Source organism: Enterococcus malodoratus ATCC 43197 (assembly GCF_000407185.1).
In the GTDB taxonomy this organism is placed as follows: domain Bacteria; phylum Bacillota; class Bacilli; order Lactobacillales; family Enterococcaceae; genus Enterococcus_A; species Enterococcus_A malodoratus.
This window is the reverse complement of record NZ_KE136481.1, coordinates 1,278,136-1,393,478: the sequence shown is the minus strand read 5'-3', so window position 1 is coordinate 1,393,478 and position 115,343 is coordinate 1,278,136. Positions and strand designations below refer to the sequence as shown.

At 38.8% G+C, this 115,343-nt stretch carries 110 protein-coding genes, 2 rRNA genes, 1 other RNA gene and 1 pseudogene (2 of these 114 only partly in view); 99 read left to right on the top strand and 15 right to left on the bottom strand.

The window, feature by feature from the left end; genetic code table 11:
* The 5 genes from I585_RS06965 to I585_RS06945 form a co-directional block, all read left to right on the top strand.
* Nucleotides 1–401: the 3' portion of a methionine ABC transporter permease gene (locus I585_RS06965; RefSeq protein WP_010743096.1), read on the top strand. 256 nt of this gene lie to the left of the window's left edge; 401 of the gene's 657 nt are visible here — the last part of the coding sequence; its start codon lies beyond the left edge, outside the window; its stop codon occupies nt 399–401.
* 316 nt (nt 402–717) lie between these two features.
* The gene (locus I585_RS06960; RefSeq protein ID WP_010743097.1) at nt 718–1,914 is read left to right on the top strand and encodes an MFS transporter; all 1,197 of its coding nucleotides are present in this window, start codon (nt 718–720) and stop codon (nt 1,912–1,914) included.
* 174 nt (nt 1,915–2,088) lie between these two features.
* Entirely contained in the window at nt 2,089–3,738 is a 1,650-nt protein-coding gene (locus I585_RS06955; RefSeq protein WP_010743098.1) for a hypothetical protein, read from the top strand.
* A 60-nt stretch (nt 3,739–3,798) separates the two neighbouring features.
* Nucleotides 3,799–4,065, top strand: coding sequence for a hypothetical protein (locus I585_RS06950; RefSeq protein ID WP_010743099.1), 267 nt, complete (start codon nt 3,799–3,801; stop codon nt 4,063–4,065).
* A gap of 19 nt (nt 4,066–4,084) precedes the next feature.
* Nucleotides 4,085–5,161, top strand: coding sequence for a hypothetical protein (locus tag I585_RS06945; protein ID WP_010743100.1), 1,077 nt, complete (start codon nt 4,085–4,087; stop codon nt 5,159–5,161).
* Between the two features lie 27 nt (nt 5,162–5,188).
* Here I585_RS06945 and I585_RS06940 read toward each other — a convergent pair whose 3' ends face one another.
* Nucleotides 5,189–5,809, bottom strand: coding sequence for a GyrI-like domain-containing protein (locus I585_RS06940; RefSeq protein WP_010743101.1), 621 nt, complete (start codon nt 5,807–5,809; stop codon nt 5,189–5,191).
* 257 nt (nt 5,810–6,066) lie between these two features.
* Here I585_RS06940 and I585_RS06935 point away from each other — a divergent pair, with 257 nt between their 5' ends.
* The 5 genes from I585_RS06935 to I585_RS06915 all read left to right on the top strand — a co-directional run bounded on the left by I585_RS06935 (nt 6,067) and on the right by I585_RS06915 (nt 10,591).
* Nucleotides 6,067–6,825: a MurR/RpiR family transcriptional regulator gene (locus I585_RS06935; protein ID WP_010743102.1), complete on the top strand. Its 759-nt coding sequence runs from the start codon at nt 6,067–6,069 to the stop codon at nt 6,823–6,825.
* A gap of 247 nt (nt 6,826–7,072) precedes the next feature.
* Entirely contained in the window at nt 7,073–8,428 is a 1,356-nt protein-coding gene (locus tag I585_RS06930; protein WP_010743103.1) for a PTS sugar transporter subunit IIC, read from the top strand.
* Nucleotides 8,429–8,444: 16 nt separating this feature from the next.
* Entirely contained in the window at nt 8,445–9,875 is a 1,431-nt protein-coding gene (locus I585_RS06925; protein ID WP_010743104.1) for a 6-phospho-beta-glucosidase, read from the top strand.
* Nucleotides 9,876–9,929: 54 nt separating this feature from the next.
* A complete protein-coding gene (locus tag I585_RS06920; RefSeq protein ID WP_010743105.1) occupies nt 9,930–10,250 on the top strand; it encodes a PTS sugar transporter subunit IIB in 321 nt (106 codons plus the stop codon).
* Between the two features lie 26 nt (nt 10,251–10,276).
* A complete protein-coding gene (locus tag I585_RS06915; RefSeq protein WP_010743106.1) occupies nt 10,277–10,591 on the top strand; it encodes a PTS lactose/cellobiose transporter subunit IIA in 315 nt (104 codons plus the stop codon).
* Between the two features lie 113 nt (nt 10,592–10,704).
* Here the strand turns inward: I585_RS06915 and I585_RS06910 are convergent, their stop codons facing one another.
* Genes I585_RS06910 through I585_RS06900 form a run of 3 tightly spaced genes read right to left on the bottom strand, consistent with a single transcriptional unit; the run spans nt 10,705 to nt 11,537 of the window.
* Nucleotides 10,705–10,911: a restriction endonuclease subunit S domain-containing protein gene (locus I585_RS06910; protein WP_010743107.1), complete on the bottom strand. Its 207-nt coding sequence runs from the start codon at nt 10,909–10,911 to the stop codon at nt 10,705–10,707.
* A gap of 41 nt (nt 10,912–10,952) precedes the next feature.
* Entirely contained in the window at nt 10,953–11,267 is a 315-nt protein-coding gene (locus I585_RS06905; RefSeq protein ID WP_010743108.1) for a DsrE family protein, read from the bottom strand.
* 9 nt (nt 11,268–11,276) lie between these two features.
* Nucleotides 11,277–11,537, bottom strand: a complete 261-nt coding sequence (locus I585_RS06900; RefSeq protein ID WP_010743109.1) for a metal-sensitive transcriptional regulator — start codon at nt 11,535–11,537, stop codon at nt 11,277–11,279.
* Between the two features lie 178 nt (nt 11,538–11,715).
* Between I585_RS06900 and I585_RS06895 the strand changes: the two genes are divergently transcribed.
* From I585_RS06895 to I585_RS06855, 9 genes are all read left to right on the top strand, one after another.
* Nucleotides 11,716–12,027: a rhodanese-like domain-containing protein gene (locus tag I585_RS06895; RefSeq protein WP_010743110.1), complete on the top strand. Its 312-nt coding sequence runs from the start codon at nt 11,716–11,718 to the stop codon at nt 12,025–12,027.
* 1 nt (nt 12,028) lies between these two features.
* The gene (locus tag I585_RS06890; RefSeq protein WP_010743111.1) at nt 12,029–13,678 is read left to right on the top strand and encodes an FAD-dependent oxidoreductase; all 1,650 of its coding nucleotides are present in this window, start codon (nt 12,029–12,031) and stop codon (nt 13,676–13,678) included.
* Nucleotides 13,671–13,970 (top strand): rhodanese-like domain-containing protein, encoded by a 300-nt coding sequence (locus I585_RS06885; protein WP_010743112.1) that lies wholly within the window; start codon nt 13,671–13,673, stop codon nt 13,968–13,970. The genes I585_RS06890 and I585_RS06885 overlap by 8 nt, the downstream gene beginning before the upstream one ends.
* Before the next feature lie 184 nt (nt 13,971–14,154).
* Complete coding sequence (gene deoC, locus I585_RS06880; protein WP_010743113.1) at nt 14,155–14,835, top strand: deoxyribose-phosphate aldolase; 681 nt, start codon at nt 14,155–14,157, stop codon at nt 14,833–14,835.
* A 4-nt stretch (nt 14,836–14,839) separates the two neighbouring features.
* The gene (locus I585_RS06875; RefSeq protein ID WP_010743114.1) at nt 14,840–15,286 is read left to right on the top strand and encodes a PTS sugar transporter subunit IIA; all 447 of its coding nucleotides are present in this window, start codon (nt 14,840–14,842) and stop codon (nt 15,284–15,286) included.
* A gap of 14 nt (nt 15,287–15,300) precedes the next feature.
* A complete protein-coding gene (locus tag I585_RS06870) occupies nt 15,301–16,677 on the top strand; it encodes a PTS fructose transporter subunit IIC (RefSeq protein ID WP_010743115.1) in 1,377 nt (458 codons plus the stop codon).
* Nucleotides 16,678–16,685: 8 nt separating this feature from the next.
* Nucleotides 16,686–17,708, top strand: a complete 1,023-nt coding sequence (locus I585_RS06865; RefSeq protein WP_010743116.1) for a Gfo/Idh/MocA family oxidoreductase — start codon at nt 16,686–16,688, stop codon at nt 17,706–17,708.
* A complete protein-coding gene (locus I585_RS06860; protein ID WP_010743117.1) occupies nt 17,709–18,755 on the top strand; it encodes an alcohol dehydrogenase catalytic domain-containing protein in 1,047 nt (348 codons plus the stop codon).
* A 68-nt stretch (nt 18,756–18,823) separates the two neighbouring features.
* Nucleotides 18,824–19,600, top strand: coding sequence for a DeoR/GlpR family DNA-binding transcription regulator (locus I585_RS06855; RefSeq protein WP_010743118.1), 777 nt, complete (start codon nt 18,824–18,826; stop codon nt 19,598–19,600).
* 45 nt (nt 19,601–19,645) lie between these two features.
* Here I585_RS06855 and I585_RS06850 read toward each other — a convergent pair whose 3' ends face one another.
* Complete coding sequence (locus tag I585_RS06850; protein ID WP_010743119.1) at nt 19,646–20,557, bottom strand: UbiA family prenyltransferase; 912 nt, start codon at nt 20,555–20,557, stop codon at nt 19,646–19,648.
* Between the two features lie 352 nt (nt 20,558–20,909).
* On the opposite strand from I585_RS06850, the gene I585_RS06845 reads away from it, so the two are divergent.
* The 6 genes from I585_RS06845 to gad all read left to right on the top strand — a co-directional run bounded on the left by I585_RS06845 (nt 20,910) and on the right by gad (nt 29,335).
* On the top strand, nt 20,910–22,223 hold the full coding sequence (locus tag I585_RS06845; protein ID WP_034708455.1) for an NCS2 family permease: 1,314 nt from the start codon (nt 20,910–20,912) through the stop codon (nt 22,221–22,223).
* 422 nt (nt 22,224–22,645) lie between these two features.
* Nucleotides 22,646–23,353 carry a helix-turn-helix domain-containing protein gene (locus tag I585_RS06840; RefSeq protein ID WP_010743121.1) on the top strand — a complete coding sequence of 236 codons (708 nt, stop codon included), beginning with the start codon at nt 22,646–22,648 and terminating at the stop codon, nt 23,351–23,353.
* 1,340 nt (nt 23,354–24,693) lie between these two features.
* The gene (locus I585_RS06835; RefSeq protein ID WP_010743122.1) at nt 24,694–25,383 is read left to right on the top strand and encodes a hypothetical protein; all 690 of its coding nucleotides are present in this window, start codon (nt 24,694–24,696) and stop codon (nt 25,381–25,383) included.
* A gap of 71 nt (nt 25,384–25,454) precedes the next feature.
* On the top strand, nt 25,455–26,153 hold the full coding sequence (locus I585_RS06830) for a helix-turn-helix domain-containing protein (protein ID WP_010743123.1): 699 nt from the start codon (nt 25,455–25,457) through the stop codon (nt 26,151–26,153).
* A 240-nt stretch (nt 26,154–26,393) separates the two neighbouring features.
* Entirely contained in the window at nt 26,394–27,905 is a 1,512-nt protein-coding gene (gene gadC / locus I585_RS06825) for a glutamate/gamma-aminobutyrate antiporter (protein ID WP_010743124.1), read from the top strand.
* A 29-nt stretch (nt 27,906–27,934) separates the two neighbouring features.
* On the top strand, nt 27,935–29,335 hold the full coding sequence (gad, locus tag I585_RS06820) for a glutamate decarboxylase (protein ID WP_010743125.1): 1,401 nt from the start codon (nt 27,935–27,937) through the stop codon (nt 29,333–29,335).
* Nucleotides 29,336–29,439: 104 nt separating this feature from the next.
* Here gad and I585_RS06815 read toward each other — a convergent pair whose 3' ends face one another.
* The gene (locus tag I585_RS06815) at nt 29,440–30,924 is read right to left on the bottom strand and encodes a helix-turn-helix domain-containing protein (RefSeq protein WP_010743126.1); all 1,485 of its coding nucleotides are present in this window, start codon (nt 30,922–30,924) and stop codon (nt 29,440–29,442) included.
* Nucleotides 30,925–31,575: 651 nt separating this feature from the next.
* On the opposite strand from I585_RS06815, the gene pflB reads away from it, so the two are divergent.
* Nucleotides 31,576–33,873, top strand: a complete 2,298-nt coding sequence (pflB, locus tag I585_RS06810; RefSeq protein WP_010743127.1) for a formate C-acetyltransferase — start codon at nt 31,576–31,578, stop codon at nt 33,871–33,873.
* A gap of 184 nt (nt 33,874–34,057) precedes the next feature.
* Nucleotides 34,058–35,467, top strand: coding sequence for a L,D-transpeptidase family protein (locus I585_RS06805; protein ID WP_010743128.1), 1,410 nt, complete (start codon nt 34,058–34,060; stop codon nt 35,465–35,467).
* A gap of 39 nt (nt 35,468–35,506) precedes the next feature.
* Here I585_RS06805 and I585_RS06800 read toward each other — a convergent pair whose 3' ends face one another.
* Nucleotides 35,507–36,202 carry a Crp/Fnr family transcriptional regulator gene (locus I585_RS06800; RefSeq protein WP_420890394.1) on the bottom strand — a complete coding sequence of 232 codons (696 nt, stop codon included), beginning with the start codon at nt 36,200–36,202 and terminating at the stop codon, nt 35,507–35,509.
* 221 nt (nt 36,203–36,423) lie between these two features.
* Here I585_RS06800 and I585_RS06795 point away from each other — a divergent pair, with 221 nt between their 5' ends.
* Both I585_RS06795 and I585_RS06790 read left to right on the top strand, forming a co-directional pair.
* Nucleotides 36,424–36,711: a hypothetical protein gene (locus tag I585_RS06795; RefSeq protein WP_010743130.1), complete on the top strand. Its 288-nt coding sequence runs from the start codon at nt 36,424–36,426 to the stop codon at nt 36,709–36,711.
* Between the two features lie 15 nt (nt 36,712–36,726).
* A complete protein-coding gene (locus I585_RS06790; protein ID WP_010743131.1) occupies nt 36,727–37,923 on the top strand; it encodes an MFS transporter in 1,197 nt (398 codons plus the stop codon).
* A gap of 66 nt (nt 37,924–37,989) precedes the next feature.
* Here I585_RS06790 and I585_RS06785 read toward each other — a convergent pair whose 3' ends face one another.
* A complete protein-coding gene (locus I585_RS06785; protein ID WP_010743132.1) occupies nt 37,990–38,808 on the bottom strand; it encodes a hypothetical protein in 819 nt (272 codons plus the stop codon).
* Between the two features lie 293 nt (nt 38,809–39,101).
* Between I585_RS06785 and I585_RS06780 the strand changes: the two genes are divergently transcribed.
* The 21 genes from I585_RS06780 (at nt 39,102) to I585_RS06680 (ending at nt 58,864) form a co-directional block, all read left to right on the top strand.
* Nucleotides 39,102–40,151 carry an aspartate-semialdehyde dehydrogenase gene (locus I585_RS06780; RefSeq protein WP_010743133.1) on the top strand — a complete coding sequence of 350 codons (1,050 nt, stop codon included), beginning with the start codon at nt 39,102–39,104 and terminating at the stop codon, nt 40,149–40,151.
* Between the two features lie 596 nt (nt 40,152–40,747).
* Entirely contained in the window at nt 40,748–41,098 is a 351-nt protein-coding gene (locus I585_RS06775; RefSeq protein WP_010743134.1) for a hypothetical protein, read from the top strand.
* A 2-nt stretch (nt 41,099–41,100) separates the two neighbouring features.
* Nucleotides 41,101–41,511: a DUF961 family protein gene (locus tag I585_RS06770; RefSeq protein ID WP_010743135.1), complete on the top strand. Its 411-nt coding sequence runs from the start codon at nt 41,101–41,103 to the stop codon at nt 41,509–41,511.
* Between the two features lie 88 nt (nt 41,512–41,599).
* Nucleotides 41,600–42,778, top strand: coding sequence for an FtsK/SpoIIIE domain-containing protein (locus I585_RS06765; RefSeq protein WP_244265975.1), 1,179 nt, complete (start codon nt 41,600–41,602; stop codon nt 42,776–42,778).
* Nucleotides 42,779–43,352: 574 nt separating this feature from the next.
* Nucleotides 43,353–45,161: a reverse transcriptase/maturase family protein gene (locus I585_RS06760; RefSeq protein ID WP_010743137.1), complete on the top strand. Its 1,809-nt coding sequence runs from the start codon at nt 43,353–43,355 to the stop codon at nt 45,159–45,161.
* A 188-nt stretch (nt 45,162–45,349) separates the two neighbouring features.
* A complete protein-coding gene (locus I585_RS06755; protein WP_010743138.1) occupies nt 45,350–45,583 on the top strand; it encodes a hypothetical protein in 234 nt (77 codons plus the stop codon).
* Between the two features lie 27 nt (nt 45,584–45,610).
* The gene (locus tag I585_RS06750; protein WP_010743139.1) at nt 45,611–45,922 is read left to right on the top strand and encodes a hypothetical protein; all 312 of its coding nucleotides are present in this window, start codon (nt 45,611–45,613) and stop codon (nt 45,920–45,922) included.
* A 396-nt stretch (nt 45,923–46,318) separates the two neighbouring features.
* Nucleotides 46,319–47,569: a replication initiation factor domain-containing protein gene (locus tag I585_RS06745; protein WP_010743140.1), complete on the top strand. Its 1,251-nt coding sequence runs from the start codon at nt 46,319–46,321 to the stop codon at nt 47,567–47,569.
* The gene (locus I585_RS06740; RefSeq protein WP_010743141.1) at nt 47,559–48,107 is read left to right on the top strand and encodes a hypothetical protein; all 549 of its coding nucleotides are present in this window, start codon (nt 47,559–47,561) and stop codon (nt 48,105–48,107) included. Before I585_RS06745 ends, I585_RS06740 begins: the two co-directional genes overlap by 11 nt.
* A gap of 16 nt (nt 48,108–48,123) precedes the next feature.
* Nucleotides 48,124–48,609: an antirestriction protein ArdA gene (locus tag I585_RS06735; protein ID WP_010743142.1), complete on the top strand. Its 486-nt coding sequence runs from the start codon at nt 48,124–48,126 to the stop codon at nt 48,607–48,609.
* A gap of 33 nt (nt 48,610–48,642) precedes the next feature.
* Nucleotides 48,643–49,143, top strand: a complete 501-nt coding sequence (locus tag I585_RS06730; RefSeq protein ID WP_010743143.1) for a hypothetical protein — start codon at nt 48,643–48,645, stop codon at nt 49,141–49,143.
* 172 nt (nt 49,144–49,315) lie between these two features.
* The gene (locus tag I585_RS06725; protein WP_010743144.1) at nt 49,316–52,600 is read left to right on the top strand and encodes a VaFE repeat-containing surface-anchored protein; all 3,285 of its coding nucleotides are present in this window, start codon (nt 49,316–49,318) and stop codon (nt 52,598–52,600) included.
* A 56-nt stretch (nt 52,601–52,656) separates the two neighbouring features.
* Nucleotides 52,657–53,619 carry a class A sortase gene (locus I585_RS06720; protein WP_010743145.1) on the top strand — a complete coding sequence of 321 codons (963 nt, stop codon included), beginning with the start codon at nt 52,657–52,659 and terminating at the stop codon, nt 53,617–53,619.
* Nucleotides 53,620–53,765: 146 nt separating this feature from the next.
* A complete protein-coding gene (locus I585_RS06715; RefSeq protein ID WP_010743147.1) occupies nt 53,766–55,145 on the top strand; it encodes a glucosaminidase domain-containing protein in 1,380 nt (459 codons plus the stop codon).
* A 64-nt stretch (nt 55,146–55,209) separates the two neighbouring features.
* Complete coding sequence (locus I585_RS06710; protein WP_010743148.1) at nt 55,210–55,761, top strand: hypothetical protein; 552 nt, start codon at nt 55,210–55,212, stop codon at nt 55,759–55,761.
* 3 nt (nt 55,762–55,764) lie between these two features.
* On the top strand, nt 55,765–56,124 hold the full coding sequence (locus I585_RS06705; RefSeq protein WP_010743149.1) for a hypothetical protein: 360 nt from the start codon (nt 55,765–55,767) through the stop codon (nt 56,122–56,124).
* 1 nt (nt 56,125) lies between these two features.
* Nucleotides 56,126–56,503 carry a hypothetical protein gene (locus I585_RS06700; RefSeq protein WP_010743150.1) on the top strand — a complete coding sequence of 126 codons (378 nt, stop codon included), beginning with the start codon at nt 56,126–56,128 and terminating at the stop codon, nt 56,501–56,503.
* 17 nt (nt 56,504–56,520) lie between these two features.
* A complete protein-coding gene (locus I585_RS06695) occupies nt 56,521–57,249 on the top strand; it encodes an LPXTG cell wall anchor domain-containing protein (protein ID WP_010743151.1) in 729 nt (242 codons plus the stop codon).
* Between the two features lie 35 nt (nt 57,250–57,284).
* Nucleotides 57,285–58,241 carry a conjugal transfer protein gene (locus I585_RS06690; protein WP_010743152.1) on the top strand — a complete coding sequence of 319 codons (957 nt, stop codon included), beginning with the start codon at nt 57,285–57,287 and terminating at the stop codon, nt 58,239–58,241.
* A gap of 18 nt (nt 58,242–58,259) precedes the next feature.
* On the top strand, nt 58,260–58,478 hold the full coding sequence (locus I585_RS06685; protein WP_010743153.1) for a TcpD family membrane protein: 219 nt from the start codon (nt 58,260–58,262) through the stop codon (nt 58,476–58,478).
* A gap of 2 nt (nt 58,479–58,480) precedes the next feature.
* A complete protein-coding gene (locus I585_RS06680; protein ID WP_010743154.1) occupies nt 58,481–58,864 on the top strand; it encodes a TcpE family conjugal transfer membrane protein in 384 nt (127 codons plus the stop codon).
* 372 nt (nt 58,865–59,236) lie between these two features.
* Here I585_RS06680 and I585_RS06675 read toward each other — a convergent pair whose 3' ends face one another.
* On the bottom strand, nt 59,237–60,025 hold the full coding sequence (locus I585_RS06675) for a hypothetical protein (RefSeq protein ID WP_010743156.1): 789 nt from the start codon (nt 60,023–60,025) through the stop codon (nt 59,237–59,239).
* Between the two features lie 264 nt (nt 60,026–60,289).
* Here I585_RS06675 and I585_RS06670 point away from each other — a divergent pair, with 264 nt between their 5' ends.
* The 10 genes from I585_RS06670 (at nt 60,290) to I585_RS06625 (ending at nt 75,268) form a co-directional block, all read left to right on the top strand.
* Complete coding sequence (locus I585_RS06670; protein ID WP_010743157.1) at nt 60,290–62,806, top strand: ATP-binding protein; 2,517 nt, start codon at nt 60,290–60,292, stop codon at nt 62,804–62,806.
* Between the two features lie 74 nt (nt 62,807–62,880).
* Entirely contained in the window at nt 62,881–63,324 is a 444-nt protein-coding gene (locus I585_RS06665) for a hypothetical protein (RefSeq protein ID WP_010743158.1), read from the top strand.
* 67 nt (nt 63,325–63,391) lie between these two features.
* Complete coding sequence (locus tag I585_RS06660) at nt 63,392–65,455, top strand: CD3337/EF1877 family mobilome membrane protein (RefSeq protein ID WP_244265974.1); 2,064 nt, start codon at nt 63,392–63,394, stop codon at nt 65,453–65,455.
* Nucleotides 65,456–65,716: 261 nt separating this feature from the next.
* Nucleotides 65,717–67,111 carry a PIN-like domain-containing protein gene (locus I585_RS06655; RefSeq protein WP_010743160.1) on the top strand — a complete coding sequence of 465 codons (1,395 nt, stop codon included), beginning with the start codon at nt 65,717–65,719 and terminating at the stop codon, nt 67,109–67,111.
* Nucleotides 67,112–67,544: 433 nt separating this feature from the next.
* The gene (locus I585_RS06650; RefSeq protein WP_010743161.1) at nt 67,545–70,457 is read left to right on the top strand and encodes an SIR2 family protein; all 2,913 of its coding nucleotides are present in this window, start codon (nt 67,545–67,547) and stop codon (nt 70,455–70,457) included.
* A 288-nt stretch (nt 70,458–70,745) separates the two neighbouring features.
* Complete coding sequence (locus I585_RS06645) at nt 70,746–72,578, top strand: phage tail tip lysozyme (RefSeq protein ID WP_010743162.1); 1,833 nt, start codon at nt 70,746–70,748, stop codon at nt 72,576–72,578.
* Nucleotides 72,579–72,591: 13 nt separating this feature from the next.
* Nucleotides 72,592–73,230: a hypothetical protein gene (locus I585_RS06640; RefSeq protein ID WP_010743163.1), complete on the top strand. Its 639-nt coding sequence runs from the start codon at nt 72,592–72,594 to the stop codon at nt 73,228–73,230.
* Nucleotides 73,231–73,386: 156 nt separating this feature from the next.
* Entirely contained in the window at nt 73,387–74,157 is a 771-nt protein-coding gene (locus I585_RS06635; protein ID WP_010743164.1) for an IclR family transcriptional regulator, read from the top strand.
* A gap of 283 nt (nt 74,158–74,440) precedes the next feature.
* Nucleotides 74,441–75,067, top strand: coding sequence for a beta/alpha barrel domain-containing protein (locus tag I585_RS06630; RefSeq protein WP_034708448.1), 627 nt, complete (start codon nt 74,441–74,443; stop codon nt 75,065–75,067).
* Nucleotides 75,068–75,079: 12 nt separating this feature from the next.
* Entirely contained in the window at nt 75,080–75,268 is a 189-nt protein-coding gene (locus I585_RS06625) for a hypothetical protein (RefSeq protein WP_010743166.1), read from the top strand.
* A 29-nt stretch (nt 75,269–75,297) separates the two neighbouring features.
* On the opposite strand, the gene I585_RS06620 is transcribed toward I585_RS06625, so the two are convergent.
* On the bottom strand, nt 75,298–75,978 hold the full coding sequence (locus I585_RS06620; protein WP_002332296.1) for an IS6-like element IS1216 family transposase: 681 nt from the start codon (nt 75,976–75,978) through the stop codon (nt 75,298–75,300).
* An 80-nt stretch (nt 75,979–76,058) separates the two neighbouring features.
* Between I585_RS06620 and I585_RS06615 the strand changes: the two genes are divergently transcribed.
* The 12 genes from I585_RS06615 (at nt 76,059) to I585_RS06560 (ending at nt 86,618) form a co-directional block, all read left to right on the top strand.
* Nucleotides 76,059–76,841 (top strand): sulfurtransferase, encoded by a 783-nt coding sequence (locus I585_RS06615; protein WP_010743168.1) that lies wholly within the window; start codon nt 76,059–76,061, stop codon nt 76,839–76,841.
* The gene (locus tag I585_RS06610) at nt 76,838–77,545 is read left to right on the top strand and encodes a TVP38/TMEM64 family protein (RefSeq protein ID WP_010743169.1); all 708 of its coding nucleotides are present in this window, start codon (nt 76,838–76,840) and stop codon (nt 77,543–77,545) included. Before I585_RS06615 ends, I585_RS06610 begins: the two co-directional genes overlap by 4 nt.
* A gap of 226 nt (nt 77,546–77,771) precedes the next feature.
* The gene (locus I585_RS06605; RefSeq protein ID WP_010743170.1) at nt 77,772–78,371 is read left to right on the top strand and encodes a tyrosine-type recombinase/integrase; all 600 of its coding nucleotides are present in this window, start codon (nt 77,772–77,774) and stop codon (nt 78,369–78,371) included.
* A 48-nt stretch (nt 78,372–78,419) separates the two neighbouring features.
* Nucleotides 78,420–79,115, top strand: a complete 696-nt coding sequence (locus I585_RS06600) for a Fic family protein (protein WP_010743171.1) — start codon at nt 78,420–78,422, stop codon at nt 79,113–79,115.
* A 55-nt stretch (nt 79,116–79,170) separates the two neighbouring features.
* The gene (locus I585_RS06595) at nt 79,171–79,524 is read left to right on the top strand and encodes a hypothetical protein (RefSeq protein WP_010743172.1); all 354 of its coding nucleotides are present in this window, start codon (nt 79,171–79,173) and stop codon (nt 79,522–79,524) included.
* 222 nt (nt 79,525–79,746) lie between these two features.
* Entirely contained in the window at nt 79,747–81,846 is a 2,100-nt protein-coding gene (locus I585_RS06590) for a BglG family transcription antiterminator (protein WP_010743173.1), read from the top strand.
* Entirely contained in the window at nt 81,837–82,487 is a 651-nt protein-coding gene (locus I585_RS06585) for a bifunctional 4-hydroxy-2-oxoglutarate aldolase/2-dehydro-3-deoxy-phosphogluconate aldolase (RefSeq protein WP_010743174.1), read from the top strand. Before I585_RS06590 ends, I585_RS06585 begins: the two co-directional genes overlap by 10 nt.
* Entirely contained in the window at nt 82,474–82,926 is a 453-nt protein-coding gene (locus I585_RS06580; RefSeq protein WP_010743175.1) for a PTS sugar transporter subunit IIA, read from the top strand. The genes I585_RS06585 and I585_RS06580 overlap by 14 nt, the downstream gene beginning before the upstream one ends.
* Nucleotides 82,927–82,942: 16 nt before the next feature.
* The gene (locus tag I585_RS06575; protein ID WP_010743176.1) at nt 82,943–83,248 is read left to right on the top strand and encodes a PTS sugar transporter subunit IIB; all 306 of its coding nucleotides are present in this window, start codon (nt 82,943–82,945) and stop codon (nt 83,246–83,248) included.
* Between the two features lie 11 nt (nt 83,249–83,259).
* Complete coding sequence (locus I585_RS06570) at nt 83,260–84,537, top strand: PTS galactitol transporter subunit IIC (protein ID WP_010743177.1); 1,278 nt, start codon at nt 83,260–83,262, stop codon at nt 84,535–84,537.
* A gap of 18 nt (nt 84,538–84,555) precedes the next feature.
* A complete protein-coding gene (dgoD, locus tag I585_RS06565; protein ID WP_010743178.1) occupies nt 84,556–85,704 on the top strand; it encodes a galactonate dehydratase in 1,149 nt (382 codons plus the stop codon).
* Nucleotides 85,705–85,715: 11 nt separating this feature from the next.
* Nucleotides 85,716–86,618: a phosphotriesterase family protein gene (locus I585_RS06560; protein ID WP_010743179.1), complete on the top strand. Its 903-nt coding sequence runs from the start codon at nt 85,716–85,718 to the stop codon at nt 86,616–86,618.
* A gap of 246 nt (nt 86,619–86,864) precedes the next feature.
* Here the strand turns inward: I585_RS06560 and I585_RS22870 are convergent.
* Nucleotides 86,865–87,188, bottom strand: a pseudogene (locus I585_RS22870) (transposase); the annotation flags it as partial.
* 88 nt (nt 87,189–87,276) lie between these two features.
* Here I585_RS22870 and I585_RS06555 point away from each other — a divergent pair.
* From I585_RS06555 to I585_RS06475, 18 genes are all read left to right on the top strand, one after another.
* Entirely contained in the window at nt 87,277–87,957 is a 681-nt protein-coding gene (locus I585_RS06555; protein ID WP_002319817.1) for an IS6-like element ISS1N family transposase, read from the top strand.
* 251 nt (nt 87,958–88,208) lie between these two features.
* Complete coding sequence (locus I585_RS06550; RefSeq protein WP_010743180.1) at nt 88,209–88,409, top strand: DUF3173 domain-containing protein; 201 nt, start codon at nt 88,209–88,211, stop codon at nt 88,407–88,409.
* A gap of 33 nt (nt 88,410–88,442) precedes the next feature.
* Nucleotides 88,443–89,624: a site-specific integrase gene (locus I585_RS06545; RefSeq protein ID WP_010743181.1), complete on the top strand. Its 1,182-nt coding sequence runs from the start codon at nt 88,443–88,445 to the stop codon at nt 89,622–89,624.
* Nucleotides 89,625–89,802: 178 nt separating this feature from the next.
* A complete protein-coding gene (locus I585_RS06540; RefSeq protein ID WP_010743182.1) occupies nt 89,803–91,482 on the top strand; it encodes a ribonuclease J in 1,680 nt (559 codons plus the stop codon).
* 124 nt (nt 91,483–91,606) lie between these two features.
* Entirely contained in the window at nt 91,607–91,813 is a 207-nt protein-coding gene (locus I585_RS06535; RefSeq protein ID WP_010743183.1) for a zinc ribbon domain-containing protein, read from the top strand.
* Nucleotides 91,814–92,023: 210 nt separating this feature from the next.
* Nucleotides 92,024–93,451, top strand: a complete 1,428-nt coding sequence (locus I585_RS06530; RefSeq protein ID WP_010743184.1) for an MFS transporter — start codon at nt 92,024–92,026, stop codon at nt 93,449–93,451.
* Between the two features lie 136 nt (nt 93,452–93,587).
* On the top strand, nt 93,588–94,919 hold the full coding sequence (locus I585_RS06525; protein ID WP_010743185.1) for a DRTGG domain-containing protein: 1,332 nt from the start codon (nt 93,588–93,590) through the stop codon (nt 94,917–94,919).
* Nucleotides 94,920–94,933: 14 nt separating this feature from the next.
* The gene (locus tag I585_RS06520; RefSeq protein ID WP_010743186.1) at nt 94,934–95,890 is read left to right on the top strand and encodes a DHH family phosphoesterase; all 957 of its coding nucleotides are present in this window, start codon (nt 94,934–94,936) and stop codon (nt 95,888–95,890) included.
* A gap of 199 nt (nt 95,891–96,089) precedes the next feature.
* The gene (locus tag I585_RS06515) at nt 96,090–96,941 is read left to right on the top strand and encodes a PRD domain-containing protein (protein WP_010743187.1); all 852 of its coding nucleotides are present in this window, start codon (nt 96,090–96,092) and stop codon (nt 96,939–96,941) included.
* A 2-nt stretch (nt 96,942–96,943) separates the two neighbouring features.
* Complete coding sequence (gene nagE, locus I585_RS06510; protein ID WP_010743188.1) at nt 96,944–98,917, top strand: N-acetylglucosamine-specific PTS transporter subunit IIBC; 1,974 nt, start codon at nt 96,944–96,946, stop codon at nt 98,915–98,917.
* 258 nt (nt 98,918–99,175) lie between these two features.
* A complete protein-coding gene (locus I585_RS06505) occupies nt 99,176–100,171 on the top strand; it encodes a hypothetical protein (protein WP_010743189.1) in 996 nt (331 codons plus the stop codon).
* A gap of 240 nt (nt 100,172–100,411) precedes the next feature.
* On the top strand, nt 100,412–100,735 hold the full coding sequence (locus tag I585_RS06500; protein WP_010743190.1) for a zinc ribbon domain-containing protein YjdM: 324 nt from the start codon (nt 100,412–100,414) through the stop codon (nt 100,733–100,735).
* A 116-nt stretch (nt 100,736–100,851) separates the two neighbouring features.
* Nucleotides 100,852–101,562 carry a zinc metallopeptidase gene (locus tag I585_RS06495; RefSeq protein WP_010743191.1) on the top strand — a complete coding sequence of 237 codons (711 nt, stop codon included), beginning with the start codon at nt 100,852–100,854 and terminating at the stop codon, nt 101,560–101,562.
* Between the two features lie 287 nt (nt 101,563–101,849).
* Nucleotides 101,850–102,185 (top strand): hypothetical protein, encoded by a 336-nt coding sequence (locus I585_RS06490; protein WP_010743192.1) that lies wholly within the window; start codon nt 101,850–101,852, stop codon nt 102,183–102,185.
* A gap of 158 nt (nt 102,186–102,343) precedes the next feature.
* The gene (gene tadA, locus I585_RS06485; protein WP_010743193.1) at nt 102,344–102,847 is read left to right on the top strand and encodes a tRNA adenosine(34) deaminase TadA; all 504 of its coding nucleotides are present in this window, start codon (nt 102,344–102,346) and stop codon (nt 102,845–102,847) included.
* 26 nt (nt 102,848–102,873) lie between these two features.
* Nucleotides 102,874–102,957: signal recognition particle sRNA small type (ffs, locus tag I585_RS22865), an RNA gene on the top strand.
* A 123-nt stretch (nt 102,958–103,080) separates the two neighbouring features.
* On the top strand, nt 103,081–103,950 hold the full coding sequence (locus I585_RS06480) for an SPFH domain-containing protein (RefSeq protein WP_010743194.1): 870 nt from the start codon (nt 103,081–103,083) through the stop codon (nt 103,948–103,950).
* A 43-nt stretch (nt 103,951–103,993) separates the two neighbouring features.
* Entirely contained in the window at nt 103,994–104,491 is a 498-nt protein-coding gene (locus tag I585_RS06475) for an LURP-one-related/scramblase family protein (RefSeq protein WP_010743195.1), read from the top strand.
* Nucleotides 104,492–104,539: 48 nt separating this feature from the next.
* Here I585_RS06475 and I585_RS06470 read toward each other — a convergent pair whose 3' ends face one another.
* Nucleotides 104,540–105,019 carry a methylated-DNA--[protein]-cysteine S-methyltransferase gene (locus tag I585_RS06470; RefSeq protein ID WP_010743196.1) on the bottom strand — a complete coding sequence of 160 codons (480 nt, stop codon included), beginning with the start codon at nt 105,017–105,019 and terminating at the stop codon, nt 104,540–104,542.
* 96 nt (nt 105,020–105,115) lie between these two features.
* On the opposite strand from I585_RS06470, the gene I585_RS06465 reads away from it, so the two are divergent.
* The 4 genes from I585_RS06465 to I585_RS06450 are packed head-to-tail and all read left to right on the top strand — an operon-like array spanning nt 105,116 to nt 108,550.
* Nucleotides 105,116–106,495 (top strand): bifunctional metallophosphatase/5'-nucleotidase, encoded by a 1,380-nt coding sequence (locus I585_RS06465; RefSeq protein WP_010743197.1) that lies wholly within the window; start codon nt 105,116–105,118, stop codon nt 106,493–106,495.
* A gap of 34 nt (nt 106,496–106,529) precedes the next feature.
* Nucleotides 106,530–107,150: a YutD family protein gene (locus I585_RS06460; RefSeq protein WP_010743198.1), complete on the top strand. Its 621-nt coding sequence runs from the start codon at nt 106,530–106,532 to the stop codon at nt 107,148–107,150.
* 4 nt (nt 107,151–107,154) lie between these two features.
* Nucleotides 107,155–107,925 (top strand): TIGR01457 family HAD-type hydrolase, encoded by a 771-nt coding sequence (locus I585_RS06455; protein WP_010743199.1) that lies wholly within the window; start codon nt 107,155–107,157, stop codon nt 107,923–107,925.
* Entirely contained in the window at nt 107,915–108,550 is a 636-nt protein-coding gene (locus tag I585_RS06450; RefSeq protein ID WP_010743200.1) for a TIGR01906 family membrane protein, read from the top strand. The genes I585_RS06455 and I585_RS06450 overlap by 11 nt, the downstream gene beginning before the upstream one ends.
* Nucleotides 108,551–108,571: 21 nt before the next feature.
* On the opposite strand, the gene I585_RS06445 is transcribed toward I585_RS06450, so the two are convergent.
* The gene (locus tag I585_RS06445; protein WP_010743201.1) at nt 108,572–109,081 is read right to left on the bottom strand and encodes a phosphatidylglycerophosphatase A family protein; all 510 of its coding nucleotides are present in this window, start codon (nt 109,079–109,081) and stop codon (nt 108,572–108,574) included.
* 18 nt (nt 109,082–109,099) lie between these two features.
* Nucleotides 109,100–110,083 carry an NAD(P)/FAD-dependent oxidoreductase gene (locus I585_RS06440; RefSeq protein WP_010743202.1) on the bottom strand — a complete coding sequence of 328 codons (984 nt, stop codon included), beginning with the start codon at nt 110,081–110,083 and terminating at the stop codon, nt 109,100–109,102.
* 131 nt (nt 110,084–110,214) lie between these two features.
* Between I585_RS06440 and I585_RS06435 the strand changes: the two genes are divergently transcribed.
* The gene (locus tag I585_RS06435; protein WP_010743203.1) at nt 110,215–110,802 is read left to right on the top strand and encodes a peptidylprolyl isomerase; all 588 of its coding nucleotides are present in this window, start codon (nt 110,215–110,217) and stop codon (nt 110,800–110,802) included.
* A 30-nt stretch (nt 110,803–110,832) separates the two neighbouring features.
* On the opposite strand, the gene I585_RS06430 is transcribed toward I585_RS06435, so the two are convergent.
* A complete protein-coding gene (locus tag I585_RS06430) occupies nt 110,833–111,999 on the bottom strand; it encodes a MalY/PatB family protein (RefSeq protein ID WP_010743204.1) in 1,167 nt (388 codons plus the stop codon).
* 77 nt (nt 112,000–112,076) lie between these two features.
* Between I585_RS06430 and I585_RS06425 the strand changes: the two genes are divergently transcribed.
* From I585_RS06425 to I585_RS06410, 4 genes are all read left to right on the top strand, one after another.
* The gene (locus tag I585_RS06425; protein ID WP_010743205.1) at nt 112,077–112,457 is read left to right on the top strand and encodes a CvfD/Ygs/GSP13 family RNA-binding post-transcriptional regulator; all 381 of its coding nucleotides are present in this window, start codon (nt 112,077–112,079) and stop codon (nt 112,455–112,457) included.
* An 85-nt stretch (nt 112,458–112,542) separates the two neighbouring features.
* The gene (locus I585_RS06420) at nt 112,543–112,905 is read left to right on the top strand and encodes a hypothetical protein (RefSeq protein WP_232089458.1); all 363 of its coding nucleotides are present in this window, start codon (nt 112,543–112,545) and stop codon (nt 112,903–112,905) included.
* A 355-nt stretch (nt 112,906–113,260) separates the two neighbouring features.
* A 16S ribosomal RNA gene (locus I585_RS06415) occupies nt 113,261–114,819 on the top strand.
* A gap of 222 nt (nt 114,820–115,041) precedes the next feature.
* Nucleotides 115,042–115,343 (top strand): 23S ribosomal RNA (locus I585_RS06410) (it continues 2,611 nt past the right edge of the window).
* Together the 16S and 23S rRNA genes form the textbook arrangement of a ribosomal RNA operon.

The window sequence follows — 115,343 nt, the reverse complement described above, 5'->3', positions numbered from 1 at the left end:
GAACGACAATCGGAACTTCGGCGGCAATCGTACCGTTGACCTTTGCCATGACACCGTATGTAGCAAGGTTGTTTGAAAATAATTTATTGGAAATCAATCCCTACACATTGGATGCAGCAAAATCGATCGGCGCGACGCATATGCAGATCATCTTCAAGGTGATGCTGGTAGAGGCTTTTCCTAGTATGATCTCAAGTCTGACTTTAGCAGTCATCTCAGTGCTGGGTTATACCGCGATGGCGGGAACAGTCGGCGCAGGTGGACTAGGTGCCGTAGCGATCACATACGGGTATCAAAATTTTGATAATACGATCATGTATAGCACCGTTGTCCTATTGATCGTCTTCGTGCAAGTCGTTCAATGGATTGGCAATATCTGTTATAAAAAAGCGAAAAATTAATATCGATCAGAGCATAAGTCAACTTATGCTCTGATTTTGCGAGTTCTGCTTTTAGCAGTTCTTTAAGTTGAAAGGATTGATTCACGATAACTCACCCATGCATAGTAAACCCTGTATAGCAGAATCGTATGCGAAGCGACAAAAAAAGATTTTTCCGGTCTTTGGAAAAATCATTCAGCTAAACTGAGCTAGTTGCGAGTTCTGTTTTTATAGTTTTCCGGTCTAAATTAAGTCCGCCGCGACTATTTTCAAGATTCGTCTGAATTCAACAATTTTATCAGGTATAATGAGTGAACGATAATTTTGGGGAGGGACTATGGAGACAAATCATATCAAGTTGAATCTACAATATATCAGTATGCAGATTCCTTATTGGATGGGATTTTCGGTGTTGGGCGGCTTTACCTCTGTTTTCTTGTTGTCTCGTGATTTTTCAAATGGGCAGATCGGGATGGTCTTATCATTGGCGAATTTACTCGCCGCAGTGTGCCAGCCATTCTTAGCATCCTTTGCTGATCGGATGGTCCGAGTTCGTTTGTCCCAGCTAGCGGCGGGAATGGCATTGCTGCTGGTACTGTTTTCGGGGATTTTGCTGGCGCTGCCGAAAGCTTTTCTGATCGTAGCGGTCATTTATGTTTTGCTTTATGCGAGTTTAGTACTTCTGCAGCCGATGACGATTTCGATCGGAACCTTTTTTATTAGCCGCGGCTATGGGCTAAATTTCGGTGTGGCACGTGGACTGGGGTCACTGGCCTTTGCTGGAGCTGCTTCGGTAACTGGCGTATTGATCGAACGATTTTCACCAACGATCATCTTGTATTTATTGATTGGAATTTTCTTGCTATTCGCGGTGATAGCACTGCTTATCGATACGCGAAAACAAGGTGGAAAGTATTCTGAATCATTGTTGACGGAGCATCATCGTGAAGGCTCGTTGGAAGAGCCGATTGGTTTAATTGAATTCACTAAAAAGTATAAGCGCTTTATATTTCTATTGTTCGGTGTGTCTTTATTGTTTGTGTATCATACGATCATCAACAGTTATATGTTTCAGATCATGCAGCCTTTGGGTGGGACGGCCGCGAATGCGGGGAGTTCCTTATCGATCGCTGCGTTGAGTGAATTGCCGACGATGTTTTTGTTTACTTGGGTTTTACGGCGATTTAAAATTCATTCACTGATGCGAGTGGCGGCCTTTTTCTTCTCAGTCAAGGCAGTATTGATTCTCTTTGCGGGAAGTATTTTTCTAATTAATGTCGCGCAAAGTTTACAGATGATTGGTTTTGCGATGCACACGATGGCGTCGGTCTATTATACGAATCAAATCATTCCGCAAAAAGATTTGATTAAAGGTCAAACCTTGATGGCAACGGCTAACACGATTGGCGGAATCATTGGCGCTTTTGTCGGTGGTCAAATGCTGAGTTTCTTATCCGTTTCAGCGATGCTTATGATCGGTACGCTGATTTCCCTGGTTGGAACAGTGATTGTTTGGCTCTCGGTAGAAAAATAAAAGTATAAGGAACGTCTATTTTCATCATGAAAATAGGCGTTTTATTTCGTTTATTTTTTTAAATAGGATAGAGTGAAGTTTGTACTAATTAACTAAGTTAGCCGTAGTCATCTTATACAGAGGGCAATACGGTACGCAAAAATTTACTCATTAGTATGAACAAGGAGGTCGTTTATGAAACGCAATCGCTATTATCTGATCATTTTTTTGATCGCCGGACTCTTTGTCGCTCCGCAGATTTGGACACAGAATATGATTTTGGGCGCCGACGCTGTCTTTCACTACAATCGTTTTTATGAGACTGCGGAACAACTCAAAACAGGCAATTTCAGTTACTTTATTTCGATCTTTGGTTTTCAACAGTCAGGACGAATCGTCAATGCGGTATACGGACCGTTGTTTTCTTATTTGCAGGGTGGACTAGTTTTACTGGCCGGCAGCTGGTTCCGTTATCAAGTGTTGTTGAATTTTTTGGTTTATCTATTTGCCGGGTGCTCATTGTTCAAATTATTGACCTACGGCAAGATCAAAGAAAACACGGCGCTGTTTTCGGCAATTATTTTTATGACAACATACAGTATCAACTATTGGATATTGAATCAAGGGTTTACTAGCTGGGGAACGAGTCTTTTGCCACTGTGCTTGATTCCGCTGGTCGATCTGAAAAATCGCCATTTTCCTTTCGTGAAAATTGCCTTAAGTGTCGCGCTGATGACCCAAATTCATATGTTGACGGCAGTGATGCTGGGCCTAATCTATGTTCCGTTTTTTATTGCTTATGCGCGAAATCGTTGGGGAACGGCTCTGATCGAGTTAGCGAAAGCGATCGGTTTGTACGGTTGCCTGTCGATCAATGTTTGGGTCAGTTTATTTTTGATCAATTCTGGAGATCAATTGAAGATGCCGTTTACCAATCCGCAAATGAGTGAAAAGGCGATTGATTTGGGTGGCGCCTATTGGCTGCATTATCCTGAAATTTTACGCTTGATAATAATTGTCGGCTTTCTTTTTTGTCTCGTATATTGGCATAGTGTCCAACGCTTTACAAAACAGTTGCTGATATTTAGTGGTCTCTTTTTATTCCTTTCAACGAGCATCGTTCCTTGGGATTGGTTAGTGGCTAATCAGGTACCGCTGGTTTCACTGATCCAATTTCCATTTCGCTTTTTCGCACCATTTACGATATTGTTTCTTTTTTTCTTTGCTTCAATGGTCAATGATTTGCCAAGCAAGAGGTTCCTTCCTATTGTTTTAGCCTTATTTAGTGTGATCAGTATCGGGCAGAACTGGCGGATTCTTTCGCATGATCTGAACCGTTGGGATAAGGAATCTTTAACAAGTAAACACACCTTTGTCCGCGTCTCTGAAAAAGAGGCGAGAGAAAGTTTTTATGATACGGATATGGAACAAGCGTTAAAAGCTGTAGAAAAGTCGAGTCCAGACTATCTGCCAATTTATCACAACGATAAGAAGAACAAATATGTCAGCTATGAAAAACAAATTCTCGCAGATCAAACAAAATTTTCTAAGACTGTAAAAAACAATCAGTTGGAGATTTCGTGGCAGGCAGAGAAAACCGATAATATTCAATTGCCAGTGATTGTCTATCAAAATACGAAAATAGTTGAAGGCGATCGAGAAATCACGCCAGTTTTGCTTTCTAACATTGGTGTACCAACAATTAAGCAGCACGTCGGTAAAAATACTGTTCGTGTTCGATATGATCCGCCAAAATACGTAGGGATGATTTTTATTCTATGTGGTCTAAGTTGGTTAGCGACATTGCTAGGGTGTGCTTATCGATTTTTCATAAAGCTAGGTTAACTTTGGTAATCTAACAAACTATCGGGTAAAATACAAAAAAGAAGCGAGGAGTGAAGCATAATGACTAACTATAACAATGAAAAAGAACCCCGTTTACGCGGTTCTATGGCACCAAAAACCGACGATGATGTCGCTTTAGCAGGGACAAATTCTAGCGAGACAGAAAACAAGCCGGAAGCATTAGCCGGCAGTAATTCTGGCGAACCGAAAGAAGTCGCGCGCTCAGGCTCGAACGCGGTAGAGGAAGAAGAACCGCATGCTTCATTTAAAGATGAAGCGAAAAAGATTATTAAAGAGCTTGAAGATAAATTTGATTCGAAGAAATAAGCTGTGAAAGAGTTAATCCATGGATAATTATTTAGAGATTTATGAACACTGGTATCCACGAAGCTATGGCTTGAATGATTATCCGACAGAATGTCATGTGACGTATTCGGGAGCAGAGCGCAAAGCCCTATTTGAGAAACTAACGGGACCTCAGCAAGCGCTGGTCAATCAGCAAAGAAAATACGAAGTCCGCTCGCTGTTTTTACAAAAGCAGTATTTACAGACATCGGATTGGGAATTTGTCGCGTTGAATATTGATGACGAATTTGAACGTGGAGTTCACAGTCAATTGAAATGTGCTTGCGGACGTCCGTTGAAATACCAATTTGTGATCGAATCAAAGCTCAAGCAGCAGGAGATTCGCTTAGGTATCCAGCATTTCAAGGATCATTTAGGGATCTCACAGCAAGTGGCAGAAGAGATCAAAAAAGGTGTCGCTCATGTGGATTTGGCCTTAGATGAATTATTGTGGCTGACGGAAAAAGGCATTCCGTTTCCGGATGATTTGTGGCAACGTTATGTATTTGCTTACTATCGTAATAATACGCTGCGCCGCCCGCTTTCTCTGAATCAGAGATTAGGCGAACGAGTGGTTCGTTTTCGTGAAGCGAAGATGCCGCTGTTTATTGGCGATTATCTAAGTGTTGTGACGGAGATCAATCAAGTCGATCGGGAAGTGTTCGATCGACAGGAGAAAAATTTCTTAGCTGATAAAAAGGTTTTTGAAGCCTATTTGGAGGATTTTCAACAAGACATTCAAGCTCCTATTTACTTGGAACGGAAGTTTTGGGGACGCAAGCTGACTGATTTTATTCAGTTAGAGCGTTACGGTACGGAGACCTATGAAGAGGCGAAAGAACGTTACTTTGATGATTTGCTGTCCTTTTTAATCGTGTTGAAAGAGCCAACTAAAGCTGCCCGAAAAATCCACAGCTTTGAACTTTTTCATCAAAAGAAATATGGAGGCGCAGAGTTAATCCGCTTCATCATTGAAAAATATCAGCATTATCAATTTACGCAGAATTTTTTCCTCGCGATCCCCAAAGTTTATCGCGTGGGAATTCGAAAAGCAATTCAGCGCAAACAGAAGAAATAAAAAAAATCCGACCTCGTGTCGGATTTTTTATTTGAGCTTATAACGCAAGACAGTTTTCTGTTTAGCGGAATCGACTTTGCGCGGATCGGAAAGATAGATTTCCCGATGGATAAAGTCACCCATGGTAGTTGTTTTATGAAGGTTGTTTTCCTTCATAAATTCATGCATTTTTGTAAAGGATGCGGGCTCGTCATCGTAAGAACCAAGATGGATCATTTGTACGGCACGTCCTTCTTCGTATTCAATAAACTCTGCTTCCTTGATATACGAATTCTGTTTTTTCTTGAATGTCGGTTCAACGACGGCCGAGAAATCTTCTTTTGTGAGGCGGTCAGGTTGGCGGATCATGATCCGATAAATCAGTTCATCCTTATTCACTGGACCATCGCCGGGATCTGTCTCAGAAGTCCAAACACCTTCCAAAGGATAGACGGTGTACTCAAATGGTTCGCCTAATTCCCCTTTTTTTAATTTCATTCGCAACGCATACGACAATGCATAAAGCGCAGCGACTTGCTCACCAAATAAGTCGCTATTCGGATTTCCATGTCCAGTTAGACAAATAAACTTATACTTGGGAATTGTTTGAATCTCAATTTGTTTTGGTAAATAGAATTGTTTTTCTTCTTTGCGCCATTCATATTTCATCGGTTTGATCTCCTGCTATTTTTTTTAGAGCATCCAATCCATCGGACGCATGTCCAAAGGCTCCGGCTTGAATTATGGATCATAGATAGTGTTTTTTGATTAATGTATCGAATGATGTTAATACGTCATTTAGACTACTATAAATAGTTTACGTGATTTCATTAAATAACGCAAAAAACGATCAATAGACTGTGTAATTTTTGGGTTTTATGGGATAATAAATAAACAGAGATCTTATTATTAGGAGTTGAAATCAGGTGTTCGATTCGCAAAAAGTAAAAGAACTAAATGAGTTGGAATTGATCGTCTATACTTTTATCGTGGAAAATATGGAACGTGTCGGCGGTATGACGATCCGTGATCTTTCTGAAAGCTGCCATGTATCTACTTCGACCATTTTACGCTGCTTAAACAAACTGGGTTACTCTGGTTTTACAGAATTCAAATATGCCCTAAAAGAAAATCTGTCACGCGAAGGGCAGTCTTTTGAAGCCTTTTACGATGCGAATGTGCATGTGGATGCTTTTTTGAAAAAGGTCAATAATGAAAGTTACCATACTGTCATAGATCCGGCGATCGATCTGATTATGGACAGCAAGCATTTGGTTTTTTCAGGAATTGGAACGAGTGGAACTTTAGGGACATATGGTGCCCGCTATTTTTCAAATCTACAATTTAACGCCTACGCGATAACAGACCCGTTCATTCCTGTTCCAACACGAGGATTGGACACTACCTTGGTGATCGCTCTATCCGTTTCTGGTGAAACAGTCGAAATCATTAAGCAAATAGAGGATTTTAAACGCTACGGTGCAAAAATATTGAGTGTCACCAACGATCAGCATTCGACTATTGCGCAAATGGCGGATTTCAATATCTCCTATTATATGCCAGAAGTCACAGGACCTGACCCGACAGAAGAATTTATCAACCTTACGACGCAAGTTCCAGTCATCGCACTTTTGGAAATTCTGGCCCACCAAGCCTATCAACGGGAAAAAGATTCAAAAGACTAGCTATTGATTTAGCTATTGATTTAGCTATTTAATAAAACGAATCGAATTTAAAAAATAAATATATTTAGCAAGAGAATAATCCAGCTGTCTAATAAACAGCTAGATTGTTTTTTTTATTGGAACATGTTTCTTGCTGTTCCAGAAGTATTCCATTCAGGGAAGTCATCACTTATGATAAAACTGTAAACGGATACAAACAATGCGATGGCCATCGCTGCATAAAACTATCTTTTAAGGAGAATCATTTATGAATAACTTTATTAATGAGAAATTATTGCCCCCTATTTTAAAATTTGTAAATACTAAAGCGATTACTGCTCTGCGTAATGGGATGCTGTACACCATGCCTTTTACCATTATTGGTTCTGTTTTCTTACTTTTAGCGAATTTTCCGATCCCGGCTGTTTCTGATTGGGTCACCAGCAGTGGTTTAGCGGTTTATTTTAACGAAGCTTTCGGTGCATCATTTGGTATTATGTCAATTTTTGCGGTAATGGGTATTGCTAATTCTTATGTAAAGGAAGAAGGCTTCGAAGGTTTACCAGCAGGAATGATCGCGTTAGTAATCTTCTTACTTACACAACATTCAAGCGCTACGAATGCAGAAACAAATGCGGTCGTGACCAATGTCATTGATAAGACTTGGACAGGTGGTCAAGGTATGATCAGTGCCATCATCGTTGGGTTATTCGTTGGTTGGGCCTATTCTTGGTTCTTGAAACGTGATATTCGGATCAAACTACCAGAACAAGTACCAGCAAACGTCGCGAACTCATTTACTGCGTTGATTCCAGCGGCAGTAATAACAACAGTGGCATTAGTTGTCTATGTAATCTTTGATAAAGTGTTCAATACAACGGTTGTAGAAGCCATTTATAAATTGATTCAAACACCAATGCAAGGGGTTACGGATACCTTCGGCGGCGCTATGATGTTAGGTTTCTTGGTACCATTCTTATGGTTCTTCGGGGTTCACGGTTCAACATTGGTCGGCGGAATTATGGGACCAATCTTGACAGCGAATTCATTAGAAAATACAGCAATCCTGAACTCAGGCAAAGAATTGACCATCGCTAACGGTGGTCACATCGTAACACAACAATTTTTAGACCAATTCATGACAGTCACAGGGGCTGGTATGACGATCGGGATCGTGATGTTCATGGTGATGTTCGCCCGTTCCGCACAGTTTAAGCAATTGGGACGGTTAGCATTATTACCGGCAGTTTTCAATATCAATGAGCCGATTCTGTTTGCTACACCGATCGTAATGAACCCGATCATGGCATTACCATTTATCTTAACGCCAATGGTTTCTGGTGTGATTACTTACTTTGCACTGTATTCTGGACTTGTTCCAATGTTTACAGCGGTCGTCGTTCCGTGGACAACACCGCCAATCATTTCAGGATTCTTAGTCGGTGGTGTGAGAACAGCGCTATTACAGGCAGTTGTACTAGTTATCGGATTCTTCATTTACCTGCCATTTGTTCGTAAAGTGGATTCATTGAACTATTTGCAAGAGCAAGGTGAAAGCATGGAACAAATCGAAAAAGATTTAGCAAACGAAAATAATAAAGCCGAAGGTAATGCAACGGCTTAGTTGAAGAGGTAAAGCAATGAGTATTTTTAAAGAGAATTTTTTATGGGGCGGCGCAGTAGCCGCCCATCAATTAGAAGGCGGCTGGCAAGACGGCGGTAAAGGAGTCAGTGTTGCTGACGTTATGACTGTCGGTGCCCATGGCACGCCACGTCGAATTACTAACGGTGTCTTAGAGGGAGAAAATTATCCCAACCATGATGCGATTGATTTTTATGGACGCTATAAAGAAGATGTGAAGCTGTTTGCGGAACTTGGATTGAAATGTTTCCGGACATCGATTGCCTGGACACGTATTTTTCCTAATGGAGACGAGACTGAGCCGAATGAAGCGGGATTACAGTTTTATGATGACTTATTCAACGAATGTTTGAAATATGGGATCGAACCAGTAATCACCTTGTCGCATTTTGAAATGCCTTACCACTTAGTAACTGAATACGGTGGTTGGCGTAATCGCAAGATGATTGATTTCTTCGCCCATTTTGCTGAAGTTTGTTTTACGCGCTATAAAGATAAGGTCAAATATTGGATGACCTTTAATGAGATCAACAATCAAGCCAATTATCAAGAAGATTTCGCGCCGTTTACGAATTCCGGTCTGAAATTTGAAGCTAATGATAATCGGGAAAAAATCATGTATCAAGCCGCTCATTACGAGTTGGTTGCCAGTGCAAAAGCGATCGAGATCGGACATAAGATCAATCCTGATTTTGAGATTGGTTGTATGATCGCGATGGTTCCAATCTATTCGTATTCATGCAGCCCGTCAGATATGATGGCCGCAACAGTTGCGATGCAGCGTCGCTATTGGTTCACTGATGTGCATTGTAAAGGACGTTACCCAAGCTATATGAAGACCTACTTTGATCGCAAACAGTTTGATTTGGATATCACTGCGGCAGACGAAGTACAGTTAACAAAAGGAACCGTTGACTATATCGGTTTCAGTTATTACATGTCCTTCGCAGTCAAAGATCATGATAAAGGACCAGCTTATGATTATGATGAAGCCCATGATTTAGTAGAAAATCCTTATGTCAAAGCATCCGATTGGGGCTGGCAGATTGATCCAACTGGATTGCGCTACGCGATGAACTGGTTCAATGATCGTTATGAATTACCATTGTTTATCGTAGAAAACGGCTTTGGTGCCATCGATGAAATCGCTGATGATGGCGAGATCCATGACGAATATCGAATCGATTACTTGCGTGAACACATTGAAGCGATGCAAGAAGCGGTCATTTATGACGGAATTGATTTGATGGGTTATACGCCATGGGGATTTATTGATTTAGTTTCTGCTGGAACAGGAGAAATGAAAAAACGGTATGGCTTCATTTATGTCGATAAAGATAATGAAGGTGCAGGAACGTTGGATCGTAGTAAAAAGGATTCCTTCCATTGGTTCCAAAAAGTGATCGCAAGTAATGGCGATGTACTATAAAGACACTTCCGCACCAACTCAGAATTAGTGAAGAACGTGAGAAAGGATAGTATTATGAGTGAAAAAACGATTATGTTAGTTTGTAATGCTGGGATGAGTACCAGCATGCTAGTGACCAAAATGCAAAAAGCGGCGGAAACACAAGGACTTGATGTCGATATTTTTGCGATTGCGGCGGCAGATGCAACGAACAAATTGCAGGAACGTGAGATCGATACGGTCTTGTTAGGCCCACAGGTTCGTTTTATGCAGAAGCAGTTTGAAGAAAAATTGGCGCCATTAGGAATTCCTGTGGATATCATCAATATGACGGACTATGGCATGATGAATGGTGAAAAGGTACTTGATCAAGCAGTAGCGATGATCAATGGATAAATCGGTATAAAATAAGGAGTGTTTAAATGCAGAAAGAAAATTTAGAAGCGGTGATGGGGTTGATCATCCACGGAGGCAATGCCAAAAGTAATGCGATGGAAGCCATTCAAGAAGCAAAAGATGGTGACTTCCAATTAGCAGATGAAAAAATCAAACAAGCAGAAGAATCATTAGTCGAAGCGCACCATTCGCAAACAGGACTTTTAACAAAAGAAGCGCAAGGTGAGCATCTCGATTTGAATTTGTTGACAGTTCACAGCCAAGATCATTTGATGACTTCGATTGCTTTCACAGACTTAGCGAAAGAGATCATCGACGTCTACAAAAAAATCAGTGCTTAAAAATATTTCGCGAACGCAATCAACTTTTTCAGTTATTGCTAAGTTCGTTGTTAATGTAAAAATAGTCCATCTCCAAAATTATGGAGATGGACTATTTTTGGTTAGCTGTTCAATTACATTTGACGGATAAATCCGATTTTTTCTTGAATGGAATTCAACTCTGTGTCGATGGCATTTAGAAATTCCATGATCTCTTGTTTTTCATCTTCTGAGCAAATATCCTTGGCATTGATTTTTTCAAAATTTTCTTGGATCGTTTTCAAATTAATCAAACTACCTGTAACATGCATTTTTTTGTTGATATTTTCAATAGTGTTCAAGTGCCTACCCCTTCCCCTGAGTAGCTTCCTGCTTAACCGTTTTATGGTTTGATATAGGCATAACCCTGTGCCTGTAATTCAATCAAATCTAAAACACCCGCAGGGACGACAACGACATTCTTCGGTAATTGTTCTTTTGCGATCTTATTTGCCCGCATCGCATTATTGCACGCGTGAAAAGTCACACCGGCAGTTGCGATGAATGCTTGATTTTCAGGAGCAAGATAGCCATTGATCGCTTTCCCATTTACTAAAATAATAATAGCTATTTTATAGGGTTCTTTCAATAAGTTTTTCACGTTACTGGCTGCTTCCGGCCATTTTTCCAATTCATCAATATGAAAGACAACGTTCATTTCTACACCTTATTTCTTAATAATCATGTTGATTGCTTGTTCCAATTTTTGTGCCTGTTCATCAGGATTCTTGTCAGGATGCTCAAAGCAATTTTTCAAATTTTCAGCTACGATCATGCCCATTACACGATCAATACTGGAACGTACGGCGCTTAATTGGGTAATGACATCAATACATTCTTTCTCGTCATCAATCATCTTTTGGACACCGCGGATTTGTCCTTCCGTTCGTTTCAACCGATTGAGGATCTTTTTTTCTTCTATCTCCATTGATTTCCACTTCCTTTGTGCAAGCTGTTTAAGAAGAATATACCTAGAGAGGGTATGTTTCGTCAAGTGGATCGCTTCTAATAATAATGAGAACTAAACAGAACGGTTGACAGGAATCAAAAAGATATGATAAAAATACCCTATGAGGTATTTAAAAGAAAAAATAAGGAGACAGTTTATGTTTAATCTATTTCAGAGGAATACGGCTATTTCAACCAAGGACTTAGCTGAAAAACTCAAAGAACCAATTACTTTATTAGATGTTCGAACACCTGAGGAATACCGTGGAGGGCATATTACGAAAGCATCCAATTATCCTTTGAATAAAATTGATCGTTATCAAGGAAAAGAAAAAGAAGTTTATGTCATTTGCCAATCAGGGATGCGCAGCAAACAAGCCGTTAAGATTTTAAAGCAAAAAGGCTATGAAGCAATCAATGTTCAAGGCGGCATGAATCGTTGGCAAGGTCCGACTAGGGGAGGAAAGTAAGATGAAGATTGTTATTGTAGGCGGCGTCGCAGGCGGGATGTCCGCAGCTACGCGTTTGCGTCGTTTAATGGAAGATGCGGAGATCATTGTTTTGGAAAAAGGACCATTCGTTTCTTTCGCAAATTGTGGATTGCCTTATTATGTGTCCGGAGAGATCGCGGATCGTGAGGCGCTTTTGGTCCAAACACCAGAATCGTTAAAAGCCCGCTTCAATCTAGATGTTCGTCCTTTCCATGAGGTCACCAGTATTTCTCCTGAAAATAAAACTATAACTGTCAAAAATGACCACGGGAGTTTTACAGAAAGTTATGACAAATTGATTTTATCTCCAGGTGCGAAACCATTGATTCCAGAAATGGCTGGGCTGACTGAGGCAACGAATGTCTATAGTTTGCGCAATGTTCCCGATTTGGATCGGATCATGCAGGCGTTGGAAAAAGAACCTGCGAAGGCAACGGTGATCGGAGCTGGTTTTATCGGTCTTGAGATGGCGGAAAACCTAAAGTCTCGCGGGCTGGATGTGACCGTTATTGAAAAAGCGCCGCATGTATTGCCGCCACTAGATGAAGAAATGGCTGCCTTTGTCAAAAATGAGCTGATCAAGCAAGGCGTTCGGGTCATCAATGGAGAATCTGCTCAAAGTTTCAGTGAACGAGGACAGAAAATCAGATTGACGAACGGGGAAGAAGTGACCTCGGACTTAACGATTCTTTCAGTCGGTGTCCGTCCAGAGAATACTTTAGCAAACCAAGCAGGATTAGAGACTGGTTTAGGCGGAGGCATTTTGGTGGATGAGAACTATCAAACAAGTATGCCGGATATTTTTGCGGTTGGTGATGCGATCGTAGTCAAACAGCAGGTTAGCGGCGAGGATGCCTTGATTTCACTTGCCTCTCCAGCAAATCGTCAAGGGAGGCAAGTAGCGGATGTCATCTCTGGCCTGAAACGAACGAATCGCGGAAGTATTGGAACAGCGATCGTTCGCGTATTTGATCTGGCTGCCGCAGCGACTGGTTTAAGTGAGCGAGTGGTCAAACAATTGGGTCTAGACTATCAGGTGGTCCATGTTTCTGGAAAAGACCATGCGGGGTATTATCCGGGGGCTAGTGACCTGACATTGAAATTAGTGTTTGAGCCAAAAAGTGGAAAAATCTATGGGGCTCAAGGTGTCGGTGCTAACGGTGTAGATAAACGCATCGATATTCTAGCGACAGCGATCAAAGGCGGGTTAACGATTTTTGACTTGCCTGAGTTGGAATTTACCTACGCACCGCCATTCGGCTCGGCCAAAGACCCGGTCAATATGTTAGGCTACGCTGCGATCAATTTATCAGAGGGCATCAGTGATTCGATCCAATGGTATCAATTGAAGCAAGCACAGCAAAATGGCAGTCAATTATTAGATGTACGGAATCCAGAAGAATTAGCCAATGGGCGTTTTCCTGAGTCAGTCAATATTCCGTTGAATCAATTACGCGAACGAATCGCCGAACTAGATCCAACGCAAGACTATATTGTTAGCTGTCACAGCGGCTTGAGAAGCTATGTGGCTGAACGCCAGTTAAAACAAAATGGATTCAAGGTGAAAAATTTGGATGGCGCCTTTGCTTTATACAAAACAGTTCGACCGGAGGAATTGATTTATGACTAATGCCATCGCTATGGATGATTTTTATCATTTAACTAAACAAAAAGAAGTGAAAATCATTGATGTCCGTGAAGCCTATGAATATCAAATGGGGCATGTGCCCCACGCGAAAAACTTACCATTAAGTGGACTAGGCGCTAGTACGAGTGAACTAAATCCTGATAACGACTATTATCTAATCTGTCACTCAGGGGCGCGCTCAGAAAGTGCTTGTGCTTTTTTAGACAGTCAGGGTTTCAAGGTCATCAATGTTTTAGGTGGAACCTCCGCTTGGCCAGGAGAGTTAACTAAATAGATTTTCATTTGCTTTTAAAATGAAGAATAAGGAAGAAGTGTTGATTTAGCCTTTAAATCATCACTTCTTTTGTTTTGTTCATAGAATCCTAGTAAAAATATTCAGCCTTTCCATTTTTACATGTTGACAAAGTGAAAGTAAATGATAATATAAAGGTGTAAATAAAAACAAAAGGAGCAATAAGATGATTGAGTTGAAGAAATTAGCGAATATGGTAGACCACACATTATTAAAGGCCGATGCAACGAAAGACGGATTCAAGCAATTGTGCAAAGAGGCAGATGATTATGGCTTTAAAATGGTAGCGATTAATTCTTATCCAGTAGCAATGTGTCGGGAGTTCTTGAAAGACAGCGAGGTTCATGTGGGTGCGGCCATCGGATTTCCTTTAGGGCAGACGACAATTGAAACGAAAGTATTTGAAGTGCAGGATGCTATTAAAAACGGCGCGGATGAAATTGATTATGTGATCAATATTGGCAAATTAAAGGATGGCGACACTGAATATATTCGTGAAGAAATGAAAGCAATTGTGAATGCTTCTCGTGAAGGTGAAATTATCAGTAAAGTTATTCTAGAAAATTGCTACTTAACGGATGAAGAAAAAGTGGCTGTCTGTGAAATCGCGAAGGAAGTAAAGCCTGATTTTGTCAAAACTTCAACAGGATTTGGAACAGGCGGTGCCACACTTGAAGATGTTGCGTTGATGAAAAAAACAGTTGGTGATGGCGTAAAAGTAAAAGCGGCTGGCGGCATTCGTGATTTGGCTACCGCATTGAAGATGGTAGAAGCAGGGGCGGAACGTTTAGGGACAAGTTCAGGTATTAAAATCGTAGAAGAATACAAGACTTTAGTAAAGGAGTAGAGAGATGACAGAAATTCGCGACGTATTGAAAACGGCATTTATTAATTTTGATTTAGCAGCGACCGATAAGCAAGCAGCGATCAGCGAACTTGCGAACACCTTTGTAACAGAGGGTGTTGTCAATAATGAGAACGTTTACCTAGAGGCCGTGATGAAAAGAGAAGAGGAAAGTACGACAGGGATCGGTTTTGGTGTAGCGATTCCGCATGGAAAAAGTGCAGCAGTTACTGAAGCTTCACTAGCATTTGGCCGCAGCCAAGCGGGAATTCAATACGATTCAATGGATGGAAAGCCTGTACACTTGATGTTTTTGATCGCTGTCCCTGAAACGTCAAACGATGAGCATCTGAAAATTCTGAGCAAACTATCACGGAAGCTGATGCATGATGATATCCGTCAAAAACTGATGACTGTCACTGATGTCGAAGAAATCTATCAGATTTTTGAATAGGAAGGGTGAAAAAAATGAAAATTGTAGGGATTACATCGTGTTCGACGGGGATCGCACATACTTATATGGCGGCTGAAAACTTAGAGATCGCTGCTAAAAAACGCAATATTGAAATCAAGGTAGAAACACAAGGCTCGATTGGTGCGGAGAATGTGTTAACTGAACAGGAGATCGCCGACGCGGACGCGGTTATTATCGCAGCGAGCACATCGGTGAATAAGGATCGCTTTAATGGGAAACGTTTGTTGGAAGTCGATGTGACTGAGGCGATCGATCATCCAGATGATTTATTCGATCGTGCACCGAATGCAGCGATTTATACGACTTCGGCGGAAGTAAAGTCAGAAGCGAAAGCGGAAAAAAGCGGAATTTATAGTCACTTGATGACGGGTGTTTCTTACATGATTCCCTTTGTTGTGGCAGGCGGGATTTGTATTGCGTTAGCCTTTGCCTTCGGCGGGATCAACGCCAAGGGTGATCTGGCTTCAGCGATCAATGAGCTAGGCGGGATCGCGATGGGCTTGATGTGGCCGATCCTAGGTGGGTATGTTGCCTTTTCAATCGCTGACCGACCAGGTTTAGTTCCGGGGATGGTTGCTGGGATGATCGCTTCGTCAATGAATGCCGGATTCCTAGGCGCGTTATTGGGTGGTTTCCTTGCTGGTTATACCGTTCATTGGTTGAAAAAGGTGCTAAAATTACCATCAGCTTTTTCTGGGTTATTGCCTGTATTGATTCTTCCAGTCGTATCGGTATTATTTGTTGGTCTTGTTATGAAATTTATCGTAGGGATTCCGATTACGGCATTAAACGAAGGAATCACGAATTGGTTGAATAGTTTGTCAGGTATGAACTCTGTATTACTGGGACTGCTTCTAGGTGGAATGATGGCGATCGATTTAGCCGGACCAATCGGAAAAGCGGCATATTTCTTCGGAGTTGCGTCATTAACGAATCTAGGTGCTGGAGAGACAAGTATGGTGATGGCGGCGGTAATGGTTTCTGGTATGGTGCCACCATTGGCAATGGCTTTATCCTCAACTGTTTTAGGTAAAAACCTATACAGTAAAGAAGAACGTGAAGCTGGGAAATCTGCTTGGGTCTTGGGATTATCATTTATTTCTGAAGGCGCGATTCCTTTTGCGGCGGCAGATCCGATTCGGGTGTTGGCTTCTGTGACGGTCGGTTCGGCGATTACGGGTGCATTATCGATGATCTTTAAATGCGGGATCGCGGTTCCTCATGGCGGCTTCTTCGTCTTCCTGATTCCCGGCGCAGTCGAAAATGTTTTGCTTTATGTGTTAGCGTTGGCGATCGGAACAGCGGTCAGCGGATTTTTGGTAACGGCAGTAAAAGTATTCTCGCAGAAGAAACAAACAGCTAAGGAGTAATGATCGGCATGACAGAATTGATTAAAATTTGTTTGATAGGAACAGGCAGAGCGGGGATGATCCATGGTAAAAATTTCGCTCGCCGAATTGAAAATGCACAATTGATTGCTTTGTGCGATCCTTCAAAGGAAAGCTTAGAATTGGCTCAAAAAGAAGTGGATTGCCAATACCTTTATGAAGATTACCACGAAGCAATGCAAAATCCTGAGATCGACGCTGTCGTGATCGTCACGCCGACCATCTACCATAAAGAGATCGCTTTGGCGGCAGCAGCGGCGAAAAAACATATCTTGTGTGAAAAACCGTTAGCGATGGATGAAGCGGAATGTTTGGAAATGATCCAAGCCGCTGAAGAAAATCAAGTGAAGCTGCAAGTCGGTTTCATGCGGCGTTTTGATGCAAGCTTTCAAGAGGCGAAAAAAGTCGTGGATTCGGGCGCGATCGGGGATGTCGTATTGGTGAAATCATTGACTCACGGTCCTAGTGAACCGAAACCTTGGATGTTTGATATACGTAAGAGTAATGGGCCAATCGGTGAAGTAAATAGTCACGATCTTGATACATTGCGTTGGCTGACGGGGAGTGAAGTAAGTAGTATTTACGCGAATGGCGGTAATTACCGTTCGCCAGAGGTGAGCGACGAGTTTCCTGATTATTACGATACGGTTGCGATGAATCTGCGTTTTACGGATGGCAAGCTGGGACTGATCGATGGCGCTCAATATGTTCAATATGGGTATGACGCGCGAACGGAGATTCTCGGAACCAGAGGAAGTATTCTGGTTGGCGATCAAGGAAAGCATAATATCGTGGTAGCGACTAGCGATCAAAAATTGACGCAGCCAACGATGCACAGCTGGATGTATTTATTCAGAGAGGCTTATGTGGCTGAAGATCAAGCCTTTGTTGATTGTATTCTGAATGACACGACGCCTCAATGTACGGGAAAAGATGGCTTAATGTCAGTTCGATTAGTCAACGCGGGGCTGACATCGTTGCTGGAAAATAGAATTGTCGAGGTGGAAGGATAAATGAAAGCAATCCAATTACTAGGAAAAGAAAAGATTCAATTAAGCGAACTCGCTAAACCCGAAATATCTGAAAAAGAAGTCTTGATAAAAGTCAAAGCAGCATCGATTTGCGGGACCGATGTTCGGATGTATAAAAACGGCTATCCTACCGCAAGTGAAGAAACACCATTAACGTTAGGACATGAAATTTCAGGCGATATCGTTGAAGTCGGATCTTCGGTCGATTTCTATAAAGAAGGCATGCGGGTTGCGATCGCTCCGAATATGGGCTGCGGAATTTGTGATCAATGTGTTAGCGGAAATACTCATTTGTGTGAAACTTATGAAGCTTTTGGCATCAATTTGCCTGGTGGTTTTGCCGAATATCTAGTGATTCCGGAAAAAGCAGTTCGCCAAGGGAATATTTCTTTGATTCCTGACGAGTTGTCTTATGAAGAAGCAGCATTGATCGAACCTTTCAGCTGTGTGTTCAACGGGCAAGAAATTGCCGGAAATAACCCCGGAGACAATGTGTTGATTATCGGTTCTGGTCCGATCGGAATCATGCACGCGATGTTGGCACGCGCAAGAGGTGCAGGAAAAGTCATGATGAATGACTTATCGGAAGCTCGTTTGGCAGATGCAAAAAAAATGATTCCCGATTTGATTCCACTAACTTCGGAAAATTTGCAGGAGAAAATTTTTGCCGAAACCAATAATCAAGGCGTTGACCTTTGTATTATTGCGGCACCAGCGCCACAAGCGCAAGAAGCCAGCTTCAATTATATGGCGATGAACGGTCGTTGCTTATTCTTTGGCGGTTTGCCGAAAGAAAAAGAAGAGGTCAAACTGAATACGAATATTCTGCACTATAAACAATTGAGAGTCTTTGGCTGTACTCGTGCTAGTTTGATGGGCTATCGGACTTCAGCTCAATTGGTTTCCAGCGGCAGAATTCCGTTGAAAGAGCTGATTACAAAGCGCTATCCGATCGATCAATTTGATGAGGCCTTGGAAAATGCTAAAAAGGCCATCGGTTTAAAGAATGTGATTGTCTTCAAAGAATAATTTTAGTTTGATTGCTTACATTTTCAGTTTCTTTTATAATGAAACAAAACGCAAAAAGGTGATAAAAAATGGATGATCAATTATACGCGGAGGAACGAAAGCAATCCATCGTAAATCTAGTCAACGAGAAGAATCGCATGCAAGTTGCGGAGTTAGCCGATATTTTTAACGTTACAGGTTCAACGATTCGCAATGATTTGCGGGAATTGGAGAACGAGGGATTAGTGACTCGGACACATGGCGGAGTGATCAAGCGTGATTTTCAGCGCAGCGTCGAGATTATTCCCAAGAGTCGTGAATTTACAGATGAAAAATATCGGATTGCTGAACGAGCGGTCAAATTGATTGAAGAAAATGATATTTTGGCGATTGACACGGGAACCTCTTGCAGAGCCTTTGCCGAGAAGCTGATTAATAGTCAGCTCCAGCGTTTGACGATCTTGACCTACGATTTGGAGATCGCTTTGTTGTTAAGCGAAAAGACCAACTATCAAGTTCAAGTGATCGGCGGTGCGATCCGTAATGGCTATCCTTATGTATCCGGGAGTTCTGTCGCACTAGGGTTAGCTGGCTTTTCCGTGGATAAAGTCATTCTGGGAACCACCTCTTTTGATAAGAATTATGGGCATTCGACCCCTAATTATGAAACGGCTGAAATGAAAAAGAGTTTGATCAATATTGGACGAATAAAAATTGTATTATGCGAGTCTAGTAAAATCAATCAACGAAGCTTTAAACAGTTTGCTAAACCGGATGAATGTGATTATCTGATTACAGATCTTCAGATTACGCGTGAGCAGCAGACGGATATCGAAGCCCTAAAAATCAATTTGTTAATGGTATAAAACAAAGCCTGCCTAATTCCTTATGGAAGTTGGGCAGGCTTTTTATTATGCGAAAAGAGAACCGATAAAATAGAGAACAGGATAGAGTACCATAATTGCCGACATCGCTTTTAAAACAATTGGGAAAGTCGTCTTTTTATCTTGCAATGCACGGTATTTTTTTAAACTCTGCCAATTTTTTGGGAAGAGGAAGAGTAAAAACAGCACAGTCCAAGGAGCCAACCCGGCAATCACTAAAACGAATAGCCAGATAAAGCTAAAGACGTAGACGCTTAATAGAACTTTTACTGCTAATGGTTTTCCTAAATAATAAACCAGTGTCTTGCGATGGTTTTCGATATCTTCTTCCAAATCGCAAGTATTATTAGCCAATAAATTATTGAACATCATCAATACCAAAGGTAAGCTGATCAAGAAAACTTTTCCGATCATAGGTAGGGTGACAACATGGGTTTGATAAACGGCCAAATAGTAACTCACTACCGTAATGAAAAATCCGCTGGCAGTACCGGTCAGGGCTTCAGCAATCGGCAAACTATTCAGAGGACGGCGACCATAGGAATAGAACAAGCCGATGTAAAAACCAATCACACCCAAAGCACCGATCACCCAGTTCGTACGCCAAACCAATAGCAGTCCTAGTAGGAAGGAAACAATCAAATTAAATAAGTAAAAATTGCGAACAAAACGCAGATCTAAATGATCGCGTCCGATAATATTGGTTTGCTGCTTGTAGTTTTCGTCAGACGCGTTGCGGTAGTCCATGTAATGATTAAAAACGTTAACGGTAATATGGAACATCACGATGATCAAAACGAATAGAAAAAATTCGGGACTCGGCAAGCTATTCAATTGAAATTTGGCGATGGCATATCCCAGTAAAATAATAAATAGATTTAATGGCGCAGTGTAGATTTCCGATAATTCCCAGAATTGTTTAAAGGTTAGTTGTTTCAAAATAATTCTCCTCTTTCATTTTAAGGTAATCATTTTTCCTTACAGAAAAATAAATCTGATTTTCAAGTCGCAATCCATTCAACCGATGTACTGAATGTATAAAATAGAAAGGATATTTTTGCGATGAAGTTCTTTTCAAAAATAGCGAGGATTGGGCTATTTGTCCACTAGTTTGTTTGACTCGGCGGAAAGGTTTTCAATAATTGAAAGTGCTTTTTTGTTTAATGTTCGGGTTTTCGTTCATTTACATATTATTGTTTACTTATTAACCTGTTTATTATATGATTATCCTCGTTGTTTGAAAAAACATGCTATTATTTTACGAACATTTTTAGACCGTAGGGGGAGCAACATGAAAGAAAAAATAAATGCTTATTTTGAACTCGAAACACTAAACACCACAGTAAAGAGAGAAATTCTGGCGGGGTTCACCACTTTTATTTCAATGGCCTATATCCTCTTTGTTAATCCTAGTGTGCTGGGTGCCTCTGGAATGAATGAAGGGGCCGTTTTCACGGCAACGGCATTAGCCAGCGCCTTGGGCTGTATTTTGATGGGTGTCTTGGCGCGTTATCCGATCGCCACCGCACCTGCACTAGGGATCAATGCCTTTTTTGCTTATTCTGTTTGTATCGGAATGGGCATACGCTGGGAGACAGCTTTAGCCGGCGTATTTGTTGCATCGCTGATCTTCATTTTGATCACAGTTTTTAAATTACGCGAGATGATCATTGACGCTATTCCAGCCGACTTGAAATATGCGATCTCAGGCGGGATCGGCCTATTCATCGCCTTCTTAGGGTTGAGCGAAGGCGGCATTATCGTAGCGAATAAATCAACATTAGTCGGTTTAGGTTCAATGAGTGTGGGGACGACATGGTTAACAGTCTTTGGCTTGATCGTGACTGCGATCTTGATGGTGCGGCGAGTTCCAGGCGGAATCTTTATCGGCATGGTCGCAACAACATTATTAGGCTTAGTAACCGGCTTGATTCAGGCGCCAACACAAATTATTTCGGCGGCACCTAGTTTGAAACCAACCTTTTTAGTTGCTTTGAAACATGTAAAAGATATTAACACGCTTCAGCTTTGGGTCGTTGTGCTGACTTTCTTATTGGTGACCTTTTTTGATACAGCGGGGACGCTAGTCGGATTAGCGAATCAAGCTGGTTTTATGAAAGACAATAAAATGCCGCGAGTTGGAAAAGCTTTGGCCTCTGATTCTACTGCTATGTTGGCCGGATCATTATTAGGCACTTCACCAGTGGGGGCTTACGTAGAATCTTCAGCAGGTATCGCTGTTGGCGGACGTTCTGGTTTGACGGCAATCACGACAGGCATATTTTTTATCTTTGGTCTATTTTTCTCACCATTATTGTCAGTTGTTACATCGCAAGTCACCGCACCAGCTTTAATTGTGGTAGGCGTTTTGATGGCTCAATCCTTGAGTCAAATCAAATGGAATCAATTAGAGATCGCGATCCCTTCATTTTTAATTTTGATTGGCATGCCGTTGACATATAGTATTTCGGATGGGATTGCCTTAGGCTTCATCTTCTATCCAATTACGATGCTTGCTGCCAAACGCGGGAAAGAAGTTTCGCCGATCATGTATGGGTTGTTTTTTGTCTTCATCGGATTCATGTGGATTTTAAATGTAAAATAAAAGGTTAAACGAACAAGTTGTTCAGTTTCTGTCGTATTCAGAAGCTGAGCAGCTTTTTTTTATGATTCTTTTTTTATGTGCTTTTTTCGTATCTAAGGACTTAAAGATTATATGTTTCCGTCATTTGTCGTGTTTGTAAGCGTATAACTAAAATTTAATGGACATTATAAGTGTATTCATATTAATATAATACATATAAAAAACAACCGTCTGCATAATCATTGTACTAAACTAGGAATTGACCATAAATTAACATTATATTATAATTAATTTATGCAATTATTTTTTATATATTAATATATTTGATAATAATTCCATTCTATTTCAAAAAACGTACTAATATTTTTGGCAGTGAGTGGAAGATGGCAAGGCGAGAAGAACAGCTGACTAGAAAAATACGGCGATATGAAAGGATGGATGGCATGCAATTATTACTATTAACGAAGGTTCCTTTATATGAAGAAAACTTTGAACGTCAATTAAAGCAATTGGGAAATGAGGTCTATTGTTCCAATAGTTTGATAACAGCGTTTAAGCGAGGCACATTCAACAAAGAGCTTTTGGCTCAGTTCGAAGGAATTATTTTTAGTGAGACGATGTATGACAAAGAAGTAGAAGAATTGATCCAAGTTTTACCAAAGGAAAACTTGAAATTTTTCCGGCGTATAAATGAAGTTAGCTGTGATGAAACTTTTGACTCCATTTATGATGCTTGGATTCCAATGGATTCGAGTTTGGAGAGAGTAAGAGAAATTTTATTAGTCGCGGAATTATCTAAGTTAGCATCGAAGGAAGCGGATCGCAGTCAACAAATCACGGTAAAACAAAAGTTATCCGACCTGAATTTGAAGCTGAAACAAAAAGAAATTGTGTACTATTTAATTCAATCAGGAGATCGTACAGTACCAAGAGAAGAAATTAGTCGTCAAATATGGGAAAAGGCGCCAACAAAATCAGTTTTAGCGAGCTTGTCAAAAGTTGTCTCAAAAGTGAATGAGAAACTGGAAAACGAATTTGGGGATGAAGCAATTCAAACGGTTTGGGGTCAAGGGTATCGCTTGAACAAGAAAATTTTTGATTTCTTATACGATGATCTGAGCGAAAAACCGGTACTAACGATTGTAGAGTAGTGATTTGCTGGAAAGTGTAAGTAAATCTTTTAACTCTGATCGAAATAGTTCATCTTAAGCTAGGTAACAAAAAACAGTGATAATGAGTATTGTAAATAGGTGCAACTAATAGGCTCTGCTAGGAGCGGTGTACGATTATCGTAGACGCCCAGCAGAGTCTTTTTAAAACGATCGACACGAAATAAAACGATTTATGCAATGGAATCAAAAGGAAACTTTATATTAATGCACTAATAATTATCGCTCAAATACAAACAATTGAAGCGGAATAAGCTGGGATGCTGTTTCTAAAACTTTTTTGAGGCACAATAAACTGTTGAGATAGCCGCTTACATAGCAACAAAAGAATAATTCTTATAAAGTAATACAAAAAATAGTAGGTAGCTAAATACGATGATTCGGCTATTTCTGGTCATCAGTTTGTAAATTATTTATTTATTATATTAGAATACATCTCCTAGATTAGAATAAGTCTGAAAAAGGTCTGAAGAGCAGTAAAAGGATAAATAACTGATTGGGCAAAAAGAAGTTAGTGAATAAAATCGATAAATATGAATTAATCATGAATAAATATTTATTGTATGCATTTGATGAATATGCACGTTTTATTATTTTTTTTCGATAAATATATTAAAAGTTGGCCGATCGATTTTATCGATAATGAGGTCTTTTTTTGTCTTTAAGTTATTCATAACTGAAAAGTTGGTTTCGATATTGGAAGGGTGAACAGAGCTATTGTTTTTAGAGAATTATTATTATGTAGCTATTTCTAATGATTGTTTCAGAAAAAAAGTTGAAGAGATTCATGCTCTTTTTTAAATGTGTAAATTGTTAAAAATTTCGATGAGCAAAAATCATTTTAAAAAAAAGGTTTCTTTAAAAGTTAATATACTATTGATTTATTATAAAAAATATTTTATAATTTTTTAAAAATAGATGTATAATAAAACATAAAAATTATTTATTTAAAATAAAAATAATTTTTATTCTTTTTGAATTAGAGAACGATTGGAATTCGCTGTCAATTATATAACTAAGGTTATCACAACTGGTGGTTTGTACTACAGTCCGACATTCTCAAGTGTTAACAAATTCAAATTGAAAAAAAGTAATTCGCTATTTGAATTTGTAAGGAGATTTAAACACGCATCTGTTTTTTTCTAAATCGCTAGTTTGTACCATATTAAGGAGGGAATTTAAAGATAAATAGTGCAAAAATCAATAGATAGTAAATAGAAGATAAGCTTCTGGCGGTTTCACAAGTGCAGAGCATCTGCTTAAAAGTGAAATAAAGTTTTACATAATAAGTCAAAATTCATACATACAGAAGCAAAAATCTTTTGATCTTAATCACAAAGAAGAGAGATGAAGCCAATTTGAAAAATAGGAATGTTTCTAATTTAAATGATAATACTGATGAGCAATTGTTAGACAAGGTTGAAGTATTGGAAAATCAGAACGAAGAACTATTAGACAAGGTCGAAAAATTGGAAGGTATTCGTGGGGCACTGGAAGAAAAAGTTTCGGCCTACCGTTACAACTTAAAAGAATTAACAAAGAAATTAGATGATGTCGACATACCGATCAAAAAAGAAGTAGTTGTCTATCATAATAAGGACAATTTAGAGAGGCGCCGCTTCATCCTTCAAGGAAGGAATCTTCATGAACAAGCAGCAGTTTGTCATGATTCTTCCGACGAAGTGGCTGAAATCACGAATTTACAAGAAAAGTATGAACGACTGTTAGAACAATATATGTATGAACATGATAGAAATGATCAATTATTTAGTTATCTATTTCAAGAGGAAGAAAATGCCGCTCTCGATTTGTTTGTCAAGGTGGATGTCGCGGATACGTTGCTAGAAGCAACAACTTTAAGTCGCAGGATTATTCAACAAGCGGAGGATCAAGCGCAGCATATTGGGTCAGATTTAAAGGAGCAATTGATGGGTGTATTGAGGCGAGAAAATCATTTGCCGCATGAAGTTGTTAAGGACTTAAAAAATGGTATTCGATGTTTAGACGAATAAACAAGAGAAGAGTTTTAGGAGTTAATGGGTGTAAAAAAAGTGGAATTGAGTAAAGACGGGAGTGACGTAAAATGAAAAAAGTAATCATTTTGACTAGAAATATTATTATCGAACAAGAATTTCAGGACGAATTGCAGCGGTTAGATTACGAAGTGTTTGTTTTAAAAGAATTTTTTGATGTCGACAAGCCGCAATATTTTGAAGAGATTTTGTCTCTTTTTGACATTGTCATTTTTAGCGAAACCCTGACGAATCAGGAGTTTAACGAAATTTTACCGATCGTTGTGGAGAAGGATCTGCATTATTTGCGGCGCACAGATGAGCCGGTGCCGAACATTGATGAGAATCATTGTTTGTCGATTGATTGTACGTTAACAGAATTAAGAGAGTTCTTACTATTAAGTGATAAACGAGAAGGCCAGAATGAATCTCTTTCAAAAGGATTAGTCAGACAATCGGAAATGAAGAAGCAGGATTTGGTGCTCTTCTACAGTTCGTTGAATAATATTGAAAAGAAAATCATCAGCGCTTTAGCCGAAGGAAGTGGAAAGATCATTTCCAGAGACGAATTGTGTAACAAGGTTTGGAACAATGAGGTCAGCAAGTCGCGTTTGGTTCAAATGTCGACGACGGTAGGTAATATCCATAAGAAAATTGCCCACGCGCATATTGATAATGTCCGGATCATTACTTATTGGGGAAATGGTTACCGTCTCCATGATGTGCCGAACGGCTTAATGAATGAGCATATTAAAGAATACAGTATGTAGGTAAAACAAAAAGGTTCTAGTTTTCTTCTGATTCAGAAGAGAGCTAGGACTTTTTTTCTACATTTTTTTTATTTTTCTCGATTTGATTTAAAAAAATCAAGAAAAAAATCCGATACCGCCTCGCTATACTTGTCCTTGTAAGGAAAGAGGTGCACAAAATGGTCAATCAGTATTCAACGATGTTTTTCCCCTGAAGCCATTCGCTAACAAATAATTAAAGAAAAGGAAAGAAGCGTATCTATGAATCAGAAAAAATTATCTCTATTTGGCTTTTTTGCTTTGACAGCTTCTATGGTTTTGACTGTCTATGAGTATCCGACATTCGCTACAGCAAAGTTACACCTAGTCTTCTTTTTATTACTAGGCGGGATTTTATGGTTTTTACCTGTGGCTTTGTGTGCGGCTGAAATGTCTACCGTGGAAGGCTGGCAAAATGGCGGCATTTTTAGTTGGGTCAGCCAAACCTTAGGTGAACGTTTTGGTTTTGCGGCCATCTTTTTTCAATGGTTTCAAATTACTGTAGGGTTTGTCACCATGATCTATTTCATTTTGGGGGCATTATCCTATGTCTTGAATTTTCAAGCATTAAATACGGATCCGTTGATGAAATACATCGGGTTGTTAATCATCTTTTGGGGCCTGACTTTTTCACAATTAGGCGGGACGCAGCGGACGGCTAAAATTGCCAAGGCAGGATTCTTGATTGGAATTCTCATTCCATCCGTTATTCTGTTTGGTTTAGCAGCGGCTTACTTTATTGGAGGAAATCCGATTGAGATTGCGATCAGTACAAAGGCTTTTGTACCAGATTTCTCACAATTATCAACCTTGGTTGTATTTGTATCTTTTATTTTAGCTTACATGGGTGTCGAGGCATCCGCTTCGCATATCAATGAATTGGAAAATCCAAGAAAAAATTACCCGCTAGCGATGATCCTATTGGTCATTTTAGCGATTGCCTTGGATGCGATTGGCGGCTTTTCTGTCGCTGCAGTGATTCCCCAAAAAGACTTGTCTTTAAGCGCTGGAGTGATCCAAACCTTCCAATCATTGATTTTACATTTTAATAGTCATCTAGGCTGGCTCGTTAAGGTGATCGCGTTAATGATTGCTTTTGGTGTAATGGGGGAAGTAAGTTCTTGGGTCGTCGGTCCATCTCGCGGGATGTTCGCCGCAGCACAACGAGGACTACTGCCAGATTTTCTGCGCAAAACAAATACCCACGGCGTACCTGTTCCGTTAATTATGATCCAAGGTGTGATCGTTACTATTTGGGGTGCGGTGTTGACTTTTGGCGGCGGCGGAAATAATTTATCCTTCTTAGTTGCCATTTCACTGACGGTAGTCATTTATTTAGTAGGGTATCTATTGTTCTTTATCGGCTATTTTGTTTTGGTTTATAAGAAGCAAGGGTTGAAAAGAACTTATAATGTGCCAGGTAAAAAAATAGGGAAAACCTTGATTGCCGGTATCGGACTATTGCTATCAGTTTTTGCTTTGCTGATTTCTTTCGTTCCGCCTGCATCAATTGCGAAGGGCGAGGATCGAACCTATCAGGCAATTTTGTTAATCAGTTTTGTTATTACGGTCATTTTACCATTCATTATTTATGAGTTGCATGATAAACATGATCATAAAAATTTGGAAGAACCCGTTCACATGGAAGCAGGAGATGTGAATGCGGCAACCCATCCAGCAGCTCGAGGAGAACATCAGATTGTTCAAACAGAAGAACACACATTGAAACATTAGATAAATATATTTTTCAGGAGGAATTACACATGTTATATGGAAAAGAAAATCGTGATGAAGCAGAATATTTAGAACCTATTTTTGGATCAAAAAGTGAACAAGTTGATTTGCCAAAATACAAATTGAATCAAGAATCGATTGAACCGCGCGTGGCATATCAATTAGTTCAAGACGAAATGCTGGACGAAGGAAATGCTCGGTTGAATCTAGCAACCTTTTGTCAAACATATATGGAACCTGAAGCAGTCAAACTAATGAGCCAAACCTTAGAAAAAAATGCCATCGATAAATCAGAATACCCTCGCACAACAGAAATTGAAAATCGCTGTGTGAATATGATTGCTGATCTTTGGAACGTTAGTGAAAATGAAAAATTTATGGGCACGTCAACGATTGGTTCTTCTGAAGCCTGCATGTTGGGCGGAATGGCGATGAAATTCGCCTGGCGCAAACGGGCAGAAAAATTAGGCTTGGATTTAAATGCGAAAAAACCGAATTTGGTCATTTCTTCTGGCTACCAAGTATGTTGGGAAAAATTCTGTGTTTACTGGGATATTGAAATGCGTGAAGTACCGATGAATAAAGAACACATGTCAATCAATTTAGATAAAGTAATGGATTATGTGGATGAATATACGATCGGAATCGTTGGGATCATGGGGATTACTTACACCGGTCGTTACGATGATATCAAAGGATTAGATGATTTAGTCGAAGAATACAATAAACAAACAGATTACAAAGTCTACATCCATGTGGATGCCGCTTCCGGTGGTTTTTATGCACCCTTCACTGAACCAGATCTTGTTTGGGATTTCCGATTGAAAAATGTTATCTCAATTAATTCTTCAGGTCACAAATATGGCTTGGTTTATCCTGGTGTGGGTTGGGTCTTATGGCGTGATCAAAAATATGTACCAAAAGAATTGATTTTCAAAGTCAGCTACCTTGGAGGCGAATTGCCAACCATGGCGATCAATTTCTCTCACAGTGCGGCACAATTGATTGGTCAATATTATAATTTTGTACGCTATGGATTTGATGGCTATAAGGCGATTCATGAACGGACTCACGAAGTTGCTTTGTATCTGGCCAAAGCGATTGAAGAAACAGGTCTGTTTGAAATTGTTAATGATGGCTCTCAATTGCCGATTGTATGCTACAAATTAAAAGAGGATTCTTCACGAGAATGGACTTTGTATGATTTGGCTGATCGTCTTTTGATGAAAGGATGGCAAGTTCCCGCTTATCCGCTTCCTAAGAACTTAGATCAAGAAATCATCCAACGTTTGGTTATTCGCTCAGACTTTGGGATGAACATGGCTTGTGACTACGTTCAAGATATGCAAGAAGCGATTGAAGCGTTGAACAACGCTCATGTGGTTTATCATAAAAAACCAGAAATCAAAACTTACGGATTTACGCATTAAAAAAGATAGGTGTGACAAGATTTTTGTCACACCTACTTTTTACATATAAACGGCATTTCAGAAGAAGCTTCTTTGGTAATAAGTCAAATTTCGGAAATGCTTTCTTATTTTTTAAAGCCGCCCACTTCTGTCACGGCCTCTTTTTCGAGCGGTCTTATGACTTGATTGATTTCAAAACAGGTTGAGTTGATCGTCTGTAAGGACACTGGGAAGATTAATGTGTTTTCACTGCCTAAGTCAGGCTGATAAAGAGCGGTGTCACACACGATGACCCGTTTTGAACAAAAGAAGACATCATCGACGACTTCGTTCAATGTATTGTAAATCATATTGCTGATAATGAAATGATCATCCAGCAGGGCTTTAAGCTGTTTTCGGTAGTATAAGAAATTGAAATCTGAAGGCGCGACAATGTACAACTCAACTTTCTCGTCGAAGGTATTTCTGCGCAATAAATCAAGCGTCAAAGTCATTTTACGGATAAGGTTTTCGTTCCAATGAATCTCAGTTTGGTAATCGGCCGCCCATTGATTCAAAATATGTTGAACAGTTTGATAAAGCTCCTGCTGATTATTATCTAAGAGATAAATTACATCAGGTTGGAAAAGCTGCATGTTGGCCCAAGTGGAACGGATAAAAGGCAGAAAAGCTTTTTTTAAGAGCAATTCGTTTTCTATTGAAATGTTTAATGCTGATCGTAATTGTTGAAGTAATTTTTCTATTTCAGGATAGCATTTGATGGGATTTTGATAGACGACTTCAAAATCTTTTTGCAGTAGCTCCAAATTATTGCAAAGATAATTTCTTGCGTTAAAAAGTGAATAAATAAAAAATAATTCCTCTTCATTTGTGCAGATAGTGGACTTTAGTGTCTTTACGCCTTCACGCAATAAGCCAAATAAAGGTGTTTGTTGCGCAGATTGTTTTTCGTCGTCAGAAAACTGAATGGGGAATTGCCTCGCTCGCTGGCTGCTCAATTGGCTGCCCAAAATGATTATTTCCCGTTCGCTGCTGGGATAATCGCGGTCAAAAAAATGTTCCTCCACATAATCTATTAAATCGGCGGCAGAAGAAGCGATCATTTTATTATATGGAATGGCCGAACGATCACCGGTATATCTTGAAATGGCTAAAAGCAGGTAACGCAGATCCTTTTCCGGCAGCTTGATCGTGTGGTCTGACTGCAAATAGCCCAATTCCTCGGCAAATTCAAAAATATCTGCCCGAATTTGATAGATCTTGCTGGTGGAAAGAAATTCTTTTTCTGCAATTTCCGACCAGTGAGTATTTCCGCTCAAAAAATCATTCAAGACACGTAGAAAATCAGAGCGGCGAAAGATTCGCTGGGTCAATTCCAATAGGGAATAGGCTGAACTAAAGGATGCTTTGCAGGTGTTTTTCGTTCGTTCGAAAGTAAGAATCTCTTGCCCGAAAGATTCCTTCAGTAATTCGAGATCATTAGTGATCGTAATTGTACAAACATTCAATCGTTCAGCCATTGTGTGTAAGGCAATCTTTTTCTTCTGATACAATTGTTGACAAAGATAAACCTGACGAAAAATATTTTTTTCAATATACCTTTCTAACATAACGTACCTCCCAATTAATAAACACATACGTCTGATATTGTATACCAATTTAATCAATTTGAGTATTTTTAAGCGAAGTGCCTCGTCATTTTTTTAGAGATAGTCATTAAATAATTAGGATTACGGACATTAGCCTCCATAGTAAATCGTTTTAAAATAATTTTCAGTTATTTTTAGTTAGAAATCATTCTAGTTTACATATGCTTTATTTTCAAGCCGAAGAGGAACAGCAAGAAAAAATCGTAAAATATTTGATAACAGTTTTGAAGGCTGATTTTCGGATTAGAATGAGTGGCAAGAATAATGAGATAAAAAATTTTTTTTCATTGGAAATTTTTCTTTTATGAGAGTTTGAAGGGAGAAACTTTTCACAAGCTCGACTGTATTAGTCACCTGTTTTTCAGTTTCATCTATAGGAGAATATTGTATATTGGTGAGCAATATCTGCTTCTCAGGTAAAAACTGTCATTATCAATTACATCATCTGTTATAGTGAAAACTGTAACAGGAGTACGTGATAGTTAAAATAATTATCATTATTTTAAAAGGTTTTTCGGCCATAAGGTAATAAAAAAGCCCTTTCTTAAAACAGATTCCTTTGTTATAATCATTTTAAATTATTATGAAACTATTTAACAAAGGAGCGCGCATATGGAAACTATTACAATCGACAAAACTGTAGAACAAATAAAAGGTCCTTGGGAAGGTTTTAACGAAGGACGCTGGCAGCATGAAGTCAATACGTTGGACTTCATCAAACGCAACTATACAGAATATAAAGGTGACGACAGCTTTTTAGAAGGCGCTGCACCAAGTACAGAAAAACTGTGGGACAAATTACAAGAGCTTTTTGAAGTACAACACAAGCAAAACGGTGTATACGATATGGACAGCGATATCCCAGCGACGATCACTTCTCACGCACCAGGTTATTTAATCCAAGAGGAAGAAAAAATTGTTGGATTGCAAACGGATGTACCTTTAAAACAAGCGTTCATGCCATTTGGCGGTATCAATATGGCAAACAAAGCATTAGAATCAAATGGCTATGAAGTAGACGATGACATGTCATTCATCTTCAACAAATGGCGCAAAACTCACAACCAAGGTGTTTTTGACGCTTACACAGATGAAATGCGTTTGGCTCGTAAAAACAAAATCATCACTGGATTACCAGATGCTTATGGACGTGGACGAATCATTGGTGATTACCGTCGTGTTGCTTTATACGGTATTGACTACTTAATGAGTGAAAAGAAAAAAGATTGGAAAAACGTCGGCAGCAAAGTTATGACGAACGACGTGATTCAATTACGTGAAGAGGTTTCTGAACAATACCGTGCATTAGTTGACATGAAAGAAATGGCTGCAAGCTATGGCTATGACATTTCAAAACCAGCTGCTAACGCTCAAGAAGCGATCCAATGGTTATACTTTGGCTATTTAGCAGCCATCAAATCACAAAACGGTGCCGCAATGTCGATCGGCCGTATCTCTGCATTCCTAGATATTTATATCCAACGTGATTTAGAGCGCGGTGTTATCACTGAATTCGAAGCACAAGAAATGATCGATCATTTGATCATGAAACTGCGCATGGTTAAATTTGCTCGTACTCCTGAGTACAACCAATTATTCTCTGGTTACCCAATTTGGGCGACATTATCATTAGCAGGAATGAATATGGATGGTTCTTCATTAGTAACGAAGAATGATTTCCGTATCTTGCACACTTTAACAAACATGGGACCTTCACCAGAGCCAAACTTGACTGTCTTGTATTCTTCTCATTTACCAGAAGGCTTCCGAACTTATGCAGCAAAAGTTGCTAAAGAGAGTTCATCGATCCAATTGGAAAATGATGATTTATTACGTCAATACTGGGGATCTGATGATGCAGCGATCGCATGTTGCGTATCCGCTACCGTTATTGGTAAAGACATGCAATTCTTTGGTGCTCGTGCCAACTTAGCCAAAGCAGTCTTATATGCAATCAACGGTGGAGTTGATGAAATGACCAAAATGCAAGTGGGTCCTCGTTTCCGTCCATTGGAAGGTGACAGCATCGACTTCGATCAATTCATGGACAGCTATAAAGATGTTTTAGATTGGTTAGCTGAATTATATGTAAATACATTGAACGTGATCCATTACATGCACGATAAATATGCCTATGAAGCACCACAATTAGCGTTGATGGACACTGATTTGAACCGCACTTTCGCAACTGGGATCGCTGGTATTTCTCATGCGGCGGATTCATTGATGGCGATCAAACACGGAAACGTAAAAGTAATACGCGATGAAAACGGCTTAGCAATTGATTACGTTCCGCAAAACGAATTCCCAACGTACGGAAATGACAACGACGAAGCGGATGAAATGGCTAACTGGATTCTTGAGTACTTCATGACTCAAATCAAACGTCAACATACGTACCGTGAATCAACACCAACATTGTCATTATTGACGATCACTTCAAATGTTGTTTACGGGAAAAATACTGGGAATACACCAGATGGCCGCCGTGCGGGTAAACCGTTAGCACCAGGTGCGAACCCAAGTTATCAAGATGGCAAATTCTTAGGTGAGAAAAATGGTCTGTTGGCTTCATTAAACTCAACAGCGAAATTGAATTACTCTTGTGCGCAAGATGGTATCTCTGATACACAAACAATCAATCCGGGAGCATTAGGCCGTACGGATGATGAAGAGATGCAAGTAGACAACTTACGCCAAGTACTGGATGGCTACTTTGACAAAGGTGGTTATCACTTGAACGTCAATGTCTTTGGCCGCGAATTACTAGAAGAGATGGATAAAGATATCGACAATCCAAAATATGCGAACTTTACCATTCGTGTATCTGGTTATGCCGTGAAATTCCGCGACTTAACACCTGAACAACGTCGTGACGTAATTTCACGTACAGACCACACGAAAATGTAAAAATCATTTTATTTTTAGCGAAATAGAATTTTTAAAGGATTCAGAACCTCATAAAGGGGGCTCTGAATCCTTTTTTTACCAAAAATGTTAAAAAATATTAATAATTATGATTTAAGAATAAATAATTAGTTATTTGATTTATAATATTGGTAATTATTGGGCTTTATAAAGTGGGTGACAGTGATTGAAGGAGTATGAAAGTCAAAGGGTATTGAGGATTGTTGGTGTCGTTGCGGGGGCGATGGCCTTTTTTTTACTAGTCTATGCTTATTTCGGTTCGCATTTTTACTTTGGATCGACCGTCGCCAATGTCGATGTTGGCGGTCTATCGGTCGCTGCGGCCGAAAAAAAGATTCGGCAGGAGACAAAACAAGTTGAGATCGAGTTGAAGGGTGAGAACCAAACGATTAAGCTTCAGCTTGCTTCACCCTACACGCTTCAAAAAGGATATTTGAAGCGGAATATTCGCAGAGGAGAAGTAAGTTTGCCGTTAAAAAAAGGAGCGAAGGACGATTTGATCGATGCCATTAATCGGGCGTCTTTTCTTGGCGGCAAGGAAGCCAAAAGAGCGAAGATTGTTTATGCAAATGATCGATTCAAGATCGAACCTGAAAAGAAGGGGACGGTGATTGATTCTGTCAAAATTCGGAAAGAGCTCTGTAAGGATATTGACGAGGGTACATTACAAACGGAGTATGCTTTAGCAGATTTTTATCGCGAACCGGAAGTCACAGCAAAAAAATTACAGAAGCAAAAAATTCTGCAAAAGCTGGAAGAAGTTCAAAATCGCGGAATTAAATTGAAAATGACTAATAAATCCGTACCGCTTACAGAACAAATGCTGGCGGCATCGGTGGATGAACAAGGAAATTTTGATCAGGATTTGATTCTAAGTTGGGTAGCGGAGTTGGAGCGAGAACATTCGACAATCTATAAATCGGTTGATTTTACGAATATTCATGGACAGCATTTACGGTATAAAAATATTGGAAATTACGGCTGGTTTATCGACATCAAAGAATCAGCTAAAAAAATTACTAAAAAGTTGAAGGAACCGGAGACCCAAATCATTCAGCTTGTACTGCGGGGAGAAACCAAAAAACAGCCGCTGCACATTACGAAGAATTATATCGAAGTTGATTTGGACAACCAAAAAATGTACTGCTTTAATCAAGGGAAAAAGGTCGTGGAGACCGATGTGATCACAGGACGATATGATAAGGGGACAGCGACTGTTCCCGGGTTTCATACGATTATGGATAAGCGGCGCAACGTCGATCTAAGCGGAGTCTTGTCAACGGGTGACGGCACCTATAATGTTCCAGTAGACTACTGGCTGCCATTATTGAGTTATGGGCAGACGATTACAGAAATCGGATTGCACGATACGGATCATAAGCTGCAATATTTTGGTCAGCCGGGGGCTTATCAGACAGATCTAGGAAGCTACGGATGTGTGAATACACCCAAAGCGCAAGTGGCTCAAATTTATGACAATAGCTTCATCGGAATGCCGGTTTTTATTTATGGCCACATTTATGATGATGCTCCGGGAGAATTCGATAAGCCGGTCGAGTATGGTACAGAAATCTAAAACAAGCCAGTCAGAATTCTTCTGACTGGCTTGTTTTGTTTAGAAGATAATATTGTCCTTGATCAACTCGATGTTTTTGATGAATATCTTGCGATCATGCATTTTGATGGCTCCGCAGCTTTTCAATTGATGCATGATTCGGCTGACACTGCTGGCCGCATTGATGCCGCAGAAATGCGCGATTTCTTCATTGGTTACGACAAAATCAATTAATATTCCATCTTGAAACTCAATCCCGAATTTGTCGTGCAAATCATAAATTTGAGTACAGACGGCGCCAAACTTCCCGTTCATCAACATCTGTTGCGTTCGCTTCATTGATTTGAGCAGCCGCTCTCGATAATAGTTTTTTACATAGATTTGCAGTTCGAAATTTTGATTGATGTCTTTCCAAAATTCCACGCGATCGATTTGATAGAGTTCGGCCTTTTCTGACTCTACCCGTATATTAAAGGGGGCATCAATAAATTGGGAGTATTCATCCTTTAACAGTGAGACTACTTCGAGATCGTTGATATAGTCCAAATTGAATTCTCTCCCATCTCTGGAGATGACACTGGTCTTTATGACGCCGTTTTTCAAAATGTACACATGGTGATCCTGGATTCCTTCGTAAAGCAAATATTTTTTATATTCTTTGGTAACGATTGGAAATTTTTTTTGTTCTAAGTAGTTTGTTAAAGCTGTATTATCCAATTTTTCGTTGTTCCTTCCGTAAATTACTGAAATTTTCATTGCTATTTTATCACAAGAAACCGTCGGATCAGATCAAAAGTATGTATAAAAAAGATACAAACAAATGTTAATGTCCTTTTTTAATAGAAATAATTAAGGGCTTTTTTTATTAAGAAATCTGATTTCCTCTTTTTTTTATATCCTTATAATCGGTTAAGTAAGTCAAACAGCCCAAATGCTCTAGTGATTAGAAAATTTGGAAATAAGAGGAGTGGTTATTCATGAAAAAATGGACATGCGCAATGATCGAACGATTGGAATCAGCCTACAAGGTACGGTTTGAAAAGGAGGCCGTTTTGGTCTTTCTAAATGATGCCTATCAAAATGCCTTGATGCTGAGAAAGGATTATACGCTGGAATCAGATGATACACTAGAGGATTTTTTGGCAGAGTTTGACCACACACGTGATTTATTTATTAGTCAAGCAGTCGATCGCTACCCGTCTAATTATAATAAGATCGCGGAAAAGATTTCTGATTTAAAGAAATTGAATGAGAGTATCGCATAATAATGAGAGTGGGTCTTGAAAATTAAGGAAGAAGAAAAGTTATTCAATAAAGGTTTTATCACAATCACAATTATCAATTTTGTTGTATTTTTAGTTTATTACTGTTTTGTCGTTATCACAGCGAAATATGCGACCCAAAGTTTAGGTGCATCAACAGCACAAGCGGGCTTTGCGGTAGGGATTTATATCATCGGTACATTGCTTGCGCGGCTCTATATTGGGAAGAAACTGGAATTATTTGGTCGCCGAGCAGTCTTACGTTACGGGGCACTTTTTTATTTGATAACAACTGCGGCGTATTTGGTCAGCAGCAATATCTTTATTTTAGATGGTGTACGTTTCTTGAATGGTTTTGGTTATGGTGCAGTTTCGACAGCGGCAAACGCAATTGTCACGGCTTATATCCCGGAAGCGAAATACGGTGAAGGAATTAATTACTATGGATTGAGCACCAGTTTAGCGGCCGCAATTGGTCCGTTTATCGGGTTGCTGCTATTACCATTAGTAGGATTTAAGGCCATTATTATCCTTGCAGTCGTATTAGCCTTCATCACGATGCTGGCTTGCTTCAAATTCAAGGTAAACAATATCGTGTTAACAGAAGAAAGTCGTGCAAAAATCAATACATTCAGTTTGGAAAGCTTTATTGAATTCAAAGTCCTGTTTATCGCAGGAATTGCGTTTTTAATCGGGATTGCCTACTCAAGTGTTCTAGGATTCCTATCTATTTATGCGGATCAACTGCACTTGGTGACAGCAGGAGCCTTCTTCTTCGTGGTTTACGCATTGGTCGTTACTTTGACAAGACCAATGTCTGGTAAAATTTTTGATAGACATGGTGAAAATGCTGTAATGTATCCAAGTTTTATTTGTTTGACGATTGGCTTGATTCTTTTGGCCTTTACAGGAAATACTTTTGTATTATTGGCCTCTGGTGCTTTCGTTGGCTTGGGGTATGGAACCTTTATGGCAAATGGACAGGCCGTTACTTTGAAGTTAGTTGAAAAAGACCGTATCGGTGTCGCTTTATCAACTTACTTTATTGGCCTTGACTTGGGATTAGGTGTTGGACCTTACTTGTTGGGAGCTGTTAAAGGACTTCTAGGTTCGTATCAACATATTTATATTTTCTGTGCAGTAATTCCAATTATCGTGGCAATTCTGTATATGATTTTTTATAAACCTGGAAAAGCAACGAAAGTTAATGGGTAATTCATAACATATAAAAAGGGCTGTGCCAGTTAATTTTGGCACAGCCCTTTTGCAGGTTTTACGTTTTTAATTGTTATTCAGTTTTTTATTAATCAATTCTTTTAGATTAAAATTCTCATTTAACTTGGCATAATAATCCGCTTGTTTTAAGAGTTCCATTTGTTCGTTGAGGTTTTCCTGTATCAGGGCCTTTTCAAAAAATAACTCTTCTAAGCCAGCAGTAATGTTTACTTCTAATAAAGTCTGGATGCCTTCATCACAAAATGAGTTTGCTTTTTCCCGGTTTCCACGATCAGCGTAGAAGCAGGCTGCTTGATAATAAGATGGACCTAACTGTTGTTGAGTATTCATTTTTTCCTCCAATTGTTCAGCGCGTTTAAAAAAGATACGGGCGCGCTTTTTTTCTTCGTTTGCTTGATAACAAGTGGCTAATCCTTTGAGTACTAGCAGTTCATATCGTTTTTCATCATGTAAAAAGGTGTAGGCTCGTTGGAAATAGTGTACGGCTTTTTGGGTATCATGACTGCCAAATAGGTTCGCGTAGGCACGGAAATACAGCAAGTGACCAACGATTCGCGCGTTATCGTAAGAAATTTTCTTTCCATAAGTATCCAATAAAAATAAAACACTGGAGAATTCTTGGCGCAGGTGCAAACAACGGACAATATTTAACAAAGAGACTTCTGACAAAAGAGTGGTTTCCGGAAAAACTTGGTGGTATGGGATACTTAATCTTGTGCAGAGATCTAAAACGACTTCCAAAATGCCTTCGTTTTTCAATTCAATCAATTCTAAGTCAGCAGGTGAACAAATGATATCGAGGGCATCTAGCGGCAACCCCATGTCCTCGCGTGTTTGTTTAATGATATGCCCATGGACCTTCATGATTGACCTCCTACGAATAACGCTTTCATATTAATTCTAAAGCTTTTATTAGAAAACTACAATAAAAGTATTCAAAAAAACTTGTTTTTTTAATTTTTTTTACAATATTTGGATTAGAAAGTTTATTTTATCTTTGTTATATCAATTATTTAGGATAGAGAGAATATTGAAAATTAAGCAGTATCCGATATTTAACCTTTTATAATTCGATTTTGACCAATAATGAAAAGACTGCTTGCGTTTCAAACCGAATGTGATAAACTGTTAAAATACTATGAAATGAAAGAGTGATTATGATGAGAAAAATGAATGTTGCAATTGTCGGCGCTACCGGTGCAGTGGGCACACAAATGATCAAACTATTAGAAAACAGCACGTTGCCATTGGATACTGTGAAGTTTTTGGCTTCAAAGCGTTCTGCGGGAAAGCAACTTTCATTTAAAGGCGAAACTCAGACGATCGAAGAATTGGTTCCTGATTCATTCGAAGGCGTTGATCTCGCTTTATTCTCAGCAGGCGGGGGTATTTCTGCGAAATTCGCACCAGAAGCGGTGAAACGCGGAGCGGTTGTAGTAGACAATACAAGTCATTTCCGGATGGACCCTTCAGTGCCGTTAGTTGTGCCAGAGGTGAATCCTGAGGCTCTGCGTAAACACAATGGTATTATTGCAAATCCGAACTGTTCAACGATTCAGATGATGGTGGCGTTAGAACCGATTCGTCAGGCTTTCGGCTTAAATCGGATAATCGTCTCGACTTATCAAGCGGTATCGGGTGCCGGCAATCAAGCTATGGAAGAATTGAAGCAACAAACACGCGACTTTTTAGCTGACAAACCACTCGATGAATGGCAAGCAGAGATTCTGCCATGCGGCGGCGATAAAAAGCATTATCCATTGGCCTTCAACGCGTTGGCTCAAATCGATGTTTTTGCTGAAGAGGGCTATACGAATGAAGAATGGAAAATGATCAACGAAACGAAAAAAATCATGGAAGATGAGACGATCAAAGTCTCGGCGACTTGTGTGCGAATCCCAGTCATGAGCGGACATTCCGAATCGATTTATATCGAAACAGAAAAAACAGCTACTGTGGCAGAAATTCAAGAGTTGCTCAGCCAAGCACCTGGTGTAGTGTTGGAAGATGATCCAAGCCAGCAAATCTATCCGCAAGCGTTGAATAGCGTGGGCAAAAAGGAAACATTTGTTGGACGTATCCGCAAAGATCCTGATGAAGAAAAGGGCGCTCACCTTTGGGTAGTTTCGGATAACTTATTAAAAGGCGCAGCTTGGAATTCATTACAGATTGCTGAAACGATGTATGAAATGGGTCTATTTAAATAAATCAATCAAGCGTGATTCATTCACGCTTTTTCTTTTGCCCATTTTCACCTAGTATTTTCAATCGATGGTTTTTCAGAAAAAATCATGTATCTTTACTGTACTTCGATGTATCAAACGAGATGGCTTCATATCAAGGATTTAAAGCTGTATAAAAGTCAATAATAGAGTAAAACAAAGAAAAAATGTGCAATCTATGTGCAATGAAAGTGCATTGCACAAAAATTGCACCAAAAATTAGGAACAATAAAACTAATCAGAGCGATCATAATTTCTGACACAAAAAAAGCTTTCAATTCCCAATCCCATAATTAAATATAGTTGTACAACAAAAGTTATGAATTTGATTCATAGCTTTTGTTTGTGTCAGGAAAAGTGGTAATTAATTTTTACTCGAAAAGAACTGTTTGTAAAACTTAAATAAAGCACGCTTTAAGAGCCTTTGGATTAATATGGATAAAATACTTGAGAATAGAGCTAATGAACGCTTAAACAGTCAGTTTAAGCTATTCAAATATACTCAGTATTAATATGTCATTCGAAAGTATGTTTTTTTGAAGATTAAATAGAGAACAGAAAGAAAGAAAGAAGGAAAGAACTTGAAACTAACAAAGTTAAAAGTAAAAAAGGAATGGGTCGGAAGAGTCTTCATTTTAGGTACACAATTTAAAGAAGCACCAAAAGAGGTGAATGGTGTTCTTGGCAGTTATGTAAAATTCTACGGGGATTCAGAAAAACATGGTGCTTTACCGATCGTGATCGATAAAAGTGCCGCGGTGTTGCCAGAGGGTGAAATTGAGATTGATTTTGACGAAGCTTATCTAGTTCCTGATAAAGTTCGAATTTCAAGTCGAGAAACGAATGATGATGGACGAATGACCAATTCGGTAAATGGCTATTTAGATTTCTCGCTTTATCTATCTAATGCAACAGTTAAGGAAGGGGCGTAACTATGGTTTTAAAATTCAAAGACAACAACAACATTACAGAAGCTTTAGATGTTTCTAGTTTAGGGGCAATTCGCTTTAGTTCGTTGGAAGACCCAGTATTAGGTTATGACGAAGAAACAAGACAAAGTACAGGCGAGATCAAAAAAAAGAGGGCTGAACTAGTCTTTGGCGATAAAAAGAAAATTTCAAGTCGGGTTACATTTCCACCAACTGCTGAGATCGAAACGTTTAAATGGCGTGAAGCGGTTGAGTTAGTAAATCCAGAGTTCCATTTGACGTACATTGCAGCACAAGATGGGAATCGAGAATATTATGAGTTAGATATTTATGCCGAAGGTTTGAAGAAATCAACCGCTCAAAAAGCTGCCGCAAATTCAACTCAATCCGGCGAAAGTGATAAGAATAAAAAATAAGCAATAGTCTGCCATTGCTGCTAGTCATAAAAAAAGGGAAGGTGAAGATGTGAGAGGTCTATTCTCCTATAAAGGAAAGAGAATCCAATTGTATTATCGGTATCTAAACATTTGGTACACGTTTTTCTTTTCGATCCCGAGTTTAACTTTAGCAGCTTGGCTATGTTGGAAAAATTTGACAAACATTGTTTCGGTGATCGATGGAAATCAAAAGGCTCGACCACAAATAATCATGTTAGGAATACTAGTGTCAGGGCTAATATTTTTAACAATTGCTGTTTCTCTAATTGGCATGAAGCGATCCAAAGAAAATGGGGGATATTTTAGCAGACTTCAACGCTGCCAATGGTTATTGAAATACCTTATTAAAAACAATTTGGTGGATACCAAAAAGATAAAAACTGAAACTGGTTCGAAAGAACTGATCCGAGTGCCAAAGGTATACTATCGAAAAAAGGATTCCTTGGATTGTTTTACCTTTGAACTTGGAGGGAAAAATCATAAGGAATTTCTGATGATGGGATCGGTATTGGAGGAACTATTTCTTGGTGATTTAGTTGAGATCGATCGAAAGCCAATGTTGGTCACATACAAGTTGCTGTTGGATACCATTGAACGCCGCTTGTCTATTCGAGAGGTCAAAGCAGAAAATGGCTCAATTGAAATCATGGAAGGTGTCTCTTGGGAGTATGACAAGATGCCGAACATGCTTATAAGCGGTGGAATCGGTGGGGGGAAAACGTATTTCATTTATACACTGATCAAGGTGTTTATGGAAATCGGTACGGTAAAAATTGCTGATCCGAAGAAATCCGACTTGGGTGTTCTAGCCGATTTGCCTGCGTTTAAAGGACACGTAGTGATGGAAAAAGAAGAAATTTTTCGATTGCTGGAAGACAGCTTTGAAATGATGATCAAGCGCTACAAGTACATGCGAGAACATGAAAATTATACAATGGGAAAAAATTATGTTTTCTATGAAATGCCGCCATACGTTGTGATCGTGGATGAATGGGCCGCATTTTTTAGTACCTTGGATTATAAAGAAACAGATCGTGTATTGAAAGTATTGATGCCGTTGATTCTTCAAGGTCGTCAAGCTGGGGTATATATGATCATTGCCTTGCAGCGACCAGATGCGCAAAGTTTGCCGAATGGTATTCGAGATAATCTACTCGCAAAAGTGTCATTGGGTAGATTGTCTGAGCTGGGCTATAAAATGACTTACGGTGTGCGCCCGTACGGGCCTGTAATGATGGTGTGCTAACAATACACTAGAGAATAAGATACGAATTTTTGCTCTATTAACAACCAACTTATCTGCAAAGGAAACTAAGCAGGGAGTGTAGCATGTTGGTAAAGCCGCAAGTTGGAAAACTATCTATCCACGACTGAGCTGGCAAGTTAAAAAATAAAAATGAGGATGAAAGCTATACTGCTTGAATGGTGGTCTGTCTGAGTCAGTCATCCCTACAACGAAAGATAGTTAGATACGTTGTATGTTGTTAGATGTTATAGGTATCGTCCGAAGTCTATAACATACGTATCTCTAACAACGAGAACTTCCATAAAGAAGAATACAGATGAAACCCACATCCGAAATTTTATGCAGTTATTATTACAGGTGCTAAACGGGGATTACCTAAGTTGGAATGCTCGCAAGAGCTATGTGCAATGCCAAGTCATGGTGATAAAACTCAAGAGAAATCAAGAGCGATGGCACTGAATATCCAATAAGGTAACGGAGATTTCGTAGTAGTCTGAGCTAGGGAAAGCCTAGTACATGGCGAAGGAAATCAGCTTGTTTCGTTTAAATAATTAAGGAAGGAGCGTGAGGCTTCATGAGAAATCCAGAAGTTATTCTAAACAATCTAGCAAAGAAAACAAATCAAAAAGACTATAAGTTTGAAAGAATCTACAGAAATCTATACAATCCAGAATTCTATATTATGGCGTATGGGAATATCGCTTCAAAAAGTGGCAACTTAACACCTGGTGTTTCTAGCGAAACAATTGATGGTTTCAATCTGATAAAAATAGAAAAATTGATTGAATCTCTAAGATCAGAAAGCTATCACCCTAAACCAGTGAAACGTATTTACATTCCAAAGAAGAATGGAAAGAAACGACCACTAGGTATCCCTACTTTTATAGATAAACTTCTTCAAGAAGTTATTCGTATGGTTTTGGAAGCTATTTATGAAGGAGAATTTAGTTCTTCCTCACATGGATTTCGACCTAATAGAAGTTGCCATACTGCACTTGGAGACATATCCAATACATTTAACGGAAGTAAGTGGTTTATTGAGGGCGACATTTCGTCTTTCTTTGACAACATTGATCATCATATTCTCATTCAATTATTGAGCAAAAAGATTAATGATAATCGATTTTTACGTCTAATATGGAAGTTTTTGCGAGCAGGCTATTTAGAAAATTGGAAATTCAATAAAACTTATAGTGGAACACCGCAAGGTGGAATTATTTCACCAATTCTATCAAATATTTACTTGAATGAACTTGATAAGTATATGGAGGAATATAAAGCATCATTTGAACTAGGTAAAAAACGGAGAAAAGATGAAAACTATAAACGTCTTGAATCGAAGATGTATTGGTTAAGGAAAAAACTAAAAAATGAGCAACTAACAAATACAGAGAAACAAGTAATCATAGATCAGTTAAAGAATATGCATACTCAATTAATACAACTGCCTTATTCAGATAGTTTTGATGAAAATTATCGAAGAATCAAATATGTTCGCTATGCCGATGATTTCATCATTGGTCTGATAGGGTCAAAAAAAGATGCAGAAACCATCAAAAGTGATATACAACAATTCTTAAAAGAAAAATTGAAAATAGAACTTTCAATGGAAAAAACATTGATTACTCATTCTGGACAGTTTGCGAAATTTTTAGGTTATCACGTAGTCGTAAGTAGAGATAAAGCAGTCAAGAGAGATAAAAACGGTATAAAAAAACGTTATTACTCCTATAAGTGTAAACTCTATATCCCTAAAGAAACATGGATTAACAAATTAAAAGAATTGGGGACAATTACAATCCGACAAGATGGGTCATGGATGCCAAAGCATCGAGCAGCACTCCTCTATTTAAGTGATATTGAAATTTTAAGTACTTACAATGCGGAAATTCGTGGGATTTACAACTATTTTTGCCTAGCTAGCAATACAAATGTGCTGAATTCATTCATGTACGTAATGCGTTACAGCTTATTTAAAACATTAGCTGCAAAGTATCAATCGTCTATTGCTAAAATTCTTAGAAAATATAAGCAAAATGGCGAATTCATGATTCCTTATGAAACGAAACAAGGAACAAACTATCGTTTGTTATATAATGAGGGATTTCCCAAGAAGAAAACAGTAAACAGATCCCCAAAAGTTGACAGCTTTCCAGATACGATTATTTATAAATCACGAACGGAATTAACCCAACGGCTAATTGCCAACAGATGTGAATGGTGTAGAGAAACCGAAGGTCGAATGGAAGTTCATCATGTTAGGAAGCTGAAAAATTTAAAAGGGAAGAAACAATGGGAACAAGTAATGATAGCAAGAAGGAGAAAAACACTGATTCTTTGTCATAACTGTCACGTGAAATTGCACGCTGGCAAGCTAGATTAAACAAGTGGAAAGCCGTATACATCGAGAGGTGTACGTACGGTTTGGAGGGGAGTATTTGGAAACCTGTTATAGAAATATAGTAAGGCGCTGGGTACTTACCCTACGACGACAACAAAAATAAAAGTTTCGTCAATAAGTCGGGAGTCGGTCGAGGCTATCTGGATATTGGGAAAGGGATTCCCCAAGAATTGTATAGTCCCTTTGTCCCATCAGATTTTGATTTTTTAAGTGAGTTTGCTAAATTTGATCAGATGATCGAATTGGATTTTGAAACCATTCGGATCACTGGAAAAGATCGAGAAATCGTGGATGAGTTGCATAGTGTGAATGATGAAATGCAGATCAGAAAAATGGTTTCGGAAGAATACCTACGAAAACGGCAAGAGAAGTTGAATGAAGCAGGTGATATTACCATCGAGTAATCTATTAAGCGAGTGAGGTGATGACATGTGAGTGAAAAATACTATCGAGTACGGACGGCCGCAAAGTTGATTGATTCGGAATTCTCTTCAAGGACACTGTATTCGTGGATCGCAAAAATTGAAAAACGGACAACCTATCATTTTTTGCGAAAAGATATTTTGAGAAATGGGATTCCTGTAAGTCAAATTTTACTGACAGAAGAAGATATTTTATTGTTGAAAAAGCTCTATCGGCTGAGAAATGGAGAGAGGAAAGAGCTGACGGCTGCGATTTTCGCCACCTTTTTGTCACCGGAAGAGCTTGCGGAACGATTGATGATTGAAGAGAACATTTTTTAAAGAATAACTCACTGTAGATACTGGTGGGGGAACTATGCCCGCATAGCCATGCACTCAGTAGAGCGTGGCGTTTGCACTGGCAGCGGCGCCAGCCGCGTATGGCAAGGGCAAACGCACACGCCAAGTGTGTGCGTGGATGGTTTAGGGCAGGCGCTTGCGCCTGCCCTAAACCGTTACCCCCCAGTATCTAATAGGGGGGGTAGAAATAAAATAACGAAACAGAAAAAGGTCTATAAAGAGCGCTACGGCAATCTTCATCGAAGATGAGCGTTTGTGTCCTTTTCAACGATTTTGAAGGGACACAAAAATGAGGGGGCAATCATCACAAGGGGTTGACGGCTCTTTTTGAATAGTCGAAAAAAGTCGATTTCGTTATTTAATTGAGGTGTAGAAAAATTGGAGCCTAAAGAACTGCGAAACTATCGATACAAATTTGGGTTATCCAATGCGAAGACTGGAAAACAAAAGCCAGTTTCTCAACGAAAATTTGCACAAATACTGGATATATCTTTGTCCTATTACAAAAAAATGGAACAAGGCAAGCGCTCGATTCCAGAAGATGTCAAACAAAAGCTCGAAGAGTATTTTCGTGTTTATCTAAAACATGGGATAGAAATGCGAGTCATGATCGATTATTTGCGCTTGTCTTTTTTTGATGCAGCACCCAAAGATATTATCCAACAAGTGTTAGGCATGGATGAGTTAGAGTTTGAAACCCGTTCAACAGGACTCTATATGTTTGACCAAGTATCTGTACGAGGAAATATCTGGGTATTTTGGCACACAAAAGAAACTACGAAAAATGTATTGATTCAGTTTTCAGGGCAAGGATGCCGTGAATATGAACTGGTAATGAAGGAACGAAAAACAGACTGGCAGGAATACTTACTACACCTTTGGCAAAAACAAGGAATGCTAGAAAGCTGCTATAGTCGTGTGCAATGCAGCCGGATTGATATTGCCATTGATGAAATGTGGATGCGAGATGATGAAGAATATTTTGATTTGTTTTCCATTCTGGAAAAAGAACACAAAGGATTGATCGAGGACAGTTTCAAATTATTTGAAAACTATGGTGGATACTATACGGAATCAGGGGTGGCTAGAAACAAAGGGCTATCCCTTTATTTTGGTTCAAGAAAATCACCGATGTTCTTCAACTTCTATGAGAAACGGTATGAGATCGCCAACCGTGAACGGATATCTGTGGAAGATGCCTTACTAAAATACGGCATCTACAATCGCTACGAATTGCGTTGCGCTGCTGAAAAAGCAACCGAGATTATTGATCGCTTTATTACCGGAACGAACTTAGGGGAGATCGGCGCTGGATTGATCAATGATAAATTGACGGTTTATGACTTGCTTGATTCTGAATCAAGAATTGTGAATGAGCGTTGGGCCAAAATGTTTCGAACCGTCAGAGAGTTGAACTTTTCTATGAAGGCAGAAAAGTTTTCGATCGAACGAGCGGAACGATGGTTTGAAACCCAAGTAGCGCCCACACTAAAGCTGCTAAAAATTGTCGATGAACTTTCCGGCAGAGATTTTGTGAATGCGACGATTGAAAATGTGGAGTTGGGTGAAGATAAAGAAAGCTATCTTACTTGGTTCCAATCATCAGGAGGTGATTTAGTTGGAGGATAATAAGGACTACCTTTTTTCAGGAATCAATCATTGTCAGAAAAAAATCGAAGCAATTGATCAGCGAATTCGAGCATTGAGTATTTTCAATTATTCGATGGATTTGATTGAACGAATTCTTGAACGTGGTGAATTTCAGGATGATCCGGCATGGCAAGAAATAGCACGACTGTTGGAGGTAAGGAAAAGTTACGAACTCAAATTGGAAGAGTTAAATTGGCAAGTAAAACCAAGCGATTTAAGTCAGATTGAATTTTATTCTTTCAGTGTCCCGAAAAGTGCTTTGATCGCTGTGAAGACAGGTGTAAAACCAGTAACCGTTTATGCAAACTGCGTAGCCGAAGTGTATAACCAGCAGGTAAGATTTATTCTTTTGACTGTTGGTGAGGTACAAAAAATTTTGAGACAATCTATTTTTGAAGAAACAAAACTTGGAGTGACTGAGGAAATTATCCAAAAAGAGTTACTTGAGCTTGGTCGTTATGCCAACGAACCTTTTTATCAAGGATCGGTTTTACTGATAGAAAATATATTTGTTTAGGTGAGGAGTGTGTCTGATGGAAGCACAAATTTATATTGCTAATTTGTCTAAATATGTTAGTGGAACGATTCAGGGAGGCTGGTTTGATCTGCCAGTGGACTACTCTGACATTGCTACAAAACTGGGTCTAAATGAATCCGAAGAGGAAACCATTATTTTGGATTCAGATGCACCATTCACAGTAACTCAATACGATAGTCTGGATCGTTTAAACGAACTGTATGAGCTGTATTCGGAATTACCCAGTGAGGTACGTGATCATGCCAAAGAATTAATAGGAGATTTGTTTTCGTCAGAAGAAGATTTACTGGAGAATGCTGAGGATGTCATGTTTTTTGCAGATGTTGATACAGACGAGAAACTTGGGAGTTACTGGGTTGATCAAGGTTTGATTACTGTACCCAAGGAGTTAGAAAACTACATTGATGAAGAAGCTCTTGGGCGGGATATTCGATTGGATGGACAAGTTGTTTATGTTTCGGATGGCTGTTTCATGAAGTAGCTCTTTTTAGATTAGAAAGGTGTTTCTCATACGATGGAGTTGATCAAATATGCAGGTTCCTTTCACCTTGGGAATCAAGATTTATTGCAAAATATTGAGGAAGGAAAAGCCTTCTTTGGCGAAATATATTACTGGTACAAAGCGAAATTGACTGATTATTTTTTGATAATTCCGTTTAAAGATTTGAGTTTTGATGAATTGTTCGGACAGTTTAGGAATCTTTTTTTGAAAGAACGAAAAAAGTTAGACAGTGTAACCTATCCGATAACTTTTGAATGGTTAGATGGTCAGTTTAAACGAGTTGTCTATGATCCAATCTTTGTTCAGGCGATTAAGCGAATGAATGAAGTGAATCAAGAGCGATCCTACTTTATGAACTATGTCAAAAAAAGGCAATGGAATGTGACTGAACAGTTTTGGTCATATCTTCAAAAATATGGCGAAGTTCGTGTAACGGAAATTAACTCGGATTATGCAGAAAAGCTGATTCCAGTCGATTTTGTAGAAAAGTGTCATTTGAAAATTGTTAAATAGTGAATGTCTAAAACTGAATAAAGTACTTAAAGCAACGTCCTAAGAAGTTAATTCATAGAACGTTGCTATTTTTTTGTCTAAAAAAGGTGGTGAACTCCTTTCATCAGGTAAGAAATCGAAGTCCATAAGTGAACTCGAATGGAAAAATACTAATTATTATTGGAGGAAGTTTATGAAAACGAAAATCAGTAGAATCATTGTTTCGCTCGTGATGATCGTCACGCTGCTTATGCAAATCATTCCAATTCAAGCGATCACGGCTTATGCGGAAAGCACTAGTGCAACTCAAGTACAAAAGAATGAAGAGAAAACAAAGTCCACAGAAGCCACGAAAGCTGATCCGGTTGAATCAACCAGTGAATCGAGCCAAGAAACCTCGGAAAGTACCAGCAGCACGGAGTCTTCTGAAAGTACAAAAGAAGAAGAGTCTGTGATATCTGAGGATAAAGAAGAGACACAAAGAGAAGTAACCTTGGATGGCAGTGTCTATGGTTCTGGAGCTGGCGTTCCTGGTGATCCAGTTCTTTTCCGAAGTGCGAGAGCATTATCGGCAGATTTACCCACATTTTTCGGTATTTCTACAAAAGCAATTAACGCTGAATTGACCGCTCATCAAAATGATTCCTTCTATTTGGGTACTCCTTATCGTGGCTTGTATTTAAATCCAGATGAAGGGTATTGTCTAAGTCCAAACGGGGCACCGACAAGCTACGGGCCTGGGATGAACTGTACAGGATTTGTGGCTACCGTTATTCGTAGAGCTGGAGGCGATATTTCAAGAATTACGAATAATAGTACGGGATTTGGTGGTGCAGCGAACGCTTATAACTGGCGTGACGTTTTACGTGCGACAACTTATGCGGATACGTACAATACGGTTTCTGAAATGTTAGCTAGTGGTACCATGCGTAAAGGAGATATTATTTATTTTGAACCGGATGTGTCGGTAACTAACTACGATTGCCATATTGGATTCTTCTGGGGAAATACTCCTAGTGATAATAAATTCTGGCATTCGTATTATCCTGATGGAAATATTATTTCTGATATTAAAACGAAGTCACCTGCTGAGAAAATTTACGTCTTCCATAATGCAAAGGAAGAGGGCTATATTTCACTGAAAAAAGTAAATGATAAAGGCGATAATATGGCTGGAGTTTCTTTCAAATTGACTGCGGATGGGAAATCAACCACCGTAAAAACAGACGCTAATGGGAATTTAAAGTCACCAAATTATCCTATCGGTACAGTGGTGGAGTACGAAGAAACGGCAACGATCGCTGGTCACTATATTGATTCTGCTTCTTCTAAAGGGAAGATCACCATCAAGGAAGGTGCCAATGAACTCAAAGTGACTAATCCTCGGTATGCGAATGTTACGCTGAACAAAAAGAATGACGTGGGTCTAAACCTTGAAGGCGTTCAATTCAAACTGACGTACAACGGAAAAGATCATACCGTCAAGACCGACAAAAACGGTCAAATTCAAGTGACGAATGAATTGAAAAATAATACGAAAATTGAATGGGAAGAAACGGCAACGATCGCTGGTCATTACATTGATACAGCCAATGCGAAAGGATCGTTGGTGGTGAAATCTGGTTCTAATACAATTAATGTGAGTAATCCACGTTATGCCAATTTAACACTAATCAAACAGAACGATAAAGGTAAAAACCTTGAAGGCGTAGAATTTAACCTTCACTACAATGGCAAGGATCACAAAGTGAAGACGGATAAAAATGGGACAATCAAGATCACCAACGACTTGAAGAACAATGCAAAAGTCGAGTGGGAAGAGCTTAAAACCATCAAAGGCCATTATATTGATCCAGAAAAGGCGAAAGGATCGATCGTAGTGAAATCTGGAGAAAACACGATTAACGTGAATAATCCAACGCTTAATTTTGGCATGACTTCTCAAGCAAGTAACCAAGATGGGGCACAATTTGTGAATCCAATGATCGGACAAAAGCTGCGGGATGAAGTCATGATCCAGGCGAACCAAGCACCTGCAAATGCGAAACTACGTCTGACTTCTGATTTTGTCGAGTTTGGAACGGGTGAGCAGCTTGGCGAAGAATCCTTAAAACAAGTAAATGAGTTTGAAGCGAAACAAGCTCAATTCGTAAAAAACGTGTATTTAGATTTTGATGCCACAGGAATGCATGGTAAAAAGGGTATTTGGATCAATGTACTAGAATTCTACAATCCGTCAACAGGTGAGTGGGAAGAAGTCGCTCGCCATGATGATTTGGCGAATGAGGCAGAAGCGATTCAATTTGTGACACCAGAAATCCATACCGAGTTTTTCTTCTATGATCAAAACGAGAATGAAACTAAGCTATCTGATCCGTTGGCAAAAGTGAAAGGATTCGACCGAGTATTCTATAAGAACCTTATCTCAGGTCAGACTTACAAATTTGATCTAACTATGATGGATCGTGAATCTGAAAAAGAATTCAAAGACCCGAACGGAAACAGCGTGACAGGATCAATTACTGTTGTTGCTGGGAAGGATGGCACCGTTACTTCTACTATCAATGCGAGAGAATACTATGAAAATCTTGCCAAAGAAGCGGCTGAAAAAGAAGAATCAAAAGAAAACGATAGCGACAAAGAAAAAGAAACGACAAAAGATTCGGATGGCTCAAAAGAAACGATTCAGCCAAAAGCAGCCACGCAAGAAGTTGTTGATACCGAAGAACCAGCAGATGTGGAAGAACAAGAAGAAGCGACTGAATTTTCAACACTAAATGATGTTGAATTGTTGGAAGGCTATGTCGATGTTCCGTTTGAAGCCAACTTATCCGCTGCGAAAGGAAAAGTCTTAGTTGCTTACGAGCAGCTATCAACACATGACACACCGATTGCCAATGAAAAAGAACTTGAGAATGAGAAACAAACCGGGAAAGTAAGAAATCCTAAGATCGGTACGCAAGCATTTGTGAATGGTAAAGTAGAAGTCACTTCTGATGGCAAAGTGACATTGACTGATAAAGTTGCTTTTGAAGACTTAACCCCTAACGTTGAGTACGATCAAAAAGTGACCTGGATGGATACACGGACAAAATTACCTGTCATGATTGATGGGAAAGAATTAACTTCAACCATCAAGTTCACACCGAAAGAATCAACAGGAACAGTTACAGTGACGATTGAAGATGTTGCTGTCCAACAATTATTTGGTAAGGACAGTAAGATCCAATTGGTCGCTTTTGAAGAAACAACATATAATGATGAGCCTGTAGCTTCTGAAAAAGATTTCAACAACAAAGGACAAACGATTACGATTAATAAACCAGTCGAACCAGTAAAAACGACTGGTCAAGCAGGTACATTGCCTCAAACATCAGGATCATTGGGAAGTCCATTTATATGGATTCTCTTAGGACTTGTGTTCGCCGCGAGTGCTCTTTTTATTGTTGCAAACAAGAAACGTCAAAATAAAAAATAAGCTAGATCAACGAAGCGTCCATACTAGGGCGCTTCTATTTTTTAGAGGAGGGTATCGTGAAAAAGCTATGGAAAAACCTACCATTTCTATGGATCGTTTTAGGGATCGTCATTTCTTGTGCTAGTTATTACGGGTATCACTTATTACTACAAGCCAATGACCATGCGGAACAAATCAAACATCCGATTGAATTGAAACAAAGTAATCGGGAGGAACAAAAAAAGAAATTGAAAAAAGCGACTTACTGTCCTCGTCAGATCAAACCAGTCACACCCGCTGCCTATGCGAAAGCTCAGTTGCGGTATGGCGAGATCGTGAACCAGTGGGGCGTAGGGGCGTTGTATATTCCCAGTGCGGATATTCATTCGAAAATTCTTGCAGGAATCGACAATCAGAATCTAATGGTTGGGGTCGGAACGTACTATCAGGATCAGCAGTTAGGAAAAGGCAACTATGTACTCCTGGCTCACAATCTGGTTCAAGGCGGCGGATCGCTTGGAAATCTGCCGAAAACAACCTTGCAACAAATCTTTTATCTAACTGACTTTACGAAAGTTTATGAATATGTGGCGACAAGAAATGATGTCGTTGATCAAAGTCGAGGAGACTTGATGGCGATTCCTACCGATGATCAGACACCAATTGTGACACTTATCCGTTGTGAAGGTGGACTAAACACTTCCAATCGAGCGGTCGTACAGGGTGAATTCTTGAAAGAATATCCGGCAAGTGAAGCCAGTAAAGAGGTGAAACTTGGTTTGGGACTCATTGAAGAAAGTTGGATCAATGATGAAAAAATCTCGAACCAACAAACTTCTAGCACTAATGAAGAATCACCGATTCGAATACGAATGAGTACGGTTGAAACGTCCAACGAACCGATTTACTCACTATTTCAAATTGCCTGCATTTATTTATTTACGCTCTTAAATGAGGTGCCTGTTGTAATCGGGATCGGTTATTTGATTGGTCTTCTAGCGTTGACGCATATAGCCACTCGAAAACAGTACGAATTTTAAAATGAAAAGGGGAGTTGTGTATGTTTTGGATCATCGTAGCCTTTATGATCGGTACGTTCTTTGGTGTGATCATTATGGCAATACTGAGCGCTGGAAAATATGACGATATGGTAAACAACAGAATTGAATGAGAGAGGATGGACTAGATGAAGAAATTTTCGAGAATGGCTTCGGCATTGATTTTTACGCTACAAGCATTTCTATCGACACCAATGGCAGTCTTGGCAAGTGATATGTCCTCAACCAAAGAAGCGACAGAACAAGTCCAAAAAGCTACCGATACCACAGAAACAACAGAAAGCAGTACCGAGTCTACAGAAGAGTCTTCGACAAAAGAATCTATCGAAAGCAGCTCTTCAAGCAGTGAATCGACTACAGAATCAACTAGTAGTGGCACGAAACCTTCGGAATCTTCGACACCGAGTGATCAAGAAACTCCGAAAAAGGAAGAACCAAAAAAAGAAACAGAAAAACCGGCAGCACCAAAAGAAGAATCAACGGCGGAACAATCAAACCAGATTTCTCAAGAGGTCCCAACACCAGAAACGATTGTTGATCAAGAAGCAACCATTGATCTCTCTCGAACAGTTCCATCAAGCACCGTGACACAAGATGGATCGATTCATTTTGAAAAGAATGAATCCGTGGATAGTTTTATTCATAAAATTGGCGAGTCGGCTCGAAAGATAGGGAAAGAAAAAGAGTTGTATGCGTCTGTGATGATCGCTCAAGCAATCTTGGAATCAGCTTCGGGTCAAAGCCAGTTAGCCCAGGAACCAAACTATAACTTGTTCGGGATTAAAGGAACACACAATGGGAAATCCGTCTCAATGGCAACACAAGAAAACTTAGGGAACGGCACGCTTTATGCGACCCAAGCAGGTTTTCGGGTGTATGAAAATTATGAAGATTGCTTCAATGATTACGCCACATTGCTAAAAGAGGGAATCACTGGTAACTCCAATTATTATGCAGGCGTTTGGAAATCGAATGCGAAAACATATCAAGAAGCAACAGAGTATCTAACAGGGCGATACGCCACAGATACTCAGTACGCTCAAAAACTGAATGGATTAATTGAGACCTACGATTTAACAGACTATGACAAAGAGCTTCAAGGGCCAATCATTAGCAGGTCAGGTTATAAAATTCCTTTGCAAAATTACACCATTTCAAGTGTGTTTGGCAATCGCAATGGCGAGTTTCATCGTGGGTTAGATATGGCGGCAGCTCAAGGCGAACGAATTTATGCGGTGAAGTCCGGTAGAGTGATCAAGGCAGAATTCCATACCTCTTGGGGGAACTATGTGGTGATCCAGCACGAGGATGGGACAACCGCTCTATATGCACATCAACAACAATCTATCGTCAAAGTAGGGGGTACTGTCTCGCAAAGTCAGATAATCGGTTATGTAGGTAGCACCGGAAATAGTACGGGCAGCCATCTGCACTTTGAACTTTGTAAGGACAGCAGCCTTTCTCAAGGAATGTTGGTTGATCCGCAAAGCGTATTATTTGGTGACTAAAAATGAATCACTTGAATCTAAGAGACTCATTGGAGCCTCTTTTTTGTGGAGTTGATGAATAAAAATGGAATTTATTGGAGAATCAATTGTTGAAGAGGAATTTATTGAGCATTACATGTATCTGTTTGAGTCTTCGATTCGGCAGCTATGTTCGATTGATGAATTCTTACCAAAAGAAAAAGATTACCTGCAAGCAGAGTATCGTTGTGCTTGGTTGTTGTATCAAAAGTTTGAAGCAGAACAGAAACGTCCGCCAGACTACCGTTTCCTCAGTGATAGTGTGACGAATGCCGTGATCGCTCGTGAGTACCTATTCCAAGAGCGAGAAAAGAACATTATGAATTCGGAACACTTTGCGGAACGGTATATTGTCCTTCTGCGATCCGAGGGGTTACTCACACCAGTTGTATTTGGAGCGGTTGATTTTGCCTTTATCATGGAAAGTGAACGGCACCGAGCAATCAAACGTTATGACGAAGAAGACACCTTTACTGAGGGCTATGAAATGATGCGTATTCAGAATAATCGTTTCCTGCAAAACTATGTGATCCAGCAATTGGCGGATGGTTTTTTTGATCTTTATTCGGTGTACATGAAGAAACGGCAGGAGGGATAAGAAATGATCCGATTACTAGTATATACGGGCACCGTATTTCTTTTAGTAAATCTTATTCAGCAACTCTTTGCTACCAAATTTGAATGGCTACAGAAAAAGGATCGTTTGGTTTGGAAGCAAGGATTTAAACGGAATCGGTATGAGTTATTCCTAACATTTGATGATGGTCGTTTTGCGTGTTACCAGCTATTTGCCAATTATGCAAAGTATCAAGCAGCCGACTTATTGCTCAAGCTTTTTGAAAGTAACCTATTTGTCGGGATTGAAGAGAATGGACGAGTCTTCTATTATCGCTATTCTCAAATTGAAAAGATAGAATCTGAAAAATATCCGCTAAAACTGAGAAAGAAAGGTTTGTTTTGATGTGTCTGAATTTATATTCTGGTATGAGCATGATCAGTTTCAAGAGTTTCGCCAATTGATCGAGTCTGTTTTAACAACTTTGAAACCAAAAAATGAGCCATTCGTTGGTTTACCAAAGGAAATGAAGGCAAAGTATCGGAATGATCCAGCAATGTATCAACGCTATGTGCTTCAACGAGTGCGCTATATCAAGGAAAGGGAGCAGCAGCGGCAACGATTTATCAAATGGTGTAGTAAAGAAGTCATTGAACAGTTAACTCAACTCTATCCAGAAGTGGATCGTGTACAAATTGTGTCGGAAACTATTTCTGGATTGAATCAATTATTTTTAGAACGCTATGAAAGCCAAATTATGTACTCTTTAGAAATAAATTTTTAGTGAATGGAGAATAGAACATGAAAAAAAAAATGATCAAAACTTTAGCAATTACCAGTGTAACTTTATATGGCTTACAATTTGGAAGTTCGTTTGTACATGCTGGTGAGGTAGATGTACCAGTGGTAAAACATGGAAATCAACATGAACTTGTAGCTACGGCAGATGGATTGAATGAAGAGCTACCAGGAGAATTACCAACAGACCCAGAGCTTCCGACCGATCCAGAATTACCAGAAACACCAGAGGTTCCTGAAACACCAGAAGTGCCGGAGACACCGGAGGTTCCCGAAATGCCAGAAGTACCGGAAACACCAGAGATTCCCGAAACACCGGAAGTCCCTGAAACGCCAGAGAAACCAGAACAGCCGGAAAAACCTAGTAAGCCAGAAATACCTGTTCAACCAGAAAAACCACAGACACCCACACCATCCAATCCAGGAAGCCAACCAGGAACAGACGTTGTATTGAATCCAACCGTAGATGCACCTGTGGAAACGGCGACTGGTGAACAAATTGTTTCAGTGAAAGACGGTGTAGCCTACAAACAAACGGCAACCGGAGTAACCCCCATTGAAGGTGAAGTTACTGCTTTGCCTAATGGAAATATTTCTGTGAAAGCTGCGGATGGATCAACAAAGGTTTTACCAAATACAGGCGAAGCCTCTACCGGAAGTTTATCCGCTTTAGGTTTAGGGATAATTTCAATGGTTGGATTGATCTGGAAGTTTCGGTTTTTCAAGCGGTAAGATGGCTCAACTAATCAAAAGGAGCTGTCTATTGGATGAAGGAACGGCGAATTAAAAAGAAAGAAAAAACGACTAGTGAAAAAGTACCGAAAGCACGAAGGATTCAAACCAAAGCAATGAGACGATTTTTCTGGGTTGGAATCTTTTTTCTAAGTATTTCTGGAGTTTTGGCCTTTCTTCAAACGCAAGGCTTACGAGTAAAGGTGAGTTCACTAAACAAAGAGGTCACTACTATTCAACAGAAAAGCAAAGAAGAGGCTAGTAACTCGGTCGTGCTTACGCCTGAAATCGAATCATTTATGAACCGCTTTGTCGCATTGTACATGGCAGTTTCAGATGATAGTGAGACTCAAAAATTGAGACAAGAAACCTTAATGAACGATTATTTTGCACAAGGAATCAAGGAAAGCAATTCGATCTTTTCAGGAAAGCGGACGTTAAAGGCAGCCGCTTTTATTTCGTTGAAAAAAGTCGCAGGTGTTTCGACTGCTTCGTACAAAGTCACTTATATTATCGAAACAATGGGAGAGGATGATCAACCAAAGGAAGTCACAGTTAGCCAACTGTTGAACATTCCCTTTCAAACTTCAAAGGCAGGAAGTCGAGTGATCTCTTATCCGTATTTCACTGCACTGAGAGAAAACAAGGAGAAGGCGAAAATCTTAGATTATGACCCGAATAATTTTGATTCCGTTGAGGGTCATATCCGTAGAGAAGTAATGACGTATATTGAGGAATTTTTGGAGAAGTATGCGAAAAGCTCTTCGGCAGATATGCGCTATATGATGGATGATCCAGAAGGGCTGGAAGGTTCAGCCAGCGTTGATGAAGTAACAGGCCAGGTATTCAAAGAAAAAGACTATTTTGTAGTGAAAGCTGCGGTCAAGTTCAAAGACAAAGGAACAGAATTAATTTGGCAAGAAAATATGTCTTTTGAAGTAATAAAAAAATCGGGCAAGTATTATGTCCAGGAAATAAACCACACATGGTAGAAATGAGGGAATCACAAAATGGGATTAAAACAACTGTCTGATTTTATATTGGAACAAGGGAAATATGCGATTATCATGTTGGTTGTCTATTTGGCTTCCAAAAACTTTGCGAAGTCGAAAGTCGTTCAGATTATCTCTGCATTTGTAGGTGGAGCGATCGCTTATTTCTTCTTGAATGATCCAGAAAAAGTATTTGATGGCATGGGTACAATCATTGAGAAGTTGTTTGGTGGGTAATCATGAAATGGGAACCGTACAATTACTCAGCAGCATTTAAAGAACCGTATCGCATACAAGATTTGGGAAATTTAGGTCGCTTGCCTGCGCCAATAGCGGTGGTGAATATTGGCAGCTTCCTTTTTGTGTTGGGGTTGATGTGGGGCGTTTTTCGTGAACCGATTCAGCGAGGGGCAGAAATTCTTCCTTTTTTACCAGCCTTATGTTATATAGGATTTCCGGTAGCAAGCGTGTTGTTGTTAAACAAGGTGCAACCAGATGGAAAGAAAATCCATTACTATATCTTTGATCTGATGATTTATATGGTAACTATTCAATGGCAAGATATTGTCTTTTTCAACGGAAAGGCTAGTAGAGGAATAGATGAGGAAATACGTTTCAACTAGTGCTCGAACATGAATTACTTATTTGGAGGAATTGTTTTAGGGGAAATCATAATGATTTCCCCCTAACGATGATCCGCTGGCTTCATATGTTTAAGAATATTGACTAGTAACTCCGACAGTTTTTTTACCAGGAGGCCAGCCGTTACCACCGTTGCAAATAATAGTCTTTTCATACTATTGCCTCCTTTTAATAACGTGTCCATCCATTTTTCGAACAGGACAATTACAGCAGGTGCTAATAAATTAGCGTTCGCAAAACCGAATATATCCGGTGGTAAATTAGTAGGGATTGAACCTACACTATAACAATATCCAAAACACCAATATTAACTATAATAGAATAATAGCCATTAGAGATAAAAGCAAATTATTTTACATTCGTTCTGTAAAATAAATAAAGGGAGTCAATTTTTCACCACGATTTTGAAAACGTAAAACGGACTTACCATTTTTTGTTTTTCCCAACCAAAAGCGGGATTGTATATATATGTTAATAGTACCTCCATTTTTCTTACAATAATTCTTTACGAATGGGAAAAAGTAGTCAATAAACTCTCTTGATACAAAAAAGTGAGGTTGATACCAATTAGAATCAATACTTACACCATCCGAAAAAAAGAATGAATAATATCCTTTTTCCGAAAAACGAACATAACCATTTCCATAATATATCGGGATTCTATCTCGTTCTCTTTTCGGAACGTGGTTTTCTTTAATTGAACGAAAATATCTATGGATAGGAAGACTTTGACCTAGGAAACCTTCATCAATAATATAATCAGGATTTTCTTCGTAATGGCTTACAAAACTTTCAATATCCTTCAAATGTTTATTTCTTGGTTTTGTAGGTAAATTTTCAGACTGTTTAGGAGGTACCGTTTTTACAGGCCCTTTTTCTGATTCCTCAGATGGATTTCCGTCATGTTCAGTTATTGTTGTCGTTTCATTTTCATTAGAGGGGAGTTTTAAGCCTCTGGAAAATTGACCACCTTTCATATCCATTATAGTTAAGCCACTGGGTTCATAAGTGACTTCTTGTTCTTTTTCAGTATTATTACTATCTTTTTTTAAACTTTCTTCTGAAAATGGACAATCATTTATATGCAGGTTATCTGATCTTTTGCCTTCAATAAAAAAGGCTGAACTACCTTTTTTTGTCATTCCTTGGCAAGTTATGGGAGCATGACATTCATCAAATAAACATTCGAATAGTTTATTATCTTCCTCAGATATTAAACCCTTGTTGATATGAAAGCTGAACTTGTTCTGGTGTCATATCTTTGTACTTATTTTTCAAATTTTTGTGCAGGGGAACAGCCTTTTTGTGTCTAACCATTTTTTCACCACTTTATTTTTGATTATACCAGCATTTTGAAAGAAATGTATCTCACTTCATTAACAGGAAAACAAGTTAGGAGGTTTACCATGTTACTGGCAAAAAGTCCCATTCGGGCATTGAGAGGAAATTTATTACTAACAAGTGATAACGATATTTGGGCATACTACCAAGTCTCACCAAAAACGATATCCCAAAATAATCCCAAAGCGATTCAGGAAAACAAGGAACAGATGGCTAACTTGATGCAACTGTTGGCACCTTATGAAGATGTGGAATTGATCATGTTCCCACGAACCATGAATTTATCCAGTCGATTCACAAAACTATCTGAAGGTTTTGATCAAAATAATCCTGATCTTGGCAGGTATTACTCCAAAGAAACAGTCAATTTATTGGAAAGAGAAGGCACGGTTTACCGACCTTCTTTTTTGTTGGGCTTGAAGATAAAAGACCAGTATATTGCGGAAAGTTTGAAGGAGGCATTTAAGAAAGTATCCAATGATCTAGCGGACGAAGTTTTAGGATTCGCTGGGTATGAACGAACTAACGGTGAGACGACACTCGAACAAATTGCCTCAGCTTCAAATGAAGTTTCTCAATTGCTGTATTCATTTTCGATTCGACCTTTAGCTAAAGAAGAAATGATCTATGTGAATCGTCTGCAATACATCAGAGGAATGCCTCATAAAATTGAAGATGAAAATCATTGGCAAGTTATTGATGATATTCAATCTGCGATTATTCGTCCGATAAAGAGAGGCAAGGGCATATTGAAAATTGAGGATGAACTCGGAGAAAGCTATTTGTCCATTCTACCGATCGGGACTTTTCCAGAGAATATGAGCAATATGAATATTTTTCAGTTTGCTCAAGATTTGAATTTTCCTGTTGAATTTCGGATGAAGCTTCATTACCCAGAACTGGGTGGCTCACAAGGACTTCAAATGCGAGCAGGTTGGCTAAACAATCGATTTAAGGATGAACAAACTGATCAAGAAAAACACGGGGATGAACCCACGGATCGTGTTTTGACCATTCGCTATTTACTAAAACACATGCGAGAGCGTATGAACAACAATGAACCAATCATTGACTGGTTGGGCTGCTTTGTTGTGTACGGGAATACGAAAGAAGAAGTTCGGCAGCGTTGCTTATCCATTATCAAATTATTGAGTCAAAGTGTACGAGTCTGTCGTGGAAAAAATGATCAAGTAAAACTATTCTACAAACTGTTAATGGGGCAATCGTTAGGCGGTCAGATGCATTGGAAGCAGCGAACGAATGTCGATGCCATTGCAGAATTGCTTTTTGGGACGATCACAGAATTAGGGATGGATTCGGGGTGGTATATTGGCAGACAAGATGTTGTCGGATTGAATGGTTCCAAAGGCGAAAAAACGGAGCTGGAAGAATTGATTTATGCGTCAAATAAGTATGTATTTTTAAATCCACTGTCGATTGCCGAAGGAATTAGAGGGGCGCTTTATGATGCGCCACATATGGCAGTTACAGGAAAAACCGGTAAAGGAAAAACGTTTCTTGTGGGATTAATTTTCCTCTATAGCTCATTTTTAGAAGCCCAAAGCCTTTTTATCGATCCCAAAGGGGAAAAGAAAAAATGGTTCAAGAAGCTCGTTGATAATCCCTATTACCAACAAAATTATCCATTGTTTGTGCAGCATTTGAATAGCATTAACTATGTGACGTTGGATGTAAACAAAGAAGAAAACTATGGTGTGTTAGACCCATTTGTGTATCTGGATCGAATTGAGGCCAAACAAGTAGCCCAAGATATGATCAATGAACTTAGTCCGTTAGGAAAGGATCACAAGCTAAAAGGAGCGGTACTAGAAGGAATTCAAAAAATATTGACTAAGCGAGAAAATGGTGAGCTAGTGGGATTAATGCATGTCGTTGATTGGTTAGAAGAACATGCGGATGAAAAAATTCATGAATATGGTCGCTTCCTGCATTTAACGATCACTGATTCAATTTTACGTTTAGGTTTTAGTTATGGCGAAAACAGTGGATTGGATTTCAAAGAGAAAACAACCGTACTGGAAATCCAAGATTTAACGTTACCCAAAGATGATATTTCCCCCGAATTATACTCAGATGCCGATAGAAAAGCCCTATGCTTAATGATTAGTTTGGGACGTTTTTGTGAGATGTTTGGGAAACGCGACATTGAACAAAAAACAGCCGTCTACTTCACGGAGGCCTGGGTATTTAACAAATCAAATTCCGGTCGAGCAATTATTTCATCGATGGCTCGTGTAGGTCGCTCTCAAATGAATCAGTTAGTGTTGGATACTCAGTTTATTGATGATCTAGGTACAGAGGATGAAAAAGGAAACTACGGGATCGTCTTTGCTTTTGATGAAGACAGCGAACGAGACAAAATACTCACTCACTTGGGACTTGAATGTAATGAGGAGAACCGAAAAGAAATGAAACGAATGATCAAAGGTCAATGTTGGATGCGTGATATTTATGGCCGTGTTGGAAAATTAAATGTTCATAGTTTGTTTGAAGAATTCACGGAAGCGTTGAAAACAACAGAGAAAACGAGTAACAGTGAAGCAGAAGAGCAGGTTGCATAGATCAATTCCTTGTAGACAAATGAAATCATTCATTGCTATACTTTTATGCAACTATTTAAAAAGGTTGGGGTAAAATGAAAAAATATGGGATGGCTGCGTTACTATTTTTGACTTGTCTTCTTATGGTAGGTTGCGGTAACTCCATGAATAAAATGGAGGATCAAACAAAAGTAGCTGTGAAAACGGTCATGGATTTTAAGAGTAAATACAACAAGAAAGATAATGAGGAACGAAAAGACTATGATTTTGATTCAGGTTATTTTCCGACTGATTTATCTGAAAAAGATGTATCGCAAGTTTACTTGATGAAAGCAAAAAATGATGAGAACAATGCTTACTACATCAAGTATAACGAAACGGAGTATTCTGATCCTGACTTGAAAAAGAAAATAAAAGATCATGTTCGTGAATCTGCGGCAACTTCAAATGGAACTGAATTCGAACCAATTTCTGAAACGGAATTTGACCAAGCGATTGAACAAGAAAATGTGACGAAAGTTTTTGAAGCAAAAGAATAGTTTATAAAAGGGTCTGGAAGCAGGCTCTTTTTTGATGTCTAAAAATAAAAATAGGAGGGATTTAAAATTGGTCAGAACGAACAAACGAAGGCGATTGTTTATCTTACTTCCCATCCTTTTGATCCTGTTTATATCTGTATCAGCCTATGCAAAGTCGGATAAAGAAGCGATCTATACTGTGGGGAAATACCACCTAGATACCTTTTCCTCATACATAGGTGATACGGAATTCTCGCTTGGAAAGATGCTCTTTGGAAAAAATGGGACAGACTTTATCCAGATGATTACCAACATGTCGTTTAGTACGAACAAAATTATTTGGCAGGTGTTTGATTTTATCATCGAGAAACTCTATAAAGGTGCGGCAATGGATGGCCTTATTCATACCTTTTTCCAATTCTCTAAAAATATTTACGATAAGCTATTTAATGTGGTCGGCCTAGGATTAACTGGGGGGTATGTCGTTTATATCTTCTATTTGAAGGTTTGTAAAAGCGGAAATCAATCAAAGCGAGCCCTTGCCCGATTTCTATGCGTCGTTGGTTTTTCAATTCTATGGTTTGGAAATGGTACAGTAGCCAGCCAGGGAGAAAAAATGACGAAAGATTTAAATACCTGGTCAACTGCTGTTGAAGGGTTAATTTTTGAAGCGACCAATGGGATTGATGATCTAAGTGTTGCGACCACCAGTGAGGATGCCATCAAACAAATTCGTGAAATGTATTATCAGAAGGCGGTTGTCGATCCGTATCTATTATTAAATTATGGAACGACTGATATTGAAGAGTTAGAAAAGGCTGGCATTAAACCAACAGAGTTCTTGTCTGAAAGTATCAAAAGTGAAGACCTAAAAAATATCTCTAATGTTGTGACCGATGCTGCAAAAGAAGATGATGAAAAAACAGCATCTTATCGTGCGTTCATTCAACCAACAAAGAGTATTTATAAGATGATCGTGGGATTAATGAGTCCAAGTTTAAATGTGTCTGTTGGGATTCCTATCTTGATGATCGGAATGGTTCGTTTCTTATTCCAGTTAGGCGTGCTGTTAATGCTGCTGGCAATCGCTTTTATGTTGATCGTTTCCTTTTTTCCAGGCATGGACTATATGATTTTTCGTGGGTTAAAAACGTTTGTGGGATTTGTTTTTCAAAAATCAATTTACAGCGTTCTGATCTTAGTTGCATTTCTTGTTTTCAATATCATTGATGATTTGATCTTAATGAATACCATTGCTGGTTTTATCGGTAATATGTTTGTTCGAGGGATCGTTTCTCTGATCGTATTCGTAAAACGGAAAGATATTCTAGCAAAGCTGGGATTAGGACAAGCGGATCGTACATTAGCTAAGACGAAATCTAAAGCACAGAATACGACAAGAGAAGTTAGCCGAACCATTCATCGAGGAAAAGATTTAACGGAACGAGCAGTTTTAAGAGGAGCAAATGTTGCTGGGAAGATTCATCCAGGTATATTAGCGGCAAGTCAGTTGTTCCAACGAACAAAACAGCAACAAACCACACCAGTAAAACAATCGAATACCAACCCATCGGAAATTGCTTATGGCAGAAGAAAACAATTGTCATTTGAAGGAGAGAAATTGCTTGTAGAAAACAAACCAATCATTGGAAGTCCGCCTGCAAAAATGTCACGTCCACGAAAGGCGATAGAACCAACCAACCTAAAAGTATCAACTCCAATTGGTGATCCCATTCCATTATCTGTTTCTGCTTTACCAATTGATCAATTGATTCAAAATGGTAAAGTTGCTGGAAAACCCAACCGAAAAATGAGCTTGGCACAACCATCAAAAAATCATGTTGGTCAGTCGGTACCGTTAACTCAAGGTACACCAAAATTAATTGCGAATAATTCTTTGACGCAACAAATTACTCAATTGAAGCAATCTCGATCACTGATTACTAATCAAAACTCGTTACAATCGGTGCAACAAATAAGTGGTCACACACAAAATGATCGAACAATAAAAATGACGGGAAGCTCAAAAGAGCAGATTTATATCGATCCAGGCTCAAGTGACCACTCGAATCATAGTGTATCAGGTAAAACGATTGAAGCAAAACTGGGGAAAGATTTTGCTTTGCCGGAAGGCAGAAGCCCACAAATTTAACATGTATGTTCAACCCTAGAAAAAATCAGTCTCTAGGGATTTTTCTTTTTGGAGAGGATTGCTGAGGTGGAAGAGACAAGAAAATAGTAAGGCTAAGCAAGAGGTTTTTTATTATTGTATCAAACAGTTAAAAAATAGTTTACACATTTAATTCCTTGACAAAAGCTCTCTTTGCTAAGTGATTGTTTTATTGGATGCTACATATATCACAGATGAAATTTGGTATAATATTTTTTGAGAAGATAATCAAAGGAGAAGAAAATGAAAGAAATGTTTAGGGAATTTTATCATAAAGAAGAAATTGACTTTCGTAATCTATCTGAAGATACACTTATAGTTATTGATGCTAACGTGTTACTACACATTTTTAGATTTTCCATTGAAAGTAGAAAAAAACTATTCAATTCCTTGGAAAAAGTATCAGATAATTTGTGGGTTCCATATATTGCTGCACTTGAATTTCATTTTAATAAACAATCTGTAATTAGAGGTATTAAGATAAAGAAAAAGAATTTCGGTAATAAACTGGAAAAGAGTATTCCGAAATTAACTAATGTTTTCAATGAAGAAATGGATAATTTTGGTTCACTGATTAGAAGTACCGACGAAAATGAAGTGAGAAAAAATATAAAAGAAAGCTTTAATGAGAAACTGAACAAATTTGTGAATTCTTTTATCCGAAATGAGGTAGAAAAAGAATTTTCATTGATTGGTGATGTTGATGACACAAGTAATCATCTGGCAGAACTAATGCTTGCAAAAATAGGAGCTACGCCTTCACAAAATTATATTGATTCAATAGAAAATGAGGGAATAAAAAGATATGCTATTGAATTTCCACCAGGATATATGGATGAAGGGGAGAAGGGTGATGAAATTCGAAAATATGGAGAGATAGAATATCATACAAAATTTGGAGACCTTCTAATTTGGAAAGATATTATTGGAAAAGCGAAAGAGGGAGGGTATTCTAAGGTTATTTTTGTGTCCGATGACTTGAAAGAAGATTGGATTTATGAGACTAAAGGTGAAAAGGTTGGGCCCAGAGCAGAGCTAAAAAAAGAATTGTATGACGAATCAAATGCAGATTTATATACAATGGGATCAGCTAGGTTTATTTCAGAAGTAACAGGTGAAGAACAAGATACAAATATTACTAAAACAACACATTATTATTCCCAACACTCTTATTTAAATTTAAATAACGAGTTACTCAATAATTTTTCACAGATTCCTCTATTCGAATTGAATGAAACAGACTCGGAAATTACAGATAGATTTGATCAATTTACTTTATTCGACTCTGGGTCAGTAATTGAAAATGAAGAATCTGAGGAATTCTATACTCAACATGATCATGATAGGTACTTAAAGGAACTTAATGATACTAATAAAGAGTGTAATAAACTTAATTGGCAAATAAGAGAGTTAAGAAATAGATTATACAAAGGTAAGGATATAAATAACAAAAGACTTGGGTTTGTTAGAAAACTTATAAAAATGGAACTTGAATTACAAAGTCTCAAGGGTGACCTCGTCGGTGACGAGGCGAGAAATAATAAGGATTTCGGAAGAACCTTGATAACAAAGTTTTATAATATAAAACTTAATTTTGAAAATTTAATACTCAATCCAGATAACAGTAATTTCTATTAAAAGAGATAGTTATTAGAAATCATGTAAATACTATTGAAATAAAGGAAATGGTCGATCATTTATTCTATTTAAACAAGAATATTCATCTGGATTAGTAAAAGTGATATTGCCATAAAGATTGTGAAATAGGAGTACAAGTATTGGAAGAGCTTTACATTGAAATGGTCAGGTGCTGAACAAACTCAATAGATGATGCCGTCATAATAGTATTTAAAAAAATCTCTTAGGAAATAAAGCGAATCCACCGATTCCAAAGAGATAAAACAGAAAACACTTTTTAAGTAATAGCGAGGTTTGTCAACCAGAGTTTGAAATCATTTAGCTGAGCAGTCTTAGAGAACAAAATATCTTTAAGACTCATAGATTCAGCAAAAAGCTAACCGTTTGGTATAGTTCATGTATTGATAGTTTATCAAAGAGGGACGGGTGTAAGTTGAGTAAGAATGATTATATTAGTGCATTTAGAGAAATCAGAAAGGCACGTGAAAATAATAAGTTGGTGATATTTGTAGGTGCTGGAATTTCAAAGAACTCTAATCTTCCTAGTTGGAAGGAATTAATAGAGGAATTTGCAGAGGAAATTCAGTATAGCCCATATGTTCTTAATAAGGATAACTATAGATTTTCGACAGATGAGTTTTTAAAAATTCCTCAATATGCTTTTGATAAAGATTCAAAAAGCTATTTTGAAATATTAGAACGTATTCTGAATGTTCCAGCAAAGTCAAATTCTTTAAATGAGATAATTCTTAAACTATTACCAAACCATATTATTACAACAAATTACGACAAACTTATAGAAAATACTGGTGATTTAAACAATTTGTTGTATAAGGTAGTTTCTTCAGATAAGGATCTTCTTATTAGTCAAGGAGAGCATTATATTATTAAAATGCATGGTGATATTGATGATCTATCAAATATCGTTTTGAAGGAGAATGACTATTTAAACTATACAAATAATCATATTCTTTTAGAGACATTCATAAAATCACTTTTAGTGGACCATATATTTCTTTTTGTCGGATATTCGTTAAACGATTACAATTTAAAACAGATTATGAGTTGGATTGACTATCTTTCTTCAAAAGAATCCGTAATAAAATCAAGACATAAAAATTTTATAATCCAAGATGGCAAAATCAATGATTATGAATTGAATTATTGGGAAAATAGAAAACTGACGATTATTGATAGTTCTGCTTTGGATAAAGATCTAGTTAAAAAATATAAAAAAGATGATCTTGAAAAAGGTGTTGCTAGTAGGCTTTATTCCTGTTTAGAAATCATTAATGATGAAAATACAGATATATACTTTACCGACTATGATGAATATTTATTAGATATGTATAAAGTTTTCAATATGGTAGAGAAGATATATATTGATGATCTATTAAAGGTATCAGGTATTACAAATGTTCATTTCAATAATGGTACATTGGATTTCTATGATGAGGACACATATAAAAAATGGGAAGGGTTAGTGGATAACAAAAGGATTTGCGACTACTGGATAAAAGCAGGCATAGAACGGCTTAACAATTTTCAAAATAAAAAATCTGATTTTGTAACTCTACAGGATATTGATCAGTCTCGATCAAATAGTATAATAGATGAGTTATTAGAACTTCTAGTCAATTTTCAATATGAATCAATTGAGAAAGTATTGAAAAAGGAAAGTCTTCCTGAACAGACAAAATACTATTACAAAGCGCAATTAAGTATGAATGATCCTGAGGTTAGAGCATACTATTTTAATCCTACTAATACTAATGCAAATAATTCTATCTCGAATTTTAATTTAGCTATTTACAATTACAATTCTTTTCTATTTAAAAAGCTCTCCCATGAAAGTAACTGCTCTAAAAATGATGTATTGAGATTTATTGGTATGTTTTCTAAACAAGAGAAAAGAGCATATAGTTATTTGTCTTCAATTATACATGACGGATCTGATTTAAAGCAGGTAAATCAGTTCTATTCATTTTTATCCAAAACTGAAAGTAGCTACTTATCACCACCCTTGTTCACTAGTGAAAGATTTGGAAAATTACCAGAAATAAGAAGTAGTGCCTATCAACACTTTTTTTTCTTTAAAAAAAATGGTATTTTACTTGATAATTTTTCTGAAACTGAAGATTTTTTTGAAAGCTATATAAAATGTATGCTCATAACTCAAAAAGAGATTAGGCAAAAAGATCAAGGTTTTGGACCGAGTATGTCATTACAAAAATATCCTCTGGGTTTAATAGACATCAACATTATAGTATTATTTGCACGATATACCAATATTAAAAAGTATTTAAGACAAGAAAATATATCTCGGATTATGTATGAAAAAGATTTTGATTTGATATCTCTCTTTGAAAATTTTTGTATGACAATTATTTATGTTCTAAAAAAGAATAACTTTATTTTTCCTGGAAAATTTCTCAATTTTTCAGTTTTACTAAGATATAGTAATCTTTTGGATAAAGATATGGAAAGATTGGTTCCAATTATTGAAATACTCCTAAAGAATGAGCGATTTAATAATTTTATGTTAAGTCACAATGAAATAGAAAGAGAACTGTTAGATTTACTTCTAAATGTAGTACAAGGCGGTTGTGACGTTTCAATCGAAATTATTGTTTTATTAATTAAAAACTTATCAAAGGAAGCAAGAGAGGGATACACTTTTTCTAAAATAATGTCTTACTTAGCTCAAAATACCGTCTATAGTAAAAGTAGAAAAATCCAATTATCAATTAGTAAAACACGAAAAATAAAACAATTTGATAAAATGGAATGGAATAGTTTTCTAGTGACAATGTACCCAATCATGTCCAACAATTTAAAGAAGAGATATTCAAAGGAAATAAAAGAGAACTATATGTATATCGATTCTTTCAAATTAATTGATGTAGTCAGCATGGATATTATTAATTTCGATGATAAGCTTAAAAGCAAGTATGTTGAACAAATTAAAGATGCTGCTGAGAGGAAGAAATCAGGTTTTTCTTCATATCCAGATCCTTTAGAAGTCGCTATTGAGAGTTCAATTATATTGCACTTACTTGGAAAAATTGAGGATATTGAGTACTTAAGAGAGTGCACTTCATATTCAGAGTATCTCAAATTTATTTTCTATCCTCGATCTTTTGACTACTCTCAACTTGATTTAGATGACTATATGTGGATTAATTTTTTAAAAAATGACAAATACAGAAAGATAATTGTAAAAAATGGAAAAAAAGAAATTGAAGCTAAGGCAATAAAAAACTTAAAGTTGGGAATTGCTAGTGAAGATCAGAAGAAAGTATTTTATAAATATTTTGTGGATGACAATGATTTTTGGAGGTACTAATATATCTGAAAAAGGCATCGTATAAATATTTAAGAGTCTGGAAGCGGGCTCTTTTTTATGTTCATAACTAAAAATAGTGACTAAAAAAAGAAAAAATTTGTCTCACTACATTTATTTGGTTCTAATGACCTGTGAAACGTTGAGTTAATATTTCCAATGTCGTGAAGAAGCAAAACTGGGGAAAGATTTTACTTTGCCGGAAGGCAGAAGCCCACAAATTTAATACACACGTTCAACCCTAGAGAAATTAATCTCTAGGGATTTTTATTTTTGGAGAGGATTGCTGGGATGGAAGAAACCAGAAAAAAACGAGGCTGCGGATGTGGTTGCCTGGGTTGTCTGATTCCGGTATTGATCGTTGCCTTTTTGTTCATCTTAGGAATGTACATTATGGGTGTAGACGATGAAAACCTTTGTGAAGATAGACCTAGTGCGGTATCAATCAATATTGATAATGCTGGATCAGAAGAAAATGCAAAAGCCATTTATGATTTTTTTAGAACAGAATTAGATGCAACGAGTCAAGGTGCAGCAGGGCCAATGGGGTGTATGGATTTTGAAAGTGGTGGATTCAATCCAGCCATTGAAAATCCATCAAGCGGCGCTTTCGGTTTGGCGCAATGGTTAGGTTCCAGGAAAGAGGCACTACGATCGTTTGCGGCAGAAAAAGGAAAAGAGATGTCGAACCTGGGTGTCCAGTTGGAATTTCTAAAAAAGGAACTAGAGAATCCTTATTATGCTAAAGCGAAAGCTGCGCTACAGTTGACTGATGTTCATGAAGCCCAACATCAATGGCTGCTTTGGTTTGAAGGACTCAGCCAAGATTCTTCTCAATGGCATTCAGAAGAACGGAATGCTAGGGCAGACAAATGGTTTGCGAAGTTTGGCAGCAGTGATCCCATTTCTGGGGCGGCTATGGAAAATGCAGCAAAAGGTCAGTTTGAAAGTTTAGCGGCAGAATGTGCCTCAGCCAGTAGCGGTGATGGCGGCGACATTCTTGAAGTAGCACGGGGTCTATTGGGTTACTTTAGTTATTCCCAAGAAAAACGAACGCAACTTGGAACGGTCGAGAAACCTGATAAAAATGGCTTTGCGGATTGTTCCAGTTTTGTATGGTTTGTGCTGACTAAGGCAGGATATAAAACTCCGCAAGTACCGTGGGCGACACCTTCCATGACAACTGATGCACGAGGAGCAAAACAATACCTTCAAGAAATCCAAGAAAGTGATGCGAAAGCAGGCGATATTATCGTGGTGAATCTGGGAGCTGGATTCGGAAATGACGGACATACCGCGATCCTAGCAGAAGATTATCATGGTACGAGTACAAAGATCATTGAAATGGGCGGATACGGTGCCGATTCAGTACATGAAGGGCAAATCGACACGTCATTTGGTTATCTTTTAGCAGGCGATATCTGTTTTGCGAGAGCTGTTGGCTCACCAGCAGGAGAAAAAGGTCAAAAAGGTTCATTTAGTGCATTGAAGCAAATCAATCAGAATGCAGGGAAAGTGGCTTATGGAGTCTATTATTTCAATGATAAAAAATATCTATCGAACAATAATAATGATCAAATGATTTCAGCTTCTGTCATTAAAGTGTTCATCATGGAGTATCTATACGATAGAGGCCGGACGGGTGAAACAGTGGGAGGTCAATCTGTTCAAAGTCTGATTGAGCAAATGATTACCGTTAGTGATAACAATGCCACAAATGTGTTGATTGATCATGTTGGGATGGAATCATTAAACAGCTACTTTACGGAGAAAGGTTATTCTGGTACGAAATTGCAGCGAAAGATGTTGGAACAAGGCAGTGAAAACTACACCACACTTCAAGATACGATGAAGTTTCTTAAAAGACTTTATGAAAATCGTGGCAATCAAAAAAATACAGCTATGTTGGAAATAATGAAGCATCAGCAAGTGAAGACAAAGATATCGAGTCAGCTAGATGTTCCTGTAGCAAATAAAACAGGAGAGCTTACGACAGTGGAAAACGATATCGGGATTGTCCTTAGCGATAAACCTTTTGCGATCGTTGTATTGACAAATGAAGTTTCAAACTCTCAAGAAGTACGATCTGGTATTGGAAGTCTTGCCAAAGAAGCGAAAAAGTAAGAAGGAGAGAATTATGAGGAAGCATAAATTTATCGACCTATTTTTGATTTTAGTTATTCTTGCTATTAGCTTTTGGAATGTCACACAGCAGCAAGAAAAGGTTTCTTTAAAAGAGTCGGTTGCAGCACTGAATGAGAAAAATAAAGAACTTGTAGATAAAGAAAAGGATTTGCATCATGAGAATGAGCGTTTATCAAAACAAGCGGAAGAATCTTCTGAGTCATTGAAAAAAATTCAGAGACAATGCATTAATTCGGGAGTAGATGTTGACTTAAACACTGATTTCATCAATATAGTTACCAAGTTGTTCGAGGCTAACTTGAATTTTACGCCTAAAAACTATGAGGATAGAAAACAGGAAGTATCTGGCTACTTATCAGATGAATTAAATAAAGAGTATTTTGGTCAAAAAAGAAATACTTATCAAGATGCTAATGGAACCATTTCACAACTCGAATCCTTGGAAGTATATACAAAAGGAGTACAAGAAGGAATAATAGAGGGCTTGGTGATTGTTCACCATAGAAGCAAACAAAATGGAGAAATTTGGACTAATGGAATGAATATATTTAAAGTATTTTACAGTAATGAATTTGAGAAATTTGTAAAAATCGAAAATTTAGGTAGTAGGTACTTAGAAAATCAGAAGTAACCAGTATTTCTAGGGGAATTGTAGTAAGTTGTTCCTTAAAGAACTAGTAAAATATACTTTTTTTTGATAAGCTAAATCAAGGGAATAAAAAGTGTTTTTTGAAAATAGATAAGTTTAATTATTTTTCATTTATCACCATGGAGAGAAGGAATAAACTTGCACCGTTCGACATATCGTGTTCTTAAAATTTTAGAATTACTTGCCAATAGTCTTGAAGGATTGTCCCTTACTAATTTATCCAATAAATTGGATATACCGAAAGGTAGTTTGCATCCTATCCTGAAAACAATGCTCTCAGAAAATTTCATAAGATTGGACGAAAACGATAACTATAAGATTGGACAGCAAGCTTATCATGTTGGATTCTCCTACACTCAAGATTCCGACTTATTACATGAAATTGATTTAGTAATTAAAGAGCTTTCTAGTACAGTAAATCAGACTGTGTATTTTTCTGTATTATCATCTGGCGATACACTCTACTTATTAAAGCAGAGTGTCCCTACTCCAATACAAATTATTGCTAAACAAGGGTTCACATTTCCAGCATATTCTACGGCAATAGGTAAATCTTTGTTAAGTGACTATTCAATGGAAGAATTAAAAAGATTATATCCTGATGGATTTATCAAGTTATCTGAGTACACCATTGATAATTTTGAGGAACTTTATAAACAACTTAAGCAAGTAAGAGAGACTGGTTTTTCTTATGAAAAAGAAGAATCAAATAAAGACGTTCAATGTGTTGCGATTCCAATAAAATATAACAATAAAGTCATTGCTGCTATAAGTATTGCGACACCGATCTTCTATTATAATGATCAATTTGAGGATAAAGCGAAGGAGGCTTTACTTAAAGCAAAGAGCAAAATAGAATTTTTGATTAGCGAGGATTTAGACGGCTGGACGTATTCTGCTTTAGTGTGATAACTCTACAATTTTACTGAAATAAATACTTCAAATGAGACATATACCTATTAAGGATTAACTTTTTAGGTATATGTTTTTTTGTTGTATAGCCATCAAAAAAATGAAAATATTTTCATGAAATTCAATGAAAGCGAACAGCGTTAGAGTTTTGCTGTCCTAGCTTTTTAGGTACAAAAATATTTAAATGATTTTTTTAGGAAAGGTATTGATAAAAGCGTTTCCTCATGATACTATTTTTATACAGGAACGCGTTCTTAAATACGAACAAGGAGATGTGAATTTGAAAAACTACGTGCAAATTATCAATCAGTTACTGGATGAAAAAATCGTTGCTATTCTTAGAGTTGATCATCCAGAAAAAGCAAAAAAAGGTATTGCTGCAATGAAAAAGGGTGGTTTGAAGAATATTGAAGTAACACTCAATACCCCAGGTGCTTTGGATGTAATATCAGCATATTCGAATGATGAGGATATGATGATTGGAGCAGGTACGGTTTTAGATGAAGCTGCTTGTCAAGCCGCAATCCAGCATGGAGCAAATTATATTGTTACCCCGACTTTAAACGAAAGTGTCATTAAATGTGCAAATCGATACCAAAAACCTGTAATCTGTGGATGTTTTACACCTACTGAAATGCAACAAGCAATGGAATTAGGTGTAAATATGATCAAGGCATTTCCAGCAAGCGAAATGTCATATGATGCAATTAGTGCAATTAAGGGGCCTTTGCATTACGCGCTGATTGGACCAACTGGTGGGGTTACACTTTCTAATATTAAAATTTGGGAAGAAGCTGGTGCCGATTTTTATGGTATTGCTGGTGAATTTTGTACATTAACAAATCAAGAAAAATACGATGAATTGGAAGAAGTGGCTGCGCGTTATGTTGATGCTCTGCGACGCTAAGAGGGAATTTCTATGAAAGAATATACTATTACTATTGATGGTGGCACAAGCAAAACAAAAGTTTGTTTATGGAATGGTGAAGGCCAAATCGTTAATGTTCAAACTAGAAATGTTGGTGCTAGAGATTGTGCAATACAAGGGAATACGACTGTGTGGAAGAGAGCGATTCATCAAATGGTTCTGTTGCAAAGTTTTAAATAAAGAATAAAATCCCTTACGGTATCTATGATTTAAGCTGGGATTCCCAATAATATCTTGATTTCAGTACAGACCGAAAACCCGAAGAGAGTGCCTTCTTTTCGGGTTTTCTTATATAATCCTCGGATGGCTTCCATGCCTTTAATCGTGGTAGAGGCAGTGCGTAAACTTCGATAGAATTTATTGCGTCTCTTTACTGGACGATGGTCTTGTTCAATCAAATTATTCAGGTATTTAATGGTACGATGTTCTGTCCCTTGATAAAAGCCGTATTCTTTTAGTTTCTTAAAGGCACTTGTAATAGAGGGGGCTTTATCTGTGACTACAACCTTCGGTTCATCAAACTGCTTCACTAACCGCTTAAGAAAAGCATAGGCTGCTTGTGTGTCCCGTTTTTTACGTAACCAAATATCCAAGGTTAAACCATCTGCATCGATGGCTCGATACAAATAATGCCATTTTCCTTTAATTTTGATGTACGTTTCATCCATTTTCCATGAATAAAAGGATTTTTTATTTTTCTTTTTCCAAATTTGATAGAGTAGTTTGCCATATTCTTGCACCCAACGATAAATCGTCGTATGAGAAACGTTAATGCCACGATCATATAAGATTTCTCGAACTTCACGATAGCTAAGGTTATAACGAAGATAGTAGCCCACGGCTACAATAATCACATCCTGCTGAAATTGCTTTCCTTTAAAATGATTCATCGTCATTCCTCCTGCTATCTTTTTCTATTATTCTACCTTATTTGATAGTAGATTTAAAACTTTGCAACAGAACCGATTATGTGAAGGACCATTTAGATGATATTATCTTAATCGATGCACGCGGTGAAGATGCGGCTAAAAAAGGGACTGTGAAAGAAGCTGTTCCGATGACATGGCAATATCTATCGGATGTGGAGAATGGTGCTTCTGGTGATGAGAATTGGGGATTAGTATTAGAGCCTAAAAAGCTGGCTGAACATCTAGGTGAGAAAGGAATTGCAAAGGAGAAAGAGGTTGTATTATTTGCTTCTGCTCAAGAAGGCTGGGGAGATGATGGTCGGATTGCATGGGAGCTTCTTGCTGCTGGATATAAAGATGTAAAAATGGTTGATGGAGGCTTCTCTGCACTTAAAGATGCCGGAGTTAAAACGAATAAAGGCGGTACAGAACTAAAACCTGTCGATGTTGAGATCGACTCAATTAATCAAGATCATATGATCAAAACAGATGAACTTAAGGCGGATTACGATGATTACAAAGTCGTAGATGTTCGTGAGGATAAAGAATACGATGGTGAAGTATTATATGGTGAAGCAAAAGGTGGGCACCTTCCTGGCGCGATTCACGTGAAATATACTGATCTATTCAATAAAAATGGCACACTTAAAAGCAATGACCAATTAACTAAACTTTTTGAAGATGCTGGATTATCGAAAGATGATAAAATTGTCACTTACTGTACTGCGGGTATCCGTTCTGCTTATACACAATTGGTCATGGATATGTGCGGATTTAAAAATGTTAAGAATTATGATGGCTCATTTTATCGTTGGGCTAAAGTAGAAGATGTAGAGAAACAATGAAAAAACTGAGTAAAAAACAAGTAGCTAGAATTATTCTAGTCTTATTGATAGTGATAGGTATCGTGTGTTTCCTATATGTTCCAGCTATTAAATCAAAGCTTACTCAGGTATTAATGCTGTTCCGATCTATGAGTGTGGAGAGTATCATTGGTTATATTAAATCATTTGGTGCATGGGCAATTCTGATTTCATTTCTACTAATGATGTTTCAATCCGTCATAGCTCCTCTGCCAGCATTTCTGATTACGTTCGCAAACGCAGCGATATTTGGCTGGTGGCAAGGTGCAATCCTTTCCTGGAGCAGCGCAATGGCTGGGGCGTTACTGTGCTTCTACATTGCTCGAATTGCTGGAAGAGATTTTGTCGAGAAACTAAATAAAAATTTTTCATTGCAGAAATTAGATGAATATTTTGATCGTTATGGAGAACACACGATACTTGTTTGCCGATTGTTGCCCTTTATCTCATTTGATTTCATCAGTTATGCTGCTGGACTAACAGCGATCAAACCTATCCCCTTTCTAATTGCTACAGGATTGGGGCAGTTGCCAGCAACTATTGTCTACTCGTATGTTGGAAGTAATTTAACAGGTAATAGTCAAAAAATTATGTTTGGCTTACTGAGTATGTTTGCTTTGTTTATAGCAATTTATGTAATTAAACAAATCTATGGTGAAAGAATAAAAAAAGAATCTGCTAAATAAGTTTTGAAAATGTTAGAGAGAAAGAATATCCAACTTCTTTATCTCTTTTTGATACTCTATCGAATGTAACACAAACCGATTCTGTCACATTCGTTAAAACCGCTCCATCCTTAGAGGCTCTAAGAGGAAATCACTTTTCTTTTAGGGCCTTTTTTCCATAGCTTGTTTAAATGTGACTTATTATCTGTTATAATTATATTAAGTAACATTTGAGAGGGGACTAAAAATGAAGAGCGTGGAACCGATTCGCGATAAAAAAAAGATCGATGCCATGAAGGCAATTTTAGCTTCCGGAAAATATGGGCAACGAAATTTGGTGCTTTTTTCGATCGGAATCAATACGGCGTATCGAATCTCCGATTTAAGACAGTTAAAATTAAGTGACGTGTTAGAAATTTCCCGTGGTCGGGTGATTGTCAAAGAACGTCTGGCCATGAAGGAACAAAAAACAGCTAAACACAATTCGGTCTTCATTTCGAACAAATTACGAAAAGTGATTCTTGATTATGTTCAATCCGAATTTCCTGAGCAGCTGCAAGTACAAGACTTCAGCAATTATTTGTTTCCAAGTCGAAAAGGAGCAGATACACCTTTGACCCGACAAAGCCTTTGGCGGATCATTCATGAAGCAGGAACGGCGGTTGGGTTGAAAGAAATTGGTCCCCATTCGATGCGCAAGACCTTCGGCTATTTTTTGTACAAGCAAGGGACCAAAACAGAGATCATTCAGTCGCTACTCAACCATTCTTCACAACGGGAGACTATACGCTATATTGGGATCACTCAGGAAGACAAAGATACCGCAGTGAAGAGTTTGGATTTATGACAGAATAATACCCTATATAATAGAAGGAAAAATTCAAGAGGTGAGAAAATGAACGAAGAAATGCAGCCTACATTTCCTGATAAATACCACTTATCTCGCAAAGAGTCTGTGTATTTATTGAAGAAAAACATTGTGGAACTGGTGTACAATGCGGGGAAATTTGAAGGATTGAATACAACGCTATTACAAACAGAAGAGATTATTAAGTATAATCGGGCCAATAACGTGGCCGTAGATGATGTCCTAACCGTCGTTAACTTAAAAAGAGGCTTTGAATTGCTTTTAAACGACGTACAGGAGCCCCTGTTAGAGACAAGTAAGCGGATTAATCGGATCGTTGCAGCGGAAGATGCCCTTTTTCCTGGTGAAATAAGAACCGGCGGAGTAGAAGTATCGACCATTCAAAGTATATATGTGCCACCAATGTTAACTGAAGACGAGGTAAATAATCAATATGATGAGATAATGAATCAGGATATATCAGAAACTGAAAAAGCCCTGCGGCTGTTTCTATTTATTTCGAAAAATCAAATATTTTGGGACGGTAATAAAAGAACTGCATTGTTAACTGCTAATAAGATCATGTTTAGCCAAGGGCTAGGATTGTTATCCATTCCCGAAACAAAATTTGCAAAATTTAATGAACTGCTATCTATGTATTATAATAGCAACCAATCTAGCAATGAATCAAAAATTTTATCATTTATGCACGAAGAATGTATTTATGGTATTCGTTATTTATAGTAAACAATGGAACAGTTACTGAATTACAATGAGCCAATAAAAAGGAGAGTATGTGATGTCATTAATGTCAATAAATTATTTTGGATATGCTGTATATAATGTAACTGTGGAAGAATCAATAGTAAACTTGTTACGATTTGAGATATCAAAAATGGATGAGAATGCCACTACTACAATTAATATAGATCCTAAATATAATAATTTAATATCGTTTGAAGTAACTGTTGAATCTAGAAACCCTGAGGATGAATATGATAAAATCGTTGATATTATATCTGAAACCAATGCTATCATTATGCATTTAGGTAGCGTAGAAGAAAGTTATTCTACTGGTGAACAATGTTACATGGGAATTCAGACTCTGACACCAGCTAATGATTTGAATGATTGGTTCTGTTGCGAAGTTTGATTTTCAAACTTCGCAACAGAACCTGATTCACAAACAGTTGCTTCAATTATGACACGCGTGCCTAATAATCTGGTTGGTACTCCACACCATTCTGATGGTGCATAAGATAAAAAATTAAAGAAGTGCCTGGCATTTGTCTGATTTAAGCCAAGGTTTGACAAATTTTGGATATTCCAATTAATACTGTAAGCGGTTATATTTAACTCAGGGAGGTAGATGAATGTGAATACAAAAGATTTAAAACTGTTAGAAACCATTGTACGATCACATGTGACAAACTCTCAACAATTGAAATCATTAGTACATTTTTCGACTAGGCAGATAACTTACTCTATAAAAAAAATTAATGATGAATTATCCCTTCATGGATTGAGTCTGATAAAGCGAAGTAACTCAGGGGAGTGGTTATATGAAGCCAATGATCTTCAAAAACTTTTGATATACATGAATCAAGCAATGGTTTTTAAAGAAGGTACGATTCCTGAATATATAAACGATGATTTGGCTTATAGTGAGATAAGAAGATATTCGGAACTGTTATTTATTCTAGCCAACCCCAAAAAAGTGACAACCCAAGAAATAATGGCGTTTATTGGTATCAGTAAAAATACGGCTAGAAACGACTTTTCTAAAATAAAAAAAGAGTTGCCACCAGACTACACTTTGATATTCGATCCCCAAAATGGCTATATGATTGAATCAAGCATGGCAAAGCTTCATACATTGCTCTTAGAAGTTTTCAATTATTTATTTGAAAGGCATGCAACAGTTAACCGTTTTGAGTCACTCTTTTCTGAAGAAAGGGAATTTGTTAGTTTTTTTATTCACACCTACGAACAAACTTTTAAATTGAAATTTTCTGATAATTCACTAACCAAACTTTATTATTTGATAGGTTTATCACTTTCTAGTTTTAAAAGAAGGACGAAAGAACAGATTGATTTTAGTTATGATTTACAGGAATTAGATGAGTTTCAAATGATTCGAAACTGCATTGATCAACATTATCAACACGCTGAGATAGCTATAGATTATGAATGGTTGACGCTTCTGTTTTTATCATTCAATACAATTTCAAATGAGTTTGAAATTTTAGATTCAAGGATCTATCAAGTAATTATGGAGATGATTACTTTATTTCAAAGTAAATCAGCTATTCGGATTAGTAATAAAGAAGAGTTGATCAATCGATTGATGAATCATTTACGACCTGCAATCTATCGAATTCGCTACGAATTACCATTTGAAATAGATGATTTAGCTGAAATTGTTAAGGAAAACCATGAAGTTAGTGCGGTACTTAATTTTGTTAAAGAATCCATTGTACCTTTGGAAGCATTTTTGCGTAAGACGATTCCTGAAACTGAATTATATTTGATTTCTGTTTATTTTTGTTCGGAGCTATTAAATTCTTCTATTATCGAAACACATGTTAGAAAAAAGGCAATCGTCGTATGTAGCAATGGATTGATTATGGCCAATGTAATGGCTAAAACGTTGAAAGAAATTTTTCCAGATATTCAGTTTGTTGCTAGTTCTTCGGTCAGAGAGATGGATAAGTTTGTCGAAGATGTTGATTTGATTTTTAGCAATCAACCCTTGAAAAGTGAAATTCCATTATATATTATACAACCGATTATGAACGAAGAAGAAAAAAACCGCTTGCGGAACCGTGTACTCATTGATTTTTCTACGAATAATATCAGCAAAGAGACTAGGAACCTTACTGAAATTATTAGGCGTTACTCTGCTGTTCAAAATGAAGAAAGTCTACAAACTGATATTGAGAGATTTTTAATTAATTATGCAAATTCACTAATATATCTAGATCGTCAAAGTAAACAGGAACAAAAGATATCTTTTGTGGAATTGCTTGTTTCTGAAGGGATTATTCTTGTATCTACGAAACAACTTACTTGGCAGAACGCGATGGAATTGTCTTGTCAGCCTTTATTAAAGGAGCAGGTAATTAATCAGAACTATCAGACTATTTTAATGAGTCAAATGGCGGATGAAGAGGCTTATTATTTTCTTAATAATCGTATTGCTATTCCACATTCATCGCCAGAAAATGGGGTAATCAAGGGCGGTTGCTCGTTACTTATATCAGTTGATCCAATTATTTTTCCTGGAAATAGGCCTATCCATTTTATTTCCCCTTTTGCAATTGGAAAGAAGGAAAATTATTTACTTGCGATTAACCAATTACTACAACTTTCTAAGGACGAGGAATATCAGCAAGAAATACTTCTTTGCACGACGGAAGATGAAGTGAGAAAAAAAATAAAAAATTTTTTTAAGGAGGAAGCAATATGTCAATAACAAATTTTCCTGAATTAACCATCATTTTAAGAGGATATAGTTTTGAAGAGGCGATGTTTGTCATGGAAGAATTGGCAGCGATGAATTGTTCAGTAGGAATTGAAGTAACAACTAATAATGATGACTTTACACATATCATAACAGAAGGGAACAAAAAATTTGGGCAGCAATTATTGATTGGTGCAGGGACAGTTTTAACATTTTCTCAAGCAAATCAAGCAATTGATAGTGGTGCGAGATTTTTATTAGGACCACAAAAATTTTCAACAGCAATTTTTTCTTTGGCTAGAGAACGCAGGGTGGTAACTGTGCCTTCAGCTTTTACACCATCGGAAATTCAAGTCATGTTTGATGGAGGCGCCGATATTGTGAAAATTTTTCCAGCAATCACTGTGGGACCAACATACTTTCAGCAATTGATTGGCCCTTTTGGTATACGTCCTTTAATGGCAGTTGGAGGGGTGACAATTGATAATATTGCAGATTTTAAAAAAGCAGGAGTTATGTACTTTGGTGTAGGATCAAGCATGTTTCAAAAAGTTGATATACAAAATCGCAACGGACAAGCTATTCGAAAATCAATTCAATCATATTTAGATAAACTAGCTGAAGTAGGAAGTGAAGAAGATGAGTCTCATTAAATTAGAAGAAAAAAATATTTTGTTAAATCAAAGTTTTTCAAATCAAGAAGAGTACTTTCAAAAGATTACAAAGAAACTGATGACAGAAAACATGGTAAAGGAGGGATATTTCGAGTCAATCACTAAAAGAGAAATAACTTATCCAACGGGGTTATATATTGGGGAACAATCAATCGCGATTCCCCATACAGATTATCAATTATCAAATGTTACCGCTATTCTAGTATCCGTTCTTAAAGATAGTTTGCCTTTTCAGCGAATGGATGATCCCGAAGAAACGGTTTCAGTGAATGTTATTATTCAACTTTTATTTGACAGTCCCGATAAGCAACCGCAATTATTGAAGGAGTTGATGAACAAAGTTACCAATCAGGATTTTTTACAAGCAATTCTGGGAGCAAAAAGTAAAACTGAAGTTTTAACTGCATTTAATAAATAAATTGGAGGGAAATACAATGAGTAAAAAAACAATTATCGTCGCATGTGCATCATCAATGATTACATCTACAATGGCAGCTAATAAGATTCGGGAAATAGCGAAAACGAATGGATTACCAGAACCTCGAATTTTGCAACTAAAATTTTCAGAAGTAGCTGGTGCTTTAGAATCAAATCAAATTGACTTTATCGTTCCTACAGGAAAACTGCAAGAAAATGTAACCAAAGGAATCAAAGTTATACCCGGAACACCATTTGTTACGGGAGTGAATGAAGAAAAATCTGAGTCTTTAGTATTAGAAGCATTGAAAGAGCTTGATTAGGAGGGTGAAAAATGAATATTGTCATTGATGCTTTAAACTGGATCTCAAGTTTGGGTCCGATGATTATGATGCCTATCATTATCTTGATTTTAGGATTATTTTTTAGAATTAAGTTGAACACATTATTGAAATCAGCATTAACTGTGGGTATTGGTTTTGCTGGTGTAAATATCATTATTAATTGGTTTATTTCACAAGTAGGGCCCTCTGTGCAGTTAATGGTTAAAAACTGGGGAATTCAAACAAGTATCATGGATGTTGGTTGGCCAGCTCGTGCAGCAGCCACTTGGTCGTTTCCTCTTGCAGCAGTAATGGTCTTTATTATTTTAGGAATTAATGTTCTGATGTTAATTTTTAGACAGACAAATACAGTAATGGTTGATTTTTGGAGTTATAACCACTATATTTTTGTGGCTGCTTTAGTTTATTATGCAACGGATAAAAATATTATATTGGCTGTGATTTTTGGAGCTATTGACGCCATTATTAGTTTCAAACTTGCTGACTGGACAACACCATTAGTAGAAGAGTACTTTGAATTAGAAGGGGTTAATTTTCCAACAGCTAATTCAGTTGGTTGGGCTCCTTTAGCATGGTTGCTTAATAAATTATGGGATCACATTCCGGGTCTAAAAAAGGTAGATGCTCGTCCTGAAAAGATTCAAGAACGTTTTGGATTTGTCGGTGAACCAATGTTTATGGGATTTGTCATTGGATTAGTTATTGGTTTGTTGGCAAAAGAACCTGTTGATAAGGTATTGATTGTTGGAATGAGCACTTCTGCAACAATGGTTCTAACACCTAAGATGATGCAAATATTGATGGAAGGTTTGTTACCATTTGCTAATTCTGTTAAAAAATTCCTGAATATCAAATTTCCAGGAAATAATTTTACAATGGGTGTAGATGCTGCATTAACTGTTGCCAATTCAAGTGCTATTGCTACTGGTATTATTATGGTTCCTATTACTTTAGTGTTAGCAGCTATTTTACCAGGAAACAAACTTTTACCTATTTCAGATATTGCTTATCAAGCAATGTGGTTATCTGCATGGCCAGTTGCTTTTTCAAAAGGAAATATTATTAGAGGAATTCTTTCAACTACAATTATAACTGCTTGTGTGCTCCTAATAGCTACTAATTTGGCAGGAATACACACACAATTAGCATTAGCTGGTGGATTTCAATTACCAGCGGGAATGACACAGATATCTACTGAAGATGCAGGAACGCATATTGTTGGTTTTATCTTAATGAAAATTGCTGAATTTATTTCAAATATTTTCTAAAATTCAGGAGGGCATACAGTGAAAATATCGAAAATTACAGTCTATAAAGTAAAACCAAGGTGGATTTTTGTCAAAGTTTCTACAAATGAAGGAATTGAAGGCTGGGGTGAAATGATTTCTGGAACTAAGACTGAAACAGTTGTTGCAGGAGCGTATGAAATAGGAAATCGTTTCTTAGTTGGTCAAAATCCATTTGCAATTGAACGTCTTTTTCAAGAAATGCACCGTTCATTTTTCCGAGGTGGTCCTATTAATGGAACGATTGTTTCTGGACTTGAAATGGCTTTATGGGATATTAAAGGGAAGGCATTAAATGTACCAGTTTATGAACTACTAGGTGGGGCAGCCCGTGATAAAATCAAAGTGTACTCTTGGATTGGTGGCGATCGCCCTTCTGAAGTGGTAGAACAGGCACAAGATCGAGTAGATCGTGGCTTTACTGCTGTGAAAATGAACGCGACAGAAGAATTACATTACATTGATTCTTATGAAAAAGTAGCAGAAGTAGTGGAACGTGTTGCTTCAATTAGAGAACATTTTGGAGATGCGTTGGGCATTGGTGTTGATTTTCATGGTCGTGTTCACAAACCAATGGCAAAGGTTTTAGCAAAAGCGCTAGAACCCTACCATCCAATGTTCTTAGAAGAAGTGGTTTTGCCAGAGAATGAAGAACATTTCAGTGAAGTAGCAAATGCAGTTGCCGTACCACTAGCAACTGGGGAACGTTTGTATACAAGGTGGCAATTCAAATCAATTCTTCAACAAGGTGCAATTGATATCATTCAACCAGATGTAGCTTTATGTGGAGGAATTTTAGAGACAAGAAAAATTGCTGCGATGGCTGAAGCTTATGATATAGCAGTTGCACCCCATGCTCCCTATGGTCCGATTGCTTTAGCTGCTACATTACAAGTTGACTCCTGTACACCAAATGTGTTTATTCAAGAACAAAGCTTAGGTATTCATTACAATAAAGGGTTTGATTTATTAGATTTTGTGAAGAATAAGGAGATTTTCCAATATAAGAACGGTTTTGTAAATCTCCCAACAAAACCAGGCTTAGGGTTAGAAATGGATGAAGATCGAGTGAAAGAAATTGCACAAGAAGGTTTAGTGTGGACGAATCCTAAGTGGAAAAATTATGACGGTACAATTGCTGAATGGTAGGGGATGAGCACATGATTAATACAGTTATAGGTCCAATTGAAACCCATTCTTTGGGCACAACATTTATTCATGAACATTTATATGTTATTCCTAATGAATTAAGAAAATACGAAGATTATACATTGGATGATATTTATCATAGTATTGCGGAAGTTATGGCTTTTAAGCAAGTTGGTGGAAATACTATTGTTGATTTAACACCAATTAATTATGGACGAAACCCGTTAGCTTTGAAAATGATAGCTGAAGCTACTGGAGTGAATGTATTATTTGTTACGGGATTTCATAAAGAGGAATTTCAGCCAAAATGGTTGACTACACTCAATGATAATGAGGTTTTTGAGTTGCTTTATTCTGAAATAACCCGTGGAGTTACTTCACAAAGCCTTCTGCCAGGAGCAATGAAAGTAGGTACTAGTAAAAATGAGGTTACATTTGCCGAACAAAGAATTTTGGCGATAGCCGGACAAGTACAAAAAGAAACAGGGATTCCTATTATTACACATTGTGATGATGGAACGATGGGATTGGAGCAAATTGATTATTTAACAAAGAACGGTGCAAATGCAAGTAGTATTTGTTTGAGTCATGTAGATTTAACTAAGGATTTTCATTATTTAGCTCAAATATGTGAAACAGGAGCAAGTATTTGTATGGATCATATTGGTAGAGAGTTGACGAATCATGATGCAGATCGAGTACAATTAATCAAAAGATTAGTTGATGCTGGTTATGAGAATCAGATTTGTCTCTCAGGTGACATGGGGCGAAAAAAATATTTACCTACTTATGGAGGGACTCCAGGTCTTACCTATATTTTAACAAGTTTGAAAGAAGAATTGTTAAAAGTAATTAGTGAAACAGCTTTTAATAAAATGATTAAGATAAATCCTATTCGTATTTTGAGTGAATAAGATGCTGATTTGGATAAACAATGTATCTAGAGTTGGACAGTAAAAAACAGTTAGCAGAAGATATAAAAAAAGATAACTATGCAATAGAATAGTACTTATATATCAAACATTCCTAAGTATTACGATTGATTTAGGAATGTTTGATTTTTTAGATATAACTGTAGAAATATTGGAAATTTTGATACTATTGTCAACGGCACCTTTAAAATGTAGGAAAGGGGGTGCGGATGTTTTTCTGGACCATGTTTAACAAATACATCCTTGCTTTTTCCGATATTGAAGAGGACTTAGTCCTCCTAAAGATAACTTGATCCGTTGATTATTATACCAATGGATGTAGTCATCCAATTGATTTATAAATTGATTAATTGTTGTGTTTTTCCAATCACGCTGATAAAACACCTCATTTTTTAATCGTGCAAAGAAACCTTCGCACGCTGAGTTATCTGGTGAGCACCCCTTTTTAGACATGGACCTAGACAGGTTTGCTTTGTTCATTCGTTCAATCCAACCTGGCCATCGATAATGAGCGCCACGATCAGAGTGGATGATTGGACGCTCTTGATCTTGAAGAGTAGCTATTCCGGTTCTGTTGCAAAGTTTTCCAAAAAATCTATTTTAGTGTAAAATTGAGAAAAAAGACAGAGAGGACAGAGTAATGAATCATTTTAAAGGCAAACAATTCAAAAAAGACGTCATTATTGTCGCTGTTGGTTACTACCTGCGTTACAATCTAAGCTATCGTGAAGTTCAGGAATTGTTATATGATCGTGGAATAAATGTTTGTCATACTACGATTTATCGTTGGGTGCAAGAGTACAGCAAAGTCCTCTATTATCTTTGGAAGAAGAAAAATAGACAATCCTTCTATTCATGGAAAATGGACGAAACCTATATCAAAATTAAGGGACGTTGGCATTATCTTTATCGTGCAATTGATGCGGACGGCTTAACCTTAGATATCTGGTTACGAAAGAAACGGGATACGCAAGCAGCCTATGCTTTCTTAAAACGACTCCATAAACAGTTTGGTGAGCCGAAAGCAATTGTGACCGATAAAGCACCTTCTCTTGGCTCCGCCTTTAGAAAGTTACAGAGTGTGGGTTTATATACTAAGACAGAGCACCGAACTGTGAAGTATCTTAACAATTTAATAGAACAAGACCATCGACCTATTAAACGACGAAATAAATTTTATCAAAGTCTCCGTACAGCCTCTTCCACGATTAAGGGCATGGAGACCATTCGAGGAATATATAAAAAGAACCGAAGAAATGGAACGCTCTTCGGCTTTTCGGTGTCTACTGAAATCAAGGTATTAATGGGAATAACAGCCTAAGATATTTGGAGTTCAGAGAGGGCGCGTTTGATTTTCAAACTTCGCAACAGAACCGGTAATTTGATGAAAGAAAAGTATAATTTTTTATTTTAAAATATCGAAGTAATATTTTTAGTTCATCAGGCCTATTACAAACAGAGATAATGATTATGAAATGGATAATAATAGAGTGTTACAGCGCTAAAACCTTGATAAACCTGCTATAATAATTACGGGAATTGAAGTCTATAGCCTGTAAAGAAAGGGGTAATATGATTACTGTTACAAAAAAGGATTTAGTTGAATTAGGCTATGGAAAATATTTTGCAGCAGACATCATTAAACGAGCAAAGAACTTGATGATTGATAAAGGACATACTTATTACGAATCAAAAAAACTTGATCGGGTTCCTCGCGAGGCTGTGGAAGAGATTTTAGGAATCAATTTTACAGAATTATGTAGTAATGATTAGTTTTTGTACCTATGAAAGTGAGGAGCAAGAACTATGGCAAAATCAAAAGAAATAATAAAGAAAAGTGAAGACGGAACCTATTATTTTAGAGCTAATTTAGGATACAACGAAAAAGGAAAAAGAATCCAAAAATATATGAGTGGGTTTCGAACGATTAAAGAAGCGAGAATGGCTTTATCAAAGATTATATTGGAAGGTCCAGATAATTCAACCGAGAATAAGGCTACCATGCTTTTTGAGAATTTTCTTGAAGAGATATTTCTTCCTTGGTATAAAGTGAAAGTGAAGCCACAAACATATGATTACAAAGAAAAGGTGATCAATAAACATTTCACATACTTTAATGGCTTTTCAATTAATGAAATTGAACCTGTCCATGTTCAAAGATGGCAGTCAAAACTTTCTCAAACACTAAAACCATCCTATGTACGGACTACTCAAGGACTTCTTACAATGGTTTTGGAACGAGCTATGATCTTAGGGCTTACTGAAAGAAATCCTTCTAAAATTGTTGGAAATGTAAAGAATAGAAAAGCTGAAATTGATTTTTGGACAAAAGAAGAATTTGAAAAAGTAATTTCATGTTTCTATTTGGAAGATTATTTCCAGCATTATCTGTATGTGTCACTATGGCTTTTGTTCATGACGGGGATGAGAATTGGTGAAGCGACGGCAGTTCAATGGGAAGATATTGATTTTGAAACTGGCGTTTTAAGAATCAATAAGACGTTATATTACAAAAGGGTAAACGAATATAAGTTTGTGGAACCTAAGACAAAATCAAGTTTGAGAACTCTCGCCTTAGATGCTGACACTTTAGAAATCCTCAAGATTTGGCATGATGTGCAAAAATCTATCGTTAAAACTGGATTTGTTTTAAGCTATAATGGAGAACCGACATTAAATCATACGGTAAGAGATGCGATTATTAAGTATTCTGCTATTGCAGGAGTTCATAGAATTAAAATTCATGCTTTAAGGCACTCACATGCATCATTGTTGATTCAGATGGGAGAAAATCCATTAATCATCAAAGATAGATTAGGGCATGAAGATATCCAAACTACTTTAGGAACTTATGGACATCTTTATCCCAATAGCAATTTTGAAGTTGCATCAAAATTAAAAGGTGTGATCAAAGTAAAACCAACGATGAAAAATCTAAATATAGCCCACGGCAATCGAGGAGATATACGGTTTTTAGCAACATGTTAATGGTGCAATCTTGGTGCAATTTCAAAATGAATATCCTTAAAAGGTCGATAGATCAAGGGTTTTAGCGTTTCTCCAACAATTCATGTATAATAGCTAATGAGTATTGGCACAGACCGAACTGATTACGGGGTCTGAGTACGCTGAAACAATAGATAAATAAACTAGAGAGGTGGATATTTTGAGTACAGTCAAAATAATTCCCTTCAGCGGAGTACGTGAAAATGGTAAAAACATGTACGCGGTTGAGGTGGATAATGATATTTTTGTCCTAGATTGTGGACTGAAGTATCCAGAAAATGAATTATTAGGAATCGATGTTGTCATTCCTGATTTTACCTATTTAATTGAAAATGCAGATCGTGTAGCGGGGGTTTTCTTGACGCATGGGCATGCCGATGCAATCGGAGCACTGCCTTATTTGGTTTCTGAAGTGGCGGTGCCGGTCTTCGGAACCGAATTGACGATCGAATTAGCAAAATTAAACGTGAGTCAAAACGAAGAAAGCAAAAGCTTCAAGGATTTTCATGTGATCGATGAGCATACGGAGATCGATTTTGGTACGGCGGTAATTAGTTTCTTCCGTACGACGCACACTATTCCTGACTCGGTTGGGATCAGTTTGAAAACGGAAGAAGGAACTGTCGTCTACACCGGTGATTTCAAATTTGATCCAACGGCAATTCCGATGTATGCCACTAATTATCGTCGCTTAGCTGAAATTGGTTCTGAAGGTGTTCTAGCGTTGTTGAGTTCTTCTTCTAATGCAGAAAATCCGATTCAAGTAGCATCTGAAAGAGAAATTGCTAGCGAAGTCTTCGATACCATCAACGAGTGGAACGGTCGAATCATCGTTGCCAGTGTGGCAAGCAATCTGCAGCGGGTACAGCAAATTTTGAATGCAGCGAAAAAAGCTGGACGCAAAGTGGTGCTGACTGGTCAAGATTTGGATCGCATCATTAAAACAGCGATGCGTCTGAAAAAATTAGAAGTGCCGGAAGATATTCTGGTAACTGTCAAAGAGATGAAGAAATATCAACCAGAAGAATTGATCATCTTGGAGACTGGCCGTATGGGAGAACCAATCAAGTCATTACAAAAAATGGCGAATCGTTCGCATCGCAATGTGAAGATCGAAGATGGTGATTTGGTGTATATTACTACTACACCAACGATTGCGATGGAAACGACTGTTGCGAAAACGGAAGATATGATCTATCGTGCGGGCGGAGTCGTGAAGAGCATTTCTGAAAACTTACGTGTTTCAGGCCACGCCAACCCTCGTGATCTGCAATTGATGATGAACTTTATGTCACCAAAATATTTCATTCCAGTTCAAGGAGAATACCGTCAGTTAGCCGCTCATGCTAGTTTAGCCAATGAGCTAGGCATTCCGTTCAAGGATATTTTCATTACTGGCCGCGGCGATGTGTTGGAATATAAAAATAAACACATGAGCGCTGCTGGAAGTGTACCGGCAGATAACATTATGATCGATGGGATCGGAGTCGGTGACATTGGCAATATCGTTTTACGCGATCGTAAAGTTTTGTCAGACGACGGAATTTTTGTTGTCGTAGTGACGATCGACCGTAAATTGAAAAAAATCGTATCTGCACCACAAATTACCTCACGCGGGTTTGTGTATATCAAAGCCAGTCGTGATTTGATTAAGGAAAGTGCAGAAACGACTAGTGAAATCGTAGAAAAACATTTGCATTCCGATGATTTTGAATGGAGCAAATTAAAGCAAGACATTCGCGATCAGCTGAGCCGTCATTTGTTTGAACAAACCAAACGTCGTCCCGTGATTTTACCAGTAATCATGGAAGCGAACCAACGTCGCGGACGCCGTAAATAATTAAAATCAAAAACTTCTCCCAGCATTTTTTTGCGGGAGAAGTTTTTTTGATACCTCCCACTCTGTTTTTTCGCGAAAAAGGAGTATTATTGAAGTAGAAGAAAATGTAGAGAGGGTTGGTCATATGTTGGAAAAACCATTAAAATGTCCTAATTGCGGTACCTATTTTTTTGTTGATGAAGTGTTGAATGTTCAAGAGCATCCCAAAGAATCGATGCCGGTAGAATGTCCAAATTGTCATCATGTGTATGAAAAAAGGATTACGAATGGCTATTTCATGACTTTTGAAGATCGTGAACACGGAAAATATAGTGAAGAAGCGGGAGAGTAATCTCTCGTTTTTATTTTGGTTTGCTTTTGGGGGAGACTTTCCTATAGAATAACTATGGTTAATTTTTATCAGTTCAGTTTTTCGTCGCTGACAAATGGCGTTCATGCAGTTTTAGCTGAATGACATTTGCGCGAAGAGAGCATCGTTTCTGAATTTTGAAAAAGCGATGTCGACTGTACGAAGCTAACTGTAACGGAAGGAAGTCTTTTAATGAAAACTTATCAAGAAGATTCGGTGGTTCAAAAGAATCGCTGGTGGATTTTAGTATCAGTCGCCATGTTTACTTTCATGTCCACGTTGGATTCTAGTATCGTAAATATTGCTTTGCCAACGATCTCACGAGATTTGGCTGTGCCGATGAATAAAGCAGAATGGGTCGTATCCATATACTTGATGGTCGTTTGTGCTTGTCTACTGCTTTTCGGAAAAGTCGGCGACAGTTTTGGGAAGATCAAGGTCTATCGAATCGGTACGATCATATTCACGTTGGGTTCTTTATTGTGCGGTTTTAATCATTCGTTGGCGATGCTGCTCTTTGGCCGAGTTATCCAAGGAATCGGTGCCAGCATGACGATGGCGACGAATACTGGAATCACAACAGAGGTTTTTCCCATGAAAGAACGTGGAAGAGCGTTAGGCGCAATCGGTGCATTTGTCTCTCTAGGTTCGATCGCAGGTCCCGGGATTGGCGGATTGATCTTGGCGCATTTCTCTTGGTCGTATATTTTCTGGATCAATGTTCCGGTAGGGATTCTAACAATTTTGATCGGAGAAAAATTTTTGCCGAAGGATATTACGATGTCCAAAAAGAAAATCGATTGGCTGGGTTTTGCAACCTTTGCGATAACGATCATGAGTTTCTTCGGAGCAGTCTTTATCGGACAAGAGGTTGGATACATCCATGCTTTGCCGCTTAGTCTGCTGGCTGTCGCAATTGTATTTTTCATCCTATTTATTCAAGTGGAAAAACGTAAAGAAAACCCATTATTAGTCTTCAGCATTTTGAAGAATAAAATGTTTACGATGAGTTTAATAACCGCGTTATTGATTTTTTCAGCGAACTTTTTTGTGAATGTAGTAATGCCGTTCTACTTGCAGAACGCTCGTGGATTAACAGCTAGTTACGCAGGATTATTGATGATGGTCTTTCCATTCTTAATGGTCATCGGCTCTCCGCTTAGCGGTTATTTGACGGATAAAATCGGTCCGCAAAAACTAGTGCTGATGGGGCTGCTGCTGTTGTCAATCACGCAATTAATGTACGTGTTCATGAATGAACTGAGCCCGATTTGGTATTATGTTTTGGCAACGGCGATTATGGGGATGGGGAATGCCTTGTTCCAATCACCGAATAATACGATCGTTATGAGCAGCGTAGATAAAGAAAATCTTGGTGTTGCCGGCAGTATGAATTCATTTGCCCGCAATTTAGGCATGGTTATCGGGATTGCTTTATCAACGACGATTTTATATGGTGGTATGAGTGTTTCGTATGGTCGACGGGTGACGACCTATATCGATGGCCGGCCAGATATTTTTATTTTCGGTATGCGTGTGACATTCATCGCATCCTTAGCGATTTGTGCTACAGCTTTAGTAATATCGCTCGTTCGTTTCAGAAAAAAAGCAGTAAATTAAGACGCTTATTAGTACAAAAGAAGTTGATTGTTACTTGAATGGTAACGGTTGACTTCTTTTTTTATAGGCACTCTGTTATACTAGTTTTGCTAAGCTGTACTACTATAATAGATAAATTTTATAGCGGGAGGAAATTATGGCGACAAAACATGATTTGATTTTGGAACATATTGAAAATCTGCCAGTGGGAGAACGCATCTCCGTTCGCAGTATTGCAAAAAATTTGCGTGTGAGCGAAGGGACGGCTTACCGCGCGATCAAGGATGCGGAAAACATTGGTTTGGTTTCGACCATTCAACGTGTGGGTACGATTCGGATCGAACGGAAATTGAAAAAAAATATCGAACGTCTGACTTTCGGTGAAGTAGTCCGAATCATTGAAGGCGAAGTCTTAGGCGGATCTAATGGGTTGGATAAGGACTTGAACAAATTTGTTATCGGTGCCATGACTGAAGAGGCGATGCGCCGTTACATTACACCGGGATCATTATTGATCATCGGGAATCGCGAAGGGGCGCAAAAATTGGCCTTGCAGGATGGTGCCGCGGTCTTGATTACCGGGGGCTTTGACACAACACCAGAGATTGCAAAACTTGCCGATGATTTAGAATTACCTGTTTTGAGTACAACCTATGATTCCTTTACTGTAGCGACAATGATCAATCGAGCTTTGAGCGATCAATTGATTAAAAAAGATATCATGCAGGTTAGCGACATCTATATGCCGTTAGAAAAAACAGTTTATTTACAATCCGGTGATACGATTGCAAATTATCATCGTTTGTCCGAAAAAACAGGTCATTCACGTTTTCCAGTTGTAAATAAAAGTATGCGGGTTTTAGGTGTTGTTACGGCAAAAGATGTTTTAGGCAAAGCCGACAATCAAGTAATTGACCGCGTAATGACGCGCGATCCAAATGTTGTTAAACAAAGCATGAGTGTGGCTTCGGTCAGTCATCAAATGATTTGGGATGGACTTGAGATGATGCCGGTGGTGAAAGACGATCTTTCCTTAGTTGGGATGGTCAGCCGTCAAGATGTAATGAAGGCGATGCAGCTCGTTCAACGGCAACCGCAAATGTCTAATACGATCTCTGATCAAATTGTTGGAGACATCGTGACGATTGATACGGATCGGGAAGACAATCTGCTGGAAAATCCTTACTTCAAATTTGAAGTGACTCCGCAAATGGTCAATAGTGTTGGAACAATCTCCTTTGGGGTACTTAGCGAGATTGTAGCGAACGTGGCTCAACGAAGTATTTTAATGGATCAGCGGCGCAACACTCTGATCGAACAAATGAATCTGCATTATTTACGTTTGATTCAATTGGAAAGCGAGATCGAGATTCATTCGAAAACACTAGAACTAGGAAGACGCTCGGCAAAAGTTGACTTGGAAGTTTATATCGACAATGTGATCGTAGCTAAAGCGATCGTCGTCTGCCAAGTGATGGAGCGTTCTTAGAAAGAGGAAGTTGTATGACAATTACAGAAGAAATTTTACAAACAATTCAACAATACGACCGCATCATTATTCATCGCCATATGCGTCCTGATCCTGATGCGCTAGGTTCACAGTGCGGACTTGCCGAAATATTGCGCGCAACGTTCCCAGAAAAAACAGTCTATCAAGTGGGTGGTCCGGTAGAGGGCTTAGAATTTCTCGCGGAAATGGATGAGATTGCTGACGACTTATACGAAGGTGCATTAGTGATTGTGACTGATACAGCGAATGCACCGCGAATCAGTGATGATCGCTATAATCTAGGTGACAAATTAATCAAAATCGATCACCATCCTAATGATGATCCCTATGGCGACTTGCTATGGGTCAATACTAAAGCCAGCAGCTGCAGTGAGATCATCGCGGACTTGGCATTTACTGAAAATCTGGTTGTGACAGAAAATGCGGCGCGCTTATTATACGGCGGAATCGTTGGGGATACTGGGCGCTTTTTATATCCTGCAACCACTTCCCATACCTTACAAATTGCAGCCAAGTTGTTGGATTTTGGTTTCGATGCGACAAAACTAAATCGCGAGCTCGATCAAATTTCATTGGATGTTGCTAAGTTGTCGGGGTATCTTTATCAGAACTTGCAAATCGATGAAAATGGTGCGGGTTATGTCTTTTTAGATCAAGCCATCTTAAACAAATATGGGATCAAGGATTCGGATACAGCGTCGCTTGTACCTTTACCGGGAACGATCGATGTTGTGCTGGCATGGGCAGTTTTTGTGGAACAGCCCGAAGGCTACTATCGTGTTCGCCTTCGCTCTAAGGGGCCGGTCATCAATGAATTGGCCAAGCGTTATCACGGAGGCGGTCATCCATTGGCCAGCGGCGCCAATGCAAAGGATCAAGCGATGTGCCAAGATATTTATCGTGAAATCCAGAATTTATGCGAAAAATACAAAAAAATCAAATCTATTTGAAAAAAATACTAAAAAGAAGTTGACAAAACGGTCATTGGTCTATACAATTCAAAGTGTTAACAATACTGTTTCATGTGACTAGATTATACTAGGCATGGAAAGAGACGCAAGGAGCTTCCTTGTGCTTCTTTCCATGCCTTTTTATTTGGCCAATAACTAGTCAAAACAGTGAAATTATTCTGCAGAATGAGGACAAGCAATGAAAATCAAAAAAATACTAAATCAAAATGCAGTATTGGTAGACGATCACGGAGAAGAAAAAATTGCTATCGGTAAAGGCGTCGGATTCAGCAAACAAAGAAACGATTTGCTTTTTCCTCGTGATATCGAACGATTATTTGTGATGGAACCGGAAGGACAACAGAAATTACAGACTTTGTTGAATCAAATTAATGAAGAATATTTTTTCGCTGCGGAAGCGATTATTGATCATGCAGAGACCGTCCTGATGGAAAAGTTGAATGAACATATCTTTATTTCATTAACGGATCATATTGCCTTTGCAGCGCAAAATATTGCGAACGGCATTGTTGTCCGCAACAAGCTGCTGAGTGAAATTGAAATTCTTTATAGCGAAGAATTCGGAGTTGCCCAATGGGCGGTGGATTATCTAAATCGAACGCTAGAGATTCCTTACGGCTATGATGAAGCGGGCTATATCGCTATCCATATCCATAGTGCTCGGACAGGTAAAAACAATAACCATGACAGCATTCGAGAAGTCACGATTATTTCTGATGTGATCCATTTGATTGAGCAGGAACTTGAGATCGACATTCGTTCGAAAGAAACCGCGTTGGATTATTCTCGTCTGGCCAATCATTTACGCTTGTTGCTGCAGCGTTATCAGAAGCAGCGCTACGCCGTTTTAGACCAGGAGATTATTGAAATGGTGCGAAATAAATATCCCGAGAGCTACCAAGTCGCAAAAAAGATACGTGTTTTTTTGATGAAAAGTTATCAGCTGGCAATTACTACAGAGGAATTGGGCTATGTCGCCATCCATGTAGAACGGTTGCGTAAAGTAAAAGAACATAGAGGAGAAGTGTAAATATGAAAGCATACATGCAGCGTATGGGTCGTTCATTGATGTTACCAGTGGCGGTTTTACCAGCAGCATCGATTTTAGTTGGGATCGCCAACTGGATTGTTGGGATGGGTGTAACCAACGTCGTAACGACATTCTTAATGAATAGTGGTTTAGCAATTTTAGATAATTTAGCCTTATTGTTTTCAGTCGGTTTAGCATTAGGAATGTCAAAAGATAAAGACGGGGCAGCCGCATTGGCTGGTTTAGTAGCCTATCTTGTACCTAAAGCAGTTTTGGCACCGGCTTCGGTTCAGGCATTATTAGGAATCAAGGATATCGCCGATGTCAATCCTGCCTTCAACAGTATGGGCAACAACGTGTTTGTGGGTATTATTGCTGGGCTGGTAGCAGCGGAAATGTACAATCGCTTCAGCGGTGTTAAGCTTCCAATGGCCTTATCCTTCTTTAGCGGAAAACGCTTAGTACCAATCATGGCGGCCGTAGGTATGCTGGTTATTTCGGGATTGTTGTTATTTATTTGGCCAGTTGTTTATAACGTATTGGTTAGTTTAGGTGAAGGAATCTCAGGATTAGGATTTATTGGAGCAGGGCTGTATGGTTTCTTCAACCGTCTGCTGATACCAACCGGTCTGCATCACGCGTTGAACTCTGTATTTTGGTTTGATGTTGCCGGAATCAATGATATCGGGAATTTCCTTGCTGGGCAACAAGCGATTGATCAAGGGTTAGCGATCGTTGGGAAAACAGGCATGTATCAAGCTGGCTTCTTCCCTGTAATGATGTTCGGTTTGCCGGCAGGAGCGTTGGCAATTTACCAATGTGCCCGCCCAGAAAAGAAAAAAATCACAGCGTCATTAATGATCGCAGCGGCTTTTGCTTCTTTCTTTACTGGTGTAACCGAACCGTTAGAATTCTCGTTCATGTTTGTTGCGTGGCCGGTATATGTATTGCATGCAATCTTTACTGGGTTATCTTTGGCGGTAAGTGCCTTTTTCCATTGGACTGCCGGTTTCGCATTCAGTGCCGGTTTTGTTGATTACTTCTTATCATTAAAAAATCCAGTGGCTAATCAACCATTTATGCTGATATTACAAGGACTAGTTTTTGCTGCTATTTACTATTTCGGTTTCCGTTTCGCCATTACTAAGTTCAATCTAATGACTCCTGGGCGTGAAGAAGGCGATGGAGAAGAGACACCAGATATTGCAACAAACGGAGATAGCAAACATGCAGTTATGGCTCAAAGAATCTATGACGCTTTAGGCGGTGCTGCAAATGTTACCGCGATCGATAACTGTACGACTCGACTTCGTCTGCAGGTTCTGGATACAGGAACGATCGATCAAAACAGAATAAAGGCTACGGGTGTTCCCGGTGTGAAGGTGATTGATGGAAAGAACATCCAGGTCATTGTGGGAACAGAAGTCCAATTCGTAGCTGATGAGATGAGTCGATTGCATGGCGGCAGCGGAGGCACACACATAGTGGCTGAACAAACCGTAATTGAAGAAGCGCCTAAGGCACAAAGCTTGTATGCGGTAGCGAAAGGTCGTTTGGTGCCGATCACTGAAGTTTCTGACGATGTCTTTTCAGAGAAAATGATGGGTGACGGCTATGCGGTATTGCCGACTTCTGGTGAGATTTTCGCTCCAGTTGCTGGAACCATCTCGAATATTTTCCCAACGAAGCATGCGGTGGGAATTACGACGCCTACAGGAATTGAAGTTCTGTTGCATATGGGATTAGATACCGTAGATCTAGCTGGCAAACCATTTACGGTTTATGTAACTGCGGGCCAACAAGTCGGTCGAGGGCAAATGATCGCGACGGTTGATTTAGCAGCTGTGGCTGCGGCAGGCAAGAAAACTGATATGATCGTGGCATTGACGAATATGGATAAGGTCGAAGGCTTTGAATTAGCCGAGCCAAGAGATGTTCAAGTCAATGAGATTATTGGTGAAGTGACAAGTAAATAAGAATGATTGAGCCGTGTATATTTTTTACACGGCTTTTTTGTTGATTCGAAAAAACATTAAACAATAAGTGGAATTTGTTATTTTTAAGACAGTATGCTCTTTTTAAAACTTGTTCATGCAAATTATATGTTCAATCTTTTAATATTTAATTTAAAATAAGAGTATTTCTAAATAGTATTTACAAACCAGTTATTTTAGTTTTATCATTAGAATATTAAAAAAAGAAACCGTTTTCTTGGAAAGCTGGAGGGTGAAAGTATGGGTGGATTGAAGTTAGAACGCAGACAAATTTTCGGTATGAAAAAGGAAAGCTTGTTCAAGCGGGTCGTGAAATATTTTGAACAGACAAAAAACGTTTCAGAAATAGTAGAGGTTGTGGTTGCGATCATTGTTCGTGACGCCATCTGCGGCGGGGAGACCTTCGCCGGTATGTTCAAGGAGCTGATCCGAGACCTTTACTTTACAGCGAACCCGAATGATACGCTGCGGAGATTCAGTCCCTATTTTGAAGAATACTTTTCTCACAATGAGTGGCAGACTGTCAAAAAACGGTTATACAAAAATAAAAATTTTTACGAGTGTACAAAAGAAGCTCGATCCTATAAAGACTATTTAGAACAAGAAGCTACCCTTGATATCCGTCAAGAGCAGCATATTTATTGTGTGGAGTCTTTCTTTGAAGACAGCAATGGCAAGCGGCATAAATTGACAATCCGGGATACTGATCCCAATCAGAGCGAGGAAGTGATTGTCAATGCACTGCGAATCTTAACGACGTTGAGCATTTTTTCAAAAGATGGCGTGCGGCAATTTGCTAAATTCGTAAATTATGTCGGCTCTGGAAAAACGACGACTACTTCCTACGATACACGACGAAAAGAACCGGCGGAGTCCGTTCAAGAAACTGACTCTACTTCTAAAAAAGAGCAGAAGCAAACACAGAGGAAGAAAGCCACGGCAACAGTTAATAAAGAAGTGCCTCCTAAAAAGACTAGCAAGATGACTCCGCAAGAAATCGCGGATATGGTGGATGCGCGGTATCCAATGCCAGGTGAAGTGCCGCTGAACAATCCGAATGACAGCGCTGAATCTGCCAAGATGAGCGCGGCCGCTCTAATGCAAAAGCCAGATACCTCATACATGCGTTACGCTAAAAGCGAGGAACAGGTCCAGAAAGGACGAGAAGAAAAACGGACGAAAAAGACCGTTGATAAGAAACTCGGAAAAAAGAAAAAACGATCGAAAAAAAGATGATCGGTGTTTTACTTCGAAATAGAAAATAGGTTTGATCGAAAAAGCAACACGATCAAGCTTGTTTAGTGTGGCTTTGTGTCTGAATGCGAACATATAGTGGACGTAAAAAGCTTATACTGGCGACACATACTTGTGCAGAAATAAAATAAGCGGCGGACATTTTTGGGAAAGGCTTTTCAATTGGCTCGGATTCCGCTAAACTAAATGTTTAGAAAAAAATATTTTTATTGGAGGAAGATTATGCCAAATTGTCCAATGTGTCAGTCAGAATATACTTATGAGGATCGCGGGTTATTTGTCTGTCCCGAATGCGGTCATGAGTGGTCAGAAAGTGATGTTGCTGAAGAAGGACTCGTCGTCAAAGATAGCAATGGCAACCAATTGCAAGAAGGCGATAGTGTGACGGTCATCAAGGATTTGAAAGTTAAAGGTGCTTCAGGTGCCATCAAGCAAGGAACGAAGGTCAAAAACATCCGCTTAGTCGAAGGGGATCACAACATTGATTGTAAGGTCGATGGTTTTGGGCCGATGAAATTGAAATCGGAATTTGTTAAGAAGTTATAAGCTAGAAAATTCTTAGAGTTGTTTTCATAAAAAATTCATGTCTTTCATGCTAAACTAAGATTAGGAAACTGTTTACGTCAAACAGTAAAATTATCTTTTATTAGAGGAGAATGTATATGTATGGGTATGGATCATTTTATAATTTTCTAGATCCCACGTTTTTGTTAGTCATTGCAGGCTTGGTCATTTCAGGATTAGCCTCTGCCTATGTCAACTCGACATTCCGCAAGTATGATGAGTTTCGCAGCAGTAAAGGAGTCACAGGGACTCAAGCTGCTGAATACATTTTACGCAGCCAGAATATCAATGATGTCGGCGTCCAGCAAATCGCTGGCGATCTGACCGATAATTATAACAGTGGGAATAAAATGCTAAGCTTATCAGAAGCCACCGCACAATCCACTTCTGTCGCAGCAATCGGGGTGGCGGCTCACGAATGTGGTCATGCGGTACAGGATGCAAAGAACTATATTCCGCTGAGAATCCGAGCAGCTATCGTGCCAGTTGCGAATATCGGTTCGTCGCTTTCTTTTCCATTGATCATGCTGGGTGTGATTATGAGTTGGAACCAAACGTTGATCAACATTGGGATCTTGGCTTTTTCATTAGCCTTAATCTTTCAACTAGTAACGTTGCCAGTGGAGTTTGATGCTTCACGACGTGCATTGAGCATTTTGCGCGAGGGTGATATGTTAGCAGAAGATGAATTAGCAGCAGCTCGAAAAGTCCTGTTTGCGGCAGCGTTGACCTATGTTGCGGCGGCATTAGCGACTTTCCTACAGCTGTTACGTTTAGTTTTACTTTTTGGTAATCGAAGCCGTGATTAAGAATCGACAATTTGTCGGTTCTTTTTTTTGAGCGGGGATTTTTTAATGGTGAATGGGTATTTGAAGATGAAGGATTAAAAGAATCCGGATATTTGAAGGATACGTTTTCATTTCTTAGGGTCTCTTATTACTGATAATTTTAAGAGTGTGGTATCATTGAATTAAGGCTGATAGTTCTGCTTTTCGCGGCTGTTATGAGGTCACTTGATGACAGAAGCGAGTCTAGCGAAATGATCTACAGCATGTGAAAAAATTAATCCAATGAATCGGAATAAGGAGCTGATATCATGAAAAAATCAACCAAAGTCAAAATCGGAGTAGGTGTCATTGTTGCAGCTAGCACCGCGACAGCCGTGATTGCTTCAGGGAAGCTAATTGAAAAAGCTCGTCATGTTTCAAATCGTTGTAAAGTGAAACGTTTTGTCAGCGATAAATTTGACGGAAGTGAGTCGTTGTTAGCGATTGTTGATAAACTTTCGGATGATGATCTAGATAACATCATGAGTATTTTAGACAAGATCAAAAGCGGAAAAAAGCGCGTATCGGTCTACGGTGATTCGATCAAAGACACGACGGAAGACTTGAAAGACAAATTGATGGATTTTGTAGACAAAGTAATCTAAAAGGTGTGCCAGAGATGGCGCATCTTTTTTTTAGTAAATTAAACACATGCTGCATCTCTGATGAGTACGATAATCGCATTTGCTTATTTTTTTACTGAATACTTTATGCTAAAGTAAGTGAATCAAGCGAACATAAAAAGTATTAAGCGAGGAAAAAAATGGAGCGCGAAAGTCAATTAACAGAAGAAGAAAAAATCTTTTTTATGCAGGAAGCAATTGCCGAAGCGAAAAAAGCAGAAGCGATCGCAGAGGTTCCGATCGGGGCCGTCGTGGTTTATCAGGGCGAGATTATCGGTCGAGGTCATAATTTACGGGAACATAGTCAAGACGCCACCAGTCATGCGGAAATGTTTGCGATCCAAGCGGCCTGTAAATTTTTGGGCAATTGGCGGTTAGAGAAGTGTCAATTGTTTGTTACATTGGAACCTTGTCCGATGTGCAGCGGTGGCATGATCTTGTCGCGCGTTGAAGAAGTTTATTTTGGTGCTTATGATCCGAAGGGCGGAACAGCTGGAACCCTGATGAATTTGTTGACAGATGAACGATTCAATCATCGGGCGTACGTCGAAGGCGGTATCATGGAGGCTGAATGCGGACTGTTGTTGACCAATTTTTTTCGCGAGTTGCGTGCCCGGAAAAAAAAGACTAGCCAAAAAGACTAGAATTTGTTATACTATTTTTTGCCGAAAGGCAGGACAATGCCGGGCCTGTGAATTGTGTCAGGTCTGGAAGGAAGCAGCACTAAGTAGGATCCGGCATGTGTCTGATATATAGAATTTTACAGCAGACTTTCGGGTCTGCTTTTTATTTTATCTCGATCATTTTATGGACACTAATAATTGAAGCCCTTCCAAAATAAGCGTACACTAAGGATACAAAAAATGGGGGTGCAGTGATGAAAGAGAAACAAGCATTTCATATAAATGGCTATGCCGGAATAGTTGGTTTGGTCATTGTTGTCTTAGGTGGTTTATGGTTAGTTCTAATGGGGAATACTCGGGATAGTATTGGAATGATCCTCATCGGAATTCTTCTATGGATCGTGGCGGCACTATTTCTTAGTTCATTAACGATCATTGGACCGAATCGAGCCAAAGCGGTATTGTTTTTCGGAAAGTATTTAGGAACGATCAAAGAAAACGGATTGTTTATCACTACGCCGTTGACCCGTAAAATACCGGTATCGTTAAAAGTACGAAACTTCAATAGTTCATTGCTGAAAGTCAATGACTCTGATGGAAATCCTGTGGAAATATCGGCCGTTGTGGTATTTCGAGTTGTAGATACTGCCAAGGCATTATTCGATGTCGACTATTACTTAGATTTTGTTGAGATTCAAAGCGAAACGGCTATTCGTCATATTGCCACGCAATATCCTTATGATACGTTTAATGATGACGATCTGACTTTACGGGGAAACACGACGGAGGTTTCAGAAGAATTGGCCAAAGAATTACAGGAACGCTTAGCTATGGCTGGGGTAGAGGTGATTGAAACTCGTTTGAACCATTTGGCTTATGCGACGGAGATCGCAAATGCGATGCTGCAGCGTCAACAGGCCAAAGCAATTTTATCCGCACGTCAAACAATTGTTGAAGGTGCCGTGACGATGACTCAAATGGCGTTGGAACAGATCGAGAATGGCCAAGACATTCATTTTACAGATGATCGGAAAGTACAACTGATCAACAACTTATTGGTTTCGATTATTACGGATAAAGGCACACAGCCAGTGATCAATACAGGGGATTTATCTGAAAAGTAGCATTAAAAACCAGATTTAAAAAACAACTATAGGGAGACGTTCTATGAAAAAACTGTACATCAAACAAAAGGTTTTTAGTATTGGTGAAAAATTCACCGTGGTGGATGAAGATCAACGACCGCGCTATTTTGTCAAAGGCAGCTTCATGAAAATTCCGAAGACTTTCCGAATCGAAGACGAGCAGGGAAATGAAGTCAGCCGTATCACAAAAAAGGTCATTAGTTTATTGCCGAAATTTTTTGTCGAGATGGATGGAAAAGAAGCCATTGAAATTTCAAAGCATTTGAGTTTCTTAAAGGCCAAGTATTCGATTTCTGCCGAGGACCTGAAAGTTGAAGGAAACTGGTGGGATATGGATTTTGAGGTTTCACAGAAGGGGCGGAAGGTCGCGGATATCAATAAGCGCTGGATTTCATGGGGCGATACCTATGAAATCACGATTTTGAATGAATCACTAGAAGAATTGATCATCTCTCTTGTGATCGCGATTGATTGCGTCAAAGAAGACGAAGCGGCCTCGGCCTCATCGTCATCAAGCTGAAAAAACACCGTTGTTGAAGTTTGCTCTTCAACAGCGGTGTTTTTGTGTTTAGAAAAGAGTGATCTCTTGCAACATGGGATTTTCAATCGCCAGCAGCTGTTCTTTGATTTTCAGGCCCGCTTCACTGGAACCGGAGTAACCGACCAATTTACCGTTTTTCCCGATGACACGATGACAAGGGACAATGATTGGTAATGGATTATTGCGATTAGCCTGACCGATGGCTCGGACGGCTTTTGGTCGTTCAATTTTTTTAGCGACATCCAGATAGCTGCATGTTTCGCCATAAGGGATTTCTGTCAACGCCTGCCAAACTTCCTGTTGAAAGTCGGTGCCGATTTGAAAAACGTATGGAAGATCAAATGCTTTTCGCTCTCCGGCTAAAAATTCTGTCAGCTGATTTTTGGCTGTCTGTAAAATTTCTTGATTCGCTAACGAATTTTCCTCAATGGGCGTGTAGGAGACGCAGCTTAGAGCGCTTTGATCAGCGTCCAGCCAAATAGGACCTAGAATAGATTCAAATTTCATGCTTTTCACCTGCTTTTTAGCGAACGAGTTCGTTCAGCCTTCTTGAGCTATATGTTACTATAGATGGAACATATAGAGTTGAAAAGAGGTAGAATAATGGAAAAAATTATTCTTTTACATACCAATGATCTGCACTCCCACTTAGAAAATTGGCCGAAGATCCGCCGCTTTTTGTTGAATCGCAAACAAGAAGAAGCGGCAGGAAAAAAAGTCATCACGATCGATCTTGGTGATTTCGTCGATCGCTGGCATCCGTTGACTGAGGCGACCAATGGCCAAGCGAATGTCCAATTAATGAATCAGGTGCATTATGATGCGGCGACGATCGGTAACAATGAAGGTGTTGGAAATTCTAAAGCTGAGTTGAATCAGCTATATGATCAAGCCAATTTTGACGTTCTGATAGATAATCTTTTTGACAAGCAGACCTTACAGACGCCTGCCTGGTCGCAGCAATCTAAAATTATCACTACTGATCAAGGAACCAAAGTAGGTCTGTTGGCATTTACAGCGCCTTTTCCATTGACCTATAATCCCAACGGCTGGGATATTCGCCAAGTGATGGATATTTTGCCGAGTCTTGTCGAGGAAATCCGTCCGAAAGTCGATGTCTTAGTATTAATGAGTCATCTGGGAATCAGTGTGGATCGGCGAATCGCGCGGGATGTACCGGCGATCGATGTCATCTTAGGTTCCCATACCCATCATTTGTTTGAAAATGGTGAAAAAATTGGTGATGTGCAACTGGCGGCGGCTGGTAAATATGGCTACTATGTTGGTGAAGTCCATGTAACAGTGGACGAAGAACATCGCATCCAGAAAACCTCGGCCCGTACTTTTGCTACTGAAAAAATGTTGGCTTTACCAGAGGATCAAGAAGAAATCGATCATTATCTGGAAGAAGGCCATCGGTTATTAGCGGATAAAAAAGTCGCGGAGATTCCTTTTACCATGAGTACCGATTTGCAGGCGGATCATCCAATGATCAACTATACACTGGCTGCCGTAAAAGAGGCGGCTGGGACAGAAGCAGCGATTCTGAATTCTGGGTTGTTTTTGACCGATGTGCCTGCTGGGATCGTGAACCAAGATCAGCTTCATACGGCATTGCCGCATCCTATGCATTTAATCAAGGTAACGCTAGATGGAAACAATTTGATTCGTTTGATTTTAGAAATGGAAAAAAACCGTCATTTTCTGATCAATTTTCCAGTCATGGGGATGGGCTTTCGCGGTAAGATTTTTGGTCATCTTGTTTATGACGGAATCGACTATGATCCGGTAAATCATCAGGTTCGCTGGCTGGGTGAGCTGATTGATCCCGAGCTGAATTACACGTTTGCAACGGTGGATCATTACATGTTCGTTCCTTTCTTTCCGACGATTGAGATCGCCGGCCGGTATGAATTTTTGTTTCCAGATTTTATTCGCAGTGTTTTAGGAGACTATCTCCACACTCACTATCCAATCAAATAAAAACAAGGTATAATAGCAAACAGGTGGTGAAACGATGGCAAAAGAAAAAAGAGACAAAAAAGAAACAAAAAATGATTCAGAAAAAACAGTCACTGAAGAATTGACTGAAGTCTTAGATGAAATCGTTGAGACACCCACTGAAGAAAAGAAAAAAGGCGAAACCGTCGTATTTGTCGATGATAGTAATCTTTTGATTGGCGAACGCCAATATCGCTTAGTTAGAAACTATCGTGAAGGCTTTGAGGCCGAACGATTAGGTGAACGCTTTAGTGAGGTCTTGACACGCTATGATTATATCGTTGGCGACTGGGGATATGACCAGTTGCGGCTGAAAGGTTTTTTCCGTGAAGATGATCGGAAAAGCTTGCCAGAACAGCGGATTGATACACTAGAAGATTATTTATATGAGTATTGCAACTTTGGCTGTGCTTATTTCGTGTTGGAACGAACCGGCGGCAAACGGCAGCAAACGCGCAAAAAACGCAAACGTAAACGTAAAGATAAGCCGCAAGCTTATGTAGAAGAGAAAAAAGCGCCAGTGACGGATAAACCAAAGAAAAAACCAATCATCAAAAACCGTCAGCCGAAAAAAGAAGCACCAACAAAGATTAAAGAAAAGGACGAACGCTTTGTGATTCGTCAAAGAGAAGAGTAATACGATGTACAAAGGATATTTGATTGATTTAGATGGAACGATTTATCGCGGAAGTGAACCAATCCCAGCTGGCCGCCGCTTTGTGGAACAGCTGCAAGCTCGTCAGATCCCATTTTTATTTTTAACCAATAATACGACAAAAACGCCTGAGACAGTGGCTAACCGATTAACCAATGAATTTTCGATCCATGTTGACCCGGAGACTGTTTACACGGCGACACTTGCGACGATCGATTATATGAATGACGCAGCCAAAGGCAAGAAGGTCTTTGTGATCGGAGAGCCCGGCTTGATTGATCCGATCTTAGCTGCCGGATATGTTTGGGATGCAGAAAACCCTGATTATGTAGTGGTTGGCTTAGATACAGATGTCACTTATGAAAAGTTCGTTACGGCGACTTTGGCCATTCAAAAAGGCGCGACCTTTATTGGGACGAATCCTGATAAAAATATTCCTACAGAACGCGGGTTATTACCAGGAGCGGGTTCAGTGATTGCGATGGTAGAAGCTTCTACGCAGCAAAAAGCGATCTACATCGGCAAACCGGAAGCGATCATTATGGATAAAGCGGTAGAAATCTTGAACATGAAAAAGTCTGAGGTCTTGATGGTCGGCGACAATTACACGACCGATATCTTAGCAGGAATCAATAATGGAATTGATTCTCTCTTAGTCTTGTCTGGCTTTACGCAAAAGGAAGATATACCGACGTTGCCAGTGCCGCCGACGTATCTTGTCGATTCGTTGGATGAATGGAGCTTTAATGAAGTATAAATGGTTAGAGCGGGTTGGATTGCTCTGTCTGATAGTGACTTTATTGACGCTGGCAATCACGTTGACGATTAATGCCCGCTGGCTTTACCAGTTTGATATTGGGCATTTAGATCTGCTGGATTACACGACGCTTTCGGCTAAAGAGCTGATGCATAACTTTGATCAATTAATGCGCTATTTGAATCTGCCTTGGGTAGAGACACTTAAAATGACTGATTTTCCAGTCTCATCAAGTGGGGCGCTGCATTTCTATGAAGTGAAAAAACTATTTTTGCTAAATTACGGCATACTGTTAGTGACGATTGTACCAAGTTTCTTTTATCTTCGTCATTTGAATAAGCAACAGCGGCTTTGGACACTGATCCAGCCGTTTCGGATTGCAGTTGTGGTTCCGATCGTGATCGCTTTTTTGATGGCAGTGAATTTTGATCGCTTCTTCATCATGTTCCATGGGGTCTTTTTTAATAATGACGCATGGATCTTTAATCCGGCGACCGATCCAATCATCAACGTGTTACCAGAAACGTTTTTCCTGCATTGCTTCATTTTGTTTTTTGTTTTACTAGAGATTTTTTATCTCTTACCGATTTATTTCGGCAAAAGGGCATTAAAAAAAGAGCGTTAAGCTCTTTTTTTTAATGCCCTTTTATTTGACTATAGAATCAAGTTTTCGCGGATGTTCATGTGCCAGGCGACTAGCGGCCGACGCGGCGATCGCACCCACGAGATCATCTAAGAAGGTATGAACGTGGACGCCATCGTGCTCGTTCAGCTTTTTCAAGATCCCGGGTTTCACTTTATCAATATAGCCGTAGTTAGTGAAGCCGATTGAACCATACACATTTACAATCGAAAGGGCCATGATTTCGTCGATGCCGTACAGACCTTCGTCTTCTTCAAGAATATTTTGTAAAGGGTAGTCTAGCTTCTTTTGTTCAGCTAGCTTGTCCAACTCGATGCCAGTGATGATTGCATTGTGAACTTCTCGTTTGGTCAATACGCGATTGACGCTGTGGATACATAATTCGATGTCCAGTTTATCAATGTAGTCCTTCTGCAAAAAAAAGACTAAATCCGCGATGTCATTGATCGTCACGCCACGTTCTTCTAAAAGTTCACGGGCTTTTTGTTCAAGAGCAGTCGTTTCGAATACCATATCTTACCTCCATTGAATTTAATTTTGTGGAAATAGGCTCGTGCTGTGTCCAGGCTGCGTGCGATTTTTCGGATTTACATAGTGAAGGGCATTATTGACGGCAGTCGGCGCTTCACCCATACCGGTTGCAATCAATTTTACCTTGCCATCATAGGTGGCGATATCCCCACAGGCGTAAACTCCGGGAATCGAAGTCCGCATGTCTGATTCAACAAGGATCGCTTGACGAGTACTTTCTAATCCCCAAGAGCGTAAATGATCAAGAGAAGAAGAAAAGCCGTAGTTGACGATCAAGTAATCCAGGTTCAATGTAATTGTCTCATCACTTTTTGCCTTTTGTAAAGTCAGATCTTCCAAATAGTTTTCGCCACGGAGATCTTTTAAGATATATGGCGTATAGATGTTCACTGAGGAGTCCTTCAATTTTTGAACGCTGTGTTCATGTCCGCGGAAATTATCGCGTCGATGAATGATGGATACTTCTGCAGCGATTGGTTCTAACATCAGCGCCCAATCAATCGCGGAGTCGCCGCCGCCGGCAATCGCAACTTTTTTTCCAGCGTATTTCATTATGTCGCTGATATAGTAGTCAATTCCCTTATTCTCAAATTGCTCGGCGCCGTCAATCATCAGTCTTCGCGGTTGAAAGGAGCCATTACCCAGTGCAAGTACGACTGATTTTGTATAGTGGCTATTCTTGGCGGTAATTACTTCTAGGTAATCCTCATGCTGCTTCAGCTCTAAAACTTCCTCATCTAAGCAATATGTATGTGAAAAGGTCCGTAATTGTTTCTCTAAGTTGCCTACCAGATCCGCCGCCTTTACGATGGGAAATCCAGGAATATCATAAATATTTTTTTCAGGATAAAGAGTTGTCAACTGTCCGCCAAGCTGCGGCAAACTGTCGATCAATTTTGTCTTTGCTTGTCGAATGCCTGCATAAAAGGCAGCGAACATCCCGACTGGTCCTGCACCTACGATTGTAATGTCAAAAATTTCCATATCAACACCCTTTCTTTCCCATCGATTGTAACAAATATTTGAAGGAGAAAGAACCGCTTAGCTTGGAGAGGTGGCAAATGGGGAAAAGTTTGTTATGATAGACACAGCAAAAAATAAAGGAGGACATTGAAGTGACTCAATTTCCACAATTAAACTTAGCAGAAGAAAAAGGTCCAAAAGCGACAATTAAAACGAACATGGGGGATATCATCGTTCAACTATTCCCTGAAGAAGCACCAAAAACAGTGAAGAACTTTGTTGAATTAGCAAAACAAGGCTACTATGATGGCGTGATCTTCCACCGTGTAATTCCTGATTTCATGATCCAAGGCGGCGACCCAACTGGTACAGGGATGGGCGGCGAAAGTATTTATGGCGAAAAATTCGAAGACGAATTTTCACGTAATTTGTTCAACTTGCGTGGTGCCTTATCAATGGCGAATGCTGGACCAAACTCAAATGGCAGCCAATTCTTCATCGTGAATAATCAAAATGTTCCTGCCAACATGCTGGCTCAATTAGAAGAAGCAGGTTTCCCTGGCGAAGTCATCGAAACTTACAAACAGGGTGGAACTCCTTGGTTAGACTTCCGTCATACTGTCTTTGGACATGTGGTTGAAGGCATGGATGTTGTTGACAATATCGGAGCTGCTAAACGTGGCCCGCAAGACAAACCAGTCAATGATATCGTGATTGAATCGATTGAAATTACTGAATAAAAAAAATACGGCCAAGCGGCCGTATTTTTTTTATTTTAATGCCATTGCGATTCGATGCAGTCCTTCTTCAAGCGTTGCTCGCGGACAAGCAACATTTAAGCGCATATGCTGTTTGCCGCTTGGACCATAGCTAACCCCGGTATTCAAGACGACCTTTCCTTTATGAATCAGCCGTTCCTCTAATTCTGCATCTGAAAGCTCATATTTTGAGAAATCCAACCATAATAAGTAGGTGCCTTCTGGACTCATGATGTGAACGTTTGGCAAATGTTCTTGGAAAAACTTCATCGTGTAAGCAATGTTCGATTGAATATAGGGCAATAGTTCGTTTAACCATTCCTTGCCGGTTTCATAAGCGGCTTCCATACCAACTAATCCAAAAGTATTGATTTCTTGCTGGAAATTCTCTTCTTGTTTGCGTGTTAACTGTTTACGCAGCTTTGCACTTTTTACAAAGACGACCGAATTTTTGATTCCAGCTAAATTAAATGTTTTAGTCATCGACGTGAATTGTACACTAAAATCACTGAAATCTTCACCAGCTTTAAAGAAAGAGGTCATTTCATAAGGCGGAAAAACTAAATCTTGATGAATCTCATCACTTAAGACAAGAACATCGTACTTTTTACAAAGATTTCCCAGCTTTTGTAATTCTTCCTTCGACCAAACGCGACCGCCAGGATTATGCGGGTTGCACAAAATCATGACCTTCACGTGCTGATGCTTGAACTTTTCCTCCATGTCAGCAAAGTCCATCACAAAACGTCCATCCTCATCAATCAATCGGCTGCGAACCAATTGCCGTCGGTTAGTAGTAATGATATTTGCAAAAGGAGGATAGACAGGGTCGTGAATCAGAATCGTGTCATTCGGTTTAGTGAAGGCTTGGATGGCAGTAGTTATCCCAGCTAAGACGCCTGAAAAGAAAAGAATCTCTTCTTTTTCGATCGCAAGCTGATGCTGCTCTTTTTCCCAATTGATGATTGCGGTATAAAGACTTTCCGGCGTATCCGTGTAGCCCAATATCCCATGATCCAATAATTTTTGATAGGCATTCAAAACACCGGCGGGTGCCTTGAAATCCATATCAGCGATCCATAAAGGCAGCAGCTCCTTTTCATTGTAGGTTTTAAGAATAGTATCCCATTTGATACTGTTAGAGCCTAGACGGTCAATCGGCTGTTCGAAATTTGGCATTATTTTTCCTCCTGATTGCTAACTTCAATTTTATTTATAAATACAGTATAATGAAACATGCGAAAAGAGGGAAATGAATGGGATATAAAATTGGCGATATTATTGAAGGGCGAGTAACCGGTATCCAGCCGTATGGTGCGTTCATCTCATTGGACGATCAGACACAGGGGCTGGTCCATATATCTGAAGTACAGTCAGGGTATACAAAAAATATTCACAGCTTTTTGGAAATTGATCAAGTGGTAAAGGTTCAGATCATTGATATTGATGAATACACAAAGAAAATCAGTCTATCATTGCGGACATTGGCAGAACATTCACCTGAAGTGCCGTATCATAGAAAACGCTACTTTACAAATCGTAATAAAAATATCGGTTTCCGTTCAATTGAGAAAAGCTTGCCGGAATGGACGGATGAGGCAGTAGATTTTCTGTTGAAAGAGCATATTGAAAAATAGTTCCTATTTTATGCAAAAAATATCTTTTTTTCTGAAAACATGATACAATGAGGACGATTTACGATTAGCTTTTGCAGAGGTGAAAATTGTGACAAAACAAGTATCTGGAACAATCATGTTACATTTAGAAGATGGATCAAAACGTTTTTTAGTTCACGAAATAGGAATAGATAAAGAATTTGCCCGCACTGATACCAAAGCTGAAAACACTGTTTTAGCAAGTTTTTTGAATTTTTTGAAAGCTACACTACATATTAATGTTAACGATATTCGTTTGGTTGAATTGACGAATACACAATCACACGGTGATAGCCTGCCACTTTATGTATTTGAAATGACTAGCGAACAAGTGACGGAATTGCCGGCTGGATTTGCTTGGGAAACACCAGATAGTGTGCGAAAGATCCTTGGAACAATCGAAATCGAAGGTGTACCTCTATTTGAATAATCACTAAAAAGAGCTTATGAAAATTAAGTTCTTTTTTTTTGAAAAAAATAGTTGACCAATGTATGTTTAAGTGGTAAATTAATAAACGTTGCTGATGCAGTGAAAGACGAACGTTGAGTTTTGAAATAAAAAAAACTTCAAAAAAGTTGTTGACATTTGCTCGGCAAGCTGTTATGATATAAAAGTTGTTGAAACAAAGCGACAAACAATGTAGACCTTTGAAAACTGAACGAATAAAACAAACCAAATGTGTAGGGCGTTTCTATTATATAGAAACAAACAACATAGCAAGCAATATGCTAGCAAGTCAATTTTTAAAATTGAGCTTAACAATCGCAAGGTTGTTTCAAACACTTTTTATGAGAGTTTGATCCTGGCTCAGGACGAACGCTGGCGGCGTGCCTAATACATGCAAGTCGAACGCTTTTTCTTTCACCGGAGCTTGCTCCACCGAAAGAAAAGGAGTGGCGAACGGGTGAGTAACACGTGGGTAACCTGCCCATCAGAAGGGGATAACACTTGGAAACAGGTGCTAATACCGTATAACAGTAGAAACCGCATGGTTTCTATTTGAAAGGCGCTTTTGCGTCACTGATGGATGGACCCGCGGTGCATTAGCTAGTTGGTGAGGTAACGGCTCACCAAGGCAACGATGCATAGCCGACCTGAGAGGGTGATCGGCCACATTGGGACTGAGACACGGCCCAAACTCCTACGGGAGGCAGCAGTAGGGAATCTTCGGCAATGGACGAAAGTCTGACCGAGCAACGCCGCGTGAGTGAAGAAGGTTTTCGGATCGTAAAACTCTGTTGTTAGAGAAGAACAAGGATGAGAGTAAAATGTTCATCCCTTGACGGTATCTAACCAGAAAGCCACGGCTAACTACGTGCCAGCAGCCGCGGTAATACGTAGGTGGCAAGCGTTGTCCGGATTTATTGGGCGTAAAGCGAGCGCAGGCGGTTTCTTAAGTCTGATGTGAAAGCCCCCGGCTCAACCGGGGAGGGTCATTGGAAACTGGGAAACTTGAGTGCAGAAGAGGAGAGTGGAATTCCATGTGTAGCGGTGAAATGCGTAGATATATGGAGGAACACCAGTGGCGAAGGCGGCTCTCTGGTCTGTAACTGACGCTGAGGCTCGAAAGCGTGGGGAGCAAACAGGATTAGATACCCTGGTAGTCCACGCCGTAAACGATGAGTGCTAAGTGTTGGAGGGTTTCCGCCCTTCAGTGCTGCAGCTAACGCATTAAGCACTCCGCCTGGGGAGTACGACCGCAAGGTTGAAACTCAAAGGAATTGACGGGGGCCCGCACAAGCGGTGGAGCATGTGGTTTAATTCGAAGCAACGCGAAGAACCTTACCAGGTCTTGACATCCTTTGACCACTCTAGAGATAGAGCTTCCCCTTCGGGGGCAAAGTGACAGGTGGTGCATGGTTGTCGTCAGCTCGTGTCGTGAGATGTTGGGTTAAGTCCCGCAACGAGCGCAACCCTTATTGTTAGTTGCCATCATTTAGTTGGGCACTCTAGCGAGACTGCCGGTGACAAACCGGAGGAAGGTGGGGATGACGTCAAATCATCATGCCCCTTATGACCTGGGCTACACACGTGCTACAATGGGAAGTACAACGAGTCGCGAAGTCGCGAGGCTAAGCTAATCTCTTAAAGCTTCTCTCAGTTCGGATTGTAGGCTGCAACTCGCCTACATGAAGCCGGAATCGCTAGTAATCGCGGATCAGCACGCCGCGGTGAATACGTTCCCGGGCCTTGTACACACCGCCCGTCACACCACGAGAGTTTGTAACACCCGAAGTCGGTGAGGTAACCTTTTGGAGCCAGCCGCCTAAGGTGGGATAGATGATTGGGGTGAAGTCGTAACAAGGTAGCCGTATCGGAAGGTGCGGCTGGATCACCTCCTTTCTAAGGAATATTACGGAGACTACACAGGTTGCTTTATTCGTTCAGTTTTGAGAGGTTTACTCTCAAAAATCGTTCATTGAAAACTGGATACAGAAACAAACCAAACAAACCGAGAACACCGCGTTGAATGAGTTTTTTTATAAGTTCAATTGCTTATTTTTTTCTGATTGGGAAGTCTATCGCTAGATGGAACAATCAAACCCCTAATGAAAATTAGGATAAGGTTAAGTGAATAAGGGCGCACGGTGGATGCCTTGGCACTAGGAGCCGATGAAGGACGGGACTAACACCGATATGCTTCGGGGAGCTGTAAGTAAGCTTTGATCCGGAGATTTCCGAATGGGGAAACCCAGCATCTTTTATAGGATGTTACTTTTCAGTGAATACATAGCTGATTAGAGGTAGACGCAGAGAACTGAAACATCTAAGTACCTGCAGGAAGAGAAAGAAAATTCGATTCCCTGAGTAGCGGCGAGCGAAACGGGAAAAGCCCAAACCAAGAGGCTTGCCTCTTGGGGTTGTAG

What these genes read in the sequence shown, in the direction of transcription:
- I585_RS06960 (WP_010743097.1), top strand. Translation starts at nt 718, where the DNA reads ATGGAGACAAATCATATCAAGTTGAATCTACAATATATCAGTATGCAG.
- I585_RS06955 (WP_010743098.1), top strand. Translation starts at nt 2,089, where the DNA reads ATGAAACGCAATCGCTATTATCTGATCATTTTTTTGATCGCCGGACTC.
- I585_RS06950 (WP_010743099.1), top strand. Translation starts at nt 3,799, where the DNA reads ATGACTAACTATAACAATGAAAAAGAACCCCGTTTACGCGGTTCTATG.
- I585_RS06945 (WP_010743100.1), top strand. Translation starts at nt 4,085, where the DNA reads ATGGATAATTATTTAGAGATTTATGAACACTGGTATCCACGAAGCTAT.
- I585_RS06940 (WP_010743101.1), bottom strand. Translation starts at nt 5,809, where the DNA reads ATGAAATATGAATGGCGCAAAGAAGAAAAACAATTCTATTTACCAAAA.
- I585_RS06930 (WP_010743103.1), top strand. Translation starts at nt 7,073, where the DNA reads ATGAATAACTTTATTAATGAGAAATTATTGCCCCCTATTTTAAAATTT.
- I585_RS06925 (WP_010743104.1), top strand. Translation starts at nt 8,445, where the DNA reads ATGAGTATTTTTAAAGAGAATTTTTTATGGGGCGGCGCAGTAGCCGCC.
- I585_RS06920 (WP_010743105.1), top strand. Translation starts at nt 9,930, where the DNA reads ATGAGTGAAAAAACGATTATGTTAGTTTGTAATGCTGGGATGAGTACC.
- I585_RS06915 (WP_010743106.1), top strand. Translation starts at nt 10,277, where the DNA reads ATGCAGAAAGAAAATTTAGAAGCGGTGATGGGGTTGATCATCCACGGA.
- I585_RS06905 (WP_010743108.1), bottom strand. Translation starts at nt 11,267, where the DNA reads ATGAACGTTGTCTTTCATATTGATGAATTGGAAAAATGGCCGGAAGCA.
- I585_RS06900 (WP_010743109.1), bottom strand. Translation starts at nt 11,537, where the DNA reads ATGGAGATAGAAGAAAAAAAGATCCTCAATCGGTTGAAACGAACGGAA.
- I585_RS06895 (WP_010743110.1), top strand. Translation starts at nt 11,716, where the DNA reads ATGTTTAATCTATTTCAGAGGAATACGGCTATTTCAACCAAGGACTTA.
- I585_RS06890 (WP_010743111.1), top strand. Translation starts at nt 12,029, where the DNA reads ATGAAGATTGTTATTGTAGGCGGCGTCGCAGGCGGGATGTCCGCAGCT.
- I585_RS06885 (WP_010743112.1), top strand. Translation starts at nt 13,671, where the DNA reads ATGACTAATGCCATCGCTATGGATGATTTTTATCATTTAACTAAACAA.
- deoC (WP_010743113.1), top strand. Translation starts at nt 14,155, where the DNA reads ATGATTGAGTTGAAGAAATTAGCGAATATGGTAGACCACACATTATTA.
- I585_RS06875 (WP_010743114.1), top strand. Translation starts at nt 14,840, where the DNA reads ATGACAGAAATTCGCGACGTATTGAAAACGGCATTTATTAATTTTGAT.
- I585_RS06870 (WP_010743115.1), top strand. Translation starts at nt 15,301, where the DNA reads ATGAAAATTGTAGGGATTACATCGTGTTCGACGGGGATCGCACATACT.
- I585_RS06865 (WP_010743116.1), top strand. Translation starts at nt 16,686, where the DNA reads ATGACAGAATTGATTAAAATTTGTTTGATAGGAACAGGCAGAGCGGGG.
- I585_RS06860 (WP_010743117.1), top strand. Translation starts at nt 17,709, where the DNA reads ATGAAAGCAATCCAATTACTAGGAAAAGAAAAGATTCAATTAAGCGAA.
- I585_RS06855 (WP_010743118.1), top strand. Translation starts at nt 18,824, where the DNA reads ATGGATGATCAATTATACGCGGAGGAACGAAAGCAATCCATCGTAAAT.
- I585_RS06845 (WP_034708455.1), top strand. Translation starts at nt 20,910, where the DNA reads ATGAAAGAAAAAATAAATGCTTATTTTGAACTCGAAACACTAAACACC.
- I585_RS06840 (WP_010743121.1), top strand. Translation starts at nt 22,646, where the DNA reads ATGCAATTATTACTATTAACGAAGGTTCCTTTATATGAAGAAAACTTT.
- I585_RS06830 (WP_010743123.1), top strand. Translation starts at nt 25,455, where the DNA reads ATGAAAAAAGTAATCATTTTGACTAGAAATATTATTATCGAACAAGAA.
- gadC (WP_010743124.1), top strand. Translation starts at nt 26,394, where the DNA reads ATGAATCAGAAAAAATTATCTCTATTTGGCTTTTTTGCTTTGACAGCT.
- gad (WP_010743125.1), top strand. Translation starts at nt 27,935, where the DNA reads ATGTTATATGGAAAAGAAAATCGTGATGAAGCAGAATATTTAGAACCT.
- I585_RS06815 (WP_010743126.1), bottom strand. Translation starts at nt 30,924, where the DNA reads ATGTTAGAAAGGTATATTGAAAAAAATATTTTTCGTCAGGTTTATCTT.
- pflB (WP_010743127.1), top strand. Translation starts at nt 31,576, where the DNA reads ATGGAAACTATTACAATCGACAAAACTGTAGAACAAATAAAAGGTCCT.
- I585_RS06800 (WP_420890394.1), bottom strand. Translation starts at nt 36,202, where the DNA reads ATGAAAATTTCAGTAATTTACGGAAGGAACAACGAAAAATTGGATAAT.
- I585_RS06795 (WP_010743130.1), top strand. Translation starts at nt 36,424, where the DNA reads ATGAAAAAATGGACATGCGCAATGATCGAACGATTGGAATCAGCCTAC.
- I585_RS06785 (WP_010743132.1), bottom strand. Translation starts at nt 38,808, where the DNA reads ATGAAGGTCCATGGGCATATCATTAAACAAACACGCGAGGACATGGGG.
- I585_RS06780 (WP_010743133.1), top strand. Translation starts at nt 39,102, where the DNA reads ATGATGAGAAAAATGAATGTTGCAATTGTCGGCGCTACCGGTGCAGTG.
- I585_RS06770 (WP_010743135.1), top strand. Translation starts at nt 41,101, where the DNA reads ATGGTTTTAAAATTCAAAGACAACAACAACATTACAGAAGCTTTAGAT.
- I585_RS06760 (WP_010743137.1), top strand. Translation starts at nt 43,353, where the DNA reads ATGAGAAATCCAGAAGTTATTCTAAACAATCTAGCAAAGAAAACAAAT.
- I585_RS06735 (WP_010743142.1), top strand. Translation starts at nt 48,124, where the DNA reads ATGGAAGCACAAATTTATATTGCTAATTTGTCTAAATATGTTAGTGGA.
- I585_RS06730 (WP_010743143.1), top strand. Translation starts at nt 48,643, where the DNA reads ATGGAGTTGATCAAATATGCAGGTTCCTTTCACCTTGGGAATCAAGAT.
- I585_RS06725 (WP_010743144.1), top strand. Translation starts at nt 49,316, where the DNA reads ATGAAAACGAAAATCAGTAGAATCATTGTTTCGCTCGTGATGATCGTC.
- I585_RS06715 (WP_010743147.1), top strand. Translation starts at nt 53,766, where the DNA reads ATGAAGAAATTTTCGAGAATGGCTTCGGCATTGATTTTTACGCTACAA.
- I585_RS06710 (WP_010743148.1), top strand. Translation starts at nt 55,210, where the DNA reads ATGGAATTTATTGGAGAATCAATTGTTGAAGAGGAATTTATTGAGCAT.
- I585_RS06705 (WP_010743149.1), top strand. Translation starts at nt 55,765, where the DNA reads ATGATCCGATTACTAGTATATACGGGCACCGTATTTCTTTTAGTAAAT.
- I585_RS06695 (WP_010743151.1), top strand. Translation starts at nt 56,521, where the DNA reads ATGAAAAAAAAAATGATCAAAACTTTAGCAATTACCAGTGTAACTTTA.
- I585_RS06690 (WP_010743152.1), top strand. Translation starts at nt 57,285, where the DNA reads ATGAAGGAACGGCGAATTAAAAAGAAAGAAAAAACGACTAGTGAAAAA.
- I585_RS06685 (WP_010743153.1), top strand. Translation starts at nt 58,260, where the DNA reads ATGGGATTAAAACAACTGTCTGATTTTATATTGGAACAAGGGAAATAT.
- I585_RS06680 (WP_010743154.1), top strand. Translation starts at nt 58,481, where the DNA reads ATGAAATGGGAACCGTACAATTACTCAGCAGCATTTAAAGAACCGTAT.
- I585_RS06675 (WP_010743156.1), bottom strand. Translation starts at nt 60,025, where the DNA reads ATGACAAAAAAAGGTAGTTCAGCCTTTTTTATTGAAGGCAAAAGATCA.
- I585_RS06670 (WP_010743157.1), top strand. Translation starts at nt 60,290, where the DNA reads ATGTTACTGGCAAAAAGTCCCATTCGGGCATTGAGAGGAAATTTATTA.
- I585_RS06665 (WP_010743158.1), top strand. Translation starts at nt 62,881, where the DNA reads ATGAAAAAATATGGGATGGCTGCGTTACTATTTTTGACTTGTCTTCTT.
- I585_RS06655 (WP_010743160.1), top strand. Translation starts at nt 65,717, where the DNA reads ATGAAAGAAATGTTTAGGGAATTTTATCATAAAGAAGAAATTGACTTT.
- I585_RS06645 (WP_010743162.1), top strand. Translation starts at nt 70,746, where the DNA reads ATGGAAGAAACCAGAAAAAAACGAGGCTGCGGATGTGGTTGCCTGGGT.
- I585_RS06640 (WP_010743163.1), top strand. Translation starts at nt 72,592, where the DNA reads ATGAGGAAGCATAAATTTATCGACCTATTTTTGATTTTAGTTATTCTT.
- I585_RS06625 (WP_010743166.1), top strand. Translation starts at nt 75,080, where the DNA reads ATGAAAGAATATACTATTACTATTGATGGTGGCACAAGCAAAACAAAA.
- I585_RS06620 (WP_002332296.1), bottom strand. Translation starts at nt 75,978, where the DNA reads ATGAATCATTTTAAAGGAAAGCAATTTCAGCAGGATGTGATTATTGTA.
- I585_RS06610 (WP_010743169.1), top strand. Translation starts at nt 76,838, where the DNA reads ATGAAAAAACTGAGTAAAAAACAAGTAGCTAGAATTATTCTAGTCTTA.
- I585_RS06605 (WP_010743170.1), top strand. Translation starts at nt 77,772, where the DNA reads ATGAAGAGCGTGGAACCGATTCGCGATAAAAAAAAGATCGATGCCATG.
- I585_RS06600 (WP_010743171.1), top strand. Translation starts at nt 78,420, where the DNA reads ATGAACGAAGAAATGCAGCCTACATTTCCTGATAAATACCACTTATCT.
- I585_RS06595 (WP_010743172.1), top strand. Translation starts at nt 79,171, where the DNA reads ATGTCATTAATGTCAATAAATTATTTTGGATATGCTGTATATAATGTA.
- I585_RS06585 (WP_010743174.1), top strand. Translation starts at nt 81,837, where the DNA reads ATGTCAATAACAAATTTTCCTGAATTAACCATCATTTTAAGAGGATAT.
- I585_RS06580 (WP_010743175.1), top strand. Translation starts at nt 82,474, where the DNA reads ATGAGTCTCATTAAATTAGAAGAAAAAAATATTTTGTTAAATCAAAGT.
- I585_RS06575 (WP_010743176.1), top strand. Translation starts at nt 82,943, where the DNA reads ATGAGTAAAAAAACAATTATCGTCGCATGTGCATCATCAATGATTACA.
- I585_RS06570 (WP_010743177.1), top strand. Translation starts at nt 83,260, where the DNA reads ATGAATATTGTCATTGATGCTTTAAACTGGATCTCAAGTTTGGGTCCG.
- I585_RS06560 (WP_010743179.1), top strand. Translation starts at nt 85,716, where the DNA reads ATGATTAATACAGTTATAGGTCCAATTGAAACCCATTCTTTGGGCACA.
- I585_RS06555 (WP_002319817.1), top strand. Translation starts at nt 87,277, where the DNA reads ATGAATCATTTTAAAGGCAAACAATTCAAAAAAGACGTCATTATTGTC.
- I585_RS06550 (WP_010743180.1), top strand. Translation starts at nt 88,209, where the DNA reads ATGATTACTGTTACAAAAAAGGATTTAGTTGAATTAGGCTATGGAAAA.
- I585_RS06545 (WP_010743181.1), top strand. Translation starts at nt 88,443, where the DNA reads ATGGCAAAATCAAAAGAAATAATAAAGAAAAGTGAAGACGGAACCTAT.
- I585_RS06535 (WP_010743183.1), top strand. Translation starts at nt 91,607, where the DNA reads ATGTTGGAAAAACCATTAAAATGTCCTAATTGCGGTACCTATTTTTTT.
- I585_RS06530 (WP_010743184.1), top strand. Translation starts at nt 92,024, where the DNA reads ATGAAAACTTATCAAGAAGATTCGGTGGTTCAAAAGAATCGCTGGTGG.
- I585_RS06525 (WP_010743185.1), top strand. Translation starts at nt 93,588, where the DNA reads ATGGCGACAAAACATGATTTGATTTTGGAACATATTGAAAATCTGCCA.
- I585_RS06520 (WP_010743186.1), top strand. Translation starts at nt 94,934, where the DNA reads ATGACAATTACAGAAGAAATTTTACAAACAATTCAACAATACGACCGC.
- I585_RS06515 (WP_010743187.1), top strand. Translation starts at nt 96,090, where the DNA reads ATGAAAATCAAAAAAATACTAAATCAAAATGCAGTATTGGTAGACGAT.
- nagE (WP_010743188.1), top strand. Translation starts at nt 96,944, where the DNA reads ATGAAAGCATACATGCAGCGTATGGGTCGTTCATTGATGTTACCAGTG.
- I585_RS06505 (WP_010743189.1), top strand. Translation starts at nt 99,176, where the DNA reads ATGGGTGGATTGAAGTTAGAACGCAGACAAATTTTCGGTATGAAAAAG.
- I585_RS06500 (WP_010743190.1), top strand. Translation starts at nt 100,412, where the DNA reads ATGCCAAATTGTCCAATGTGTCAGTCAGAATATACTTATGAGGATCGC.
- I585_RS06495 (WP_010743191.1), top strand. Translation starts at nt 100,852, where the DNA reads ATGTATGGGTATGGATCATTTTATAATTTTCTAGATCCCACGTTTTTG.
- I585_RS06490 (WP_010743192.1), top strand. Translation starts at nt 101,850, where the DNA reads ATGAAAAAATCAACCAAAGTCAAAATCGGAGTAGGTGTCATTGTTGCA.
- tadA (WP_010743193.1), top strand. Translation starts at nt 102,344, where the DNA reads ATGGAGCGCGAAAGTCAATTAACAGAAGAAGAAAAAATCTTTTTTATG.
- I585_RS06480 (WP_010743194.1), top strand. Translation starts at nt 103,081, where the DNA reads ATGAAAGAGAAACAAGCATTTCATATAAATGGCTATGCCGGAATAGTT.
- I585_RS06475 (WP_010743195.1), top strand. Translation starts at nt 103,994, where the DNA reads ATGAAAAAACTGTACATCAAACAAAAGGTTTTTAGTATTGGTGAAAAA.
- I585_RS06470 (WP_010743196.1), bottom strand. Translation starts at nt 105,019, where the DNA reads ATGAAATTTGAATCTATTCTAGGTCCTATTTGGCTGGACGCTGATCAA.
- I585_RS06465 (WP_010743197.1), top strand. Translation starts at nt 105,116, where the DNA reads ATGGAAAAAATTATTCTTTTACATACCAATGATCTGCACTCCCACTTA.
- I585_RS06460 (WP_010743198.1), top strand. Translation starts at nt 106,530, where the DNA reads ATGGCAAAAGAAAAAAGAGACAAAAAAGAAACAAAAAATGATTCAGAA.
- I585_RS06455 (WP_010743199.1), top strand. Translation starts at nt 107,155, where the DNA reads ATGTACAAAGGATATTTGATTGATTTAGATGGAACGATTTATCGCGGA.
- I585_RS06450 (WP_010743200.1), top strand. Translation starts at nt 107,915, where the DNA reads ATGAAGTATAAATGGTTAGAGCGGGTTGGATTGCTCTGTCTGATAGTG.
- I585_RS06445 (WP_010743201.1), bottom strand. Translation starts at nt 109,081, where the DNA reads ATGGTATTCGAAACGACTGCTCTTGAACAAAAAGCCCGTGAACTTTTA.
- I585_RS06440 (WP_010743202.1), bottom strand. Translation starts at nt 110,083, where the DNA reads ATGGAAATTTTTGACATTACAATCGTAGGTGCAGGACCAGTCGGGATG.
- I585_RS06430 (WP_010743204.1), bottom strand. Translation starts at nt 111,999, where the DNA reads ATGCCAAATTTCGAACAGCCGATTGACCGTCTAGGCTCTAACAGTATC.
- I585_RS06425 (WP_010743205.1), top strand. Translation starts at nt 112,077, where the DNA reads ATGGGATATAAAATTGGCGATATTATTGAAGGGCGAGTAACCGGTATC.